This window comes from Pseudomonas sp. B7(2017) (genome assembly GCF_002112745.1).
Lineage (GTDB): Bacteria > Pseudomonadota > Gammaproteobacteria > Pseudomonadales > Pseudomonadaceae > Aquipseudomonas > Aquipseudomonas ekonensis.
Genome location: NZ_NEIP01000002.1, coordinates 113,342 through 228,335, shown reverse-complemented (window position 1 = coordinate 228,335; position 114,994 = coordinate 113,342). Strand labels below are relative to the sequence as shown.

The following is a 114,994-nucleotide window of genomic DNA, read 5'->3' as shown; positions in this document are numbered from 1 at the left end:
CTACCCCCTCTAAACCGGCCCTCCGCCCCTTGGCACACCTCCTGCTATAGCCCCCGCAGGCTGCGTTTCGACGCGCTCCACAAAAACAATTAACCGAAGGATCCTTCAATGGATAACTCCAACATCCTGCCGCTTGGGGCAGCTGCCGCGCCGGCCAAGGAAAGAACCACCGCCAGCCGGATCAAGTCGATCTTCAGCGGTTCCGTCGGCAACATGGTCGAGTGGTACGACTGGTACGTCTACGCCGCCTTCTCGCTGTACTTCGCCAAGACCTTCTTCCCCGCCGGCTCCACCACCGCGCAACTGATGAACACCGCCGCGATCTTCGCCGTGGGCTTCCTGATGCGCCCCATCGGTGGCTGGCTGATGGGCCTGTACGCCGACCGCAAGGGCCGCAAGGCCGCGCTGATGGCATCGGTGTACCTGATGTGCTTCGGCTCGCTGATCATCGCCCTGAGCCCGAACTACGAAACCATCGGCATCGGCGCGCCGATCCTGCTGGTGTTCGCCCGCCTGCTGCAGGGCCTGTCGGTCGGCGGCGAGTACGGCACCTCGGCCACCTACCTGTCGGAAATGGCCACCAAGGAGCGTCGCGGCTTCTTCTCCAGCTTCCAGTACGTGACTTTGATTTCCGGCCAGCTCATCGCGCTGGGCGTGCTGATCGTGCTGCAGCAGTTCCTCACCACCGAACAGCTGTACGCGTGGGGCTGGCGCATCCCGTTCGCCATCGGCGCCCTGTGCGCGATCGTCGCGCTGTACCTGCGCCGCGGCATGGAAGAGACCGAGTCGTTCGTGAAGAAGGAAAAGTCCAAGGAAAGCGCCATGCGCACCTTGCTCCGCCATCCGAAGGAACTGCTGACCGTGGTCGGCCTGACCATGGGCGGCACCCTGGCCTTCTACACCTACACCACCTACATGCAGAAGTACCTGGTGAACACCGTCGGCATGAGCATCTCCGACTCCACCACCATCTCGGCGGCGACGCTGTTCCTGTTCATGTGCCTGCAACCGGTCATCGGCGGCCTGTCGGACAAGATCGGCCGGCGTCCGATCCTGATCGCCTTCGGCGTGCTGGGCACGATCTTCACCGTGCCGATCCTGATGACCCTGCACACCATCCAGAGCTGGTGGGGCGCGTTCTTCCTGATCATGGCGGCGCTGATCATCGTCAGCGGCTACACCTCGATCAACGCGGTGGTGAAGGCCGAACTGTTCCCGACCGAAATCCGCGCCCTGGGCGTCGGCCTGCCGTACGCGCTGACCGTGTCGATCTTCGGCGGCACCGCCGAGTACATCGCGCTGTGGTTCAAGAGCATCGGCATGGAGACCGGCTACTACTGGTACGTCACCGCGTGCATCGCCGTGTCGCTGCTGGTGTACATCACCATGAAGGACACCCAGAAGCACTCGCGGATCGTGACTGACTGACAGCTGTCCGTGCAGTCACCGCAAGGGTGACTGCAATGGCCCCATTGCCAGCAGGGTGGCCCCCACAGGGGGTCGGCGGTGTCCACCAACCCCGTGTTCACCGCCAATCCTTGTGGGAGCCAGCCTGCTGGCGATGGGGATCACCCCGGCATCAAGCGGACTCGGCCACCTGCTGCCGGCTGCCGTACCGCTTCTGCGCAAACGCCGCCCCGGCGATCATCACCACCAGGATCCCCGCCAGCACCGCCGACGAGCCGACGGTGCCGAAGTCCAGGCCGCCCTTCTCATGGGATTTGGTCATCAGGTCACCCAGTGTCGCGCCGAACGGCCGGGTCAGCACGAACGCCACCCAGAACAGCGCCAGCGACGAGATCTTGGTGAAATACCTGAGCAGCACCACCAACGCGATCGCCGAGCCGATCAGCAGCGCGCCGCCGGCAAAGCCCAGGCCCGAGTCGTCGGCCAGGTAATCGCCCAGCGCGGTGCCCAGGGTGTTGGAGAACAGGATCGCCATCCAGTAGAACATCTCGCCGCGAAAGGTCTGCACCTTGTTGACGTTGAGCGAGTCGCCGCTCAGGCGCCAGGCCGCAAAGATCGCCAGCAGGATCGAGATCAGGATCATCGAGCCCGCGGCATAGCCCAGGCCCAGGGTGCGGTCCATGAAATCGGACAGGGTGGTGCCGGCGGTGCTGGTGGACAGGATCACGATCCAGTACAGCAGCGGCTTGTAGGTCTTGGCCTTCAGTTGCGTGACCAGCGTCAGGACGAACACGCTGATCAGGATCAGCGAGCTGATCGCGTAACCGACGTCGAGGGTCATCGACAGCAGATCCCCCGCCGTTTCCCCCAGGGTCGTCGCGCAGATTTTCATCACCCAGAACGCTAGGGTGATTTGAGGCAGTTTATTCATGAACGCAAGAGCTCCCGTGTGTGACGGCCGGTTGTTCGATTTCTGGCCGCCGGCAGACTGGCGTCCGAGGGGTGAAAAACCGGTCGGCGTTCCATGAAAAATCTGTCACACGGGCCAAAACAGCGATTAATCACCGGTTAATGCCGCTGCCCCATCCTGCACTCACCTGATCGATTGACTGCGCGACGTTCGCCCGAGGACGGAAGCGAATCCGATGCGTCGCCCTTAACATCTAGTTAATCGATTGTTATCAGCATTAATTTGCGCTTTTTAATCAATTTTATTGGCGTAGCATTCAACTCAAGCAAGACACAACGCCAACGAACACGGAGAAACGACCATGAACACCAAACTGATCCTCGCCCTGACCCTGTCCCTCCTGGCCGCCAACACTTTCGCCGCCGACGGTTCGGACAAGACCAAATCCGCCGACTTCATCTCCGGCGCCAGCGCCTCGGTCGAACACAGCACCTCCGGCGCCTACGCCGCTGACGGTTTCGACAAGACCGGCACCGCCAACGCCATCGCCGCCGACGGTTTCGACAAGACCGGCACCGCCAACGCCATCGCCGCCGACGGCTTCGACAAGACCGGCACCGCCAACGCCATCGCCGCCGACGGCTTCGACAAGACCGGCACCGCCGCTGCCATCAGCTGAACCGCGGATGCAAACACCAAAGCCCGGCCAATGCCGGGCTTGTTCATTTCTGCAGCGACACAGCTGCGAGGTCCCAAGCAAAACCCTGTGGGAGCCAGCCTGCTGGCGATGGCGCCAGCCCAGTCACCACGAGACAGAATCAAGACAGTTGCCCCACAGGCGCCTGCACCGGACTGGCAATCAGCGCCCCGCGCTTGCACTATGGCCCCCCTCAGAACACAGCCTTCCAGGAACACCCCCACCATGCCCGACGACATCCACTTCTACGAACCCGCCAACGGCCACGGCCTGCCCCACGATCCGTTCAACGCCATCGTCGGTCCGCGCCCCATCGGCTGGATCTCGTCGCAGGATGCCGAAGGCCGGCTGAACCTGGCGCCGTACAGCTTCTTCAACGCCTTCAACTACATCCCGCCAATCATCGGGTTCTCCAGCGTGGGCCGCAAAGACAGCCTGAACAACATCGAGCAGACCGGCGAATTCGCCTGGAACCTCGCCACCCGGCCGCTGGCCGAGCAGATGAACCAGAGCTGCGCGGCGGTTGGGCCTGAGGTCGACGAGTTCGAACTGGCGGGCTTGACCACCGTGGCGTCGAAAGTGATTGCGGTGCCGCGGGTGGCCGAAAGCCCGGTGTCCTTCGAATGCAAGGTCACTCAGATCATTCAGCTGCAACGGGCGAATGGCGAGACAGTGCCGAGCTGGCTGATCCTCGGCGAAGTGGTCGCCGTGCACATCGCCAAATGGCTGCTCAAGGACGGGATCTACGACACCGCCGCCGCAGAACCGATTCTGCGCGGCGGCGGGCCGGCGGACTATTTCCAGCTGGGGCCGCAAGCGTTGTTCAAGATGTGGCGACCGGGTGCGGTCAAGTGAGGCTCACCAGATGAGTTCGGCGTCGTCGCTGACGCCCTGAAGGCGTTTCAGCTCGCGGGTCGCGGCGTCGTCGGCCGCGATGGCGCCGGGGAACACCTGTTCATCCAGCAGTTTGTGGAAACGCGGGGCGCCGCCATCGACCAGGGCCTTGACCGCAATGGCGGCGTAATAGCCCTTGTTGCCGCCCAGCTCGACGGGGACCACAGCGGAAACCGCTTCGAAGTGTGCGAACTCTTTACGTGCCATGTCTCAGGTTCCGGCTCAGTCAAATAGGCCGGCCATTAAACCCTCAACCGGCGAGTTTGTGTACCGGTGCACCGCAGGCGCCGAGCGCCTGGGCGGCCGACACTTCCTTGAACGTGTGGAAATCCACTTGGTTGACCACCAGGTCCTGCACCAGCTCGCCGAACACCTCCATCGACGGACTGGCGAAATAGGCGGTCATCGCCTGCTGGCTGCTCCAGAAGCCGGACACCAGCCACAACTGCGGATCGCACTGCGAATGCTGCAAGGCGAAGTTCAGGCAACCGGGGGCGGCGCGGGACGGCTCGATCAGCGCGCTCAGGCGCACGCCCAACTCTTCCGAGCGCCCGGCGCGCGCCCGGATGAAGGCCATATGACTGACGGGAATTTGCTTGGACATGTTCAATCCCTCCCAGGGAGTCGCGTGGCAGCCGGGGACGGGCTGCGACAGGATCCAAGGTTACGGGCTGCCTGCCGGGCGCCGTTAGTCGATTCCTGCCGTTGCCTTGCACGATCCTGCGAAACTGCCTCAAGGCCCTGTAAAAAAGTGTGAAGGCCTGTCACGGTGCTGTCACACAGGTTTCGAGCAAGTTTGCCCGCCTGCGTCCTGTCATGTCTGGGGGCCGAGGCAACCCCGTGCAGGATCAGGCAAGCATTTGACAGGATGTGTCTACCGCTCACGCTTGCACAAACTTATGCTCTGCCCCACTTCACCGCCCTTGCCGAGGAGGTCGTGCATGACGTCACCCGAACATTTCCCAGCCCCGCTGGACGCCGACATGGAAAAGCAGCGCGCGGAACTGGCGACGCTCATCCGCCGCAACACCTCGGAAGACGGCAGCTACGCCACGGCCATCGGTTCGCTGTTCATGTCCCGCCACACCCAGTCCCATGACTTCGCCCCGGTGCTGGCGCAACCGGCGCTGTGCATCATGGCCCAGGGACGCAAGGAGGTGCGGCTGGCGGACGAGTACTTCAACTACGATCCTTTGAACTACCTGGTGGTGTCGGTCTCGATGCCGCTGAGCGGGCGGGTGGTGAACGTCTCGCCCGACGAGCCGATCCTGGCCGTGCGCCTGGACATCGACCCTGCGGAAATCACCGCGCTGATCGCCGACGCCGGCCCCATGGGCGTGCCGACCCGGCCGACCGGGCGCGGCCTGTACGTCGAACGGATCGACAGCGCCATGCTCGACGCGGTGCTGCGCCTGGCGCGCCTGCTCGACACGCCCAAAGACATCGCCATGCTCGCGCCGCTGATCCGCCGGGAGATCCTCTATCGCCTGCTGCGCAGCCCCCAGGGCCACCGGCTGTACGAGATCGCCATCGCCAACAGCCAGAGCCACCGCATCAGCCAGGCGATCAAATGGCTCAACGGCAACTTCGAGCAGCCGTTGCGCATCGATGACCTGGCCAAGGAAGTGAACCTGAGCGTCTCGACCCTGCATCACCGCTTCAAGGCGATGACAGCGATGAGCCCGCTGCAGTACCAGAAGCAACTGCGCCTGCAAGAGGCCCGGCGGCTGATGCTGACCGAGGGGCTGGAAGCCTCGGCGGCGGGGTATCGGGTGGGCTATGAAAGTCCGTCGCAGTTCAGCCGCGAGTACAGCCGGCTGTTCGGCGCGCCGCCGCTGCGGGATCTGGCGCGGTTGCGGCTCACGGTCTGATCCAATTTTTGCGGTGCTGCGCCCGGCCCTATCGCCAGCAGGCTGGCTCCCACAGGGGATGTGTGTTGATCACGGATTCCATGTGGGAGCCAGCCTGCTGGCGATGGGGCCTGCGCTGCCGGCATCACGGCCGGATCAAGCCCCCAGCACCCGGCACGCCTCGGACGGCAGCGTCACCGACACCGGATGCCCGATCCCCAGGCCGATGTCCTGGCACGGCGTGCTCAATGCGGTGAACGTCACCCCGGAACACTCCACCGTGGTCTCGATGGTCGCGCCGATGTCGCGCACGAACGTCACCGTGCCCAGCAGCCGGTTGCCCGCCGTCGCCTGGGGCGCCGACAGTTGCAGGTCTTCGGGGCGGATCAGCATCTTCACCTTCTGGCCCACCACGATGCTGCTGCAGATCGGCACTTGCAGCGCATCGCCGCCCGGCAGCACGACCTTGCCGTCGCCCAGCGCCGTGGCCGGGAAAATGTTGCCCGAGCCGATGAAGTCCGCGACGAATTCGTTGGCCGGGTGCCGGTAGATCTCGATGGGCGTGCCCACCTGCTGCACCCGGTGCTCGCCCAGCACCACCACGATGTCGGCCATGGTCATGGCCTCGCGCTGGTCATGGGTGACCATGATGGTGGTGATGTTCAGCCGCTGCTGCAGTTGGCGGATCTCCACCTGCATCGATTCGCGCAGCTTGGCGTCCAGCGCCGACAGCGGCTCGTCGAGCAGCAGGATCTTGGGGTGCGAGGCAATCGCCCGGGCGATCGCCACCCGTTGGCGCTGGCCGCCGGAGAGCTTGGCCACCGGACGGTCGATCATCGCCTGCAGCTGGATCATTTCCAGCAGCTCCACCACCCGCGCCCGCTGCTCGGCCTTGCCCACGCCGCGCAGCTTCAACGGATAGGCGATGTTCTCGCCCACGGTCATGTGCGGGAACAGCGCCAGCGACTGGAACACCATGCCGAAGTTGCGCAGGTGCGCCGGGGTGTGGCCGATGTCCTCGCCGTCCAGGCGGATCTCGCCGCCGGTGAGGGTCTCAAGCCCGGCGATCATGCGCAGCAAGGTGGTCTTGCCGCAGCCCGACGGCCCCAGGAAACACACCAGCTTGCCCTGGGGCAAATGCAGGTTGACGTCTTTCACCGCGCAGGCCGAGCCGTAATGCTTCTCGACGTTTTCCAGAATCAGTCCAGACATGTTGCACCTCAAATCAGAAGGAAACGCCGCCCTCGCCCACCAGCTTCTCCAGCGCCCAGATCAGGACGAAGTCGATCAGCACGATCAGCACGGCAAACGAGAACACGGTGGGGTCGAGCGAGGACACGGTGCGGCTGTACATCCAGATCGGCACGGTCATGACGTCGATGGTGTAGAGGAAATAGGTGACGGTGAATTCGTTGAACGAGACGATGAACGCCAGCAGCATGCCCGCCAGGATCCCCGACTTCATCAGCGGCACCACCACATCGACGATCGCCCGCAGCGGCGAGGCGCCGAGCATCTGCGCCGCCTCCTCGACCTCGCTGCCGATGGAGAGCATGGCCGCCGTGCAGTTCTTGACCACGAACGGCAGCGCCAGGATCACGTGGGCGATCACCAGCCGCGAGGTGGTCATGTGGAACGGCAGGCTGTCGAACACCAACAGCATCGCCAGGCCCAGCACCACCATCGGGAACACCAGCGGCAGCGACATCAGTTGCAGCGCCACGGCCTTGCCGCGGAACTCGCAGCGGGTCAGCGCGTAGGCCGCCGGCACTGCGATCAGGGTGGCGAAGACCATGGTCAGGCACGACACCAGCAGGCTGGTGGCCATGGCCTGACCGAGGCTCAGCACGTCGCTGGCGTCCGGCGAGACGAAGGTGTGCCACGCGGCCTTGTACCATTGCAGGCTGTAGCTGGCCGGCGGGAAGTCGAGGTTCGACGCGCCGCTGAACGACATCATGATCATGGTCAGGATCGGCAGCACCGCCAGCAGCAGGATCACACCGGACAGGATCCCGGCGAACTTGCCCGTGTCGCCGGGCAGCAGCGCGTGGCGCTTCTTGGTCAGGGCAGTCATTGCGAAGCCTCCAGCAACCGGCGACGGCGGCCGGTGACGTATTCGGACAGGGTCATGATCGCCAGGGTGGTGGCGATCAGCACCACGCCTGCGGCGGACGCGGCGGGCCAGTTCATCAGCGGGGCGATCTGGTCGTGCACCATCACCGCCAGCATCGGCACCCGCCGCCCGCCGAGCAGCAGCGGCACCACGAAGCTGCTGGCGTTGTAGGCGAACACCAGCGTCGCGCCGGTGATGATCCCCGGCAGGCTCATCGGCAGCACCACCTGGCGGAACACCTGCCAGCGGCTGGCGCCCAGGGTCGCGGCGGCCTCTTCGAAGCTGCGGGACACGCCGCGCATGGCGCTGGCGATCGGCAGCACGGCCAGCGGGAACGCGGTCTGCACCAGCCCCATCAGCACGCCGTTCTGGTTGTACAGCAGCATGATCGGCCGCTTGATCAGGCCCAGCCCCATCAGGGTCTGGTTGAGCATGCCGCCGGGGCCGAGGATCACCAGCCAGCCGTAGCTCTGCAGCAGCAGGTTGACCAACAGCGGCAGCAGCACCGCCGCCAGGAAGATCCGCCGCACGAACGGCGACGTCAGGCGCGACATGGTGTACGCCACCGGGATCGCCAGCAGCACGGCGATCACCGCGCTGATCAGCGCCAGGCGCAGGGTCAGCAGCAACGACTTGAGGTAGTACGGTTCGAGCAGTTGCGCGTAGCTGGCCAGGCTGAAGCCCGTCCACTCCGCGCCCTTGGTGCCGATGCTCATGCGCAGCACCAGCAGGCTCGCGGCGATCAGCACGCCGAGGAACAGCATCGACGGCGTGAGGAAAAACCACGCCCGGACGGTGGGCGAAACGCCGCGCGCCGGGCGCACGTCGGCCGCGCCGACCGGGTGGGTCAGGGATTGATGTTCCATGGCAATGATCTCGTCAATGGAAAAACAACTGACAAACACAGATTTCCAAACCCCCGCGAACCCTGTGGGAGCTGGCTTGCCAGCGATGACGGCCGACCTGTCGAAATGAACTCACTGACAGATTGCTATCGCTGGCAAGCCAGCTCCCACAGGGGGTTGCGGTGTTCTGAAGGTTGCGTTCGGCTCAGGAAGAAAAGATTTCCGTGTAGCGACGGATCCACTGGTCATGCACGGTGGCCAGGAAGGCGTTGTCGTGCATGATCGCCTTCTCGGCGATCTGCTCCGGCGTCAGGATGTACGGGCTCTTGCGCGCCTCGGCGGAGATGATCGCCTTGGCGTTGACCGGGCCGTTGAAGATGTCTTCGGCCATCTTGCCCTGCACCAGCGGGTCGAGGGAGTGATCGATGAAGGCGTAGGCCAGGTCGGTGTCGCCGGGACGGTTCTTGGGCATCACCGACAGCATCAGGTCGGTGTAGAACCCTTCCTTCATGCCGAACGTGGCGCCCAGGCCGTAGTTCGCGTCGCGGATCTGCTTGGGGAAGAACGCCGGGGCGTAGAGCCCGCCCATGTCCAGGGAGCCGGTGCGGAACAGTTCGGCGATCTGGTTGGGGTTCTCGCCCAGGGTCACCACGCGGTCCTTGAGCTCGGCCAGTTTCTTGAAGCCCGGCTCGATGTTGTGCTCGTCGCCGCCGGCCAGTTTGGCGGCGATGATGATCAGGTCCATCGCCTCGGTCCAGTTCGGCGGCGGCAGGAAGATGTTCGGCGCCAGGTCAGCGTCCCACAGTGCGGCGTAGCTGTCCGGCGCCGTGCTTTGGGTGCGGGTGCTGTAGACCAGGCTGTTGCACCACAGCAGGTAACCGATGCCGTGGCCGTTGGCGCCGGTGCGGTACTTTTCCGGCACGTCGATCAGGTTGGGGATGCGGTTCAGGTCGGGCTTTTCCAGCAGCCCGGCGGCGGCCAGGCCTTCGGCGCCGACGCCGGCCAGGGTGATGATGTCGTACTGCGGACGGTCGCCGCCGGCCTTGAGCTTGGCGACCATTTCCGAGGTGCTGCCGGTGCGGTCGGCGATCACCTTGGCGCCGGTCTTGGCCTCGAAGGTCGCGGCGATGTTGCGCAACGCGGCCAGGCCGGTGTCATCCGACCAGGTCAGCAGGCGCAGGGTCTTGCCGGCGAAACGGGTGTCGCTGGCGCTCGCCCGGATGAAGGGCATGCTCAACGCCGCCGCAGCCACCGAGGCCACGCCGACGGTCTTGATGAATTGACGCCTGTTCAGATCGTGCTCGCCCATGAAGGACTCCCTTTGTTCTTGTAAGTATGAGATTGACCGCAACCCTTGCGCTGACCGTCCGGAACCGCCAAAGCCCCGGTTTCAAAGGGCTTGGGCGAGGTCGGCGGATTCATCCTGAGGTCGGGCGCAAGCGCTGACCATCGATAAAAACTCATTGGAGCCATGACGCCGGCGCATGCCTCATTGCGAGGCATGCGTTCACTTTTTTCGGGCGTTCAGAGCGCCCGCACCACGTGCTTGATCTCCTGGAACGCGGCCAGTCCCCACGGCCCCAGCTCACGGCCCAGGCTGCTCTGCTTGTAGCCGCCCCACGCCGTCTGCGGGAAGATCACCTGCGGCGCGTTCAGCCACACCAGCCCCGCCTGCAGGGCGTCGGCGACCCGGTCCGCGGCTTCGGCGTCACGGGTGACCACACTGGCCACCAGGCCGAACCGGCTGTCGTTGGCCAGGGCGATCGCCTCGGCCTCGGTGGCGAAACTGCGCACGCACACCACCGGCCCGAAGATCTCCTCGCACCACAGCGCACTGTCCAGGGGCACTTCGGTGAACACCGTCGGCTGCAAGAAGTAGCCGCGGGCGAGGTCGGCGGGACGGTTGCCGCCGCAAACCAGCTTCGCCCCGGCGCTCAGGCCGCGGTCGATGTGGCCGAGCACCCGCTGGTACTGCGCCTGGTTGACCAGCGCGCCCATCTCCACGTCTGGGTCGAACGGGTCGGCCACGCGGATCCTCTCGGCGCGGGCCTTGAGCCGCGTGAGGAATTCGTCGGCCAGCTCATCGGCGACCAGCACCCGGCTGGTGGCCGAGCACATTTGCCCGGCGTTGAAGAAGGCACCGCCGCAGGCCAGTTCCACCGCCAGGTCGAGGTCGGCGTCGGCCAGCACCAGCAGCGAGGATTTGCCGCCCAGCTCCAGGCTCACGCCCTTCACGGTCTCGGCGGCGCGCTGCATCACCTGCACCCCCACTGCGTTGCTGCCGGTGAACGACACCTTGGCGATGCGCGGATCCGCCGCCAGCGGCGCCCCCACCGCCAGCCCAGTGCCGCAGACCAGGTTGAACACGCCGTCAGGCAGGCCGGACTCGGCGATGATCGCTGCCAGCTCCAGCTCCGCCAGCGGCGTGACCTCCGACGGCTTGAGCACCACGCAGCAGCCGGCGGCCAGGGCCGGGGCGAGCTTCCACGCGGTGGTGACCATCGGGAAGTTCCACGGCACGATCAGCCCGACCACACCGCAGGGCTCGCGGCGCACGCGGGCGCTGAAGTCGTCGCTGGGCAGCGGCACCTCCGCGTCGTTCTTGGCGTCCAGGCTGCCGGCCAGCCCGGCGTAGTACTCGAACGTCGCGATCACGTCATCGACGTCAATGACCGCCTCGAACAGCGGCTTGCCGTTGTTGCTCGACTGCAGCTTCATCAGGTGTTCGCGGCCGTTGCGCACGCCGTTGGCGATGTTGCGCAGGATCGCCGCACGCTCGGCGCCGGTGGTCTTCGACCAGGCCTTGAAGGCTTCGGCCGCTGCCGCCACCGCCCGGTCGACCGCGCGCTCGTCGCCGCCGTTGACCGTGGTCAGCAGCGCTTCGGTGGCCGGGTTGATCACCCGCAGGTGTTCGCCGCCGGACGACCATTGGCCATTGATGTAGAGACCGTCGAGGGTCGTCGGGAAATTCAGGGCCGAACTCATTGCGCCACCGCCTTCATCCATTGTGTCTGGTCGATTTCGATCAGGGTCGGGCCCTGACGGTCCGTGGCCGCCCGCAGCGCGCCGCGCAGTTGCTCGACGGAGCCGGCCGAGTGGGCCGCACAGCCCAGGGCCTGGGCCACGCCGATGAAGTCCGGGGTGTAGATGTCCACGCCCACCGGTTCGATGGCGCGGTTGACCATGTAGCGCTTGATCTCTTCGTAGCCCTGGTTGTTCCACAACAGGACGATCACCGGCACCCGCGCCTCCACGGCGCTGGCCAGTTCCGGCAGGGTGAACTGCAGGCCGCCGTCGCCGATCAGGCACACCACCGGCGGGCGCGCGCCTTGCTCCAGGCGGCCGCCCAGCCAGGCGCCGATGGCCGCCGGCAAGGCGTAGCCGAGGGTGCCGTAGCCGGTGGAGGCGTTGAACCAGCGGCGCGGATGGTCGGGGTTGAAGGTGAGGTTGCCGGTGTACACCGGTTGCGTGGAGTCACCGACGAACACCGCTTGCGGCAACTCGTGCAGAACGGTTTCCAGGAAGCGGGTCTGGGCCAGGGCCGGCGCGTCCCAGCCGGCGGCCAGTTCCTCGCGCAGGCGGGCGGCGCGCACCTGGCCCCAATCGTTGCGGCGCTCGGCCAGGGGGTGATGGGCCATCGCGCTGAGCAGCGCCTGGGCCGCGTTGCGTGAGTCGGCCACCAGCGCCACGTGCGGCGGGTAGTTGCGCACGGTCTGGTCCGGGTCGATGTCGACGCGCAGCAGTTGGCCGGGAATCTCGAAGCCGCCGGCGAAGGTGACGTCGTAGTCGGTTTCCGCCAGCTCGGTGCCGATGGCCAGCACCACATCGGCATCGGCCACCAGCGCACGGGTGGCGACCAGGCTCTGGGTCGAACCGATCAGCAGCGGATGGCCCGACGGCAACATGCCTTTGGCGTTGATGGTCAGCGCCACCGGCGCGTCCAGCCGTTCGGCCAGTTCGGTGAGTTCGGCGGCCGCGTCGATGGCGCCGCCGCCGGCGAGGATCAGCGGACGCTCTGCACCCGCCAACAGTTCGGCCATGCGGTTCACGGCAGACGGTGCGGCACCGGCGCGGTCGATGTGCACCGGCACGCTGGCGAGCAGGTCATCGGCGTCTTCCACCAGCACGTCCAGCGGGATCTCGATGTGCACCGGACGCGGACGCCCGGCCTGGAACAGCGCGAACGCCCGGGCCAGCACCGCCGGCAGTTCCGCGGCGGACATCAAGGTGTGGGAGAACGCCGCCACACCGCCGACCAGCGCGCTCTGGTTCGGCAGTTCGTGGAGCTTGCCGCGGCCGCCGCCCAATTGGCTGCGCGACTGCACGCTGGAGATCACCAGCATCGGGATCGAGTCGGCGTAGGCCTGGCCCATGGCGGTGGTGATGTTGGTCATGCCGGGACCGGTGATGATGAAGCACACGCCCGGCTTGCCGCTGGTGCGGGCATAGCCGTCGGCCATGAAGCCGGCGCCCTGCTCATGGCGCGGGGTGACGTGGTTGATGCTCGAACGGGCCAGCCCGCGATACAGCTCCACGGTGTGCACCCCCGGGATGCCGAACACCTGCTCGACTCCGTAATCCTCGAGTAACTTGACCAGTACTTCGCCGCATGTCGCCATGGTTATGCCCTTCTTGTTCGATTGAGACTCCGGCCTCCTTTTGCGGGAGTCCGGGAATGGCCTCATTGAAACGGGCGCCCCATAGCCGCAACAATCGATAAAAGCTCATACTAGCCATGTCCTCACGTCATACCTTGGATCCACATGAAACGACTGCCTCCCCTGCCCGCCCTGCACACGTTTCTGGTCACCGCGCAGTGCTGCAACTTCACCCGGGCCGCCGAGCAGTTGCACATCACCCAGGGCGCGGTGAGCCGACAGATCGCAGGGCTCGAGGATCATTTGGGCTATGAGCTGTTCATCCGCCTGGCCCGGGGGCTGGAACTGACCGCCGAAGGCCGCGAATGGCTGCCGAAGGTGCAGCAGGTGTTCGACCTGATCGGCGATTCGGTGGAGCAGATCGGCGCCAAGCGCGAGACCCTGCAACTCAAGGCACCGAGCTGCGTGATGCGCTGGCTGTTGCCGCGCCTGATGCAGTGGCAGCGCGAACGCCCGGACGCGCCGGTGAAGCTGACCGCCTCGCTCCAGCACGGGGTGGACTTCCAGCGTGAACAGTTCGACGCGGCGGTGATCTACGGCACCGCGCCCCACGATCTGCCGGCCGCGCTGCACATGTTCGACGAACAGCTGACGCCGGTCTGCTCGCCGGTGCTGCTCAAGGGCGCACCGGGCCTGAACTCTCCGGCCGATCTGCAACAACACTTGCTGCTGCACCCCACCCATGACGACCAGGACTGGACGCTCTGGCTGAAGGCCGCCGACCTGCGGCTGAACAACATCGGCAGCGGTCAGCACTTCGAGACGCTGGACCAGGCCATGTCGATGGCCTCCCACGGCACGGGTGTGGCGATCGGTGACTGGTCGTTGATCGGCGATGACCTGAACGCCGGACGGCTGGTGACGCCGTTCGATCTGAAGGTCAAGACAGGGCTTGGCTACTACGTGGTGGCGCCGGACAGGCCAGAGCCGTCGGCGAAGCTGCGGGAATTGATGGTGTGGCTGGTGGAGCAGGCGCATACCCGCTGAACCACTGGGTTTTGCGGCGTCTTCACTGACGTCATCGCCAGCAGGCTGGCTCCCACAAGGATCGGCGGCGCCGAGAAGCCTGTGGGAACCCGTTGCCGGCGATGGCGGAGGAACATGAGCATTCTGAACTGACACCTTCGCGAGCGGGCTCCCCGCCGGCCCCTGTGGGAGCCAGCCTGCTGGCGATGGCGAAAGTGAATGCACCGCAGAAGCGGGAGCCGGACAGTGGCTCCCACAACGCGGGGTGGATCAGTAGCCGACGGTGAAACGCTGGCGCGAATGCTTCGGTGTCTGCACCTCGTCGATCAGGGCGATGGCGTAGTCGGCGAAGGTGATCCAGCTGCGGCCTTCGGCGCTGACCAGCAGATCGTCCTTGCCCACCCGAAACGTGCCGCTGCGCTCGCCTTCGACGAACTCCGCGGACGGCGACAGGAACGTCCAGTCCAGTTCTTTCTCCTGACGCAACGCTTCGAGGAACGCGGCACCGGCGCTGGCCTCGGCCTTGTACTCGGCCGGGAAACCCGCGCTGTCGATCACCCGGGTGCCGTCCGGCAGCAGCAGCGAACCGGCGCCGCCCACCACCAGCAGACGCTTGACTCCGGCCCGCTTGACCGGACCGGTCACGGCAGCGGCCGGCACGGTGGCGAAATGCGCGGCGCTGATCACCGCGTCGTGGCCGGCCACCGCCGCTTGCAGCGCAGCGGCGTCCAGCACGTCGAGGGACTTGGCCGTCACGCCGGCACGGGCGCCGATCTTCGACGTGTCCCGGGCGATGGCGGTGACGCTGTGGCCGCGGCGCAGCGCCTCTTCCAGCAATTGGCTGCCGGCCCGGCCGGTGGCTCCGATGATTGCGATCTTGCTCATGACATTCTCCAGTTGGCTTGAGAGTGTTGCTAAGTTCAGGAACGGCTCACCACTTCATTTCGCCCTTGGCGACCTTGGCGCTCAGCTCCAGGGAGCTTTCCTCGCCCAGTTTCGGGTAGCGCTTCTTCATCGCGGCGATCAGGGCGGCGGAGTCCTTGGCCTTGGCGGTCTCTTCGTCGAAGGCCTTGATGTAGTCGGCGGTGAACCGCACCGAGGCCAGCGAGCGGCCGCTGTCGCCCAGGTAATGGCCCGGCACCACGGTCTTCGGCTTCAGGGTCTCGATCGAGTGCAGGGTCTCCAGCCAGTCGGCGTGGGATTGCGCGGTCTGGGTGTCGGCCATCCACACATGGATGTTCTCGGCCACCACCACGCCGCCGACCACGGCCTTGAGCGACGGGATCCACACGAAGCTGCGGTCCGGCTGCTTGCCTTCCAGGCCAACCACTTGCAGCTTCTGCCCTTCGAGGATCAGGCTGTCGCCTTCAAGCACACCCGGCACGATGGTCTTGGCCGGCACATCGTCGCCCATTTTCGGGCCCCAGAACGCGAGCTTGCCGTCCACGGTCTGCTTGATGTGATCGACGGTCGGCTGCGAGGCCAGCACCTTGGCGTCCGGGAAGGCCTTGGTCAGGGTGTCGAGGCCGAAGTAGTAGTCCGGGTCACCGTGGCTGATGTAGATGGCGGTCAGGTGCTTGCCGCTGGCGCGGATCTTTTCCACCACTTGCTCGGCCTGGGACTTGCCGAACTGGGCATCGACCAGGATCGCGTCCTTCTCGCCGCTGACCAGCACCGAGGTCACCGGGAAAATGGCGTGGGTGCCGGGGTTGTAGACGTCGAGGCTCAGGTTGGCTGCGGCGGCGTGCGCGGCGAAGCCGAGGGTGGCGGTGGCGAGTAGGACACGCTTGAGGGTGGTGAAGCCGATCATCGGTTGCTCCGCTGTTCAAATGCCAGGCTTGGCGATGGGAGAGAGCTTAGTTGCCAGAGTCGGTACAAAAAATGCGATGCTTGAACATAGTTTGTTTCTGAAAGCGGGCAAATCATGGATCGTCTCCAAGCAATGCGGGTGTTTGTCACGGTGGTGGATCTGGGCAGCCAGTCGGCGGCGGCCGATCACCTGGAGCTGTCGCGGCCGGTGGTGTCGCGGTATCTGGCGGAACTGGAGGACTGGGTCGGCGCACGCCTGATGCACCGCACCACACGCAAGTTGAGCCTGACCGCCGCCGGCAACGAAATCCTGCCGCGCTGCCGGCAGATGCTCGAACTGTCCAGCGACATGCAGGCCGCCGTCAGCGAGCCCGACGACGCCCCGCGCGGGCTGCTGCGCATCAGCGTCAGCACCTCGTTCGGCCAGGCGCAGCTGGCCGATGCCATGGCGGCGTTCGTCAAGCGCTATCCGGGCGTGAACATCGACCTGCAGATGCTCGACCGCACGGTGAACCTGGTGGACGAACGCATCGACCTGGCGATCCGCACCAGCAACGACCTCGATCCGAACCTGATCGCCCGGCGCCTGACCGTGTGCCGTTCGGTGGTCTGCGCCGCGCCGTCGTACCTGCACGACCGGCCGCGGCCGCAGCGGGTGGAAGAACTGAGTCGGCACAACTGCCTGACCCATTCCTACTTCGGCAAAAGCCTGTGGCATTTCGAGGAGGACGGCGAACCGGTGTCGGTGCCGGTGCAGGGCAACATCAGCGCCAACGAGGCCAGCACCCTGCTGCGGGCGACCCTGGCCGGCGCCGGGGTGGCGATGCTGCCGACCTATCAGGCCGGGGTGCACATCCACAGCGGCGAACTGGTGCGCCTGCTGCCCCACGCCGAACCGCGGCGGATGAACATTTACGCGGTCTACGCCTCGCGCAAGCACATGCCGGCGGCGCTGCGCTGCATGCTGGACTTCCTGGTGCAGCGCTTTCCCGAGAACCCCGCCTGGGACGAAGGCCTGTAACCCCCGCCCGTCCTTGCGGGAGCCAGCCTGCTGGCGATGGCGTCCGTCCAGGCGCCGCAGACAGCGGCGTTTCCAACGCAGTGGCAACTCACCACCGCTGACCTATGCTGAAAACAGTACCCCCCGGTATTCGTTCAGAGGTCACCGCCATGAACACCAGGACACGAAGATACCTCGCGATTTTCATCACCTGTGCGGCCACGCTGGCGCTGTACGGCACCGCGGCCTGGCGGGTGGAGCAGTTGCGGCAACTGCCCCGGGACTACGCCAGCTGCAACTTCGAGCGCTGCATTCCGCACAACGCCACCCTCAACGCGCTGCGCTGAGCCCGACTCCCTTTGTAGGAGCCAGCCTGCTAGCGATTGCTGACTGAGCCGCCGTCGATGTCGGCTGACAGGTCGCTATCGCCAGCAGGCTGGCTCCTGCACAGGTTTACGGTTCGGACTTCAGGCGGTCGCGGAAAGCCTTCGGCGAAATCCCCACCCGACGCCGGAACAGGCGCGTGAAGTTGGTCGGGTCGGAAAACCCCAACAAGTCGGACATCTCATAGATGGTCATGCTGGTGTAGGTCAGCAGGCGCTTGGCCTCCAGCAATTGCCGCTCGTGCATGATCTGCAGCGCCGGCTGCCCCGCCAGCTCGCGGCAGGTGCCGTTGAGGTGCGACACCGAAATGCCCAGGCGATGGGCCAGGTCTTCGACCTTGACGTGCTGGCGGTACGTCTCCTCCACCAACTGAATGAACCCGTTGAGGTATTCGCGCTGGCGTTGCGGACGTTGCGTGGCGGTGTGGCGCCGGATCGCCTGACGGCTGACCCAGACCATGATCACACTGGCGAGCGAATGCATGAGCATTTCCCGCGCCGGCTCATGGCCGTTGTATTCGGCCTGCAACGCGGCGAACAGGCTGTTGAGGTAGTCCGCGTCCTGCCCAGCCGGGTAGCTGTCGGCCTGGGCCAGGGCCTGCACCGAGTTGCCCAGTTGCGCCTGCAAATGGTTGATCAGCGGTTTGGCCAACGTGACGACGAACCCTTCGACGTCCTCGGAAAAGCGAAAGCCGTGCACCGACAGGGGCGGCAGGATCTGGATCGCGGCTTCGTTGAGTTGCGTGCGCTGACCTTCGATTTCAAGCTCTGCCTGACCTTTGAATACGAAGAGCAACTGGCACAGATCGGCGTGGCGGTGGGGTTTGATTTCCCATTGGTGTTCGCGGCTGCGTTTGGAAATGGTTTCGCAGTGCAGCAAGTCGGGGGTCGGCCAGTCCAGGCTTTCACCGTAGAGCTTGAACACCGGAATCGAAGGCAGGTCAGGCTTGTTCATCACTTCAATCCAGGCCTCGAAGGTTGCGGGCGATAATCGCACCGATTGGCAGAATGTACAGGCATCGGCTCAGTTTTCACCTTCAATTGACAGACCCGCAAGGGAAAAATGCAAGCGCCCGAACCATAAAAATCACTCACCGGCCCAGGCCGCGTGAAGCTTGCGAGCGACAAAAACAATGAAGACGCGCAAAACCCAGGTCGCCATCATCGGCGCCGGCCCCTCCGGTCTGCTGCTCGGCCAGTTGCTGCACAACGCCGGCATCGACACCCTGATCCTCGAACGCCAGACACCCGATTACGTGCTCGGCCGAATCCGCGCCGGCGTGCTTGAACAAGGCATGGCAGAGCTGTTGCGCCGGGCCGGGGTGGGCCAGCGGATGGACGCCGAAGGCCTGGTGCACGACGGCTTCGAACTGGCCCTGGACGGACGCCGCGTGCACATCGACCTGAAGGCCCTGACCGGCGGCAAGACCGTGACGGTCTACGGCCAGACCGAGGTCACCCGCGACCTCATGGCCGCTCGTCGGGAGACCGGCGGCCAGACGATCTACGGGGCCGCCCATGTCGCTCCCGGCGGCATGAAAAGCGACACGCCTTTCGTGACCTTCGAAAAGGACGGCGAAACCTGGCGCGTCGACTGCGATTACATCGCCGGTTGCGACGGCTACCATGGCGTAGCCCGGCAGTCGATTCCCGCCGAATGCCTGAAGGTCTTCGAGCGGGTCTACCCGTTCGGCTGGCTGGGGATCCTGGCCGACACCCCGCCAGTGCACGACGAACTGATCTACGCCCGCCACGAACGCGGCTTCGCCCTGTGCAGCATGCGCTCGGCCACCCGCACCCGCTATTACCTGCAGGTGCCGGCCGAAGAACGCGTCGAGGACTGGTCGGACCGACGCTTCTGGGAGGAACTGAAAACCCGGCTGCCCCAGGCGCTTGCGCAGAAGCTGGTGACCGGCCCGTCCCTGGAGAAAAGCATCGCGCCGCTGCGCAGCTTCGTGGTCGAACCGATGCAGTACGGCCGGATGTTCCTGGTCGGCGACGCCGCGCACATCGTGCCGCCGACCGGGGCCAAGGGCCTGAACCTGGCGGCCAGCGACGTCAGCACCCTGTTCGACATTTTGCTGAAGGTCTACCGCGAGCAGCGCACCGACCTGCTGGAGAAATACTCGGCCATCTGCCTGCGCCGGGTCTGGAAGGCTGAGCGTTTCTCTTGGTGGATGACCTCGATGCTGCACCGCTTCGACGAACACGATGCGTTCAGCCAGCGCATCAGCGCGTCGGAACTGGACTACTTCGTCAGCTCGGAAGCGGGCCGAAAAACCATTGCAGAAAATTACGTCGGACTTCCTTATGAGGCTATCGAATAGCTTCCTACCGACTTACACTGGCGAGCATCCCCGCTCGCTTCACGGCCTGCGGGATCCTCACTGCCCGCAGGTTTCGCCCGTGACCAACCTCAATCATCCCGAAACGCCTAAACCTGCCATCCGCAGCGTGCTGGTCGCGCTGATGATGGCGATCTTCCTCGGCGCGCTGGACCAGACCATCGTCGCCGTGTCGATGCCGGCCATCTCCGCGCAGTTCAAGGACGTGAGCCTGCTCGCCTGGGTGATCTCCGGCTACATGGTGGCGATGACCGTGGCCGTGCCGATCTACGGCAAGCTCGGCGACCTGTACGGGCGACGCAAACTGATGCTGTTCGGCATGGGCCTGTTCACCCTGGCCTCGCTGTTCTGCGCCATGGCCCAGAGCATGGAGCAACTGGTGCTGGCGCGGATCTTCCAAGGCATCGGCGCCGGCGGGATGATCTCGGTAAGCCAAGCGATCATCGGCGACATCGTGCCGCCCCGGGAGCGCGGGCGCTATCAGGGCTACTTCAGCAGCATGTACGCGGTGGCCAGCGTGGCCGGCCCCGTGCTCGGCGGCTACATGACCGAATACCTGTCATGGCGCTGGGTGTTCCTGATCAACCTGCCGCTGGGGCTCGGCGCCTGGTGGGTGGCCCGACGCAACCTGCGGGGGCTGCCGGTGCCGCAGCGCAAACCGGTCATCGATTACCTGGGCACGCTGCTGATGATCGTCGGCCTGACCGCCCTGCTGCTGGCCATCACCCAGGTCGGCCAGGGGCACCTGTGGCACAGCCGCGAAGTCCTCGGCCTGTTCGCCGGCGCCGTGGCGGTGCTGGCGGTGTTCGCTTGGCATGAGCGCCGCGCCCGTGAGCCCCTGCTGCCGATGCACCTGTTCGCCAACCGCAGCGCCCTGTTGTGCTGGTGCACGATCTTCTTCTGCAGCTTCCAGGCGATTTCCCTGATCGTGCTGATGCCGCTGCGCTTTCAGAGCGTCACCGGCGCCGGCGCCGACAGCGCGGCGCTGCACCTGCTGCCGCTGGCCATGGGGCTGCCCGTCGGTGCGTACTTCGCCGGCCGCCGCACCTCGGTGACCGGGCGCTACAAGCCGCAGATCCTGGCCGGCGCCCTGCTGATGCCGGTCTCCATCCTCGGCATGGCCTTCACCCCGCCGGCCGACGCCCTGCTGAGCGGCCTGTTCATGCTGCTCAGCGGCATCGCCGGCGGCATGCAGTTCCCGACCTCGCTGGTGGGCACGCAGAACTCGGTGGAGCAAAAGGACATCGGCGTCGCCACCAGCACCACCAACCTGTTCCGTTCCCTGGGCGGCGCGGTGGGGGTGGCGCTGATGTCGGCGTTGCTGCTGGCGCTGCTGCAGGACTCCAGCTTCGCTCACCTGGCCGGCGGTTCGCTGATCGGCGAAGGGCAGTCCGGCAATGCGCTGCTCGACGGCCTGAACGCAGCGCCGGGCGCCGCCCAGGATGCGCTGCGGGCCGAACTGCTGGTGACGTTCCGGCACTTGCTGACGGTCAGCGCCGGGGTTTCGCTGCTGGGGCTGGCGGCGGCGCTGGCCATGCCCAACCGGTTGCTGCGCGGGCGTGAGCATGGCGCCCGCTGAGATCCGCCTGACCTGCGGTGACTTGACTGACGTCATCGCCAGCAGGCTAGCTCCCACAGATTCCTCGGCGCCGCCGATCCCTGAGGGAGCCAGTCTGCTGGCGATAGCGTCAGTGGGGGCGCCGCGGCCACCCGCTCAAGGGCTGTAGTAACCCACCGCCACCAGATACGGCCCGACCTTCTTAAGGTAAGCGTGCTTGTCCTCGACCTTGCCGGTCACCGGGTTCTTCCAGCGGTATTCGTATTCGCCTTCGTCCTGCTTGCCGATCAGGGCCAGGATCGGTTCGCCCACCGGTTTGCCTTCCGGATCCTTGACCTTGGCGAAGTCGGTGTTGATCAACCGCAGGTTGGTGCCGTGGGCGACATAGCGTCGGTTGTCCAGGTTGACCACGAACACGTACAGGTCATCCTGCAGGTAGCCGCCCTTGAGCGAATTGATCGCCGTCAGCGTGCCTTTCTCGTTCTGCGCAAGGTCCGTGGCGGCCTTGTCGAGCAGGGCCTGGGCTTGCTGCGCCGAAGCCCTGGGCAGGTAATAGCCGACCGCCAGGATCCTTTGGCCGATGCGCTGATAGAACACATGCTTGCGCTCGACCTTGCCGTCGCTCCAGTTCTGCCAGCGGTACTCGGCCTGCTGGATGCCGTTGGCCTCCGGTACTTTCAAAGCGTCCTTGAAGGCCTTCTGCAGATCCGGGCCCAGCACTTCGGACACGTCCCGGCCGATCAGCGCCGACGACGGACCGCCGCTGGCGAGCATCACGCCCTGGGTGTCGACCACGAACACGTAACGGTCCTTGTCGACGAACTCGCCTTGACGGCTGAAGGCCGCAAACGCCTTGTCCCCGTGGTCGTGGTAATAGGCCAGGGCCTTTTCCAGCAAGGCCTTCGCAGCCTGGCCGTCATCCTTCGGCGCGGCGGCGCCGGCCTGACCGACGCCCAACAGCAGCACCGCGCCGAACCAGGCCAGCCTGTGCAGTATCCCCATGACGCGTCCCCCGTTCTTGTTGGTGTTTCAAGAGCGTAGACGGGTTGGGCCCATGCACGGACATTCACAATCGTTCTGGATGTTGCGGGACGCTTGTGGCGAGGGAACGACCTCCCTCGCCACAAAGAAGCGCCTGTCAGGGCCGGGCGTTGATCTGCTGCTGCAGGTTCTGGATCTGCGCCTGAAGGGTGTTGAGGTTGCGGGTCATCTGCCCGCGGAAGGCGTCGAACTCGGCGGTGTTGCCGCCACCCTGCCCGCCGGCCGGACGGTTGTCCTGCTGGCTCTTGAGCACGACGATATCCTGCTCCAGACGGTCGATGGCCGCGCTCGGGTTGCCCTGCTTCTTCAGGGCCGTGATGTCGGCGCCGAGGCTCTTGAACTGGGCGTCGAACCCCTTGATCTGGGCATCGAGGCCTTTTAGCTGGGCATCGACCCTGCCGGTGTCGGCCGGTGCGCTCTTGACTGCGGCCAACTCGCTGCCCAAGGCTTTGACCTGGGCCTGCAATTGGGCATTGGCGTTCTGCTGCTCGGTTGCCTGGGCGCTGATCTGCGCCAGGCGCTTGTCCAGGTCCGTGGCCTGGCCGGCCACGCCCTGCTGCTGACGGCCCTGATCCTGCAGCCGGTTTTCAAGTTGCTTGATCTGCAGCTTCAGGGCTTCGCTGTCGGTGGTGACGTTAGTCTGGCTGGCGACGACCTTGCCGGAAATGTCCTGCAGGCGTCCCGCCGCTTCCTCGCTGATGCGGGCGAAGCTTTCCTGGGTGGCCACCAGTTGCTGCTCCATCAGCGAAATCTGCTGGAAGCTCCACCAGGCCAGGCCGATGAAAGCGAAAAACAGCGCGCCGACCAGCGCCCACAGCGGGCCGGTGCTGGCGGCCTTGACCTTGACCGCCTGCGGCGAGCGCGAATGCACGGAGGTGCGGGCGGTGGCCGGAAAGTCGTCGTCATCGAGGGTGTCGGCGCGCAGGCTCGGCACATCGTCGAAATCGTCGTCGTGGACATCGTTACGCATGGACATTGAGGCAACCTTTGTGAAACGCGGTAATAGCAGATTGCTGCGCAGTATAACCCCCGCAGCCGCAGGGATTGACCCTCAACCCGCAGCGCGGTTCAGTGCCGCCCGTGACGTCAGCGGATGTCCTGGGCCTTCCACCAGGTGCAGAACTCATCGAGGGCGGTCCACAGGCTGACTTTCGGATCGTAGTCCAGATAATGCCGGGCGCGGCTGATGTCGAGGGTGAAATTTTTGTTCATCACCTGCATGCCCAGGCGCGACAGCGTGGGCTCCGGGCGCCCCGGCCACAGCTTGCAGACGCCCTCGTTGAGCGCCGCCACGCTGTAGGCCAGGCCGTAGGAACGGTACTTGGTGACCTGCGGGACTTCCATCTTGCGCATCACGTAATTGACCACGTCCCACAGCGGCACGGGCGTGCCGTTGCTGATGTTGTAGGCCTTGCCCAGCGCGGAGCCGGCGGCCAGCAGGCTGCTGAGCAGGGCTTCGTTGAGGTTCTGCACGCTGGTGAAGTCGACCTTGTTCAGGCCGTTGCCGATGATCGCCAGGCGGCCCTTGCGCTGCATGTTCAACAGACGTGGAAAGATGCTCATGTCGCCGGCGCCGGTCACGAAGCGCGGGCGCAGGGCGATGGTTTCGAGGCCGAATTCCTGGGCGCCGAACACTTTCTGCTCGGCCAGGAACTTGGTCGCGGCATAGGGGTGCCGCAAGCGCTTGGGCACTTGCTCTTCGGTCAGCCCGAGATGGTCGCGCCCGTCGAAATAGATCGAGGGCGAGGACAGGTGCACCAGGCGCCGCACCCGCTGCTTGAGACAGGCCTCGACCACGTTTTCGGTGACCTGCACGTTGCCCTGGTGGAAATCCTGGTAGCGCCCCCACAGTCCGACAGAGCCTGCGCAATGCACCACGGCTTCGACGTCGGCGCACAGTTCGCGCACCAGTTCAGGATCGTTCAGGTCGCCCTGGACGAATTCGGCGCCCCGGCGCACCAGATGCTCGACGCCTTCGGCCCGGCGGCCGTTGACCCGCACGTCCAGGCCCTGCTCCAGGGCGAACCGCGCAAAGCGCCCGCCGATGAAGCCGCTTGCGCCGGTGACCAGAATTTTCATGTAGAGCTCCGCTGTCTTTCGTTTTGCCTGATTCGTGTGTCTTGACGCTGCCCGTCAGCCCGACGGCACCAGCCATTTGGGCGACGAGCGCACCAGTTGATCGGTCAGAAGCCCGAGCAACTGCCCGCCGTTGCGCCAATGATGCCAGTACAACGGCACATCGATCGGTTTATCCGGCAACAGTTCGCGCAATGTGCCGCGCTCCAGTTGCTCGCGTACTTGCAGTTCCGGCACCAGCCCCCAGCCCAGGCCCGCCTCGGTCAGGCGGATGAAGCCTTCGGACGAGGGGCACAAATGATGCTCGAAACCGCCGTCCACGCCGAGGGACGCGAGGTAACGGTGCTGCAGGAAATCGTCCGGGCCGAACACCAGCGCCGGGGTGCGCGGCAATTGCTCGGCGCGCACGCCGTCCGGGAAGTGGCGCTCGATGAACGCCGGGCTGGCCAGCGCACGGTAGCGCATCGCACCGAGCAGCACACTGCGGGCGCCCGCCACGGGCCGTTCGCTGGCGCACACGCAGGCCGCCACTTCCCCGGCGCGCATGCGCTTGAGGCCGACGGTCTGGTCCTCCACCACCAGGTCCAGCAACAGATGCTGCTCGGCGCAGAAGTCGCCGACCGCCTCGGCCCACCAGGTGGCCAGGCTGTCGGCGTTCAGGGCGATGCGCAGGCGTTCCGGCAGGCCTTCTTCGTCCAGCGCCGGCACCAGGCTCTGCAGGTCGCGCTCCAGCAAACGTACCTGCTGCACATGGTTGAGCAGGCGCCGGCCGATCTCCGTCGGCGAGGGCGGCGTGCCGCGCACCAGCACCGGCTGCCCGACCCGGGCCTCCAGCAGTTTGATCCGTTGGGAAATCGCCGACTGGGACAGGCCCAGCACCTGGGCCGCCCGTTCGAATCCGGCCTGTTCCACCACCGCCGCCAACGCAGAAAGCAATTTGTAGTCGAACATCAGTTTTCCTAATGAGCGATCAGCACTATTGGTTTTTCTTATACAGCGTCAGCCGGGAGAATAGCCAGCACGCACTCTTTATCAAGGATCCTTTCCATGGCGGGCGAAACCTCGTTGACCACCCTGCTGCGCAGCATGAGCCCGCAGCTCAACCCCGGCGAATACGTGTTCTGCACCCTGCGCGACGGCCGCTTGCCCAGCGACCTGGAGATCGTCGGCAGTTTCCGCGAGCAGGAAGGCCTGACGGTGATCCTGGAACGTTCCCACGCGGTGCGGGCCGGTTTGAGCTTCGACTACGTCGCCGCGTGGATCACCCTCAACGTGCACTCGGCGCTCGAAGCCGTCGGCCTCACCGCTGCCTTCTCCACGGCGCTGGGCAAGGCCGGCATCAGCTGCAACGTGATCGCCGGCTATTACCACGACCATTTGTTCGTCGGCCAGGCCGACGCCGAGCGCGCCATGCAGACCCTGCGCGACCTCGCAGCCAACGCGGAGTGACCCGATATGTGGCAAAGCTATGTGAACGGCCTGCTGGTGGCCTTCGGCCTGATCATGGCGATCGGCACCCAGAACGCCTTCGTGCTCGCCCAGAGCCTGCGGCGTGAGCATCACCTGCCGGTGGCGGCGCTGTGCGTGGCCTGCGATGCCATCCTGGTGGCCGCCGGCGTGTTCGGCCTGGCCACGATCCTGGCGCAGAACCCGACGCTGCTCGCCGTCGCCCGCTGGGGCGGCGCAACCTTCCTGATCTGGTACGGCAGCCAGGCGCTGCGCCGGGCCTGTTCGAAACAGAGCCTGCAACAGGGCGAGAACCAGACCGTGCGTTCGCTGCGGGCGGTAATGCTCAGCGCGCTGGCGGTGACGCTGCTCAACCCCCACGTCTACTTGGACACGGTGCTGCTGATCGGCTCCCTCGGCGCCCAGCAATCGGTGCCGGGCGCTTACGTGGTCGGCGCCGCCAGCGCTTCGCTGCTGTGGTTCTTCGCCCTGGCGCTGGGCGCGGCATGGCTGGCGCCGTGGCTGGCGCGGCCCGGCACCTGGCGGATCCTCGACCTGACGGTGGCGGTCATGATGTTCGCGGTGGCGGGACAACTGATCCTGGCTTCGTGATTTATAGCGAAAGGCTCTGGAACCTCTATCCCACACAGTTGTTGCGTGGTTAAGCCGCACCCCCGGTGCTATGATCCGAACCCTGCGCCGCAAAGAGTAAAAACTCGCCGGTGCATTTCCGGCCGCCCGTGATCGGCCTTGCGCTCACCGCAACAGACCTGATTAGGAGAATCATCATGGCTTTCGAATTGCCGCCGCTGCCTTACGCCCACGATGCCCTGCAGCCGCACATTTCCAAGGAAACCCTGGAGTTCCACCACGACAAGCACCACAACACCTACGTCGTGAACCTGAACAACCTGGTGCCGGGCACCGAGTTCGAAGGCAAGACCCTGGAAGAGATCGTCAAGACTTCCTCGGGCGGCATCTTCAACAACGCAGCCCAGGTCTGGAACCACACCTTCTACTGGAACTGCCTGGCACCAAACGCCGGCGGTCAACCGACCGGCGCACTGGCCGAAGCGATCAACGCCGCTTTCGGTTCGTTCGACAAGTTCAAGGAAGAGTTCAGCAAGACCTCGATCGGCACCTTCGGCTCCGGCTGGGGCTGGCTGGTGAAGAAGGCTGACGGTTCCCTGGCCCTGGCCAGCACCATCGGCGCCGGCAACCCGCTGACCAACGGCGACACCCCGCTGCTGACCTGCGACGTCTGGGAACACGCCTACTACATCGACTACCGCAACCTGCGTCCCAAGTACGTCGAGGCGTTCTGGAACCTGGTCAACTGGAAGTTCGTGGCCGAGCAGTTCGAAGGCAAGACCTTCACCGCTTAAGCTGCACGCCAGACAGAAAGAACCCGGCCACGGCCGGGTTTTTTTATGCCTGCAACGGGCACTGCGTCACAGCCGGTGCCGTTTCCCGCCATGAAACCCGCCCCTGCCCCCTTGCCCCGAAGCCACGGAGGACTAACATCAGACAGAGGAAAATTTGTACCGCCGTTCCTCAAGTTGGAGGTCGTACCAACCGACACAGTGTCACTAGGGCAAAGACTCCAGACGGCAGCATTCCGGCCAAGCCCACGGACAAATGTCCCGCGGCCCGATTGTCCCTTTGACTGCCAACAACGGATTGCCAATACTCATGGCAACTTGACGCTACCCGCACGGAACAAGGAATAACCCTTTGAAGCTGGAACTCAAGAACAGCTTGTCGGTGAAGTTGCTCCGGGTCGTGCTTCTGTCGGCATTGATCGTCGGCGTGGTCTTGAGCTGCGCGCAGATCGTCTTCGATGCCTATAAGACACGCCAGGCCGTCGCCGGCGATGCCGAGCGCATCCTCGACATGTTCCGCGATCCTTCCACCCAGGCGGTCTACAGCCTGGACAAGGAGATGGGCATGCAGGTGATCGAAGGCCTGTTCCAGGACGATGCCGTGCGTCAGGCGTCCATCGGCCATCCCAACGAAGCCATGCTCGCGCAGAAGTCCCGGGAACTGCAGCAGTCCAACAGCCGCTGGCTGACCGACCTGATCCTCGGCCAGGAACGCACGTTCACCACCCAACTGGTGGGACGCGGGCCCTACAGCGAGTACTACGGCGACCTGAGCATCACCCTCGACACCGCCACCTACGGCCAGGGCTTCATCGTCAGTTCAGTGATCATCTTCATTTCCGGCGTGCTGCGCGCCCTCGCCATGGGCCTGGTGCTGTACCTGGTCTATCACTGGCTGCTGACCAAGCCGCTGTCGCGGATCATCGAGCACCTGACCGAAATCAACCCCGACCGCCCCAGCGAACACAAGATCCCGCAGCTCAAGGGCCACGAGAAGAACGAACTGGGCATCTGGATCAACACCGCCAACCAGTTGCTCGAATCCATCGAACGCAACACCCACCTGCGCCACGAAGCGGAAAACAGCCTGTTGCGCATGGCCCAGTACGACTTCCTCACCGGCCTGCCGAACCGCCAGCAACTGCAGCAGCAACTGGACAAGATCCTCGTCGACGCCGGCAAGCTGCAGCGCCGGGTCGCGGTGCTGTGCGTAGGCCTGGACGACTTCAAGGGCATCAACGAGCAGTTCAGCTACCAGACCGGCGACCAGTTGCTGCTGGCCCTGGCCGACCGCCTGCGCGGCCACAGCGGACGCCTCGGCGCCCTCGCCCGCCTGGGCGGCGACCAGTTCGCCCTGGTGCAGGCCGACATCGAGCAGCCCTACGAGGCGGCGGAGCTGGCGCAAAGCATCCTCGACGACCTCGAAGCGCCGTTCGCCCTCGACCATCAGGAAATCCGCCTGCGGGCGACCATCGGCATCACCCTGTTCCCCGAGGACGGCGACAGCACCGAGAAGCTGCTGCAGAAAGCCGAGCAGACCATGACCCTGGCCAAGACCCGCTCGCGCAACCGCTATCAGTTCTACATCGCCAGCGTCGACAGCGAAATGCGCCGGCGCCGCGAACTGGAAAAGGACCTGCGCGACGCCTTGCTGCGCGGCCAGTTCCACCTCGTCTACCAGCCGCAGATCAGCTACCGCGACCACCGGGTGGTCGGCGTCGAAGCGCTGATCCGCTGGCAGCACCCCGAACACGGGCTGGTGCCGCCGGACCTGTTCATTCCGCTGGCCGAGCAGAACGGCACCATCATCGCCATCGGCGAATGGGTGCTGGACCAGGCCTGCAAGCAGCTGCGCGAATGGCATGACCAGGGCTTCGCCGACCTGCGCATGGCGGTCAACCTGTCCACCGTGCAACTGCACCACGCCGAGCTGCCGCGGGTGGTCAACAACCTGCTGCAGATCTACCGCCTGCCGCCGCGCAGCCTGGAGCTGGAAGTCACCGAGACCGGCCTGATGGAAGACATCAGCACCGCCGCCCAGCACCTGCTGAGCCTGCGCCGCTCCGGGGCGCTGATCGCCATCGACGACTTCGGCACCGGCTACTCCTCGCTGAGCTATCTCAAGAGCCTGCCGCTGGACAAGATCAAGATCGACAAGAGCTTCGTGCAGGACCTGCTGGACGACGACGATGACGCGACCATCGTGCGCGCCATCATCCAGCTGGGCAAAAGCCTGGGCATGCAGGTGATCGCCGAGGGCGTGGAGACCGCCGAGCAGGAGACCTACATCATTTCCGAGGGCTGCCACGAAGGCCAGGGCTACCACTACAGCAAGCCGCTGCCGGCCCGGGAACTGGGCGTCTACCTCAAGCAAGCCCAGCGCAGCAACGCGGCCATCCTCTGAAACCCGGCGCCGAGGCGGCCGTGCCGCCCCCAGCGACAGATCCTGCGAAAACCCTGCGCAAACAAGAAATATTTCCAGTCACGGCCCTTTACACATAATGCGAAAGATTTGCATTATGTCGCAGTTTTGCGCGCGCTCCGCGCCAGTCCACTCAATCACCGAAGCAGGATGTTTGCCATGATTCGTATGCCTCTGGCTACCGCCAGTCTGCTGGCCATCGCTATTTCCCTCGCCGGTTGCGGCGAAGGCAAAGACAAAGAAAAGGCGGCCGCCCAGGCGCCGGTTCCGGCCGCCAGCACTGCCGCCGCTCCTGCTCCGGCCGTCACCGGCAAAGTCGACGAAGCCGCAGGCAAAGCGGTCGTCTCGCACTACGCCGACATCGTCTACGCCGTCTACAGCGATGCCGAATCCACCGCCAAGACCCTGCAGACCGCCATCGACGCCTTCCTGGCCAAGCCGAACGCCGACACCCTCAAAGCCGCCAAGGCCGCCTGGGTCGCCGCCCGCGTGCCTTACCTGCAGAGTGAAGTGTTCCGCTTCGGCAACACCATCATCGACGACTGGGAAGGCCAGGTGAACTCCTGGCCCCTGGACGAAGGCCTGATCGACTACGTCGACAAGTCCTACGAGCACGCTCTGGGCAACCCGGGCGCCACCGCCAACATCATCGCCAACACCGAGATCCAGATCGGCGAAGACAAGGTCGACGTCAAGGACATCACCCCGGAGAAGCTCGCCAGCCTGAACGAGCTGGGCGGCTCCGAAGCCAACGTCGCCACCGGCTACCACGCCATCGAATTCCTGCTGTGGGGCCAGGATCTGAACGGCACCGGCCCGGGCGCCGGCAACCGTCCGGCCTCGGACTACCTGGAAGGCGCCGGCGCCACCGGCGGCCACAATGACCGTCGCCGCGCCTACCTGAAGGCCGTGACCCAACTGCTGGTCAGCGACCTGGAAGAAATGGTCGGCAACTGGAAGCCGAACGTGGCCGACAACTACCGCGCCACCCTGGAAGCCGAACCGGCCGAAGCCGGCCTGCGCAAGATGCTGTTCGGCATGGGCAGCCTGTCCCTCGGCGAACTGGCGGGCGAGCGCATGAAGGTGTCCCTGGAGGCCAACTCTCCTGAAGACGAGCAGGACTGCTTCAGCGACAACACCCACAACTCGCACTTCTACGACGCCAAGGGCGTGCGCAACGTCTACCTGGGCGAGTACACCCGCGTCGACGGCACCAAGATGACCGGCCCGAGCCTGTCGTCCCTGGTGGCCAAGGCCGACCCGGCCGCCGACACCGCCCTGAAGAACGATCTGGCCGCCACCGAAGCCAAGATCCAGGTCATGGTCGATCACGCCAACAAGGGCGAGCACTACGACCAGTTGATCGCCGCCGGCAACACCGCCGGCAACCAGATCGTGCGTGACGCCATCGCATCCCTGGTCAAGCAGACCGGTTCGATCGAGGCCGCCGCCGGCAAACTGGGCATCAGCGACCTGAACCCGGACAACGCCGACCACGAGTTCTGATCCGCGTTGCACGAATGAAAGAGGCGACCTTCGGGTCGCCTTTTTTTGTTTGCCCCACATCAAGCAAACGATAATTCCTCTTATTCAATCCCCCTCGCCCTGTTAGACTTTGCGCCTTCAAAATTGCCGCTGCCGCAGGAAGTCTGATGCCCTCGCTGCCTCTTCGCTTGTCCGCACTGTGTCTGGCCCTGGGCCTGAGTGCCTGCGATGACGCCCCGCGCTTCACCAAGGCCGAACCGGGCGAAGCCCGCTCGGGCGGCAGCGCTACCGTGAACAAGAGCGACCGGAACGCGTTTTCCCTGCCGTCGGCCAACCTGCCGCCGTCGCGCCGGGTGGACTTCAGCGTCGGCAACAGCTTCTTCCGCAGCCCCTGGGTGATCGCGCCGTCGACCACCACCGCCCGCGACGGCCTCGGCCCGCTGTTCAACACCAATGCCTGCCAGGGTTGCCACATCAAGGACGGCCGCGGCCACCCGCCTGCGCCCGACGCGGTCAATGCGGTGTCGATGCTGGTGCGCCTGTCGATCCCCGATGCGCCGGAATTCGCCAAGGTCATCGAACAGACCGGCGTGGTGCCGGAGCCGGTCTACGGCGGCCAGTTCCAGGACATGGCCGTGCCCGGCGTCGCGCCGGAAGGCAAGGTGCGGGTCGAATACACCCCGGTGCCGGTGCGCTTTGCGGACGGCACCGAAGTCGAACTGCAGCAGCCCGTCCTGCAGCTCACCCAACTCGGCTACGGCCCGATGCACCCCGACACCCGCTTCTCGGCCCGGGTCGCCCCGCCGATGATCGGTCTCGGCCTGCTCGAAGCGATCCCCGAGGACGCGATCCTCGCCAACGCCGCCGCCCAGGCCAAAGAAGGCAACGGCATCAGCGGCCGGCCGAACCGGGTCTGGGACGACGCGCAGCAAAAGACCGTCCTGGGCCGCTTCGGCTGGAAAGCCGGGCAACCGAGCCTCAATCAACAAAACGTTCACGCGTTCTCGGGTGACATGGGCCTCACCACTAGCCTGAGACCCTTCGATGACTGCACCGACGCGCAAGCCGCCTGCAAACAGGCGCCGAACGGCAACGGCCCGGACGGCGAGCCGGAAGTCAGCGACAACATCCTGCGCCTGGTGCTGTTCTACAGCCGCAACCTGGCCGTCCCGGCGCGGCGCGGCGTCGACGACCCGCAAGTGCTGGCCGGCAAGAGCCTGTTCTTCCAGGCCGGCTGCCAGTCCTGCCACACGCCCAAGTACACCACCGCTGCCGATGCGGCGGAACCTGAGCTGGCCAATCAGGTGATCCGCCCCTACAGCGATCTGCTGCTGCATGACATGGGCGAAGGCCTGGCCGACCACCGTACCGAATTCCAAGCCAGCGGCCGCGAATGGCGCACCCCGCCGCTGTGGGGCATCGGCCTGACGCAGACGGTCAGCGGCCACACCCGGTTCCTGCACGACGGCCGCGCCCGCGACCTGCTCGAAGCCGTGCTCTGGCACGGCGGCGAAGCGCAGAAGGCGCAGCAACAGGTTTTGTCTTTCAACGCCGAGCAGCGCGCCGCGCTGCTGGCGTTTCTGAACTCACTTTAAACACTTAAAAGAATCGGGAGCCCGACATGTTCCGTCCCAAGCTGTTGTTCACCAGCCTTGCCGCCCTGGCCCTGGGCGCGTGCTCGCCGCAGGATCCGCAAGCGGTCACTTCGGCGGCCATCGCCAAATCGGTGATCCTGCCGACCTACACCCGCTGGGTCGAGGCCGACAAGCAACTCGCCATCAGCGCCCTCGCCTACTGCCAGGGCAAAGAGACCCTGGACACCGCCCGCGCCGACTTCCTCCACGCGCAGAAGGCCTGGGCCGAGCTGCAGCCGCTGCTGATCGGCCCGCTGGCCGAGGGCAACCGCGCATGGCAGGTGCAGTTCTGGCCGGACAAGAAGAACCTCGTCGGCCGCCAGGTCGAGCAGCTCGTCGCCGCCCAGCCGCAGATCGACGCCGCCGCCCTGGCCAAGTCCAGCGTCGTGGTGCAGGGCCTGTCGGCCTACGAGTACATCCTGTTCGACAGCAAGCCTGACGTGGCCGACGCCGCCCAGAAAGCCAAGTACTGCCCGCTGCTGGTGGCCATCGGCGAGCGCCAGAAGCAACTGGCCGAAGAGATCCTGCAGACCTGGAACAACACCGACGGCATGCTCGCGCAGATGAGCAAGTTCCCCAACCAGCGCTACGCCGACTCCCACGAAGCGATCGCCGATCTGCTGCGGGTGCAGGTCACCGCCCTCGACACCCTGAAGAAAAAGCTCGGCACGCCGATGGGCCGCCAGACCAAGGGTGTGCCGCAGCCGTTCCAGGCCGATGCGTGGCGCAGCCAGTCGTCGCTGACGGCGATGGAAGCCAGCCTCGCCGCCGCCAAGACCGTCTGGGAAGGCGTCGACAACAAAGGCCTGCGCGGCCTGTTGCCGGCCGAGCAGAAGCCGTTGGCGGACAAGATCGACGCCGCCTACGCCGCCTCGCTCAAGCTGTTCGGCAGCACCCAGCGCTCGCTGACCGAAATGCTCGGCGACGACGCCGGCCGCCAGCAGCTCAACGACATCTACGACAGCCTCAACGTCGTCCACCGCCTGCACGAAGGCGAGCTGGCCAAGGCGCTGGGCATCCAACTGGGCTTCAACGCCAACGACGGTGACTGATGAGGGCACGTGCCATGCTGCGACGCCAGGCTCTGACTTTAGGTAGTTTGCTGCTGGGAGCAGTGACGCTGGGCGGCTGGACGCTGTTCAAACGCAAGGAGCAAAGCCCGCTGCTGCTGTCGGCCCGGGACGACGCCGACGGCCGCCACTACGCCGTCGGCTACCGCCTGGACGGCACCCGGCTGTTCGCCACCGAAGTCGGCCAGCGCTGCCACGACATCATCAACCACCCGACGCTGCCGATCGCGCTGTTCGTCGCCCGCCGCCCGGGCACCGAGAGCTACCTGATCGACCTGCACGACGGTGCATTGCTGCAGACCGTGACCTCGCAGCCGAACCGGCATTTCTACGGCCACGCGGTGATCCACCACAGCGGCGACTACCTCTACGCCACCGAAAACGACACCACCGACCCGGGCCGCGGCCTGTTGGGGGTGTACCGGTTCGAGGGCGAACGGCTGGTGCACAGCGGCGAGATCTCCACCCATGGCCTGGGGCCGCATCAGGTGTCCTGGATGCCCGACGGCGAAACCCTGGTGGTGGCCAACGGCGGCATCCGCACCGAGGCCGAAAGCCGGGTGGACATGAACCTCGACGCCATGGAGCCGAGCCTGGTGCTGATGCGCCGCGACGGCACGCTGCTGAGCAAGGAAACCCTCGCCCAGCAAATGAACAGCGTGCGTCACCTGGGCATCGCCAGCGACGGCACCATCGTCGCCGGCCAGCAGTTCATGGGCCCCTCGCAGGAGCGCTCGGAACTGTTGGCGATCAAGCGTCCGGGCCAGCCGTTCGTGGCGTTCCCGGTGCCGGACCACCAGTTGCAGTCCATGGGACATTACACCGCCAGCGTCGCCGTGCACAGCGACTTGCGGCTGGTGGCGCTGACCGCCCCGCGCGGCAACCGCTTCTTCATCTGGGACCTGGACAGCGGCGAGGTGCGCCTCGACGCGCCGCTGCCGGACTGCGCCGGGGTCGGCGCGGTGAAGGACGGCTTCGTCGTGACCTCGGGTCAGGGACGCTGCCGCTACTACGATTGCCGCCAGGACGAACTCCTGGCCAAACCGCTGGATCTGCCCGCGGGGCTCTGGGACAACCATCTGCACCTGATGGCATGAAGCCTGCCGCCGCCGGCCCCGCCGGCGGCGCTTCCCCGTTGTCTCCTCTCCCCTCATACCCTGTAAAAACTGGCAGTTGGAATCCCTGCCGGACTCGGAGTAATGTGCCCGCCTGTCTCGCCTGATTTTCTCCAAGGAACTGGAATATGCTGCGTCGCCGCATGCTGAAGATGTTGGGTGTCGTACTGCTGATCGTCCTGGCGCTGGCCGGCTACAAGGCCTTCACCATCTACACGATGATCCAGGGTTTCGCCAAGCCGAAACCGCCGATCAGCGTCGCCGTCGCCACCGCCGCCGAGCGCCCGTGGCAGATGCGCCTGCCCACCGTCGGCACGCTCAAGGCGCTGCAGGGCGTCGAACTGAGGCTGGAGACCAACGGCACCGTCACCGAGCTCAAGTTCGAGTCCGGGCAGAAGGTCAAGGCCGGACAGCCGCTGCTGCAGCTCGACAGCGCGGTGGAGTCCGCCCTGCTCGAAACCGCCAAGGCCGATCTGGGCCTGGCGCAGCTGGACTTCGGCCGCGGCAGCCAGCTGGTCGGCAGCAGCGCCATCTCCAAGGGCGAATACGACCGGCTCTCGGCGCAACTGCAAAAGAACAAGGCCACGGTCAACCAGCTCAACGCGGCGCTGGCGAAGAAACGCATCGCCGCGCCGTTCAGCGGCACCATCGGCATCCGCCAGGTCGACGTCGGCGACTACCTCGCCAGCGGCACCAAGATCGCCACCCTGCAGGACCTGAGCAGCCTCTACGCCGACTTCTATGTCCCGGAGCAGTCGGCACCGAAGCTGGCCCTCGGCCAACCGGTGCAGATCGCGGTCGCGGCGTTTCCCGGCCAGACCTTCCCCGGCACCATCAGCGCGATCAATCCGATCGTGGAAAGCACCACCCGCAACATCCTCGTGCGCGCCACCCTGGCCAACCCCGACGGCAAGCTGCTGCCGGGCATGTTCACCAGCGTCGAGGTGCTGTTGCCGGATCCGCAGAAGCACGTGGTGGTGCCGGAGAGCGCGGTCACCTACACCCTCTACGGCAACTCGCTGTACGTGGTCGGGCAGAAGAAGGCCGAGGACGGCAGCGTCGAGAAGGACGACAAAGGCCAGCCCGTGCTGATCGCCGAACGGCGGTTCATCGAGACCGGCGAACGCCGTGACGGCCTGGTGATGATCAACAAGGGCGTGCAGAGCGGCGAACAGGTGGTGACGGCCGGCCAGATCAAACTGGACAACGGTTCCCACATCGCCATCAGCGACGACAAGACCCTCGGCGAGCAGAACAGTCCGCGCCGCGCCGACTGATCAAGGAAACCCCATGGCCTTTACCGACCCGTTCATCCGTCGCCCGGTGCTCGCCACCGTGGTGAGCCTGCTGATCGTGCTGCTGGGCTTCCAGGCCTGGAGCAAGCTGCCGCTGCGCCAGTACCCGCAGATGGAAAACGCCCTGATCACGGTGACCACCGCCTACCCCGGCGCCAACGCCGAAACCATCCAGGGCTACATCACCCAGCCGATGCAGCAGAGCCTGGCGAGCGCCGAGGGCATCGACTACATGACCTCGGTCAGCCGCCAGAACTTCTCGGTGATCTCGATCTACGCGCGCATCGGCTCCAACAGCGACCGCCTGTTCACCGAGCTGCTGGCCAAGGCCAACGAGGTGAAGAACAAGCTGCCGCAGGACGCCGAGGACCCGGTGCTGAGCAAGGAGTCCGCCGACGCCTCGGCGCTGATGTACATCAGCTTCTTCAGCAAGGACCTGAGCAATCCGCAGATCACCGACTACCTGTCGCGGGTGATCCAGCCGAAGCTGGCGACCCTGCCGGGCATGGCCGAGGCGGAGATCCTCGGCAACCAGGTGTTCGCCATGCGCCTGTGGCTCGACCCGGTGAAGCTCGCCGGCTTCGGCCTGAGCGCCAGCGACGTGACCAACGCCGTGCGCCAATACAACTTCCTGTCCGCCGCAGGCGAAGTGAAGGGCGAATATGTGGTCACCAGCATCAACGCCAACACCGAGCTGAAGTCCGCCGAGGCCTTCGCGGCGATCCCGCTCAAGGTCGACGGCGACAGCCGGGTGCTGCTGCGGGACGTGGCCCGGGTCGAGATGGGCGCCGAGAACTACAACTCCATCAGTTCCTTCGGCGGCACGCCGTCGGTGTACATCGGGATCAAGGCGACCCCGGCGGCCAACCCGCTGGACGTGATCAAGGAAGTGCGCAAGATCATGCCGCAGTTGGAGGCCCAGCTCCCGCCCAACCTCAAGAGCGAAATCGCCTACGACGCCACGCTGTTCATCCAGGCCTCCATCGACGAAGTGCTCAAGACCCTGTTCGAAGCGGTGCTGATCGTGATCGTGGTGGTGTTCCTGTTCCTCGGGGCGCTGCGTTCGGTGGTGATCCCGGTGGTGACCATCCCGCTGTCGATGATCGGCGTGATGTTCTTCATGCAGATGATGGGCTATTCGATCAACCTGCTGACCTTGCTGGCGATGGTGCTGGCCATCGGCCTGGTGGTGGACGACGCCATCGTCGTGGTGGAGAACATCCACCGCCACATCGAGGAAGGCAAGACGCCGTTCGAGGCGGCCCTGGAAGGCGCCCGGGAAATCGCCTTGCCGGTGGTGTCGATGACCATCACCCTGGCGGCGGTGTACGCGCCCATCGGCTTTCTCACCGGGCTGACCGGGGCGTTGTTCAAGGAATTCGCCCTGACCCTGGCCGGGGCGGTGGTGATCTCCGGGATCGTCGCCCTGACCCTGTCGCCGATGATGTGCGCCGTGCTGCTGCGCCACGACGAGAACGCCAGCGGCCTGGCCCATCGCCTCGACCTGATCTTCGAAGGCCTCAAGCGCCGCTACCAGAGCCTGCTGCACGGCACGCTGAACACCCGGCCGGTGGTGCTGGTGTTCGCGGTGATCGTGCTGTGCCTGATCCCGGTGCTGCTCAAGTTCACCAAGTCGGAGCTGGCGCCGGACGAGGATCAGGGCATCATCTTCATGATGGCCAACGCCCCGCAGCCGACCAACCTCGATTACCTGAACACCTACACCGACGAATTCATCAAGATCTTCAAGGAGTTCCCCGAGTACTACTCGTCCTTCCAGATCAACGGCTACAACGGCGTGCAGACCGGCATCGGCGGCTTCCTGCTCAAGCCCTGGAACGAGCGCCACCGCACGCAGATGCAGATCCTGCCCGAAGTGCAGGGCAAGCTGGAACGCATTCCCGGCCTGCAGATCTTCGGCTTCAACCTGCCCTCCCTGCCCGGCACCGGCGAAGGCCTGCCGTTCGAGTTCGTGATCAACACGGCCAACGACTACGAAGTGCTGCTGGAGGTGGCCGACCGGATCAAGAAGCGCGCGGCGGAGTCCGGCAAATTCGCCTTCGTCGACCTGGATCTGGCCTTCGACAAGCCGGAAGTGGTGGTCGACATCGACCGGGCCAAGGCCGCGCAGATGGGCGTGTCGATGCAGGACCTGGGCGGCACCCTCGCCACCCTCCTGGGCGAGGCCGAGATCAACCGTTTCACCATCGAGGGACGCAGCTACAAGGTCATCGCCCAGGTCGAACGCCCCTACCGCGAGAACCCGGACTGGCTGAACAACTACTACGTGAAGAACACCCGTGGCGAACTGCTGCCGCTGTCCACCCTGATCACGGTGACCGACCGCGCAAGGCCGCGGCAGCTCAACCAGTTCCAGCAACTCAACGCGGCGAAGCTGTCCGGGTTTCCGCTGGTGAGCATGGGCGAAGCCATCGACACCGTGCGCCAGATCGCCCGGGAAGAGGCCCCCGCCGGATTCGCCTTCGACTACGGCGGCTCCTCCCGGCAGTACGTGCAGGAAGGCAGCGCGCTGTGGGTGACCTTCGCCCTGGCGCTGGCGATCATCTTCCTGGTGCTGGCTGCGCAGTTCGAGAGCTTCCGCGACCCGCTGGTGATTCTGGTCACGGTTCCGCTGTCGATCTGCGGCGCGCTGATCCCGCTGTTCCTGGGCTGGTCGAGCATGAACATCTACACCCAGGTCGGGCTGGTGACGTTGATCGGCCTGATCAGCAAGCACGGCATCCTGATCGTCGAGTTCGCCAACCTGCTGCGCAAGGAGAAGGGCCTGAGCGCCCGGGAGGCCGTGGAGGAAGCGGCGGCCATCCGCCTGCGTCCGGTGCTGATGACCACGGCGGCGATGGTGTTCGGCATGGTGCCGTTGATCCTGGCGAGCGGCGCCGGCGCGGTCAGCCGTTTCGACATCGGCACGGTGATCGCGACGGGCATGTCCATCGGGACCTTGTTCACCCTGTTCGTCCTGCCGTGCGTCTACACCTTCCTGGCCAAGCCCGACAAGGCACAGTGACCGGGAGCTCGCTCCCTCACCACAGGAGCGACAAGGCACAAAAAAAGGCCTCGCGTCGGCGAGGCCTTTTCATAAGGCTGCGGGGGAATTCAGCTCTGGGGTCTCATCCGTTGCGAGAGACCGAACATGAACAGCAACAAATCATGATCCGGTTCAGACGACACGGCGGTCTTCACCACCCGAGGCACCGGGCGATGGACTTCGCCCGCCGATTTGCCGATCACCTGCATGCGTGGCTGTTCCCAGGCCGCCACCGCCAATGAAGCAACTGCCAAGGCTCCTACCAAAAACAAACCTCGCGCAATTTCTAGTTTCATCGCTATAAACCTTTGATAGCGCTGCCAAACGCCGTCTCATAAAAGTAGACGAGTTTTTTCCAGTCCGAATCCCTGAACGACGAATGGCGACGCAATTGCTTCATGTCATGGGCTGCCGCGCGACCGGCGGTCAGCCGACGGCGGCATTTCTCGAGATCGATCAGGGCCACTTCAACCTGGGCCCCGTCGCCTTCACCGGTGACGCGGACAAACACATGCTTGATGTAGATGCAGCTGTGCTGCCAACGGCCCCGGTGCAGACGCGCCAGGTTGTCGGCCAGGTCCTTGAGCACACGCTCGTACACCACCTCGCCATGGCGCTCGCGGCCGCCGGCGGCTTCCCATTGCTCCAGCTCCAGAAAGCCGTCCAGGGACTTGGTCACCAGCAGCGCACGCCATTTGTGCACAGGGTCAGACTGGGCGCCGCAGAACACGATCTGCGGTACGCGCACGCCGAGCGCGCTGGCGCCGTTCAGCGCATCGCGCTCGCGCAGCACCGTCGGGCGACCGAACGGATGCATCAAGCTGCGGTAGATGTGACCGGTCTGGCGTTTGGCATACAGCAGCTGGCCATCGCGGCCCATGACCCGTTGCACCCCACTCTCACCGCCGCGGCGCACGTTGGGCTCTTCCACCCACTCGCCCCGCTGGTTCCAGTAGTAGTCGAAGCGATCCTGGGGAGCGACTTCCGTTTCTGCTGCAATATGCACTGCCATCCCGTTACCTCTTGCGTAATACGTAAACCCGCCACATGGCATACAGCGGAATAAAATCCAGTTGTTCCTGGATGCGGAAACCCGCCTCTTCAAATTCTTTCTCGACCGTAGCGGCCGGTAACACAAAGCGGTTCTGGTAACCCTCTTGCCCACGCTTGCGCTCGGCGCGCTTGCGTTTCCAGGCCTTGAAATTGCCGTCCACCCACAACGAAACGACCACGCTGTCACGGGTGACGCGCTCGAACTCGCGCAAAATGGCCCGTCGATGCTCGGCTTCACCGATGTGATGGAGCAAACGCATGCAGAAAATGCTGTCGACGGCGTTGTCAGGCAAGGCAATGTCGAACGCAGATGTGTGCAAGGGTTGTACCCGTTTCACCACATCGGCCGGTTGGGCCTGCATGGCGGTCTTGATCATCGACTCGGAGTTGTCCGCGCCGATGATCACCCGGTTCGGCTTTTCCGCCAGCAGCGGCCAGAAACGTCCGGCCCCGCAAGGCAGGTCCAGCACCAGCCCCGGTTCGCCGACCAGGGTCAGCGCCTTGCGGGCCAGTTGCAGGTCACGCCAGTGCGACAACCGACGCCCGAGACCGTCCTGATGCTTGCGCAGATACTTTTGCGCATGGTTATCGTCGTACTTTTCGGAAAAATCGAGCTTGATCGGGCCGGCCATCACCAGGACTCCTGAATTACTGATGAGGCCACCTTATGCAGGGCCGTGTCAGCGTCAGGTCATCCATTTGTGAAAAAAACGTCATGTAAAACCCTAAAACATTTCAGGGTTTTACAACCATTCCGCAGTAGCTCAGGGCCATCACTGTAGCTCAGGTCCGTCCCAAGTCCACCTCGAATCGGCAACCATTGGGTTCCATCGTGCTCAGATTGACGCTCCAGCCCTGGTTTTCGCAGATCCGCTGCACCAGCGAGAGCCCAAGCCCCAAGCCTTCGCCGCGCTTTTCGGTGCCGCGCACGAACGGCTGGAACATGGCTTCGCGTTTCTCTTCGGGGATACCCACCCCCGAATCCTCGACCACGAAACCGTTGCCGCTGAGGGTCAAGCGAATGAACCCCTGTTCGGTGTAGTGCAGCGCATTGCGCAGCAGGTTGCCCATCACCGCGTTGAGCAGAGTCGCGTTGTAGAGGGTGTCCGGCGGGGTGCCCGGCTCGAAGATCAACGTGAGCCCCTTGCTCTCGATCGGCTCGCGCCACAGGCACAGCAGGCTGTCCGCCACCTGCGCCAGGCTCTGCCGGGGCGAGACGCCAGCGTCTTCGCGCTTGGCCCGGGCCAGCATCAGGAAGGTCTGCACCAGTTCGCGCATTTCTTCGCTGGCACGGGCAATCCGCTCGACCTGGGCCCGGCCGCGCTGATCGATGCCCGGGTTCTCCAGCAGCAGCTCGCAGGAGCTGGCCAGCACCATCAACGGCGTACGCAGTTCGTGGCTCACGTCACTGGTGAACAGGCGCTCACGGGTCAGCGCCTGGCGCAGCCGCCCGAGGGTGGCGTCGAACGCCACCGCCAGTTCGCCCACTTCGTCGGCCGCGTAGTCCGGCGCCAGCGGCGGCGCCAGGCCGAGCAACTGATCACGGTGACGCACCTGGCGCGCCAGCCGCACCACCGGCGCCATCACCTTGCGCGCCAGCACCCAGCCCAAGAACACCGCCAACGCCAGGCTGAGCACGAAGCCCACCAGCACCACGGCGAACAGCACGCGCTCGCGCTCTTCGAAATCGCTTTGGTCCTGCAGCAGCACGTAGCGCCGGCCGTCGACGATCTCGACCATGGCGTGATATGACAGCTGCTCGCGAAAGACTTCGTGAAAGCCCGAGTCCAGGTGGCGCAGGTCCTTGGGCAGCTCGAAGTCGCCCGGTCCGCCGCTGAAGTAGAACAGCTGGTCCGGCTCGGGCCGGTGGCTCCAGTCCGAGACGTTGTCCATCAGCAGCAAGCGCTGCAGGTCGCCGCCCAGCCCCGCCGAAATCAGTTTTTCCTCGACCAGGTGGACCGTCGCGACGATCCCCATGGCGAACGCCCCCGCCACCAGTGCGCTCATCAACGCAAAGGCGATGATGATCCGCTGGGCAAGGCTCTGCTTAAACTCCATCACGCCCCTCGGCCAGGCGGTATCCCACGCCGTGCACGGTGTGCAGCAACGGCTTGGCGAACGGCTTGTCGATCACCTGGCGCAGTTGGTGGACATGGCTGCGCAGGCTGTCGCTGTCCGGACAGTCGTCGCCCCACAGCGCCTCTTCGAGGATCTCCCGGCGCAGCACGTGAGGGCTTTTCTGCATCAGCACCGCGAGCAGCTTGAGGCCGACCGGGTTGAGCTTGAGCAGCTTGCCTTCGCGGGTGACCTCCAGTGTGTCGAGGTCGTAGTTCAGGTCGCCGACCTGCAAGGCACGGCGGCCGCCGCCCTGGGTGCGGCGCATCACCGCCTCGACCCGGGCCGCCAGCTCGGACAACGCGAACGGTTTGATCAGGTAATCGTCGGCGCCGGACTTGAAGCCTTGCAGGCGGTCGTCGAGCTGGTCGCGGGCGGTGAGCATGATCACCGGGGTGTCACGGCGCGCGTCTTCGCGCAGCCGTTTGCACAGGGTGTAACCGTCGATGCCCGGCAGCATGATGTCGAGCACGATCAGGTCGTAGTGTTCGGTGGCCGCCAGGTGCAGGCCCGACAGGCCGTCCTGGGCGCAATCGACGGTATAGCCCTTGAGCCCCAGGTAATCGGCCAGGTTGGCCAGGATATCGCGGTTGTCCTCAACCAAAAGAATTCGCATGGGCACCTCCTCCGTACACCGAAACGGCCGTCATGGCCCGCGCAGCTTACGGCCAAGCGCCGCTCAGGGCTAGGGCCGCACGCCGCCCGGGCAGAGCCTTGGCGGCAACTCGAGACTTTAACGAGATTTTCACTATCGGTTCACACGCCGACGACAGCGACAGCGCGAGACTCCCGCGTTTTATGTAGGGATGGTAGCCAATGGACTTTTTCAGGACAGCGCCCATGCGCTTTCTGCTGTTGATCACCGGCGCCTGGCTGGCGGTGTTCTTCCTGACCCGGACAGTGTTGCTGCTGACCCACCTGGACGAGGCCGGCGGCGTCGACTTTTCCCTCTTCGGCATCGGCCTGCTCTATGACCTGGGCTTTCTGGCCTATGCGGCGCTGCCGATGGGACTGTACCTGCTGCTGTGCCCGCCGGTCCTGTGGCGCCGCCGGGGCCATCGCTGGTTCCTGCAAGGGCTGTTGACAGTCAGCCTGTTCGCGATGCTGTTCACCGCCGTGGCCGAGTGGCTGTTCTGGGACGAGTTCGGCGTGCGCTTCAACTTCATCGCGGTCGACTATCTGGTGTACTCCGATGAAGTGCTGAACAACGTGCTGGAGTCCTACCCGATCGGCACCCTGCTCAGCGTGCTCGCGCTGCTGGCCGCTGGCCTGAGCCTGGCGCTGCGCAAGCCGTTGAACGCCGCGCTGGACGCGCCGTTGCCGCCGCTGCGCGCACGCCTGTTCAATGCGTTGGCCCTGCTGATCGTCGCCGGCCTGAGCCTGCAACTGCTCGGCCAAGGTTTCCCCCGCGCCCAGGGCGGCAACGCCTACCGGAACGAACTGGCGAGCAACGGCCCTTATCAGTTCTTCGCCGCGTTCCGCAACAATGAACTGGACTACGGCCAGTTCTACAGCAGCCTGGCCCCCGAGGCCGTCGGCCGGCAGATCCGCGCCGAACTGAACGAGCCCAATGCGCGCTTCATCGGCCAGGATCCCCAGGACATCCGCCGGATGATCGACAACCCCGGCACGCCGCGCAAAACGAACATCGTGCTGGTGACCATCGAAAGCCTGAGCGCCAAGTACCTGGGCAGCAACGGCGATGAGCGCAACCTGACGCCGAACCTGGATGCCTTGCGCAAACAGAGCCTGTACTTCAACAACTTCTACGCCACCGGCACCCGCACCGACCGCGGCCTGGAGGCCATCACCCTGGCCATCCCGCCGACGCCGGGCCGTTCCATCGTCAAGCGCATCGGCCGCGAGAGCGGCTTCGCCAGCCTCGGCCAGCAACTGAGCGCCGTCGGTTACGACAGCGTGTTCGTCTACGGCGGGCGCGGCTATTTCGACAACATGAACGCGTTCTTCAGCGGCAACGGCTACCGTGTCGTCGACCAGAGCAGCGTCGACGAGGCCGAGATCCACTTCAAGAACGCCTGGGGCATGGCCGACGAGGATCTGTACAAGCAGACGCTGAAACTGGCCGACGCCGACTTCGCCAAAGGCCAGCCGTTCCTGCTGCAGTTGATGACCACCTCCAACCACCGCCCGTACACGTATCCGGACAACCGGATCGACATCAAGTCCGGCAACGGCCGCGACGGTGCGGTGAAGTACACCGACTACGCCATCGGCCAGTTCCTGGAACAGGCGCGGCAGAAGCCCTGGTTCGACGACACGATCTTCATCTTCGTCGCCGACCACACCGCCGGCAGCGCGGGCAAGGAAGACTTGCCGATCAACAACTATCAGATCCCGCTGTTCATCTACGCGCCCAAGCTGATCCAAGCGCGCGAAGACGCTCAGCTGGCCAGCCAGATCGACCTGGCGCCGACGCTGCTGGGGCTGCTCAACCTGGATTACCAATCGACGTTCTTCGGCCGCAACCTGTTGCAGGACAACCCGTTGCCGCCGCGCGTCGTGGTGGGCAACTACCAGCACCTGGGGCTGTTCGACGGCAAGGATCTGGCGATCCTCAGCCCGCGCCAGGGCCTGCGCCGGCATGACGACGCCCTGAGCGAAAGCCGCGAGTCCCGCGCGGGCAGCGACGACCCGCTGATCGGCCGCGCCATCACCTATTACCAAACCGCCAGTCATGGCTTCACGCAACAGCTGCTTGGCTGGAAAGCGCCCAAGGAGGGTGCGCCGCAAGTCAGCGAACGTTAACCGAAGCGCCCCGGGGCCGATGCGCCGGGGCGTTTTCTTGTTTCAGGATCCATCATGCCATCAAGCGCTGTACGCCCCACCCCCCGTCCGCTCAACTTCTGGCTGTGCCTCGGCATTCCCGTCGCCGCCGCCGTCATTCTGGTGCTGCTGGAACTGACCGATCTGGATATGGATCTGGCGCAGCTGTTCTATGATCCGGCCGCCGGCGACTTCATCGGCCGCCACAGCTACTTCCTGGAAAACATCCTCCACGACCGCGCCAAGCAGGTGGTCATCGCCTTCTCGGTGTTTGCCGTCCTCGGTTTCGTCGGCGCGTTCTTCATGACGCGCCTCAAGCCGTTCAAGCGTGAGCTGGGTTGCCTGGTGCTGTCGCTGGGCCTGGCCACTTCGTTCGTGACCCCGATGAAGGCCGTCACCGCCGTGCAGTGCCCCTGGAGCCTGGAGCAGTTCGGTGGACACGAAACCTACAGCAAACTGCTCAGCCACCGTCCGGACACCGACAAGCCCGGCCGCTGCTGGCCGGGCGGACACGCCGCCACCGGGTTCACCCTGTTCGCGCTGTTTTTCGTACTGCGCGACCGGCGTCCGCGCCTGGCGCGCCAGGCGTTCATCTTCGCGTTTGCGTTGGGTTCGGTGTTTTCCGTCAGCCGGATGATGCAGGGCGCGCACTTCTTCTCGCACAACGTGTGGACGGCGATCTTCTGCTGGCTGATTTGCCTGGGGTCGTACTACTGGGTGCTGTACCGCCCGGCCGTCCGGGCCGAGGCCGCACCTGCGGCGCAACCGGCCAACGCCTGACAGGCAACGCCCGTCGACGCCATCGCCGGCAGGCGGGCTCCCACAGAGAACCGCATCGGCGGACACCGCCAGACACTGTGGGAGCCCGCCTGCTGGCGATTGGCGTCATGCCAGTTAGCGCTGCATTGACTGGCACGGCCCATTCGCGAGCAGGCTCGCTCCTACAACGGACACCGGTGAACCTGAAATCCGGGCAATAAAAAACCCCGCCTGCTCATCGCAGGCGGGGTTTTTCGTACAGGGGTGAGGCTGGCTTACATCATGCCGCCCATGCCGCCCATGCCGCCCATGTCTGGCATGCCGCCGCCAGCTGGAGCGTCTTTCTTCGGCGCGTCGGCCACTGCAGCTTCGGTGGTCAGGATCAGACCGCCGATGGACGATGCCGCTTGCAGTGCGGAACGGGTCACCTTGGTCGGATCCAGGATGCCCATTTCGATCATATCGCCGTACTCGCCGGTCGCGGCGTTGTAACCGAAGTTACCTTTGCCGTTCTTGACTTCGTTAACCACAACGCTTGGCTCGTCGCCGCTGTTGGCGGAGATCTGACGCAGCGGCGCTTCAACGGCGCGGCGCAGGACAGCGATGCCCACGTCCTGGTCGGCGTTGTCGCCTTTGAGGGTGCCGATGGCTTCCAGAGCGCGGATCAGCGCAACGCCGCCGCCAGGCACCACGCCTTCTTCGACGGCTGCGCGGGTGGCGTGCAGGGCGTCTTCAACGCGGGCTTTCTTCTCTTTCATTTCGACTTCGGAACCGGCGCCGACCTTGATCACCGCAACGCCGCCGGACAGCTTGGCCAGACGCTCTTGCAGTTTTTCACGGTCATAGTCCGAGGAAGTCTCGGCCACTTGGGCGCGGATCTGGGCGATGCGGGCTTCGATGTCGCCCTGAACGCCAGCACCGTCGACGATGATGGTGTTTTCCTTGGACAGGGTCACGCGCTTGGCGTTGCCCAGGTGCTCCAGGGTGGTGCTTTCCAGGCTCAGGCCGATCTCTTCGGAGATCACGGTGCCGCCGGTCAGGACGGCGATGTCCTGCAGCATGGCCTTGCGGCGGTCGCCGAAACCAGGCGCCTTGACGGCTGCGACCTTGACGATGCCGCGCATGTTGTTCACGACCAGGGTCGCCAGGGCTTCGCCCTCGACGTCTTCAGCCACGATCAGCAGCGGACGGCCGGCTTTGGCGACGGCTTCCAGCACTGGCAGCATTTCGCGGATGTTGGAGATCTTCTTGTCGACCAGCAGGATCAGCGGGCCGTCGAGCTCGGCTACCATGGTGTCCGGCTTGTTGACGAAGTACGGGGACAGGTAGCCGCGGTCGAACTGCATGCCTTCGACGACCGACAGTTCGTTTTCCAGGCCCGAGCCTTCCTCAACGGTGATCACGCCTTCTTTGCCGACCTTTTCCATGGCTTCGGCGATGATGTCGCCGATGGAGTTGTCGGAGTTGGCGGAGATGGTGCCCACCTGAGCGATGGCCTTGGTGTCGGCGCAAGGCTTGGACAGCTTCTTCAGCTCAGCGACGATGGCGATGGTCGCCTTGTCGATGCCGCGCTTGAGGTCCATCGGGTTCATGCCGGCAGCGACGGCCTTCAGGCCTTCGTTGACGATCGACTGAGCCAGGACGGTGGCGGTGGTGGTGCCGTCGCCGGCGTCGTCGTTGGCACGGGAGGCAACGTCTTTGACCAGCTGCGCGCCCATGTTCTCGAAGCGGTCTTCCAGCTCGATCTCTTTGGCGACGGAAACGCCGTCCTTGGTGATGGTCGGAGCGCCGAAGCTCTTCTCGAGAATCACGTTACGGCCTTTCGGGCCCAGGGTCGCTTTTACCGCGTCAGCCAGGACGTTGACGCCGACGAGCATTTTCTTGCGGGCGGAATCGCCGAATTTAACTTCTTTAGCAGCCATGATCGATATTCCTTGAATGCTTTAAGGTAGCGGGAAAATGAACGGGGTCTATCAGCCTTCGATGACGGCGAGGATTTCGTTCTCGCTCATCACCAGCAGGTCTTCGCCGTCGACTTTCACAGTGTTGCTGCCGGAGTAAGGACCGAACACGACCTTGTCGCCGACCTTCACGGACAGTGCACGCACTTCACCGCTTTCCAGAGCTTTGCCCGGGCCTACAGCGAGGACTTCACCGTGGTTGGCCTTCTCAGCAGCCGAACCTGGCAGGACGATACCGCCAGCGGTTTTCTTTTCTTCTTCGCTGCGACGGATAACGACGCGGTCATGCAGAGGACGAAGCTTCATTGTCGATCTCTCCTAATTGTGGTTTTCATCGGCCGGTGTAGTCCCGGCGGGTTTAACGAATCCGGCCTGCGCCGGTTGCGGCTCGACGTGCGAGACGCGGAAGTCTGTCCGGCGGATGCGCCGGAAACCTTGCGGTGACCGATACATAAGGGCGCATAAGCTTATTACAAGGGCGGGGCAGAAAAATTTTCTCAGGCAGGCCCCGGAAACGGACACGGCACCCGAAGGTGCCGTGCCGAGACAGGTGTCACTTGGTGTCGCGGTGCTCGAACTCGCCTTCGATCACCGTCGGTTCGCGGCCCAGGGGCTCGCGCGGCGCGGGGCCGCCACGGGGTTGCAGGTCGTCGGCGAAAGCGCGCTGGCGCATGGCCTGCTCTTCGGCGCGCTGGCGCATCTTGCCGGCGATCAGGCGACGGCTCAACGGCAGCAGCATCAGCAGGCCGACCACGTCGCTGATGAAGCCCGGCAGGATCAGCAGGCCGCCGGCCAGCGCCAACATCAGGCCTTCGAGCATGGTCTGCGCGGGCAGCTCGCCGCGGCTCAGGCTTTCACGGGCACGCAGCGCGGTGGCCAGCCCGGCGACGCGCAGCACGAACACGCCGAACATCGAGCCGAGGATGATCAGCAGCAGGGCCGGGAAAAAACCGATGGCTCCCGCCACCTTCACGAATACGAACAGCTCCAACACCGGGAAGAGCAGAAAGAGCAACAAATAAGGGCGCATCTAAGGGTTCCTCAACGCAAGAATGCCTTGCAAGTAAGCCTTAGATGACGTCGCCCTTTCGTGAATTCAAGCGCCGGCGGGCGCATTTTTCGGCCAATGTTCGGCGCGGGCCAGGAAAACCAAGGCTTCGCGGACTTGTGTCGGCGTGTTGCAAGGTGCTTGGAACGGCAGCCAGTACAACGCCTGGCCGATGCGCAGGTGCATGCCCTCGGTGTCGATCCCGGCCATCTGCGCCGGTGCGCCTTTGGGCAGGCCGGCGAGGTCGACGTAATGGGCGATGGCCTTGGCGTGGTCGCTGTTCATGTGCTCGACCATGCTGATTTCGGCCTGGCCGGCGAACGGGTTGGCCAGCGTCAGGTGCTCGACCCAGTGGATCGCGCCGAAGCCGCCGATGTAGCGGTGGCGCACCGGCTTGAGCACCCAGAAGTCGAAGTCGTGGGCCTTGTGGTAGTTCTGCGAGTCAGGGAAATAGCGGTAGTAGCGCTCGGCGGCGGCTTCGATGGCGGCTTCGTCCGCAAGCTTTTCCGCTTCCGCCAGGTAAGTCAGGCGACCGACGGCCTGCACGTCTTCGGCCTCGCGCTCGCCCACCAGCAGCGAGCACTTGGGATCCTTCAGCAGGTTGTGGGTGTGCTGGGCGATGCGGCTGATCAGGATCAGCGGCCGGCCCTGGTCGTCGAGGCAGTAGGGGACCACGGAGCCGAACGGGAAACCGGGCATCGACTTGGAGTGGGTCGAGAGCACTCCACGGTATTCCTTGAGAAGCAATTCTCGGGCATGCTTAGCCGCTTCAACGCTCAATTTATGACTCCTTTAATAATTTCCGTCATAAAAACGGACGGGCGCCCGGGTCAAGTCCCGGCCACGCCGACGGGCAATTCTGATGTGCAACCTCGCTGCGGCCGGTGCAGATCCAGAGGCCCCAAAAGGACACCACTTTGACCTGCCATCGGGGGCACGCGCATGCAACTCACTGACAAAGTAATCATTATCACCGGCGGTTGCCAGGGTCTGGGCCGTTCCATGGCCGAGTACTTCGCCGGCAAGGGCGCGAAGCTGGCGCTGGTGGACCTGAACCAGGAAAAGCTCGACGCCGCCGTCGCCGCCTGCAAGGCCAAGGGCGTCGAGGCGCGCAGCTACCTGTGCAACGTCGCGGACGAAGAGCAAGTGACGCACATGGTCGCCCAGGTCGCCGATGACTTCGGCGCGATCCACGGCCTGATCAACAACGCCGGGATCCTGCGCGACGGGCTGCTGCTCAAGGTCAAGGACGGCGAAATGACCAAGATGACCCTGGCCCAGTGGCAGGCGGTGATCGACGTCAACCTGACCGGCGTGTTCCTGTGCACCCGTGAAGTGGCGGCGAAGATGGTCGAGCTGAAGAACGGCGGCGCCATCATCAACATCTCGTCGATCTCCCGCGCCGGCAACGTCGGCCAGACCAACTATTCCGCCGCCAAGGCCGGTGTCGCCGCCGCCACCGTGACCTGGGCCAAGGAGCTGGCGCGCTACGGCATCCGCGTCGCCGGCATCGCGCCGGGCTTCATCGAGACCGAAATGACCCTGGGCATGAAACCCGAAGCGTTGGAGAAGATGACCTCGGGCATTCCGCTCAAGCGCATGGGCAAGCCGGAAGAGATCGCCCACTCGGCGGCCTACATCTTCGAGAACGACTACTACACCGGGCGGATCCTGGAGATGGATGGCGGGTTGCGGATCTGACGTCACCGCACTAGGCGGCCGGTCGGTGCATCTGGGTTGATGCCATCGCCAGCAGGCTGGCTCCCACAGGTTGCGCGGTGCACGCAGGTTTGCGAACGACCGCAATCAAGGTGGGAGCCAGCCCTGCTGGCGATGGCGTCAGCCCAAGCGCCGCAGGAAAGCCCTGCGGCGTGGCGGTTCGGTCAGTCGTCGCTGACGGTGATGTTCGGCATCGCCGGGGTCGCCGCTTCCTGCAGCACGATCCGCGCGCCGACATGGCGGGCCAGGTCCTGGTAGACCATGGCGATCTGGCTCTCCGGCTCGGCGATCACCGTCGGCTTGCCGCCGTCGGCCTGCTCGCGGATGACCATCGACAGCGGCAACGAGGCCAGCAGTTCGACGCCGTACTGGGTCGCAAGCTTCTCGCCGCCGCCTTCGCCGAACAGATGCTCGGCATGCCCGCAATTCGAGCAGATGTGCACGGCCATGTTCTCCACCACGCCCAGCACCGGGATGTTGACCTTGCGGAACATCTCCACGCCCTTGCGGGCATCCAGCAGCGCCAGGTCCTGGGGCGTGGTGACGATCACGGCGCCGGCCACCGGGACTTTCTGCGCCAGGGTCAGCTGGATGTCGCCGGTGCCCGGCGGCATGTCGATCACCAGGTAGTCCAGGTCGCCCCAGGCGGTCTGCGTGACCAGTTGCAGCAGCGCGCCGGACACCATCGGGCCGCGCCAGACCATCGGCGTGTTGTCGTCGGTCAGGAACGCCATCGACATGACTTCCACGCCATGGGCCTTGAGCGGCACGAACCACTTCTGGTCCTTGACCTCAGGGCGGGTGCGCTCGGGGATGCCGAACATGATGCCCTGGCTCGGGCCATAGATGTCGGCGTCGAGAATGCCCACCTTGGCGCCTTCGCGGGCCAGCGCCAGCGCCAGGTTGGCGGCCGTGGTGGATTTGCCCACGCCGCCCTTGCCGGACGCCACGGCGATCACGTTCTTGACGTTGGCCAGGCCCGGGATCTGCGCCTGGGCCTTGTGCGCGGCGATCACGCTGGCGATCTCGACACGGGCACCCGTCACGCCGTCCAGCCCTTCGATGGCCATCTGCAGCACCTGCGCCCAGCCGCTCTTGAACAGGCCGGCGGCGTAGCCCAGCTCCAGCCGGACGCTGACGCGGTCGCCCTGGATCTCGATGTCGCGCACGCAACCGGCGCTGACCGGATCCTGGTTCAGGTAAGGGTCGGTGTATTGGCGAAGGACGGCTTCCACCGCTTCGCGGGTGACGGCGCTCATGGGCAACTCCGGTAGCAAGACTGGGAAAAGATGGCGGCTATCCTACCCCTTCTGCCGTGCGGACGGCATGTCCGGCAAACATTTGCAGGGGTGAAATATCTTCGCCGGCGATTTATAGTGGCCGACCTCCGTTTCATCAAGTAGCGATGCCCCCATGTCCGAGCCACGCAAGATCCTCGTCACCAGCGCCCTGCCCTACGCCAACGGTTCGATCCACCTTGGCCACATGCTGGAATACATCCAGACCGACATGTGGGTGCGCTTCCAGAAGCAGCGCGGCAATCAGTGCATCTATGTCTGCGCCGACGACGCCCACGGTTCGGCGATCATGCTGCGCGCGGAAAAGGAAGGCATCACCCCGGAACAGCTGATCGCCAACGTCCAGGCCGAACACAGCGCCGACTTCGCCGACTTCCTGGTGGACTTCGACAATTTCCACTCCACCCACGCCGAAGAGAACCGCGAGCTGTCGGGCCAGATCTACCTGAAGCTGCGTGACGCCGGGCACATCGCCACGCGTTCGATCACCCAGTACTTCGACCCGGACAAGAAAATGTTCCTGGCCGACCGCTTCATCAAGGGCACCTGCCCCAAGTGCGGCACCGAAGACCAGTACGGCGACAACTGCGAAAAATGCGGCGCGACCTACGCCCCCACCGACCTGAAGGATCCGAAGTCGGCGATCTCCGGCGCCACCCCGGTGCTCAAGGACTCCCAGCACTTCTTCTTCAAGCTGCCTGACTTCCAGCAGATGCTGCAGGCCTGGACCCGCAGCGGCACCCTGCAGGACGCGGTGGCCAACAAGATCGCCGAATGGCTGGACGCCGGCCTGCAGCAGTGGGACATCTCCCGCGATGCGCCGTACTTCGGCTTCGAGATCCCGGACGAGCCGGGCAAGTATTTCTACGTGTGGCTGGATGCGCCGATCGGCTACATGGCCAGCTTCAAGAACCTGTGCGACCGCACGCCTGCGCTGGACTTCGACGCCTTCTGGGGCAAGGACTCCACCGCCGAGCTGTACCACTTCATCGGCAAGGACATCGTCAACTTCCACGCCCTGTTCTGGCCCGCCATGCTCGAAGGCGCCGGCTACCGCAAGCCGACCGGGATCAACGTGCACGGCTACCTGACCGTCAACGGCCAGAAGATGTCCAAGTCCCGCGGCACCTTCATCAAGGCGCGCACCTACCTGGATCACCTGTCGCCGGAATACCTGCGCTACTACTACGCCTCCAAGCTCGGCCGCGGCGTCGACGACCTGGACCTGAACCTCGAAGACTTCGTGCAGAAGGTCAACTCCGACCTGGTGGGCAAGGTGGTCAACATCGCCAGCCGCTGCGCAGGCTTCATCCATAAGGGCAACGCCGGGGTGATGGTCGGCGCCAACGCCGCGCCGGAGCTGACCGACGCGTTCCTGGCCGCCGCGCCGAGCATCGCCGACGCCTACGAGGCCCGCGATTTCGCCCGCGCCATGCGCGAGACCATGGCCCTGGCCGACCGCGCCAACGCCTGGATCGCCGACAAGGCGCCTTGGTCGCTGAACAAGCAGGAAGGCAAGCAGGACGAGGTCCAGGCGATCTGCGCCACCGGCATCAACCTGTTCCGCCAACTGGTGGTCTTCCTCAAGCCGGTGCTGCCGCTGCTGGCCGCCGACGCCGAGGCGTTCCTCAACGTCGCGCCGCTGACCTGGAACGACCACGCCACGCTGCTGGCCAACCACCAGCTCAATGAATTCAAACCGTTGATGACCCGCATCGACCCGGTAAAAGTGCAAGCCATGACCGACGCCTCCAAGGAAGACCTGACCGCCAGCCAGACCGACACCGGCGCCGCCGCACCTGCCGGCAACGGCGAACTGGCCAAGGATCCGCTGTCGCCGGAAATCGAGTTCGACGCCTTCGCCGCCGTCGACCTGCGCGTGGCCCTGATCGTCAAGGCCGAACACGTGGAGGGCGCCGACAAGCTGCTGCGCCTGACCCTGGACATCGGTGACGAGCAACGCAACGTGTTCTCCGGGATCAAGAGCGCCTACCCGGATCCGTCCAAGCTGGACGGCCGCCTGACCATGATGATCGCCAACCTCAAGCCGCGGAAAATGAAGTTCGGCATATCCGAAGGCATGGTGATGGCCGCCGGCCCCGGCGGCGAAGAGATCTACCTGCTGAGCCCGGACAGCGGCGCCAAGCCGGGCCAGCGCATCAAATAAGGTTGCGCACCGGCCGATCCCACAGGCGTGCCCCGTGCGCCTGTGGGATTTTTCATGTCTGGCCCGCCCTCCACCGGCGCCGGATAATGCCTAACCTTAAGGGACATCCGCCTGACCTGCCGGCAACGCCATGACCGACCTCGTGCTTGTGATTTTCAGTGCTGCGCTGCTCAACAACTTCGTGTTGAACTGGCCGCTGGGCGTCGATCCGGCGCTGGCGGGCGAGCGACGCCAGGTGCATGCGCTGGGCCTGGCGACGCTGGTGCTGATGCTGGTGGCCGGGACTGTCGCCCAGGCGCTCTGGCAATGGCTGCTGGTGCCGCTGCACCTGGAGGGCCTGCGTCTTTTCGCGTTTCTGCCCCTGTGCGTGCTGTCGATCGCTCCGTTGCTGAAGCTGCTGGCCCGCGGGTTGCCGACACTGCCTTTCGACGGCTTGTGGCCATTGATGCTGGGCAATGCCGGCGCGCTGGGCCTGACGCTGAGCAACGCCCAGGCGGACAAAGGCCTGTTTCATGCGATGGCGCTGAGCCTGGGCGCCGGCCTGGGCTTCTGGCTGGTGCTGAGCCTGTTCAGCGACCTGCGCGAACGAACCGCCGGCAATGATGTTCCCCTGCCCTTTCGCGGCCTGCCGATCCAGTTGATCGGCGCCGGACTGATGGCGGTGGCTTTTCTCGGATTCAGCGGACTGATCAAAACATGAGTCTGATTCAACGCATCGACGCCCTGCTGCCCCAGACCCAATGCGGCAAGTGCGGCCATCCCGGATGCAAGCCCTACGCCGAAGGCATCGCCGGCGGCGAGCCGATCAACCGCTGCCCGCCGGGCGGCGACGAAACCGTCGCGGCCCTGGCTGAACTCCTGAACATCCCGGTGCTGGAACTGGACGTCAGCCGCGGCACCGCGCCGCCGCAAGTGGCCTTCATCCGCGAGGCCGAATGCATCGGCTGCACCAAGTGCATCCAGGCCTGCCCGGTGGACGCCATCGTCGGCGCCGCGAAATTCATGCACACGGTGCTCGTCGACGAGTGCACCGGCTGCGACCTATGCGTGGCGCCCTGCCCGGTGGACTGCATCGACATGCATCCGCTGCCGGCGGGAACCCTGGCGGTGGTCGGCGGACTGGCCGCCAGCCCCGAAGAGCGCCAGGCGCGCACCGCCAAACGCGACCACGCCCGGCAACGCTACCAGCGCCGCAATGCCCGGCTGCTGCACGAAGAGCAACAACGCCAGGCCGAACGCGAAGCCCGGGCCCAGCGCGCGGCGCAAGCGCAGGCCGCCGCAGCGGATCCGGTGCAGACCGCGCTTGAGCGGGTGCGCGCCCAGAAGGCCGCCACTGCCGATGCGGCGCTGAAAAAGGCCAAGATCGACCTGGCCATGAGCCGCGCCCAACTGAACAAATCACTGAAAGCCTTCGGTCATCCGCCGACGTTCGAACAACAGTCGCAACTGATCGTGCTGCAACGGCAGTTCGAGGCGGCCGAGCAGGCGTTGGCGGCCCTGGAAACCAGCGACGCCGTCCCTGCGGCTCCTGCCCCGGCTCCGGCGAAAGACGCAGAGCTGAAACGGGCGAAAATTCAGTTGGCGATGCGCCGCGCCGAACTGAAGAAGGCCCAGGCGGCGGATGCGCCGCCGCAAGAGATCGCCGTCCTGGAACAGGCCCTGCGCGACGCCGAACAGGCCCTGCATGCGGCCGAGGACGCCAGCGGACAACCGCTGCCCGACCTCGTGCGCACCGAAAAACGGCCGATCGACAGCCAGCTCCGTCAATTGAAGACCGAACTGGCCTACGCCCGGGCCGACCTCAACAAACTGCAAAGACGCGCCGACACCGCCCCCGACCTCCTCGACAAGGCCCGCGCCCGCCTGGAGGAAGCCGAACGTCAGGTAAACGCCCATGCCGCGCCTTGAAACCCCGGACACTCGCCTGCAGGAGGCGATGAAGCTTGTGCTGCTGGCCACGTTGCCGGGGCTGCTGGCGCTGTTCTGGTTCTATGGCTGGGGGGTGGCGATCAACTTGCTCCTGTGCGTCGCCACTGCCTGGGCCGTCGAATCCGCGGTGCTGCGCCTGCGTCGGCAACCGGTGCTGCCGACGCTCGCCGACGGCAGCGCTGCGGTCAGCGCCACCCTGTTGACCGCCGCCCTGCCCCCGTACTGCCCGTGGTGGCTGACGGTCACGGCGATGGCCACCGGCCTGCTGTTCGGCAAGCACCTGTACGGCGGCGTCGGCCGCAACCCGTTCAACCCGGCCATGCTCGGTTTTGCGCTGGCCATGGTGATGTTTCCCCTGTCGATGACGCACTGGCCGGGCCACGGCATGGATCTGTCGAGCGCCCTGACCCCGGTGTTCAGCCCGGCAAGGGCGCCGGACGCCTGGGCCCAGGCCACCGTGCTGGACAGCCTGCGCATCAACAAGAGCCTGACCACGGACGAACTGTTCGCCGCCGATCCCGCTTTCGGCCGGTTCGGCGGACGCGCGGCCGAGTGGGTCAACCTGGCGTTCCTGGCCGGCGGGCTGTTCCTGCTGCAACGGCGGGTGATCGGCTGGCAGGCGCCGGTCGGCATGCTCGTCGCTCTGTTCACCGTCAGCCTGCTGTGGTGGAACGGCTCGGGATCCGACTCCCACGGCTCGCCGCTGTTTCACCTGCTCAGCGGCGCAACGATGCTGGGCGCGTTCTTCATCGTCACCGAACCGGTGTCCGGCGCACGGAGCGCGCTTGCCCGCCTGCTGTTCGGCCTCGGTGCTGGGCTGTTGACGTACCTGATCCGCACGTGGGGCGGCTACCCGGACGGCGTGGCCTTTGCCGTGCTGCTGATGAACCTGTGCGTGCCCGCGCTGGAACGCTTCGCCACCGCCCGCCAGCGGCAGGTGGCGCCATGAACCGCACGGGCAGCCTGATCGCCCTGGCGCTGCTGGCCTGCGCGGGCGCCGGCGTGAGCTGGCTGGTGCAGGATCTCAGCGCGCCGCGCATCGCCGCCGAACGGAAGCTGATCGAAAGCCGCACGCTGCTGGACGTGCTGGCCGCGGACAGCTACGACAATCGCCCCCTGGAGCAGGCGCTGCCCTTGGCTGACCCGGTGTTGAGCCACAGCACGCTGACCGGCGCCTACCGGGCGACCCGCGGCGAACAGACCGTCGCCGTCCTGCTGCGCAGCCAGGCCACGGGTTATGCCGGCCAGATCGAATGGCTGATCGCGATCGCCCCTTCGGGCAGGCTGATCGGCGTGAAAACCTTGAGGCAAACCGAAACGCCGGCGTTGGGCGGACTGATCGGCGACTGGCCGAACGCCTGGTTGCAGACCTTCACGGGCAAGTCCCTCGATGCACCGGACGACGCCGGCTGGGCGTTGAAAAAGGATCGGGGGCAATTCGATCAGATCGCCGGCGCCACCGTCACTTCGCGCGCAGCGGTGAACGCCGTCCATGATGCGTTGCGCTACTTCGACGGGCACCGGGCGGCTCTGCTGGGGAACGCTGAATGAACAGAACCGCGACACTCTCCAACTCATTGGCGCTGACGTTGCTGCTCGGCGCCACCGGATCGCTGCCCGGCGCGTTGGCGACGGTACTGATGTGCGTTGTCGTCGTCGGCCTCTATGGCTTGGCCATGCAAGCGTTGCGCCCGCGCCTGACCCAGGCGAGCGTCTTGCCGGCCGGCCTGCTGGTGGCCGCCACGTTGGCCGGTTGCGCCGATACCCTCGTGCAGTACGCGTCCGTGCAATGGCATCAGATGATCGGCCTCTACGCCGGCCTGATCGGCCTGCAGTGCATCGTGCTGGAACACCACGGATTCTTTCTGCGGCCCGCCGCCGCGCGCCTGAAACCGTTCGGCCTGTTCGCCGGCCTGATAGCCGTGATGGCCCTGTTGCGCGAACTGATCGGCCGGGGCAGCATCGGCGCCCGACTTTCGGAACACTGGCAAGGTCTGGTGCTGTTCGGCGAAGGCCTGCACCTGTTCACCCTGACGGCCGGCGCCTTCATCCTGCTGGGATTGCTGCTGGCCTTGGGTCAGACCCTGATTCGCCCCACCGCCCCCGCCGAGGAATCGCACCGTCCATGAATGCCGCAAAACGCCTGGAAATCTTTCGCCGACTGCACGAAGACAATCCCGAGCCGAAAACCGAACTGGCCTACAGCTCGCCGTTCGAACTGCTGATCGCCGTGATCCTTTCGGCGCAGTCCACCGACGTCGGGGTGAACAAGGCCACGGCGAAGCTGTACCCGGTGGCCAACACGCCGGCGGCCATTCATGCCCTGGGCGTCGAAGGCCTGTCCGAGTACATCAAGACCATCGGGCTCTACAACAGCAAAGCGAAAAACGTGATCGAGACCTGCCGCCTGCTGGTCGAACGCCACGGCGGCGAAGTCCCGCAGACCCGCGAAGAGCTGGAAGCCTTGCCGGGCGTCGGGCGCAAGACCGCCAACGTGGTGCTCAACACCGCGTTCCGCCAACTGGCCATGGCGGTGGACACCCACATTTTCCGGGTGAGCAACCGCACCGGGATCGCCCCCGGCAAGAACGTGGTCGAGGTGGAAAACAAACTGATGAAATTCGTGCCGAAAGAGTACCTGCTCGACTCGCACCATTGGCTGATCCTGCACGGGCGCTATGTGTGCCTGGCCCGCAAGCCGCGCTGCGGAAGCTGTCGGATCGAAGATTTGTGCGAGTACAAGCACAAGACATCCGACGATTGATCGGCTATTGGTTTTGTTGATATTTCGATTGAAAAAATCTTTTTTACCATCCGCCGGTTTATCGATATAAGGAGCGCCAAAGGCAGTCTTAGCCTGGAGTTGACCTTATGAGTACCGGCAAAGAACAACTGGATGTAGAAGACGACTTCATCGCCACCGAAGACGACGATGCGGAATCGAAGGTCGAAGTCGCCAAGACCAACCTGAGCAAGCGCCGCACCATCGACAATCTGCTTGAGGAACGCCGCCTGCAAAAGCAACTGGCCGAGTTCGATTACGACGTTGATGACTGATCCCTGAAAGCCTCCCGCAACGGAGGCTTTTTACTTTACGGCGCACGCTGAAACCGATCGGCCCATGCCCTGTCAGCCAGCGTGACGCTCACACGAGCCCGTTGCGCTGCGCCAGCTCGATCAGATCCACCAGCGAACGGGCATTGAGCTTCAGCAGCAGACGGGTCTTGTAGGTGCTCACCGTCTTGTTGCTGAGAAACATGCCGTCAGCGATTTCCTTGTTGGTCTTGCCGCGGGCCAACTGCTGCAGCACCATCATTTCCCGCCCCGAGAGACGATCCACCATATCCGCTTCGCTGGCGTTGCCCAGGCTCGTGCGCACCGTGTGCAAGGCCTGGTTCGGAAAGTAGCTGTAGCCCGACAGCACAGCCTTTATGGCGCTGAGCAGTTCGGTCAGGTCCTGCTGTTTGCAGACATAACCGGCGGCGCCGGACTGCATGCAGCGCATCGAGAAGTGACCCGGCGCCTGGGATGTCAGCACCAGCACTTTCAACGGCATGGCCGATGACGTCAGCCGGGCAATGACTTCAAGTCCGTCCAGTTTCGGAATGCCGATATCGAGAATGACGATATCGGGCATTTGTTCGCGGGCAAGTTGCAGTGCATCCACTCCATTGTCCGTTTCGGCAATGATCTCGTAGCCATGCCGCTCCATCAGCATTCGCACCGCAAGACGAATGACAGGATGATCATCCACGATCAGCACTTTATTCATGGGCAAGTCCAGTTCGCTGTTCGAATTTTTAGAGCCCGCACAATAGCGCAGTCAATTCACCCATGGCAGGCAAGAGTTCCTGCGCATCAGCAGCGAGAGACATCCCTTACGCCTAACAAAGACTTTTCCTACAAAAAGATGCACCTCAGGAAAAATCAACTTCTCCGGAGAAACCCTTATGCCGCCTCACTCGACCCACGCGCTCTTCCTGTCCTCCCGCCGCAACGTAAGAATCCTTAACCTTCGCTCGATCTTTTCCGAGTCCTGGCGATTGTCTCCGATAAAAAAGGAAACAAGCCGGTTATTTCCACACCCCTGAAATTAATATAAACGTCAAACACATCAACTTCTGACTCGAGGCAACTTAACCGCCCCGATCAAAACACTTCCATTGCCAAAAACCCTGAAGGACAAACATATGACCAAGTTTCGCAACAAAATCACCAATCCCATCAGCGTCATTGCCATCTTCGCTTTCATATCGGAAACTTCGGCTGCTGTTTCCCTGCCGTTTCTCGACAACGACGAACGCGAAGTCTATGTCTGGTTCCTCATCAGTTTTCCCTTTTACTTGCTGTTCCTGTTCTTCATCACGCTCAACTTCAACTACCGTTCCCTTTATGCGCCCTCGGACTTCGGCAACGACAAGAGTTTCCTGAAGGCCTTCGACCCGACGGAACCTGCGGCGGATGAAACGGACGGGACGTCGAAGGCACAGACCACGCACGATCCCCCGGGAACACGCTCGCCGCCTGATCCGACCTTACTGCCCTATGTGCAATTACCCAAACTGATGAAGACACTCCACATCGTCGATGCACGGGAACTGGACGCATCCGAACACATGGCGAAACTTCTGGAGAACATTCCGTATGCCGACAAAACATCGGGGCGCATCGTCCTGTTCCTGGTCAGCACCGACCCAATCGTTTCGCTGAGCAGCCCTGCGCCGAAGCCGTTGAAACAGACCAAGAAAATGTCAGACCGAACCGTCTGCATCGTCTACAACGTTTGCTCGCAAGAAATGGACATAGTCCGGCGGATGTGAAAACGAACGGGCGGCATCGCCATTGCAGCGATGGAATGAACAGCGGAGAAGGAGGCTGACCGGAACCGGTCAGCCGTGCAGTCGGCTTGCTGAGCGGTAGCCGTGCCCCAGAGGCACGGCTACCGCTTCATGCCGGCTCAGAACAGCTTGCGGCCCTTGTTGGCGGCAATGCGCATGCGCAGCGCGTTGAGCTTGATGAAGCCCGCCGCGTCGGCCTGGTTGTAGGCGCCGCCGTCTTCTTCGAAGGTCGCGATGTTGGCGTCGAACAGCGAGTCGTCGGACTTGCGGCCGGTGACGATCACGTTGCCCTTGTACAGTTTCAGGCGCACGACGCCGTTCACGTTGACCTGGGAAGCGTCGATCATCTGCTGCAGCATCAGACGCTCAGGGCTCCACCAGTAGCCGGTGTAGATCAGGCTGGCGTACTTGGCCATCAGTTCGTCTTTCAGGTGAGCCACTTCGCGGTCCAGGGTGATCGACTCGATGGCGCGGTGGGCGCGCAGCATGATGGTGCCGCCAGGGGTCTCGTAGCAGCCGCGGGACTTCATGCCCACGTACCGGTTCTCGACGATGTCCAGACGGCCGATGCCGTGCTGGCCGCCGATCTTGTTCAGGGTCGCCAGTACGGTGGCCGGGGTCATCTCGACGCCGTCCAGCGCGACGATGTCGCCGTTGCGGTAGGTCAGTTCCAGGTACTGCGGGGTGTCGGGAGCCTTCTCCGGGGAGACGGTCCAGCGCCACATGTCTTCTTCGTGCTCGGTCCAGGTGTCTTCCAGCACGCCGCCTTCATAGGAGATGTGCAGCAGGTTGGCGTCCATCGAGTACGGGGACTTCTTCTTGCCGTGACGCTCGATCGGGATGCCGTGCTTCTCGGCGTAGTCCATCAGCTTCTCGCGGGACAGCAGATCCCACTCGCGCCATGGAGCGATCACTTTCACGCCTGGCTTGAGCGCATAGGCGCCCAGTTCGAAACGCACCTGGTCGTTGCCCTTGCCGGTGGCGCCGTGGGAAATGGCGTCGGCGCCGGTTTCGTTGGCGATCTCGATCAGCCGCTTGGCGATCAGCGGACGGGCGATGGAGGTGCCCAGCAGGTACTCGCCTTCATAGACGGTGTTGGCGCGGAACATCGGGAACACGAAGTCGCGCACGAACTCTTCGCGCAGGTCGTCGATGTAGATCTCTTTGACGCCCATGGCCTGGGCCTTGGCGCGGGCCGGCTCGACCTCTTCGCCTTGACCGAGGTCGGCGGTGAAGGTCACCACTTCACAGTTATAAGTATCCTGCAGCCACTTGAGGATCACCGAAGTGTCCAGGCCGCCGGAATACGCCAGAACGACCTTGTTTACGTCCGCCATGCCATCACTCCACGGGGTTGTACGGAAAGCCGAGGAGTCTACCGCTCAAACGCGATAATTTACAGAGGCGCGACAGCTTAAGACGACAAAGCGACAGAATCTGTCGAGGGCGCGACGATGGGCCGCAGGTCAGGACGTCGCTGCGGCGTTGGCGGGTGCGCTGGCCTGAGGGGCCGGGGTCGTCGTCGGCGCGACCCGCGCCAGGTGCACGTTGACCCGGCGGTTCTTCGCCCGGTTGGCGGCGTTGGTGTTGGGCACCAGGGGGTAGCGTTCGCCGTGGAACCGCACGGTGATCTGCGATTCCTGGATGCCGTTGGCCTTGAAGAAATCCACCACCGCCAGCGCCCGCCGGCGCGACAGTTCACGGTTGGTCAGGCGGTTGCCGCTGTTGTCGGAATGGCCGTCGAGCTCGATGTGGTTGACCGTCGGATCGGCCTTCATGTACTCGAGCATCACTTGCAGCTTGGCCTTGGCGGCGGCGTCCAGCTCGGTGCCTTCGCCGGGGAAGCCGATCTGCGATTGCTTGACCTGATCGAAATTCTGCGGGAGCAGTTTGGCCACGCAGCTCTGGTAATCGTTGAACGCCTTGCTGAACTTCACCGGCAGCAAGCGCACTTCCGAGACCCGGCCATCGCCCGAGGCGTGCCGCACCACTGGGCTGCGGCCGTCCATCAAGCCGCTGATCAGGCGCCCGGCCTGGGCCTGGGAGCTGTTGAACAGCACGTTGCCGCTGCCCAGCCTGACGGTGCCCAGGTTGATGTCGTCGCGGCCCGGCTGCCACGGCGCGGCGGCCGCCAACAACGTCGCCGAACCGCCGCCGAGCATGGCGTTGTAGGCGTTGAGGCGGAACGTCGCCTGCTCGCCGGCCTTGCGCACGAACTGCCCCGAGCCGAAGTCGGTGACCGGCTGCGTCAGGCGGCATTCGAACTTGTCGCCTTCGACCGTCCACTCAATGTTCTCCAGACGGGTCTGGTACGTGAGCGCCATCGCCGGAAGGCTGGCGAACACACTGAGCAAGGCTAGATAACGCTGGCGCACGGGAGGCTCCATGGGTTCCTGTTACAAAAGGACTGACACACACATGTTTACGGCATACCTGATGTCTATCGGTCGCTTTTCGCAAAACTTGATAGCGAGTGCCTGCAAGTGTCTTTTCCGGTAGCATTCCCTACAGTTTGACCCGCCTGGAATCCCCTCATGTCCGACCGCCTGACCCTGCTGCGTCCCGACGACTGGCACATCCACCTTCGCGATGGTGCCGTGTTGACCAATACCGTTGCGGATGTCGCGCGCACCTTTGGCCGCGCCATCATCATGCCCAACCTGGTACCTCCGGTGCGCAACGCCGCCGAGGCCGACGGCTACCGTCAGCGGATCCTCGCTGCCCGCCCGGCCGGCAGCCGCTTCGAACCGTTGATGGTGCTGTACCTGACCGACCGCACCCAGCCTGAAGAGATCCGTCAGGCCAAGGCCACCGGCTTCGTGCACGCCGCCAAGCTGTACCCGGCCGGCGCCACCACCAACTCCGACTCCGGGGTCACCAGCATCGACAAGATCTTCCCGGCGCTGGAGGCCATGGCCGAAGTCGGCATGCCGCTGTTGATCCACGGTGAGGTCACCCGTGGCGACGTCGACGTGTTCGACCGCGAAAAGATCTTCATCGACGAGCACATGCGCCGCGTGGTCGAGCGTTTCCCTACCCTCAAGGTCGTGTTCGAGCACATCACCACCGGCGACGCCGTGCAGTTCGTCAACGAGGCCTCGGCCAACGTCGGCGCGACCATCACGGCCCATCACCTGCTCTACAACCGCAACCACATGCTGGTGGGCGGGATCCGGCCGCACTTCTATTGCCTGCCGATCCTCAAGCGCAACACGCACCAGGAAGCCCTGCTGGACGCCGCCACCGGCGGCAGCGCGAAGTTCTTCCTCGGCACCGATTCGGCACCGCACGCCCAGCACGCCAAGGAAGCCGCCTGCGGCTGCGCCGGCTGCTACACCGCCTACGCCGCCATCGAGCTGTATGCCGAAGCGTTCGAACAGCGCAACGCGCTGGACAAGCTCGAAGCGTTCGCCAGCCTCAACGGCCCGCGCTTCTACGGGCTGCCGGCCAACACCGACCGCATCACCCTGGTCCGCGAAGAATGGACCGCCCCTGCCAGCCTGCCGTTCGGCGAGCTGAACGTCATCCCGCTGCGCGCCGGTGAAAAACTGCGCTGGCGCCTGCTGGAGGAACACGCGTGAGTGAAGACCATTTCGACGATGAACTGGACGGTCAGGGCGGCGGCGCACGCCATCCGATGGCAGCGCGTTTCCGCGGCTACCTGCCGGTCGTCGTCGACGTAGAGACCGGCGGCTTCAACTCGGCCACCGATGCGTTGCTGGAGATCGCCGCGACTACCATCGCCATGGACGAAAAGGGTTTCGTGTACCCGGATCACACCTATTTCTTCCGGGTCGAGCCGTTCGAAGGCGCCAACGTCGAACCGGCCGCGCTGGAGTTCACCGGGATCAAGCTCGATCACCCGCTGCGCATGGCGGTCAGCGAAGAGACGGCGCTGACCGACATTTTCCGCGGCGTGCGCAAGTCGCTGAAGGCCAACGGCTGCAAGCGGGCGATCCTGGTGGGGCACAACAGCAGCTTCGACCTGGGCTTCCTCAACGCGGCGGTCGCGCGCCTGGACATGAAGCGCAATCCGTTCCACCCATTCTCCAGCTTCGACACCGCGACCCTCGCCGGCCTGGCCTACGGCCAGACCGTTCTGGCCAAGGCCTGTCAGGCAGCGGGCATCGACTTCGACGGCCGTGAAGCGCATTCGGCACGTTACGACACCGAGAAGACCGCCGAACTGTTCTGCGGCATCGTCAACCGCTGGAAGCAGATGGGCGGCTGGGAAGACTTCGACGACTGATCGGCGTCGGACAAATCCCGCACACAAAAAAACCGGCCACAAGGGCCGGTTTTTTTGTGCCTCGACGTTGCGCCTTACAGGGCGGCAGCGTTCTCGGTCAGGTAAGCGGCAACGCCTTCAGGCGAAGCGTTCATGCCTTTGTCGCCTTTCTTCCAGTTGGCCGGGCAGACTTCGCCATGCTCTTCGTGGAACTGCAGCGCGTCGACCAGACGGATCAGCTCTTCCATGTTGCGGCCCAGCGGCAGGTCGTTGACGATCTGCGAGCGGACGACGCCCTTGTCGTCGATCAGGAACGCGCCACGGAACGCCACGCCGCCTTCGGACTCAACGTCGTAGGCCTTGGCGATTTCGTGCTTCATGTCGGCAGCCATGGTGTATTTCACCTGGCCGATGCCGCCGTTGTTGACCGGGGTGTTGCGCCAGGCGTTGTGGGTGAAGTGCGAGTCGATCGACACGGCGACCACTTCCACGTTGCGCGCCTTGAAGTCGGCCATGCGGTTGTCCAGGGCGATCAGCTCGGACGGGCAGACGAAGGTGAAGTCCAGCGGGTAGAAGAACACCAGGCCGTATTTGCCTTTGATGGCCGAGGACAGGGTGAAGCTGTCGACGATCTCGCCATTGCCGAGTACGGCCGGAACGGTGAAGTCAGGGGCTTGTTTGCCTACGAGTACGCTCATGGATATCTCCTGGTGTATAGACTTGAAGTTCAGGGTCCGGGCCAGCCTGCCACCCTCAGGCGACAGCCCTGTGACACGGATCCTCTTCGCAAGGGCCGACCATCATACACTGCACGTTTGTCCTGTCCTCAAAGGTTTTTCGCGGACGGGCCCGGGCGCAGTGCAGGCAACGGGCCACACTTCGCCGTTCGTCAGCCATCCGTCGCCGTGTCAAAAACGCCCGGGAAAGCACTTTGACAATCATTCTCGTTAACATTAAGATCCATCGCAATCGAGTCACCACCAGCGACGGTTATCCCTTATGTATGTTTGCCTCTGCACTGGCGTCACCGACGGACAGATCCGCGAAGCGATCTATGAAGGTTGCTGCAGCTATAAGGAAGTCCGCCAGGCCACCGGCGTGGCCAGCCAATGCGGCAAATGCGCTTGCCTGGCGAAGGAAGTGGTTCGCGAAACCCTGACCAAGCTGCAGACCGCCCAGGCCGCGATCCCCTATCCGGTAGAATTTACCGCCGCATAAACGCCCCCCATTCGAAGAACCGGACATATGTCCGGTTTTTTTATGCCTGAAAATCAATTGCTTAGCGTGTAGACGCAGAACACAAACATTCTTATTCCGATTAAATTTCATATATTATTCAATAACTTAGGTTTGACACCCGTAGTTGTCGGGATCAAACTCTGCCGCATATACAGCTATTACAGGGCAGGACTCCCATCATGAAAGGCGACGTTACAGTCATCCAGCATCTCAACAAAATCCTTGGCAATGAACTGGTCGCGATCAATCAGTACTTCCTGCATGCACGCATGTATGAAGATTGGGGCCTGAACAAACTCGGCAAGCACGAGTACACAGAATCCATCGACGAGATGAAGCACGCGGACAAGCTGATCAAGCGCATCCTGTTCCTGGAAGGCATTCCGAACGTGCAGGATCTGGGCAAGCTGTTCATCGGCGAGAACACCCCGGAAATGCTGGAATGCGACCTGAAGATCGAGCGCACCGGCCACGCCGACCTGAAGGCGGCGATCGCCCACTGCGAATCCGTCGGCGACTTCGGCAGCCGCGAACTGCTGGAAGACATCCTTGAATCCGAGGAAGAGCACATCGACTGGCTGGAAACCCAACTGGGCCTGATCGACAAGATCGGCCTGGAGAACTACCTCCAGTCGCAGATGGGCGACGACGAGTAAATGAGCGCCTGCTGAACGCGAGCCAACAAAAAGCCCCGCCTCTCGAAAGAGGGCGGGGCTTTTTGTTGGCTCGCGGGATTCGGCGTTGGCCGAAACCCGCGGGCAAGGATCAAGCGTCGGTCTTGGCCGCAGCAGCCTTGGCGGACGCGTCCTTGATCAGGGTCTGCAACTCACCGTTGGCGAACATCTCAGCCATGATGTCGCTGCCGCCGACCAGCTCACCGGCGACCCACAGCTGCGGGAACGTCGGCCAGTTGGCGTACTTGGGCAGGTTGGCGCGGATTTCCGGGTTCTGCAGGATGTCGACGTAGGCGAACTTCTCGCCACAGCCCATCACGGCCTGCGCGGCTTTCGCGGAGAAGCCACACTGCGGGGCATTCGGCGAGCCTTTCATGTAAAGCAGAATGGTGTTGTTGGCAATCTGCTCTTTAATCGTTTCGATGATATCCATGGAGCACCTCGGCTGAACTTTCCGACTCATGGGTCGGCACGGTGGCGCATTGTAACGGAATCCCGAGCGCCCTGCTCGGTCTCCCCGCCGACTTGTTCATGCCGCCGCCACCGTCACCGGCACGCCGTTGAGCGCCGCATTGCCCGACAGCTCGTCGAGCTGGCACTCATCGGTCAGGTCGTTGGCGCTGGAGCCCGGCTGGCCGCTGGCGATGGCCATCTGCACGCCCGGGCGCGCATGCCCCCAGCCGTGCGGCAGGCTGACCACGCCTTTCATCATGTCCAGGCTGCCCAGCACCTCGACCTCGATCTGCCCGACCCGCGAACTCACCCGAACCCGTTGCCCGTCGCTCAAGCCACGCGCGGCGAGATCATCCGGGTGCATCAGCAACTGATGACGCGGCTTGCCCTTCACCAACCGATGGAAGTTGTGCATCCAGGAGTTGTTGCTGCGCACATGACGGCGCCCGATCATCAGCAACTCATCCGGGGCCGGAGCCCGCTGGGCGGCGAACCGGGCAAGGTCGGCGAGGATCGGCGCCGGTGCGGCCTGGATCGTACCGTCGGCGGTCTTCAGCCGCGCCGCCAGGTTAGGCTGCAACGGCCCCAGGTCGACGCCGTGGGGATGGTCGGCCAGCGTCGCCAGCGACAGCTTCTGCGCGGCCCCGTCGCCGTAGCGGCCCATGCGCAGGCCCATGTCGATCATCTGCGCCGGCGCCATGGTCGGCTTGAGTTCCTTGCCGGTTCGTTGCGCAAAGGCCTTGGCCAGGCCGACGAAGATCTCCCAGTCGTGCAGCGCGCCTGGCGGCTTGGGCAGGATCGCCCGGTTGAAGCGGGTGACGTTGCGCACCGCGAACAGGTTGAACGTGGTGTCGTAGTGATCATTCTCCAGCGCCGAGGTCGAAGGCAGGATCAGGTCGGCGTATCGCGTGGTCTCGTTGATGTACAGGTCGAGGCTGACCATGAACTCCAGCCCGTCCAGCGCCTGCTCCAGCTGACGGCCGTTCGGCGTGGACAGCACCGGGTTGCCGGCCACGGTGATCAGCGCGCGGATCTGGCCTTCGCCTTCGGTGAGCATTTCCTCGGCCAGCGCCGACACCGGCAGCTCGCCGCCGTACTCGGGGCGCCCCGACACGCGGCTTTGCCATTTGTTGAAGTGCCCGCCGGACGTGGACGCCACCAGATCCACCGCCGGTTCCGTGCACAGGGCGCCGCCGACGCGGTCGAGGTTGCCGGTCACCAGGTTGATCAATTGCACCAGCCAATGGCACACGGTGCCGAACGCCTGGGTCGAAACGCCCATGCGGCCGTAGCAGACGGCGCTGGGCGCAGCCGCGAAATCCCGGGCCAACCGGCGGATCTGCTGGGCCGGCACCGCGCACAGCGGGCTCATGGCTTCGGCGGTGAACGGCGCCACCGCCGCACGCACGTCATCCAGGCCGCTGACCGGCAGATGACTGTCGCGGGTCAGGCCTTCATCGAACAATGTGTTGAGCAGGCCGAACAGCAGCGCCGCGTCGCCGCCGGGCCGCACGAACAGGTGCTGGTCGGCCATGGCCGCCGTCTCGCTGCGCCGGGGATCGACCACCACCACTTTGCCGCCCCGGGCCTGGATCGCCTTCAGGCGCTTCTCCACGTCGGGCACGGTCATGATGCTGCCGTTGGACGCCAGCGGATTGCCGCCCAGGATCAGCATGAACGCAGTGTGGTCGATGTCCGGGATCGGCAGCAGCAGGCCGTGGCCGTACATCAGATGGCTGGACAGGTGATGGGGCAATTGATCGACCGACGTCGCGGAATAGCGGTTGCGGGTCTTCAGCAGGCCGAGGAAGTAGTTGCTGTGGGTCATCAGCCCGTAGTTGTGCACGCTGGGGTTGCCCTGGTACACGGCGACCGCGTTCTGGCCATGACGCTCCTGAATGGCCGCCAGCCGCTGCGCCACCAGCGCAAAGGCCTCATCCCACTCGATGGGCAACCATTCGTCGCCGACCCTGCGCATCGGTTGGCGCAGGCGGTCGGGATCGTTCTGGATGTCCTGCAGGGCCACAGCCTTGGGGCAGATATGGCCACGGCTGAAGCTGTCCTGGGCATCGCCCTTGATCGAGGTGATCGCGACGGTGCCGTCGGTTTCGGTGGTTTCGATGGTCAAGCCGCAGATGGCTTCGCACAGGTGGCAGGCACGGTGGTGGAGAGTCTTGGTCATGGCCAGTCTCTGTCTTGTTCTGGGCGGACGCTGTCGGCCGCGGGAACAAAACTATGGCGCGGGATCCGGGCCGCCGCCAGCGACGTTCGTCCTGTGAATCGACGCCCATCAGGCGGGCCGATGGCGACGCACGGTCAACTGGACGGCAACTGCGGCGGGGCCTGCAGCTGGATTTCCTGGATGGTTTCGATCTGCTCGTGGGCGACATGCACGCCGGTCAGTTCGCCGATCAGCCGCCAGTGCTCGTCGAGCCCGGTGCTGATGGTGGCCATGCGATCGATCATGTGGCGGCCGGCGGCCCTGATCACTTCGTCGTCGCTGCGCAGCAGTTCGAACGACATCGAGGTGACCGACGCCGTGAGATGGGTCAGCGAGCGTGCCGTGTGGCCCAGCAGTTCCATTAACAGTTGCTCTTTCGATTCCATGCGGAGGCTTCCTGCGTCGCTCGTGATTTATTTATAACCCAGCACTTTGCTTTAGCAAATGTTTCACCCCATCCATTCGACCAAACGGATCGGTGACGCACCGGCCGCAAACCGACCAGGGCCGTGCCATCCCCGCCACGCTTGATTGCCAAGGCCGTCGAAGCCAGTGTACAAAGGGGTCGCTGCCGACCGGAACCGGTTCAAGCGACGCACTCCAGACGGCCTTATCGCGCCGTCGAATTCCGCGAAAACCTTCGCCTATTGGAAAAACGCGACATTTAGTGTCAATATCGCGCCTTCCCCTATTTCGTCGCCCCCGTGCGGCTTACGCCGCAGGTCTCGCCCGTTGTTAAGAAAAACAAGGCTTTGAGCATCTGCGGTCCGTAGCAAAAAGGTAGTCAATGATGAGCGCAAGGCACTTTCTCTCCCTGATGGATTGCACGCCCGAAGAGCTGGTCAGCGTGATCCGTCGAGGCGTTGAGCTCAAGGACCTGCGTAACCGCGGCGTACTGTTCGAGCCCTTGAAAAACCGCGTCCTGGGGATGATCTTCGAGAAGTCCTCGACCCGCACCCGGATCTCCTTCGAGGCCGGCATGATCCAGCTCGGCGGCCAGGCGATCTTCCTGTCGCCGCGCGACACCCAACTGGGTCGCGGCGAGCCCATCAGCGACTGCGCCATCGTCATGTCGAGCATGCTCGATGCGGTGATGATCCGCACCTTTGCCCACAGCACCCTGACCGAATTCGCCGCCAACTCCCGGGTGCCGGTGATCAACGGCCTGTCGGACGACCTGCACCCGTGCCAGCTGCTGGCCGACATGCAGACGTTCCTCGAGCACCGCGGTTCGATCCAGGGCAAGACCGTGGCCTGGATCGGCGACGGCAACAACATGTGCAACAGCTATATAGAAGCGGCGATCCAGTTCGACTTCCAGTTGCGCGTGGCCTGCCCGGAAGGCTACGAACCCAACCCTGAATTCGTCGCCCGCGCCGGCGACCGCGTGACCATCGTCCGCGACCCGCAGGACGCCGTGCGCGGCGCGCACCTGGTGAGCACCGACGTCTGGACCTCCATGGGCCAGGAAGAGGAGACCGCCAAGCGCCTCAAGCTGTTCGCGCCGTTCCAGGTCACCCGGGCCCTGCTGGACCTGGCCGCCGAGGACGTGCTGTTCATGCACTGCCTGCCCGCACACCGCGGCGAAGAAATCAGCCTCGACCTGCTTGACGACCCGCGCTCCGTCGCGTGGGATCAGGCAGAAAACCGTCTCCACGCACAGAAGGCCCTGCTCGAGTTCCTCGTCGAACCGGCATATCACCACGCATGAGCCATGAATTACTGCTGAACCTGCGCAACCTCGCTTGCGGCTATCAAGACCAACGCGTGGTGCAGAACCTCAATCTGCACCTCAACGCCGGTGACATCGGCTGCCTGCTCGGCTCCTCCGGCTGCGGCAAGACCACCACCCTGCGCGCCATCGCCGGCTTCGAACCGGTGCACGAAGGGGAAATCCAGCTCGGCGGCGAAACCCTCTCCAGCGCAGGCTTCACCCTCGCGCCGGAGAAGCGCCGGATCGGCATGGTGTTCCAGGACTACGCGCTGTTCCCGCACCTGAGCGTGGCGGACAACATCGCCTTCGGCATCCGCAAGCATCCGCACAAGGAGCGCGTCACCGAAGAGCTGCTGGAACTGGTCAACCTGAAGAACCTGGGCAAGCGTTTTCCCCATGAGTTGTCCGGCGGCCAGCAACAACGTGTCGCCCTGGCCCGCGCTCTGGCGCCGGAGCCGCAGTTGCTGCTGCTCGACGAGCCGTTCTCCAACCTCGACGGCGAACTGCGGCGCAAGCTCAGCCGCGAAGTGCGGGACATCCTCAAGGCCCGAGGCACCAGTGCGATCCTGGTGACCCACGACCAGGAAGAGGCCTTCGCGGTCAGCGACCACGTCGGGGTGTTCAAGGAAGGCCGGCTGGAGCAGTGGGACACGCCCTACAACCTGTACCACGAACCGGCGACCCCGTTCGTCGCCAGCTTCATCGGCCAGGGCTACTTCATCCGCGGCCAGCTCAGCAGTCCGGAGTCGGTGCAGACGGAGCTGGGCGAACTGCGCGGCAACCGGGCCTACACCTGGCCGGTGGGCGGCGCGGTGGACGTGCTGCTGCGGCCGGACGACATCGTCCATGCCCCGGACAGCGCGCTCAAGGCGCGGATCGTCGGCAAGACGTTCCTCGGCGCTTCGACGCTGTACCGCCTGCAACTGCCGACCGGCGCGCAGCTGGAATCGATCTTCCCCAGCCACGAGGATCATCAGGTCGGCGCCGATGTGGGCATCCGCGTAGCCGCCGAACACCTGGTGCTGTTCCAGGCCTCGGGCAGCATGGCGGCGCAGATCCCGGCGTTGGAGAGCGGCGTGCGGCGGTACAGCACCGCCCACTGAATCAAGCCAATCCCTTTTCCGCAGTGCCGGCCCTATCGCTGGCAATTCGAGTCGTCGCACCGCAGCTCCCACAGGTTATTGTGGTGTACAGGGATTCTGCGAATACCGTGATCCCTGTGGGAGCCAGCCTGCTGGCGATGGCGGTGAGTCAGTCACCCAGATATCGGCAGTGCCGACGCCATCGCTTGCAGGCTACTTCAGCGTCAAAGTGCCGCTGGCCACCAGCGTCGCATGCCCGCCGATCTTCACCCGCTCGCCTTCCAGCCGGCAGAACAGTTCCCCGCCCCGCGCCGAACGCTGGCAGGCGGTGAGGCGGGTTTTGCCCAGCCGCTTGGACCAGTAGGGAATCAGGCTGCAATGGGTGGAACCGGTGACCGGGTCTTCGTTGATGCCGATGGCCGGGGCAAAGTAGCGCGAGACGAAGTCATGCTGGCTGCCCCGCGCGGTGACGATGGCGCCCAGCCACGGCAGTTTGGCCAGGGCGGCCATGTCCGGTTTGCAGTCGAGCACGGCCTGCTCCGACTCCAGCACCACCATCAACTCGTTGGAACTCAGGACATCCACCGCCTGAACGTTCAGCGCCCGCTCGATCTCCACGGTGACGCCCCGCTCCACTGCTTCGATGGCCGGGAAGTCCAGCCACAGCGTGTCGCCTTCGCGGCTCACGCTCAACGGCCCGGACTTGCAGGTGAAGTCCAGACGTTCGACGGTTTCCTTATAGATGTCGAACAGCACATGGGCGCTGGCCAGGGTCGCATGGCCGCACAGCGGAACCTCGGTGGTCGGCGTGAACCAACGGATGTGCCAGGCCTGCCCTTCGCGCACCAGAAACGCGGTTTCCGCCAGGTTGTGCTCGGCGGCGATCTTCTGCATCAGATCGTCCGCAAGCCAGGCATCGAGCCGGTAAACCATCGCCGGATTGCCGCTGAACGGCCGATCGCTGAACGCATCGACCTGATGAAACGCTAGCTGCATAACCTTCTCCCTTTGTCTGTCGGCCGAGCATGCCGTGGCGACCGGTTCCGCGCCAGAGACAGAGTCCGCCGATTTCCGTCATACAGAGTCGATGCGTCTTACGCGCGGCCGATGTCGGCGAACCGACCCTGGGTGTGTTCGGCCAGCACCGTCGGCGCCAGTTCGACCTCCAGCCCACGGCGGCCAGCGCTGACATAAATGGTCGCAAAAGGTTGGGCCGAGCTGTCGATGAACGTGCGCAGGCGCTTTTTCTGCCCCAGCGGGCTGATGCCGCCGAGCAAATATCCCGTGGAGCGTTGCGCCGCCGCAGGGTCGGCCATTTCGACTTTCTTCACCCCCGCCGCGTGGGCCAGCCCCTTGAGGTCGAGGCTGCCGACGACCGGCACCACCGCCACCAGCAGCTCACCCTTTTCGCTGGCCGCCAGCAGCGTCTTGAACACCTGAGCCGGATCCAGCCCCAGCTTTTCCGCGGCCTCCAGCCCGTAGGAGGCCGCCTTGGGATCATGTTCGTAACTGTGCACGCGATGTTCGGCACGAACTTTTTTCAACAAGTCCAACGCAGGGGTCATGGCAGCTCCAGGCTCGGCGGTCAGGAAAAAGCGATGCGCCGGATTCTAGGCCATCGAAGCGCAAAAGGCTCTACGACAAGCCACGATTCCTGTGGCCTGCAGACACGTTTCACGCGCAGGCGGAAAATCGCCCGCCCGATCATTCATGCGACTGATAGTTTATTTGTGACCGACGGTTCACTTTCGACCTTTGACAGCAGTGTTTCTTGTCTATATTTTTTCGAATCTGAATAATGCAGCAAATGTCTTCACCGCAGCACCCAGCAGCAGACCGGGAACAGGATGGGGATCCTGCCCCGGTGAAAATCGCGCCTTGCCCCGTCGGCAACCGCGCCAGACAACAAAAAGAACCGAGGTTTTCAATGACAACTGCGTTACGGCAACCATCACTCTCGGGCCAGTGCCTGGCCGAGTTTCTGGGTACTGCACTCCTGATCTTCTTCGGCACCGGCTGCGTCGCGGCGCTCAAGGTCGCGGGCGCCAGTTTCGGCCTGTGGGAAATCAGCATCATCTGGGGCGTCGGCGTGAGCATGGCGATCTACCTCACCGCCGGCGTGTCCGGCGCGCACCTGAACCCGGCCGTGAGCATCGCGCTGACCCTGTTCGCCGACTTCGACAAGCGCAAGCTGCCCTTCTACATCCTTGCCCAGGTCGCCGGCGCGTTCTGCGGCGCGCTGTTGGTGTACACGCTGTACAGCAACCTGTTCTTCGATTTCGAACAGACCCACCACATGGTGCGCGGCACCCCGGCCAGCCTGGAACTGGCGGGCGTGTTCTCGACCTTCCCGAACCCGGTGCTGTCGACCGCCCAGGCGTTCCTGGTCGAGGTGATCATCACCGCGATCCTGATGGGCGTGATCATGTCCCTGACCGACGACAACAACGGCCTGCCGAAAGGCCCTCTGGCGCCGCTGCTGATCGGCCTGCTGATCGCCGTGATCGGCAGCGCGATGGGCCCGCTGACCGGCTTCGCGATGAACCCGGCCCGTGACTTCGGCCCCAAGCTGATGACTTTCTTTGCCGGCTGGGGTGAAATTTCCTTCACCGGCGGACGCGACATTCCGTATTTCCTGATTCCTGTTTTCGCACCGATCGTCGGTGCCTGCCTCGGCGCCGCCGGGTACCGCGGGCTCATCGCCCGTCACCTGACCGGCGCCACACCTGCTACAAAGGATGCAGAACCGGCCATTGACGGCAAACCGAGAACCTCTTGATCCCGTCGGCGCAGGTTCCTGCCCCTTGCGAACCTGCGCCCCGGCCCACTCTCCCTTTTTATCGTCCAAGGCAATCGACATGACCGACACACAGAACAAGAACTACATCATTGCCCTCGATCAGGGTACGACCAGCTCCCGCGCGATCATCTTCGACCGCGACGCGAACGTGGTCTGCACCGCCCAGCGCGAATTCGCCCAGCATTACCCGCAAGCCGGCTGGGTCGAACACGACCCGATGGAGATCTTCGCCACCCAGAGCGCGGTGATGGTCGAAGCCCTGGCGCAGGCCGGCCTGCACCACGACCAGGTGGCCGCCATCGGCATCACCAACCAGCGCGAGACCACCGTGGTCTGGGACAAGAACACCGGCCGCCCGGTGTACAACGCCATCGTCTGGCAGTGCCGCCGCAGCACCGAGATCTGCCAGCAGCTCAAGCGCGACGGCCACGAGCAGTACATCCGCGACACCACGGGCCTGGTCACCGACCCGTACTTCTCCGGCACCAAGCTGAAGTGGATCCTGGACAATGTCGAAGGCAGCCGCGAACGCGCGCGCAACGGCGAGCTGCTGTTCGGCACCGTCGACAGCTGGCTGATCTGGAAATTCACCGGCGGCAAGGTCCACGTCACCGACTACACCAACGCCTCGCGCACCATGCTCTTCAACATCCACACCCTGGAGTGGGACTCCAAGATGCTGGAACTGCTGGACATCCCGCGCGAGATGCTGCCGCCGGTCAAGGCCTCGTCGGAAATCTACGGCCGCACCAAGAGCGGCATCGCCATCGGCGGCATCGCCGGCGACCAGCAAGCCGCCCTGTTCGGCCAGATGTGCGTGGAGCCAGGCCAAGCGAAGAACACCTACGGCACCGGCTGCTTCCTTTTGATGAACACCGGCGACAAAGCGGTGAAGTCGCAGCACGGCATGCTCACCACCATCGCCTGCGGCCCACGCGGCGAAGTGGCCTACGCCCTGGAAGGCGCGGTGTTCAACGGCGGCTCCACCGTGCAGTGGCTGCGCGATGAGCTGAAGATCATCAACGACGCCCACGACACCGAATACTTCGCCAACAAGGTCAAGGACAGCAACGGCGTGTACCTGGTGCCGGCCTTCACCGGCCTGGGCGCGCCGTACTGGGATCCGTATGCCCGCGGCGCCCTGTTCGGCCTGACCCGCGGCGTGCGCGTGGACCACATCATCCGCGCCGCGCTGGAGTCGATCGCCTACCAGACCCGCGACGTGCTCGACGCCATGCAGCAGGACTCCGGCGAACGCCTCAAGGCCCTGCGCGTGGACGGCGGCGCCGTGGCCAACAACTTCCTGATGCAATTCCAGGCCGACATCCTCGGCACCCAGGTGGAGCGCCCGAAAATGCGCGAGACCACCGCCCTCGGCGCCGCCTACCTGGCCGGCCTGGCGTGCGGTTTCTGGGGCAGCCTGGACGAGCTGCGCGACAAGGCGGTGATCGAACGCGAGTTCGCGCCGACCCTGGACGAAGCCGCCAAGGAAAAGCTCTACAAGGGCTGGAAAAAGGCCGTCAGCCGCACCCGCGACTGGGAGCGCGAAGACGCTGAATAAGCCAAGCTTGAGATCCCGATAGGGTCCGAACTTGGCCGGGAGGTGATTCCTGCGGCATCATGGGCAAATTTTGCACGGCAGCCCAAAGGAAGCCCCATGAATCTGCCTCCCCGTCAGCAGCAAATCCTCGAACTGGTCCGCGAACGCGGCTATGTCAGCATCGAGGAAATGGCCACGCTGTTCGTAGTCACCCCGCAGACCATCCGCCGCGACATCAACCAGCTCGCCGAAGCCAACCTGCTGCGCCGCTACCACGGCGGCGCCGCCTACGACTCCAGCGTCGAAAACACCGCCTATGCGATGCGCGCCGACCAGATGCGCGACGAAAAGCAACGCATCGGCGAAGCCATCGCCGCGCAGATCCCCGATCACGCCTCGCTGTTCATCAACATCGGCACCACCACCGAATCCATCGCCCGTGCCCTGCTCAACCACAGCCACCTGAAGATCATCACCAACAACCTGCACGTCGCCTCGATGCTCAGCGCCAAGGATGACTTCGACGTGCTGCTGACCGGCGGCAATGTGCGCCGCGACGGCGGCGTGGTCGGCCAGGCCAGCGTCGACTTCATCAACCAGTTCAAGGTGGACTTCGCCCTGGTCGGCATCAGCGGCATCGACGAGGACGGCAGCCTGCTCGACTTCGACTACCAGGAAGTGCGGGTGTCCCAGGCGATCATCGCCAATGCCCGGCAGGTGATCCTGGCGGCCGACTCCAGCAAGTTCGGGCGCAACGCCATGATCCGCCTCGGCCCGATCAGCCTGATCGATTGCCTGGTCACCGACCAGCAGCCGGTGCCGGCGCTGATGCAACTGCTGAACCAGCACAAGGTTCGCCTGGAAGTCGTCTGACCCCTTCGTTGCTCGGCGTCTTCACTGACGCCACGCGGGCAAGCCCGCTCCCGCAGCGTCTGCTGTGTTCGTCAGCTCTGTGAACGACGAAAGCCCTGTGGGAGCGGGCTTGCCCGCGATGGCGATCTCACAGGCGCCCCATCCGCGCTCTAACGCGCATTTCGTGTTCGAAAATTTTCCTTTAGCCTTCCTTCGATGAGTTTTTTCAATCGAAGGCGACTGGCTGCGCGCGTCTTTATGGGCTACCATTTTCGCAAATGAACATTTATGTTCGATTTCCAAACAGAAAACTAAAAGATCCCGAGGCCCGCCGATGCCCACTTCTACCTTGCCTACGCCCCCTCTTTCCGAGGTCTACGACATCGCCGTGATCGGCGGCGGGATCAATGGCGTGGGGATCGCAGCGGATGCCGCCGGTCGCGGCCTCTCGGTGTTCCTTTGCGAAAAGGACGACTTGGCCAGCCACACCTCTTCGGCCAGCAGCAAGCTGATCCACGGCGGCCTGCGCTACCTCGAACATTACGAATTCCGCCTGGTGCGCGAAGCCCTGGCCGAACGCGAAGTGCTGCTGGCCAAGGCGCCGCACATCGTCAAGCCGATGCGCTTCGTGCTGCCGCACCGCCCGCACCTGCGTCCGGCCTGGATGATCCGCGCCGGCCTGTTCCTGTACGACCACCTCGGCAAGCGGGAAAAGCTCGCCGGCTCCAAGAGCCTGAAGTTCGGCGCCGACAGCGCGCTGAAGAGCGAAATCAGCAAGGGTTTCGAATACTCCGACTGCTGGGTCGATGACGCCCGCCTCGTCGTGCTCAACGCCATGGCCGCCCGCGAGAAAGGCGCGCACATCCACACCCAGACCCGCTGCGTCAGCGCCCGCCGCACCAAGGGCCTGTGGCACCTGCACCTGGAACGCGCCGACGGCAGCCTGTTCTCGATCACCGCCAAGGCCCTGGTGAACGCCGCCGGCCCATGGGTCGCCAAGTTCATCCGCGACGACCTGAAGATGGAATCGCCTTACGGCATCCGTCTGATCCAGGGCAGCCACATCATCGTGCCGAAGCTGTACGAAGGCGATCACGCGCACATCCTGCAGAACGAGGACCAGCGCATCGTCTTCACCATTCCGTACCTCAACGGCCTGACCCTGATCGGCACCACCGACCGCGAATACACCGGCGACCCGGCGCAGGTGGCGATCACCGACGGCGAAACCGATTACCTGCTCAAAGTGGTCAACGCCCACTTCAAGAAGCAGATCGGCCGCGAAGACATCCTGCACACGTATTCGGGCGTACGTCCGCTGTGCAACGACGAGTCCGACAACCCGTCGGCCGTGACCCGCGACTACACCCTGGCGCTGTCCGGCGGCAGCGAAGAGGCGCCGCTGCTGTCGGTGTTCGGCGGCAAGCTGACCACCTACCGCAAGCTGGCCGAGTCGGCGATGGCGCAACTGATGCCGTACTTCACCCAGATGCGCCCGAGCTGGACCGCCGGCGCCACCCTGCCGGGCGGCGAAGACATGACCACCCCGCAGGCGCTGTGCGCGCTGATCCGCGACAAGTACGACTGGGTGCCGACCGAGATCGCCCGTCGCTGGGCCACCACCTACGGCAGCCGCACCTGGCGCATGCTCGAAGGCGTGGAGACCCTGACCGACATGGGCGAGCACCTGGGCGGCGGGCTCTACACCCGCGAAGTCGATTACCTGTGCAGCGAAGAGTGGGCCACCAGCGCACAGGACATCCTGTGGCGCCGCAGCAAGCTGGGCCTGTTCACCACTGCCGACGAGCAGCAGAAGCTGGCGGCCTACCTGAACAAGGTCGAGCAGAACCGCAGCAAGACCGAAGCGGCCTGATCCGGGCAGCGCTCAAACGAAAGCCCCTGAATCGCAGGATTCAGGGGCTTTTTTGTGCCTCGTCAGTCAGCCAGGTGCAGCAGCAGGAAATCGATGAACGCCCGGGACTTGTGCGGCAGGTGCGCGGTGTTGGGGAACACCACGTTGATCGACTGCGACGGCAGCGCATGATCCGGCAACAAACGGACCAGGCGACCGCTGGCGATGTCGTCCTCGACCACCCAGCCCGGCAGCACCGACACGCCGAGCGACGACAAGGTCATCGAGCGGATCGCCGTGGAGGAGTTGGATTCGAAATGGCTGGTGCCGTGAATCTCGCTGCCGATGCCTTGGGCATCGCGCAACAGCCATTGGGTCGGCGCCTGCAGATTGCTGTTTGCGATCCACGGCACGCCGTTCAGGTCCTGGGGCTGCGCCACAGGATGACGCTCCAGGAACGCGGGCGTGGCGACCAGCACGATGTCGTAGTCTGCCAGCTTGCGGCTCTTGAACGCCGAGTCGGCCAGGTTGCCGAGGCGTATCACCAGATCAAGTTTTTCGGCCACCAGATCATTCAACGAAGAGTTGAAGTTATAGCTCAGGCGCACTTCCGGATAACGTTCTATAAACAAGGGAATCAACGGCAATATATAGCGCTCGCCATATTCGCTGGTCGAACTGATTCGTAACTTTCCGGACACCCGGTTATTGCCCTTCAATACATTATCAAAGGCATTGTCGATATCCGCGACAATGCCTTTGAACTCTTCATAGAAGTCTTGGCCTATTTCAGTCAGCGATATGCTGCGGGTGTTGCGGATCAGCAGGGTCGCCGAAAGAACTTCCTCCAGCGCCTTGACATGCAGGCTGGCCATGGCTTTGCTGATACTCAGGTAATTCGCGGCCTTGGTGTAGGAGCCGAAATCGACCACCGCGAGAAATGTCTGAACCCGATTAAGATGAGAATGCATGGCGGTAGAGTTCACTGTTCAATCCTTTCAAACATTGTTTTAAGCATAGTCGTATCGACACCCCAAGTCCATCGCCCCTATGCTTGACGGGAAAGAGGAAACAACATGAACTATCGCTACAAAATCGCGCTGATCTTTCTGATCGGCTTTTTTATTGACTGCATAAACATATTCATGTCGGCCGTGGCCTTGCCGAGCATATCGGCAACTTTGCAGGTCAGCAGTTCTTCCGTGGCCTGGGTGGCGAACGCCTACATTCTGGGCCTGACCCTGATCATTCCCGTCAGCACCTGGCTGGCCGGCCGCTTCGGCAGCCGCGAGATCCTCACCCTCTCGATGCTGGTGTTCACCGGTTCCGTGTGGATGTGCGGCCTGGCCGACAGCTTCCATGAACTGGTGATCTGGCGCTTCGTCCAGGGCATCGGCGGCGGCCTGCTGATTCCGGTGGGCCAGGCGTTGACCTTCAACCTGTTCCAGGGCGAACAGCGGGCCAAGATCTCGACGATGGTGATGGCCGTGGCCCTGATCGCCCCGGCGATTTCGCCCACCGTCGGCGGCATCATCGTCGACACCAGTTCATGGCGCTGGGTGTTCTACAGCAACATCCCGTTCTCGCTGATCGCCGCCGGCCTGTCGTGGTTCTGGATCCGGGAGACCAAACCGACCAGCCTGGCCCGCCCCGACATCGTCGGCCTGCTGCTGGTCAGCGCCGCCCTCGGCAGCCTGCTGATGGGCATGTCGCTGTACGGCGGCGACTACCCGGCCGCCACCGCCCTCGCTTGCCTGGCGGCGGGCCTGATGTTCGTCGCGCTGTACCTGCTGCACTACCGCCGCACCCGCGACGCGATCATCGACCTGAGCCTGCTGCGCAGCAAAAAGCTCAGCACCTCGATCTTCATCTATTACGCGATTCCCGGCGTGTTCACCGGGGTCAACCTGATGAGCATCTTCTTCCTGCAGAACACCCTGCATTTCAGCGCCCGCCTGACCGGGATGTTCATGATCCTCTACGCCGCCGGCGCGTTCATCGCGATGACGGTCTGCGGCCGGGTCTACAACCGGGTCGGCGCCAAGCGCCTGTTCACCCTCGGCATGCTCCTGCACAGCGCCGGCATCGCCACCCTGATGCTGGTGGACGCACCGACGGACATCTGGGTGATCGTGATCGCCTACTGCCTGATGGGCACGGGCGGCGGCATCGGCGCCAACACCGCGCAGACCACGTCGCTGATGGACTTCCAGGGCGGCGACACCCACAAGGCCAGCGTGATCTGGAACATCAACCGGCAGATGTCCTTCAGCGTCGGCGCGGCCCTGTTCCTGATGATCTACAACCTGCTGCTCAAACAGCTCGACTCCACCCCGGCCTATCACGCGACCTTCGCGATCGCCGCGCTGGCCGGGCTGTTCCCACTGTTCCACATGAGCCAACTGAACCCTCCAAAGGAATGCCATGAACAACAACCCGGTTGAACAAGCGCGCCACAGCGTCCATCACGTGCATGAGCTGATCCACCGCGTCTTCACCGATGCCGACGGCACCGGCGAAGCCGCCATCGCCCCGCTGATGGATGTCTTCACCGAAGACTTCAGCATGGTCACCACCTCCGCCGCCGTGGTCGGCCGGGCCCAGGTCGAACAACTGTTCAAGGGCGCGGTCGGCGCCCGTCCGGGCCTGGAGATCGTCATCAGCGACCTGCACACCGTCTGGCGCGAAGGCGCGACCGTGGCCCTGCGCTACAAGGAAACGCATCACCAGAACCAGCGCGAGACCTCGCGCATTTCCGTGGCGATCCTGCGCGTGCACCACCACAGCACCCAATGGCTGTACCTGCACGAAACGCCTTTGCCCCAGGAAACCCCGGCATGAAGTTCACCGTCACCCACTGCCGGATGCTGTCGGCGTCCATCAAGGAAATCACCGTCAGCGGCCCGGCGGCCCCCGCCGCCTCGGCCCATGCCGGTGCCCATTTCAAATGGCGGATGCCTGAATCCGGCGACTGGCGCCATTACTCGACGGTGGAGCTGGACGAGGCCGCCGAAGGGCGTTTCACCTTTGCCGTCCGGCTCTCGGACGACTCGCCCAGCAGCCGCTACATCCGCTCGCTGAAGGTCGACGACACCGTCGAGCTCGACGGCCCGTTCAACACCTTCGACTACCCGCTCAGCGTCGAGGCCGGCCGGGACATCGCCATCGCCGGCGGCATCGGCATCACGCCGCTGACCGGCATCCTGCGCCACCTGACGGCGCTGGAGCGCACTGCGCACCTGCACTACTTCGCCCGCAGCGCCGAGGACGCGGCCTACGCCGACGACCTGCGCACGCTGCTGCAGGATCGGATGAACCTGCACCTGTCCGGCCAGCGTCCGGCGCTCGGCCAAGTGCTCGCCGACCTCACCCCCGAGGACCGCCTGTACGTCTGCGGCCCGGCCGCGATGCTCAGCGAAATCCTGAGCCACGCCCAAAGCGCCGGCCTGCCCCGCGAGCGCATCCACCTGGAAGTGTTCAACCTCGCCAAGGACGACGGTGCGCAAGGCTTCACGGTCGAGGCCGCCGAGTCCGGCGTGAGCCTTGAGGTCGGCCCCGGCCAGACCCTGCTCGAAGCCCTGGAGGCCGCCGGCCTCGATCCGATCTACGACTGCCGCCGGGGCGAGTGCGGCGTCTGCGCGCTGGACGTGCTCGAAGGCGACGTCGATCACCGCGATTTCATCATGAGCGAACAAGAAGCGGCCTGCAGCGCACGGATGTATCCCTGCGTCTCCCGGGCGAAGAGCTCCCGCCTGAAGCTGGCGATCTGAAGAGGACACCCCCGTTGGACAACTATTTCAATGGCAGAGAAGTGCACAAGTCTCTGTTCCTTGATCAGCGACTTTTCGAACAGGAACAGCAGCGGGTGTTTGCCGCCAGCTGGTGCTACCTGGGCCACGACAGCCTGATCCCCGAGGCCGGCGACTACTTCACCGCCACCCTCGCCGCCCAGCCGTTGGCCATGGTGCGCCAGAAGAACGGCGACATCGTGGTGCTGCACAACCGCTGCCCGCACAAGGGCGTGAAGGTGCTGGCCGAAGCCCGCGGCAACGTCGGCCGCTTCATGCGCTGCCCGTACCACGCCTGGACGTTCAAGACCGACGGCGAGCTGATGAGCATCCCGGTGAAGAAGGAATACGACGACTGCGACCTGAGCAGTTGTTCGGCCGGCAAAGGCATGCGCCAGGTGGCGGCGGTACGCAACTACCGTGGTTTCGTGTTTGTGCGCCTGAACGAGACCGGCATCGGCTTCGAGGAATTCTTCGGCGAGTCGCTGTCGACCCTAGACAACATGGTCATGCGCTCGCCCAAGGGCGAACTGCGCGTGGTCGGCCAGCCGCTGCTGCACCGCCACCGCTGCAACTGGAAGATGGTGGTCGACAACCAGACCGACACCTGCCACCCGATGATCGCCCACGAATCCTCGGCCGGCGAAGCCATCCGCCTGTGGAAGGAAACCGGCGACCAGAACCTTCCGGTGCCGATGGCGGTGGAACTGTTCTCGCCGTTCATGGGCTCCTATGAATTCTTCGCCGGCATGGGCATCCGCGTCTGGCCCAACGGCCACGGGCACACCGGGGTCAGCAACTCGATCCACAAAGCCTACACCAGCATTCCCGGCTACTGGGATCTGATGGTCGAGAGCTACGGCGAAGAACAGGCCCAGGCGATCCTCGACGACACCCGGCACAACACCGTCTATTTCCCCAACCTGATGGTCAAGGGCCCGATCCAGACCCTGCGGGTGATCCGCCCGGTCAGCGCGACGGAGACCATCGTCGAGTCGTGGATCTTCGAACTGCAAGGCGCCCCGGTGCAGTTGCTCGAACGGACCGTGCAGTACAACAACCTGATCAACTCACCGTGCTCGATGGTCGCCCACGACGACGTGGAGATGTACGAGCGCGCCACCGAGGGCCTGCGCAGCGACGCCAACGAATGGGTCAACGTCGCCCGCCTGTTCGCGCCGGGCGAGGCCCACGACGAGACCCGCGTGGTGTCCGGCACCAGCGAACGGGCGATGCGCAACTTCTACGACCACTGGCAAAACCTGATGCGGGACGACCATGCACGAACCCACTGAACGGGCCGTCGAGCGCTTGCTCGAGACCGAAATGCACCTGCTCGACCAACAGGACTTCGACGCCTGGCAAAAGCTGCTGAGCGACGACTACACCTACTGGATCCCCATGACCCGTGAGCAGCGGAGCCCGCTGCACGAGTCCTCGCTGGTGTACGAAGACCGCTTCCTGACCACCCTGCGCATCAACCGCCTGGCCAATGCCCGCAACTTTTCCCAGCAGCCGAAAAGCCGCTGCCTGCACATCGCCCAGCGGCCACGGATCACCGTCGAGGAGCCGTCCTACAGCGCGACCGCCAGCAGCAACCTGATGTACTGCGAGGCCCGCGGCGATCAGGAATGGCACTACCCCGTCACCGTCGAGCACCGGCTGATCCACCTCGACGGCCAGTGGAAGATCCAGGGCAAAAAGATCCTGCTGCTCAACCCCGCCCGCGCCCTCGAAAGCCTGCAACTCATCATCTGACCGACCGAGAATTCCCCCTGTGACTCCCATGAACAACGACTCCAGCCAGGGCGCCGCGTGCCTGACTTTCCCCTACGTCGACCTGCTGTACGACTACGGCCAGTTCCTGCGCAACGCCGACAAGGCCATCGGGCATCTGCCGCCTGAAAGCGCCGACAAGCACATCGGCATCATCGGCGCCGGCCTGACCGGGCTGGTGGCCGCCTATGAACTGCTGCGCGCCGGCGCCCGCCGCGTGACCCTGTTCGAAGCCGAACCGAGCCACATCGGCGGCCGCCTGCTGACCCAGTGCTTCGACGAAGAGCAACCGCAGTTCATCGCCGAGATGGGCGCTATGCGCTTCCCGCCGAGCGAGGTGGGGCTGTTCCATTACCTCAACCGCTTCGGCATCCACACCACCAACACCTTTCCCGACCCGGGCGTGGTCGACACCGAACTGCACTACCGCGGCGAAACCCACCACTGGCCGGCGATGCAGCCGCCGCCGGCGCTGTTCCGCACCGTGCACCAGGGCTGGAGCGCGTTCCTGAGCGAGGGCGCGACCCTGGACGACGGCACTCGCCTGGCCCCGCCCCTGCTGCTGACCGAACTGCTCAAGCAGCACAACTACTGCGAAGTGCAGCCGGAATGGCAACGCTACCTGGACTGCTTCGGCGACAGCTCGTTCTACTCGGCGATGGTGCGCATCTTCACCGGCAAGAACCCGCCGGGCGGCAAGGCCTGGCGCAAGCCGGAGGACTTCCACCTGTTCGGTTCCCTGGGGATCGGTTCCGGCGGCTTCCAGTCGGTGTACCGGGCGTCCTTCACCGAGATCCTGCGCCTGGTGGTCAACGGGCTGGAGGTCAACCAACGGCTGGTGCCCAACGGCATCTCGACGCTGGCGGAACTGATCGCCGACACCTCGTTCAACGGCATGCAGCTGCGCGACATGATCTGCCGCACCCGCATCGAATCGATCGACAAGGATGCGGACGGCCAGATCCTGCTGGCCGGCAGCAACGGCGAGACCTACGCCTGCGACCGAGTGATCACCACCGCCACGACCCGCGCCCTGCAGGTCAACCTCAAGCTCACCCAGGACCAGACGTTCGTGAACCGCGACGTGGCCCGGGCGATCAACGAAACCCACATGGTCGGCTCCTCGAAACTGTTCATCCTCACCAAGGACAAGTTCTGGCTCAAGCATGGCCTGGCGCACAACATCCAGACCGACACCCTGGTCAAGGGCGTGTACTGCCTGGACTACGCCCCGCAGGATCCGGATTCCTGGGGCGTGGTGCTGATCAGCTACACGTGGGAGGACGACTCGCACAAGATGGTCTCGATGACCGACAAGGTGCAGCGCTGCCTGCGCCTGGTGGACGAGCTGGCGATGAGCGCGCCGGAGTTCGCCCGCCACCTGGTGCCGCTCAACGGCGACTACGGGCGCTACGTGCTCGAATACGATTGGCTGACCGACAAGCACGCCCTGGGCGCGTTCAAGCTGAACTTCCCCGGCGACGACATCTATTCCGAGCGCCTGTTCTACCAGTTCCGCACCGCCCTCGACGCCAGCCAAGACACCGGCCTGTACCTGGCCGGCTGCGGCGCCTCGTTCACCGGCGGTTGGGCCGAAGGCTCGATCCAGACCGCCCTGAACACGGCCTGCGCGGTGATCAGCAGCCTGGGCGGCGACCTGATCGACGGCAATCCCCTGGACGGCCTGATGCCCCAGTACCGCTATTGCTGACCGGGCCCCTCTCCCTTTCGCCGAGACTTTCCATGAACAGTCGCTTATCCATTGAACACCTCGTCGCCGGTTTCCGCGCCGGCGACCTCTGCCCCGACGCCTGGCGGCAGGACCTGCGCGAACGGCACCAGGACGCGCAGCACCTGAACAGCTTCATCACCTTCGACCCGGCATCGCCTGCGGCGGACCGCAGCGCACCGCTCTACGGGCTGCCGGTGTCCTTCAAGGACAACATCAATGTCCGTGGCCTGCCGACCACCGCCGGCACGCCGGGCCTGAATGGTTACGTGCCGCAGGCGGACGCGGGCATCGTGGCGGATCTGCGCCGGTTGGGTGCGCAGGTCGTGGGCAAGAACAACATGCACGAACTGTCGTTCGGCGTGACCTCGGCCAACCACGCCCATGGCGCGGTGGCCAACCCGGCCGACGAGCGCCGCAGCGCCGGCGGCAGCAGCGGCGGTTGCGCCGCTGCCGTGGCCGCCGGGCTGGTGCCGTGCGCGGTGGGCACCGACACCGGCGGTTCGGTGCGCATCCCGGCGGCCTTCTGCGGGATCGTCGGCCTGCGGCCCACCACCGGCGCCTACCCGGTGGACGGCATCGTGCCGGTCTCCCAGACCAAGGACACCCCGGGCCTGCTGACCCGCACCGTGGAAGACTGCCAGTTCGTCCACCATCACCTGACCGGCCGCGGCCCTGCCCCACAGCCGGAAAACCGGCCGCTGCGCATCGGCATTCCGGAACGTTTCTTCTGGTCGGACCTGGATGACAACGTGCGCCGCGACTGCCGGCGCGCGATCGACGCGCTGGCCGACCGGGGCGCGGAGATCGTGCCGGTCAACGACGCGGCCCTCGGCGAGATCAACGAGTGCATCCAGTTTCCGTTGCCGATCTATGAGTTCTTCATCGACTTCCCGCGTTTCCTGATGAAGGAAGGGCGCGGCGGGGATTTCCTCGACATCCTTGCGCAGATCGCCGACCCGGCCATCCGCAGAACCCTTACCGCCCAGCTGGAAAGCCCGGCGATCTCCTACACCGACTACGTGCAGGCATTGATGGGCAAAGTGCGGCTGGAGCAGGAATACCGTGCGCTGTTCGCCGGGAATCGGCTGGATCTGATCGCCTACCCGACGGTGGCGTGCAGTGCGCCGCTGTTGGGCGATTGCGCGGACGAAAGCCATTTCGAGCGGTTCGTGCGCAACACCGACCCGGCCAGCAACCTGGCGGCGCCGAGCATCAGCGTGCCGGTGGCGGCCGAAGGGGCGCTGCCGGTGGGCCTGTCGTTCGATGCGTTGCCGGGGCAGGACGAGGTGCTGCTGGCGCACGTACGCCGGCTGTCGCCCTGGCTGGGCATCAGCTGAACCCAGCCCCTGTGGGAGCGGGCTTGCCCGCGAAAGCGGTGCATCGGCCATCAGGGATGTCACTGATGCACCGCACCCTCCATAACAATACCTATGCAGGCCCCGCCATGCGTGCCACATCACTTGCTTCATCCGCTTCACCCGCCGCACTCGAACGTTCGCCCTCGGTGCTCGGCGGCGCCATGATCATCGGCGGCACCATCGTCGGCGCCGGCATGTTCTCCTTGCCGGTGGTCATGTCCGGGCTGTGGTTCCACGGCTCGGTCGCGGTGCTGCTGTTCGCCTGGTTCTGCACCCTGCACTCGGGCCTGATGATCCTGGAGGCCAACCTCAACTACCACGAAGGCGCCAGCTTCTCGACCATCACCCGGGACCTGCTCGGCCGCACCTGGAACCGACTCAACGGCCTGAGCATCGTGTTCGTGCTCTACACCCTGACCTACGCCTACATTTCGGCCAGCGGTTCGGTGATCCACCACACCGCGCAATCGATGGGCGTCGAGCTGTCCGCACGGGTCGCCGGCCTGGGGTTCACCGTGCTGGTGGCCTTCACCGTCTGGCTCAGCACCTCGGCGGTGAGCCGCATGACCACCCTGGTGTTCGGCGCCAAGATCCTCGCGTTCTTCCTGACCTTCGGCGGCCTGCTCGGCCATGTGCAGCCCGTCACGCTGCTCGACTCGGACGCCGGCGACCACCGCTACTGGCCGTACCTCTTGGTGACGCTGCCCTTCTGCCTGACCTCGTTCGGCTTCCACGGCAACGTGCCCAGCCTGATGAAGCACTACGGCAAGGATCCGCGGCGCATCCGCGCCTGCCTGGTGGGCGGCACCCTGATCGCGCTGGGCCTGTACCTGGTGTGGATGCTGTGCAGCATGGGCAACATCCCCCGCGAAGCGTTCAAGGACATCGCCCGGCAAGGCGGCAACATCGACGTGCTGATCAGTGCGCTGGGCTCGCGGCTCGACAGCGCGAACGTCGACCTGCTGCTGACGTTCTTCTCCAACTTCGCCGTGGCCTGTTCGTTCCTCGGCGTGACCTTGGGCCTGTTCGACTACCTGGCCGACGTGCTGAAGTTCGACGACCGCCCCGCCGGCCGCCTGAAGACCGCCGCCGTCACCTTCCTGCCACCGATGCTGTGCGGGTTCCTGTGGCCGGAGGGCTTCCTCCACGCCATCGGTTTCGCCGGCCTCGCCGCCACCGTCTGGGCGGTCATCACCCCGGCGCTGCTGGCGCGCGCTTCGCGCATCCGCTTCCAAAGCCCGCGCTACCGGGTGTGGGGCGGCACGCCGATGATCGCGCTGGTGCTTTTGTTCGGGGTGGCCTGCGCGGTGTCGCACCTGCTGTACACCCTGGATCTGTTGCCGGTGTGGCGCTGATCCTTTGCCATTCGGTTTTCCGAACGCGACCCGACGGTCGGTTCGGTTAACCGGATCAGAAAGGCAAAAAAACGCCATCACAAAAAGTTAATCCCCAATCAAATCAATGAGTTGAACCAGCGCAACTGGTCTGGCACGACTCATGCTCTACACTCTTCCGACGAATGCCTGCCGTGCCGACACGACAGGAGCCGTCAGGCATTCGAAGCACAAAAGGGCCCGCTCAACCGGCTCCATAAAAAAAACAATGTCGAGGAAAATTTGATGCGCATCGTTCCCCATATCCTGGGCGCAGCCATTGCTGCCGCTCTGATCAGCACACCAGTTTTCGCCGCCGAGCTCACCGGCACCCTGAAGAAGATCAAAGAGTCGAACACCGTCACCCTGGGTCACCGCGACGCCTCCATTCCGTTTTCCTACATCGCCGACGCCTCCGGCAAACCGGTCGGCTACTCCCATGACATCCAACTGGCCATCGTCGAAGCCCTGAAGAAGGACCTGGACGCGCCGAACCTGCAGGTCAAGTACAACCTGGTGACCTCGCAGACCCGCATCCCGCTGGTGCAGAACGGCACCGTGGACGTCGAGTGCGGCTCCACCACCAACAACGTCGAGCGCCAGCAGCAGGTCGACTTCTCCGTCGGCATCTTCGAGATCGGCACCCGTCTGCTGTCCAAGGCCGGCTCCCAGTACAAGGACTTCCCGGACCTGGCCGGCAAGAACGTCGTGACCACCGCCGGCACCACCTCCGAGCGCATCCTCAAGGCGATGAACGCCGACAAGCAGATGAAGATGAACGTCATCTCGGCCAAGGACCATGGCGAATCCTTCCAGATGCTGGAGTCGGGCCGCGCCGTCGCGTTCATGATGGACGACGCCCTGCTGGCCGGCGAAGCCGCCAAGGCCAAGAAGGCTTCCGACTGGGCCGTGACCGGCACGCCGCAGTCCTACGAGATCTACGGCTGCATGGTCCGCAAGGACGACGCGCCGTTCAAGAAGGCCGTGGATGACGCCATCATCGCCCTGTACAAGTCCGGCGAGATCAACAAGATCTACGACAAATGGTTCCAGTCGCCGATCCCGCCAAAAGGCCTGAACCTGAACTTCCCGATGAGCGACGAACTCAAGGCCCTGATCGCCAACCCGACCGACAAAGCGGCTGACGACAAGAAGTCCTGATTTCTGACTAACCTTATCCCCTGAAAGGGCCACGGCCCTTTCAGGGGATGGTCACTCCCTGCTGGCACATTTTTGGAACACTCGAACCGGTGGCTGTCGAGCCGATCGTGTGTGCCCGACGTTCGGTCGGGGCGGGAACGGAGTTTCCCCAGGCGGGCACTTGTACATGATCGAATCCGAGGGGAGACCCTAATGAATTACAACTGGGACTGGGGCGTGTTCTTCAAGTCCACCGGCGTGGGCAGCGAGACTTATCTCGACTGGTTCATCTCCGGCCTGGGCTGGACCATCGCCATCGCCATCGTCGCGTGGATCATCGCCCTGCTGCTCGGCTCGCTGCTGGGCATCATGCGCACCGTGCCGAACCGCATCGTTTCGGGCATCGCCACCTGCTACGTCGAACTGTTCCGCAACGTGCCGCTGCTGGTTCAGCTGTTCATCTGGTACTTCCTGGTGCCCGACCTGCTGCCGCCGGACCTGCAGGAGTGGTACAAGCAGGACCTGAACCCGACCACCTCGGCCTACCTGAGCGTCGTCGTGTGCCTGGGCCTGTTCACCGCCGCCCGGGTGTGCGAGCAGGTACGCACCGGCATCCAGGCGCTGCCGCGCGGCCAGGAGTCCGCCGCCCGCGCCATGGGCTTCAAGCTGCCGCAGATCTACTGGAACGTGCTGCTGCCCCAGGCCTACCGGATCATCATTCCGCCGCTCACCTCGGAATTCCTGAACGTGTTCAAGAACTCCTCCGTGGCGTCCCTGATCGGCCTGATGGAGCTGCTGGCCCAGACCAAGCAGACCGCCGAGTTCTCGGCCAACCTGTTCGAGGCCTTCACCCTGGCCACCCTGATCTACTTCACCCTCAACATGAGCCTGATGCTGCTGATGCGACTGGTCGAGAAGAAAGTCGCCGTGCCGGGCCTGATCTCCGTAGGGGGTAAATGATGGAATTCGATTTCAGTGGCATCGTCCCGGCCATTCCCGGCCTGTGGAACGGCATGCTGATGACCCTCAAGCTGATGGCCCTGGGCGTCGTCGGCGGCATCGCGCTGGGCACCGTGCTGGCGTTGATGCGCCTGTCCCACAACAAGGTGCTGTCGAACGTCGCCGGCGCCTACGTCAACTACTTCCGCTCGATCCCGCTGCTGCTGGTGATCACCTGGTTCTACCTGGCGGTGCCGTTCGTGCTGCGCTGGATCACCGGCGAAGACACCCCGATCGGCGCGTTCACCTCCTGCATCGTGGCGTTCATGATGTTCGAGGCGGCGTACTTCTGCGAAATCGTGCGGGCCGGCGTGCAGTCGATCCCCAAGGGGCAGATGGGCGCCGCCCAGGCGCTGGGCATGACCTACGGCCAGATGATGCGCCTGATCATCCTGCCCCAGGCGTTCCGCAAGATGACCCCGCTGCTGCTGCAGCAGAGCATCATCCTGTTCCAGGACACCTCGCTGGTCTACACCGTGGGCCTGGTGGACTTCCTCAACGCCTCGCGCGCCGGCGGCGACATCATCGGCCGCTCCAATGAGTTCCTGATCTTCGCGGGTCTCGTCTACTTCATCATCAGCTTCGCCGCCTCGCGGTTGGTCAAGCGTCTGCAAAAAAGGTTCGCCGTATGATCTCTATCAAGAACGTCAACAAGTGGTATGGGGACTTCCAGGTGCTGACCGACTGCAGCACCGAGGTCAAGAAAGGTGAGGTGATCGTGGTCTGCGGCCCTTCGGGCTCGGGCAAGTCGACCCTGATCAAGTGCGTCAACGCGCTGGAGCCCTTCCAGAAGGGCGACATCGTGGTCGACGGCACCTCCATCGCCGACCCGAAGACCAATCTGCCGAAACTGCGTTCGCGCGTGGGCATGGTGTTCCAGCACTTCGAGCTGTTCCCGCACCTGACCATCACCGAGAACCTGACCATCGCGCAGATCAAGGTGCTGGGCCGCAGCAAGGAAGAAGCCACCAAGAAAGGCCTGGCGCTGCTCGATCGCGTCGGCCTCTCGGCCCACGCCCACAAGCATCCGGGCCAACTGTCCGGCGGCCAGCAGCAGCGCGTGGCGATCGCCCGTGCGCTGGCGATGGACCCGATCGTCATGCTGTTCGACGAACCGACCTCGGCCCTGGACCCTGAAATGGTCAACGAGGTGCTGGACGTGATGGTGCAGCTGGCCCAGGAAGGCATGACCATGATGTGCGTGACCCACGAAATGGGCTTCGCCCGCAAGGTGGCCGACCGCGTGATCTTCATGGACGCCGGCAAGATCATCGAAGACTGCCCGAAAGAGGAGTTCTTCGGCGACGTGAGCCAGCGCTCGGAGCGCGCGCAGCACTTCCTCGAGAAAATCCTGCAGCACTAAGGAGCACCGCTGACCCTGTGGGAGCGGGCTTGTCCGCGAAGAGGCCGGAACATTCAACCTCACCGTTGACCGATCCACCGCCTTCGCGGCAAGTCCGCTCTTCTAGGGGCTGATTTGTGTTGTGGTTGACCCAAGGCATCTGTGATGAAATGCGACCCCAATCTCTATCGCGCAGCGCCGCCGTCACTTGCCGTGAAACCCCGTCTGATCCGCCATCTGTTCCTGCCGCCGCTGGTCATCGCCCTGATGGTCGGCCTGGGCTGCCTGGGCTTTTGGACCAGCGAGCACTTCGGCATCCGCAGCCTCGGCGAGAACGGCCAGCGCCAGCTGGAACTGCACGCCCGGGCGGTCGAAAGCGAGATCAGCAAATACACCTACCTGCCGAGCCTGCTGGAGCTTGAGACCAGCGTCTCGCAGTTGCTCGACGACCCGACCCCGGAACACCGGCAGACGGTCAACGATTACCTTGAAGGCCTGAACCGGCGCAGCCGCAGCCGGGCCATCTACGTGATGGACACCACCGGCCGGGTCATGGCCACCAGCAACTGGCGCGACGTCGACAGTTACCTGGGCGAAGACCTGTCTTTCCGCGCCTACTTCCAGAACGCCGTGCGCGGCCAGCCCGGCCGTTTCTACGGCATCGGCAGCACCAACGGCGAACCCGGCTACTACCTGGCCCATGGCCTGGAGGAGCACGGCAAGATCATCGGCGTGGCCGTGGTCAAAGTGCGCCTGGAAGCCATGGAGGAACGCTGGCAACGGGCGCGGCTGGAGGCGTTCGTCAGCGACGAGAACGGCATCATCATTCTCTCCAGCGACCCGGCCCGGCGCCTCAAGTCCGTGGTGCCGCTGAGCGACGAGACCAAGGAAAAGCTCGCCCGCAGCCTGCAGTACTACTGGTTCCCGCTCAACGAACTGCAACCGCTGGCCCGCGAGACCCTGGCCGAAGGCGTGGAGAAGCTCACCTTCCCGGCCAACAGCGAACTGGGCAGCGACGAAGAGAGCATCAGCTACCTGGCGCAGACCCGGCCGCTGAGCGACACCCCGTGGAACTTCACCCTGCTCACGCCGTTGCAGGACCTGCGCCGCGAAGCCATCAACCAGGGCATCCTGGTGGCCGTCGCGTTTGCGCTGGTGGCGTTCCTGCTGATCGCCTGGAACGAACGGCGCAAGGTGATCGCCACCCGCCTCGCCGCCCGCGAAGCCTTGCAGGAAGCCAACAATCAGCTGGAGCGACGGATCGCCGAACGCACCGCCGACCTGCGCGCCAGCAACGACCGGCTCAAGGGCCAGATCCGCGAACGGCGCCAGGCCGAGGAAACCCTGCGCCGGGCCCAGGACGAACTGGTGCAGGCCGGCAAACTGGCGGCCATCGGTCAGATGTCCACCAGCATCGCCCACGAACTGAACCAGCCGCTGGCGGCGATGCGCACGCTGTCGGGCAACACCGTGCGTTTCCTTGAGCGCGGCCAGCTCGACGTGGCCAGCACCAACCTCAAGACCATCAACGACCTGATCGACCGCATGGGCCGGATCACCGCCAGCCTGCGCTCGTTCGCCCGCCGCGGCGACGACAAGGGCCGCGCCAGCCTGGGCAAGGCCGTGGACGCGGCGCTGCAGGTGCTCGGCGCCCGCCTGGAGAACACCGCCCTGCAACTGCACCGCCGGTTCGACGACGTGCAGGTGCAGATCGACCAGACCCGCCTGGAGCAGATCCTGGTCAACCTGATCGGCAACGCGCTGGACGCCATGCAGGCGCAGCCGCTGCCGGCGCTGTGGCTGGAAGGCGAAACGTTCGACGGCAAGTACCGCCTGCGGGTGCGCGACAACGGCCACGGCATCGACGCCGAGGCGCGCAAGCACCTGTTCGAGCCGTTCTTTACCACCAAACCCGGCGAACAGGGCCTGGGCCTGGGCCTGACCCTGTCCGCCAGCCTGGCCGCCGCCACCGGCGGGCACCTGGGCGTCGAACACCCGGCCGACGGCGGCACCGCCTTCGTCCTCAGCTTGCCGTTGGCAGGCACTCCACCTGACGAGCCGATATGAACAACGACCTTAGTGTGCTGATCGTCGAAGACGACCCCCATGTGCTGCTCGGCTGCCAGCAGGCCCTGGCCCTGGAGGACATTCCCTGCATCGGCGTGGGCAGCGCCGAAGAGGCGCTGGCGCAGGTCGGCGACGACTTCGCCGGGATCGTCATCAGCGACATCCGCCTGCCGGGCATCGACGGCCTGGAGCTGCTGACCCGGCTCAAGGCCCGCGACCGCAGCCTGCCGGTGGTGCTGATCACCGGCCACGGCGACATCTCCATGGCGGTGGGCGCGATGCAGAAGGGCGCCTACGACTTCATGGAGAAACCGTTCTCCCCGGAACGCCTGGTGGACGTCGCCCGCCGCGCCCTGGAGCAGCGCAGCCTGGCGCGGGAGGTCTCGTCGCTGCGCCGGCAACTGGCCGAGCGCGATTCCCTTGAGGGCCGGATCATCGGCCGCTCGCCGGCCATGCAGAACCTGCGCGAACTGATCGCCAACGTGGCCGACACCTCGGCCAACGTGCTGATCGAAGGCGAGACCGGCACCGGCAAGGAACTGGTCGCCCGCTGCCTGCACGACTTCAGCCGGCGCCACGGCAAGGCCTTCGTCGCCCTCAACTGCGGCGGCCTGCCGGAAAACCTGTTCGAAAGCGAAATCTTCGGCCACGAGGCCAACGCCTTCACCGGCGCCGGCAAGCGCCGCATCGGCAAGATCGAGCACGCCGACGGCGGCACGCTGTTCCTCGACGAAGTGGAGAGCATGCCGCTGCCGCTGCAGATCAAACTGCTGCGGGTGCTGCAGGAACGCACCCTGGAGCGGCTGGGCTCGAACCAGAGCGTGGCGGTGGATTGCCGGGTGATCGCCGCCACCAAATCGGACCTCGACGAATCGAGCAAGGCCGGGGAATTCCGCAGCGACCTGTACTACCGGCTCAACGTGGTGACCCTGGAACTGCCGCCTTTGCGCGAGCGCCGCGAAGACATCCTGCAGCTGTTCGAGCACTTCCTGCAGCAGTCGTCGCTGCGCTTCGACCGCACGGCGCCGGAGCTGGACAACCAGACGCTATCGAGCCTGATGAGCCACGACTGGCCGGGCAACGTGCGCGAACTGCGCAACGTCGCCGAACGCTTCGCCCTGGGCCTGCCGGCCTTCAAGAAGTCCGGCGCCGGCAGCGCCGGCCAGGGCCTGGCGTTCGCCGAAGCGGTGGAAGCCTTCGAGCGCAACCTGCTGGGCGATGCGCTGCAGCGCAGCGGCGGCAACCTGACCCAGGCAAGCCAGGAACTGGGCATGGCCAAGACCACGCTGTTCGACAAAGTGAAAAAGTACGGCCTGAGCCATTAAGCGAGATCACAGTGGACCTGATTCTGAAAGCGGCAATCGGCGCGGCGGTGGTGGTGATCCTCGCCGCGCTGTCCAAGACCAAGAACTATTACATCGCCGGGCTGGTGCCGCTGTTTCCCACCTTCGCCCTGATCGCCCACTACATCGTCGGCAAGGGCCGCTCGATCGACGACCTGAAGACCACCATCGTGTTCGGCATGTGGTCGATCATTCCGTACTTCGTCTACCTGGCGACGCTGTACGTGATGGTCGACCGGATGCGCCTGGAGGCCTCCCTGGCCGTGGCGGCGGTGGCGTGGCTGATGGCCGCGACAGTGCTGGTCAGCGTCTGGGTGCGCCTGCACAGCTGACCCCGGCCAAGAGCCGGCCGGCGCGTCTCAGCGGCCGTAGGCCTGATCGAGCTGCGCCGGCGTCAGCGCATCCTCGAACGGCATCGGCACCGACTTCACCGCACCGTAGAGGTTGCGGTAGCGCCAGTAGTCGCCGCTGCGCTGCAACTGGTAACCGCGCTCCACCACCCGCTGGCCGTCGAGCACGTAGCGCAGGGTTTCCTGGGCGGCGGCCGGCGCCGGCGGCAGCGCAAGGTCGGTGGCCAGCACGCGCATGGCCTCGTCGATGCACGCGTCGAGGGCGGCGGTGACCCTGGCCAGCTCAAGGCTGCCGTCGTCGATGCACTGCTGCCCGCAGCGGCGGAACGGCTGGCTGGCCACTTCGATGCTCATGCGGTACAGCGCCGAGCCGGCGATGTCCTGGATCTGCACCTGGTTGACCAACAGAAAGCTGCCGCGGTCGGCGGTCAGCATCAGCCGGGGTTCGATCAACAGGCGCGCCGTGACCTGGCCCTCGCCCTGCTTGAGCCCCGCCGCCTGCGAAGCCTGCGTGAAGCGGCGCTGCAGGCGCTCCTGCACCGGGATGCCGGCCAGCAGGTCGGCCATCGGCCGGGACTCGTTGAACGCCGCCTTCTGCGCATCGCGCTGCAAGGTGCCGCTGCCCATCTGGGTATTGATCAGGCTGGCGACCATGATGCCGGCCAACCCCGCGCTGTTGCCGGAGCTGGCGACCAGGTTGTGGCTGGAGGACTGGGCCTTCAACGCGGCCTTGGCATCGATCACCGTGCTGGCGCCGACGAACTCCGGCGGCACCTGCACCTCGACCTTCAGCCCGTGGGCCTGCACGTAGGGCAACGCGGTCGGGTCATTGAAGCCTGCCGGCGGCAGCGGCTTCTGCGCGCATCCGGCCAGCGTCAACAGGGCCAGCGCAAGGCCCGCCACCATGCGGTGCCTCATTGCGCGAACGGGCTGATCATTTGCTGACGGCTGTCGTCCATGGCCTGGTAGAAGGCGTTGGAGAGGTTGGCGTAGTTCGGCTCGTCCCACTCGCCCTGGGCGGCCTGGGTCACGGTGAACGGCTTGAACCACAGCAGCCGGTTGTCCGAAAGGTCCACCACCATGCCCTCCCCGCTCACATGGGCCATCGGCGCGCTGGTCGGCACGATGCTGTAGTAGCTGCGGACGGCGCCGGTGGCGTACACGTTCACCAGCACCAGACGGTCGACACCGTAGGCGGCCTTGAGCGACGTCAGGTCGCGGGTCATGTAGCCCTCGCGGAACGACATTTCCTTGTAGGACGCGATGTTCAGCGGCTCTTCGATGCGCTTGGCCTTGTAGCCCTTGGCCTGCAGCTTGGCGACGATCGCCTCCGGCAGGGTGTTGAAGTCGCGCACCTGCCAGGTCTCGACGTTGTCGCTGAGCTTGCTGTTGACGCCCTTGTTGATGGCCAGATCCAGCAGGCCCTGATTGCCGGTCAAGGCCAGCACCGGTACGGGCACGGCGTTGATCGCCACGCCGATGGTCGGTTCCTTGGCGTCCCAGAACTGGTTGTCCAGCGCCACGGGCGGTTGCACGTGGGCGCAGCCGGTGAGCGTCAGGCAGGCGAGCAGCGTCAACGCAGCCCAGGTGCGGAAAGTGCGGTACGTCATGAATCAAGTCCCTATGCGTGAAATCATCGCGGCCCTTGCGGCAGCGGACAGACGGCAATAGTGGCACATTGATATTTTTTTGACGACCGAAAATTGGCGCGCCCGCCCGATTCACGCCCTGCCGCCCGGTCAAAGCAGGTTGCTGCCCGCCGCCGGTTCGATCTGCGCCCAGTGCGAGGCGTCCTCGCGGTGCGCCTGCAGGTACGGCAGCACCGCCGCCAGCAACGGCGCCTTGAACGCCTCCTGGAAACGGTGGGCCAGGCCCGGAATCAGCCGCAATTGGCTGCCCTGGATATGCGCCGCCAGGTGCACGCCGTGCATCACCGGCAGCAGCGGGTCGGCGGTGCCGTGCACCACCAGGGTCGGCACGCGCAACCGGTTGAGCAGCGCCACCCGGCTCGGCTCCGCGAGGATCGCCATGATCTGGCGTTTGACGCCTTCGGGGTTGAACGCCCGGTCATAGGCCACCGCCGCCTGTTGCAGCAACGCCTGCCGGTCGTCTTTCACCGTCGGGCTGCCGAGGGCCGCCAGCAGGTCGGCCTGCTGCTCCAGCGCCACCTCGCGGCTCGGCGCCCCGCGCCGCGACAGCAACTGCACCAGCGCCGCGCTCGGCGCCGGCAAGCCTTCGGCGCCGGAGCTGGTCATGATCAGGGTCAGGCTCTCGACCCGCTGCGGCGCCATGTCCGCCAGGTGCTGGGCGATCATCCCGCCCATGCTCGCCCCCAGCACATGGAACCGCTCGACGTGCAGCGCATCCATCAGGCCCAGCGCGTCGTCGGCCATGTCGGTCAGGCTGTAGGGCGCCGACACCGGCAGACCGAGCTTGTAGCGCAGCACCTCGAACGTCAGGTTGGCCTCGGCCGGCGCCTGCCGCCAAGCGGACAGCCCCACGTCGCGGTTGTCGTAGCGGATCACCCGAAAGCCCTGCTGACACAGGGCGACCACCACCTCGTCGGGCCAATGGATCAACTGCCCGCCCAGGCCCATCACCAGCAGCAGCGCCGGATCCGACGCCCGGCCGATGCTCTGGTAGGCCAGGCTCACCTGCGCCAGGTCGACCCGCTCGGTCGCAACGTTCACATCGCAACGCGAGGCGGCCCATGAAGGCAGGCCGAACACCAGCGCGGCCAGCAATAAAAATACACGCATGAAAAACACCGAAACGCAGAACCCCAGTAGAGCGCGAGTCTGATGAAGTTTGTTCAAGCGCGCTGCCACAGTTGCGTGACAGTTTGATGAAGGGCGCCGAACGGTCTTCCGGGCGTTATCCAGACGAGCCCCTCCACAAAGCGCCCGCGATAACCCGATACCGCCAAGGCCTCGCCGCAGGGCTTTCTAATGACGTGAAGACGGCTTGCCTGCCGCCCACCCTTCACGGAGCCCCCTCATCATGCTCGACCTGCCCGTTCCCGACCTGACCGGTTTCGATCCGTTTCATCCGCTGCCGCCGAACACCGATCAGCGCCGTTGCCTCCAGGCCACGGCACGCTGCAACGATTGCCGCCGGCAGTGGCTCGCGCTGATGGCGCAGTGTCCTGCGGCTCCTGAACCCGGCTGGTGGACCGCCCGCGCCCTCGGTACGCCGCTGTCGCGCCGGGATCACGCCTTGAGCCTGTATCGCCAGCATTTCGAGGGCGCCTGCGACCTGGCCCGTGCCGAGGGACTGATCGACACCGCGCAATGGCAGCAACTGCTGAAACGGTCGGATCCGACGGCCACCGATGATCACGCGGCATCAATCACGCAACCGCTGCTCACCGTCCGAGAAGGCGAAAGCGGGCGCCTGTTCGGCGTGATGACGATTGCGCTCCAGGCGGCGGATGCGCCGGCGCTGCTGTACTCGCCCGCCCGCTCGCCGGCGCTGAGACGCTTCGCAAACGGGCAGGCGCTGGAGCGTTGGCTGGTCGGGCAACATCCGGTGCCTGCGCAAACCACCGGGGTCGAGCTCATCGGGCTCGGACACGATCCCCTGCGGCTCAGCCTCCTGCCGCTGCTGACCGGCGCATCGCCCGCTGCCGACCACCCGGATCGGGCCACGCTTGAGGCACTGTTCGCCGAAACGCCGGATCCGGTGGCGCAGGCGACCCCGGACGACACGCAAGCCTCCCCTTTCGGCCTGATGACGCCGGACATTCCCTGGGACATGTGTCGTCAGGCGCTGGCCCGGGAACAGGCCGCCCTCGATGCGCTGCTGGGCAGCGATCCGGAGGGCGCGCAGTACGGTGAACGCCTCACAGCACTCAAGCGCCTGTCCGATGCCCTGGCGAGCGCAGGGCAAGCCAGCCATCAGGCCGCTTCGGCGTTGCTCGGCGCACCGCAGCGACTGGACATTCCACAATGGAACCAACCCTCGAACACGCATTACCGGGCCCTGCACCTGGCCCGGCTCGAGGGGCTGCGGACAGAAGCGCAACTGCAACGGCTGCTCGGCCACCTCGATGACGACGATGTCCACCGCCTCTCGTCCGTGCTCGACACCGCTCCCGAGGACTGGCCTGCGCAGGTGACCGTCGCGCGCATCACCCTCGCCGCGCCGCAAGACGGCGTCCGACACGCGGCGGACCTTGAGGGCGTGCTGGTCATCGCGGCGCCCTCGGCCCTTGAGACCGGATCGCAAGAACCCCTGCTGCTTCACTGGCCCGGCCGCGACGGCGGCCTGCAGCGCTTCGGCTCGCGCCAGGCGATGGAGCGGAACCTGTTCAGGCAATCGGCCGACGATCCCGAGGCGACGCTGCACCTGACGCCGCTGAGCCGCGATCCGTTCACCTGGGCCTTGCAGGAGCAGCTCTATGCCTGCGAGCAGCAAGCCTTGAAGATCCTGCGCGACTGTCCACTGCCCGGCCGTGCCGCCGAACGGGCCCAGGCGTTGGCCAAGCTGCGCGAAGAGAGCCTGGCGAAACTGACGGTGGCGATGCCGGCCGCCCGCGAGCTGGCCCTCTCGCAGCGGCTGGAACAGGAGCGCAGCGCGGCGCTGGCCGAGAAGCTGCCGCCCTGGCTCGGTCACTTGACCCAGGCGCAACGCGTACGGTTCAGGGAACTGATCCACCAGTGGCTCGATGCCGCGCACCGTTGCCAGGCGCTTATCGACCGCGAACTGCCGCCCAGGGACGTGTTCTTCCAGACCCGGATCGACGCCCGCCTGCGCAAGGACTTTGCGCTCCGGCAGCGCTTTGCGGTCACGCTGGATCTGCCGGTCGCCACGGCCTACCAAAAAAGTACGATGGCGGCCCCCGGGCCCGGCACCCCGCATGAACTGGTCCTGGTGGCCGGCCGGGAGCGCACGCGCCTGACGCTCGTCGAACTCGCCCGCCTCAACATCGACCAGGCCATGCAGCAGCGGCTGGCGTTCCTGAACGTCATCATCGACGCCGATGACGACCAGGACCGCAGCACCCTGGAGCGCGGCATCACGTCTGCCTACCTGCGCACGCTGGTGCCGGATCTCGACCTGCCCGGACACTATGAACGCCAGTTGGTCGCCACCTTCCTCGGCCCCTCAGAAGAACCTGCGTTCAGCAGCGCCTGGCGCCGCGAATGCCTGGGCGAACCCTGGAGGCTGATGCTGCGCCTGCAAGGCGAACGTGCCCTGCTGCAAGGCCGGATCGACCACATCGGCCGAAAGGTGCTGGAGATCGCCACCGACGCGTCGGATCCTGCGGCCTACGCCGTAGACGGCAAGCGCATCGAACTGCTGCCGGCGCACTTGACCGTGGGCGGCAAGGATACGCCGGCCCAGGGGCCGAGCACGCTGACCGGCGTGACCTTTATCGTCGAGCGCGTCAGCGGGCTGACGCTGCAATACTTGCCTGACGCCCCTGACGGCGATTGCCTGCGCCAGTTCGGCTCGCTGGAGGATGCCCGCCTGGACCTGTTCAACCGCTGCGTGCCCGGCACGATGGTCGACTACCTGGCCGGGCGTGCCTTGGCGGGCGAGCCTGCACGCCATGCCGGCCGGATCAAAGAGGCGGTGCGGCGCAACTTCGACGGTCTGATCGGTGTCGGGCCGAAGTGGCCGGCCACCACCTCAATGGCCGGCCACCTGATCCACGTGCACATGGGCCGCCTGCTCGAAGCCCATCGCAGCAGCGCCCGCTCCAACGATGCCCTCGCCGCGGAGCGCCATGCGCTGGCCGACGGCTCCGTGTTCAATTACCTGAAGATGGCCCTCGGCGTGGTGCCGTTCGTGGGGACGGCCATTGCGCTTCACGAGGCGTGGGGCAACGCCAACCGGGCAACGGCGGCCTTTCTGCAAGGCAATGTCCCGGAGGGCCTTGATGGGGTCGAATCCGTGCTGCTGTCATTGATCGATGCGGCCATGGATATCCTGCCGGCCGCTGCGGCCGCCCCCTCCGCCGCCCGCTCGGCCACGCGCCTGCGTCATCAGGCCCGCGCACCGCGCACAGCCCACCGCGCCAGGGGCCGAGGCCTGCCTGACCCGTTCAAGGGCTATGAGTACGAACACGACATCTCCCTGGCAGGCCTGCAGCCGCTCAACCACGGCGTCTACCGGAACGTGTACCGGCACGCCGACGGGGACTTCATCCTCCGCGCAGGCCGCCCGTACCGCGTCTTTTTGAGCGATGACGCCCGCCACTGGCGACTGTCCGGCACCCAGGCGCGGAGCTACAGAATGCCCGTCGCGCTGAACGAAAACGGCCACTGGGACACCCACTACGCGGTCCACGGCACCCTGATGGACGGCGGCGGCCTGGGCGGCGGCGCGGTTCTCGGGCACCTGGCCGACGGCCTCGATCCGCTGTGGCCGCAAGCGATCCGGCAATGGCTGCCGCGCTGGTGGACCGACCGGCACCTGCGCCGCCAACTGACCCTGACCCACACCGCCGACGCGCTCACCCGGCAGCTCAACAGCCAGACCCGCAGCACCAACGTCCAGCTGCAGCGCTTCTATGACAGCACGCCCGAGCAGCGCAAGACCCTGCGGCCGGCGCTGGAGAACGCCTTCATCCGCGACATCGAAACCGCCCGCGACAGCCACCAGACCCTGACCGAACTGCACCCCCTGAGCCATGGGCGAAAACGCGCGCACATCGAGGACACCCGAAGCCGCAACGCCTGGGTGGTGGTCGAACGCACCGTGCACCGGATCCGGTTCGCCCAGGACAGGCTGGTGGAGCACCTGGACAGCATCGACACGTTGTTCAGGCAGTCCGAAACCACGCCCGCCTCCGACACTCCCCGGCACCTGGCGCTGATGGATCGGCGTAAGGCCGTGCGCATGGCCTTTCTCAAGGAGTACGAACAGGCCCATGCCCTCACGGAGGAGCTCAACCGCTGGCAGGCCCGCATCACCAGCCGCGAGCACCGGGCCAGGACGGCCGCCGACGTGGCCACCGTCAACAAGAAGTTCAGCCGGGCCAACCATGACTACCTCAAGACCGCCCACCTGCTGGAGCTGATCACCCGCGCCGATGCCGTCGACGACCCCGCCTGGATGTACTTTCACGTGCAGTTGAAGCGGGCCCGCACCGAAGTCGGCCGCACCCTGTACGTCCAGCACAACCTGCCGCAGGTGCAGGCCAGCCAGGCGCAGCGCCGGCAAATCCTTGAAGCGGCCCTGACGGCGTACACCGAGTTCCGCCGCCGCCTCAACGCCTGGCGCTTGGGCTACCCGCAGCACCTGGATCTGGAGCACCTCTCGGCGTTTCTCGAACAACTGACGCAGATCGAGCACAGCACCCGCAACGCGCTGCGCAACGTGACGCCCGTCGTGCCGGCGGAACGGGCGCCGGGCAAGAGACTGTTCAGGGCCGAGGACGACCGGCTGCTCATCGGCAGCGAACTGACGGATCCCGATACCCGCAGCACCCGCTTCACCATCGAAGGGATCAATGGGCACAACGAAACCTGGATCCCGCAGGCCAACGGCAAGTACCGGCTGCACGAAACGCTTGCCCCGACGCAGCCGGCGCACGAACCGCCGCTGCAACCGTTGCTGAACGAAGCCCGAAGGCGGCTCGATGCGTTGCCTGCCCATCAAGACAGGGTTCACGGCTACGCCCGCCAGGACATGCTGCCGGCGGATCTTGAGGACATGCTGCTGCGCGAGGCGCAGGAGCTGACGATCCGCGCGCAGATCATCGAGCGGCGCTCACCCCACGAGCCGATGGTCCGGCGCCTCACCGACCAGGCCCGGCAACTCACCCTGGACGCCCGCTCGCTGCGCATCCGGCAATCGATGGGCAGCAAGACCCCGACCGAGGGTTACCTGGATTACCTGCTGGAGCAAAACGTGGCGGACCTCGTCAAGGAAGGCAGTCTGCGCGACCTGGGGAAACGCCCGGGCGGCACCCGGGACTTCCTGCAGGAGTACGCCGTGCGCGACCTGATCCGCCAGCCAGCGCAGACCCTGTGGTATGTGCACATCCACTTTCCTTCGGCGAAAGCGCCGTTGACCGGTTTCAGCAAGGCCCACCTGAAACTGCCGGAGCAACGCAACCTGGGCCTGCAATGGCAGCAGGCCCAGGCCAAAGGCGGCGGCAAGGTCGAACCGATCTGGCGCGGCGATCTCAGTCGAGCGACGGTGCTCAAGCACTTTTCCGCGTTGTGACCGTCGCGCTGTGCAGTCCCGGCATCAGGCCAGTTGACGGCGCAACTGCCGCGCCGCCGCCACCATGTTGACCAGCGCCGCTTCCGTCTCCGGCCAGGCGCGGGTCTTGAGGCCGCAGTCGGGGTTGACCCACAGCCGTTCGGCCGGAATACGCTTCACCGCCTTGTGCATCAGCTTGACCATCTCGGCGGTTTCCGGCACCCGCGGCGAGTGGATGTCGTAGACGCCCGGGCCGATGTCGTTGGGGTAGTCGAACGCTTCGAAGGCCTCCAGCAGTTCCATGTCCGAGCGCGAGGTCTCGATGGTGATCACGTCGGCGTCCATGGCGGCGATCGCCTGGATCACGTCGTTGAACTCGCTGTAGCACATGTGGGTGTGGATCTGCGTCTCGTCGCGCACGCCGCCGGCGCACAGGCGGAACGCCTCCACCGCCCAGTCCAGGTAGTCCTGCCACTGGGCCCGGCGCAGCGGCAGGCCTTCACGGAATGCGGCCTCGTCGATCTGCACGATGCGGATGCCGGCCTTCTCCAGATCCGCCACTTCGTCACGCAGGGCCAGGGCCAATTGCTGCGCCTGCACCTTGCGCGGCACGTCTTCGCGGGGGAACGACCACATCAGCATGGTCACCGGACCGGTCAGCATGCCTTTCATGACCTTGTCGGTGAGGCTCTGGGCGTAGGTGATCCAGTCCACGGTCATGGCGTCGGGGCGGCTCAGGTCGCCGTAGATCACCGCCGGCTTCACGCAGCGCGAACCGTAGCTCTGCACCCAGCCGAAACGGGTGAACAGGTAGCCGTCCAGTTGCTCGGCGAAGTACTCGACCATGTCGTTGCGTTCGGCCTCGCCGTGCACCAGCACGTCCAGCCCCAGGCGCTCCTGGACCTGCACCGCGTGGCGGATTTCGCTGTGCATGGCATCGGTGTAGTCGTTGGCCGACAGCTTGCCTTGCCTGAAGGCCTGCCGGGCCAGGCGGATCGAACCGGTCTGCGGGAACGAGCCGATGGTGGTGGTGGGAAACGCCGGCAATTGCAGGTGCGCCTGTTGCGCAGCGATGCGTTGGGCAAACGGCGAACGGCGCTGGCTGTCCTTGGCGCCGATCGCCTTGATCCGGGCCTGCACCTGCGGCTTGTGGATGCGCGGCGACTGCGCACGGCTTTGCGCCACCGCGCGGCTGTCGGCCAGGGCGGCCTGCACGCCGGCCGTCTGCGGATCGTTCAGCGCATCGCGCAGCACGGCGATCTCGCTGCACTTCTGCACGGCGAACGCCAGCCAGCGCTTGAGCTCAGGGTCGAGTTCGTCTTCCCGTCCGACATCCACCGGGCTGTGCAACAACGAGCAGGAACTGCTGACCCACAAGTTGTCGCCGAAACGCTCCTGGGCCGTCTGCAACTGCGCCAGCGCCTGTTCCAGCTCGCAGCGCCACACGTTGCGGCCGTTGACCAGGCCCACGGACAGGATCTTGTAGGTGGGCAGACGGTCCAGCACCTGGCCCAACTGCTCCGGCGCCCGCACCGCATCGATGTGCAGCCCCTGCACCGGCAGGCTCACGGCCAGGCCGAGGTTGTCCTCAAGCCCGCTGAAGTAGGTGGCCAGCAGCTTTTTCAGCGGCGAGTACTGAAGAATGTTGTAGGCGCGTTCGAAGGCGTTCTTCCACGCTTGCGGCAGGTCGAGGGTCAGGATCGGCTCGTCGATCTGCACCCACTCCACGCCTTGGGCGGCGAGGCGGCCGAGGATCTCGCCGTACACCGGCAACAGGCGCTCCAGCAGGTCCAACTTGTCGAAGCCCTCGCCCTTGGCCTTGCCCAGCCACAGGTAGGTCAACGGGCCGATGATCACCGGCTTGACGTTGTGGCCCAGCGCCCGGGCCTCGTCGACTTCTTCGAACAGCTGTTCCCAGCTGAGCCTGAACGCCTGGTCAGCGGTGAATTCCGGGACGAGATAGTGGTAGTTGGTGTCGAACCACTTGGTCAGCTCCTGGGCATACTGCGTCTGGCCGTGCCCGCCGCCGCAGCAGCTGGCGGAAGCGCCGCGGGCCATGGCGAACAGGGTGTCGAGGGTCGGCAGGCCGCGGGCGTCCAGCGCACCGGCGAAACGCTCGGGGATCGCGCCGAAGGTCAGCGAGTGGGTCAGCACCTGGTCGTACCAGGCGAAGTCGCCCACCGGCAGCAGGTCGATGCCGGCGTCCTTCTGCAATTGCCAGTGGGCGGCGCGCAGGCTGCGCCCGACCCGTTCCAGGCTCGCCCGGTCGAGATCGCCTTTCCAGTAGGCCTCCAGGGCCTTTTTCAGTTCGCGGTCGGCGCCGATGCGCGGGAAACCAAGGATGTGGGCCACGGCCATGTCGAAGTTGCTCCATCGGTAAAAGATGGCGCCATTGTCGACAGCCCGGGCAACATGAGACAAACTCAACCTTTTCGTGTTGATTACAAATTTTACTCATGGAGCCTGCGGTGCTTGAGATCCGTCACCTGAAAACCCTGCACGCCCTGCGCGAAGCCGACAGCCTGGTCGATGCCGCCGACCGCCTGCACCTGACCCAATCGGCGCTGTCCCACCAGTTCAAGGAGCTGGAGGAACGCATGGGCATGCCGCTGTTCGTGCGCAAGACCAAACCGGTGCGCTTCACCAGCGCCGGCCTGCGCCTGCTGCAACTGGCCGACGCCACCCTGCCGCTGCTGCGCGCCGCCGAGCGCGACATCGGCCGCCTGGCCGGCGGCACCGCCGGGCGCCTGCACATGGCCATCGAATGCCACAGTTGCTTTCAATGGCTGATGCCGACCATCGACCAGTTCCGCGACGCCTGGCCGGAAGTGGAGCTCGACCTGGCCTCGGGGTTCTCCTTCGCGCCGCTGCCGGCCCTGGCCCGCGGCGACCTGGATCTGGTGGTCACCTCCGACCCGCTGGAAATCGCCGGGCTCACCTACGTGCCGCTGTTCACCTACGAAGCCATGCTCGCGGTGGCCAACCAGCATCCGCTGGCCGGCAAACCGTACATCGTCCCCGAAGACCTGCGCAGCGAAACCCTGATCACCTATCCGGTGGAGCGTGACCGGCTGGACATCTTCACCCGCTTCCTGGAACCGGCCGACATCGAGCCGGCGCAGGTGCGCACCTCTGAACTGACGGTGATGATGATGCAACTGGTGGCCAGCGGCCGGGGGGTGTGCGGCATGCCGCACTGGGCGCTGCACGAGTACAGCTCGCGGGGTTACGTGAAGGCCAAGCGGCTGGGGGAGAAAGGCCTGTTCGCCACCCTCTACGCGGCGATCCGCGCCGACATGCTGGATGCGCCGTACATGCGCGACTTCCTGCTGACGGCCAAGGACACCTCGTTCTCGACCCTGGACGGCGTCAGCGCCGTGCGCTGAAGGCGCTGCGGGCGGACTTGGCCCTGCCCTGCGGCGCCCTCACTGACGCCATCGCCAGCAGGCTGGCTCCCACAGGTTCCGGGTCGTTCGCAGAGGCTGGGTTGAGCCCAAGGGGCTTCAGAGTTCGCGCCACAGGTGGAGCTTGTCGAAGTAGTCCTCGCCCACCCGCACAGCCATGGGTTCCTGGCCGAACTGGATGAAGCCGCAGCGCCGGTAGAGGTTCAGCGCCGCGTCGTTGCCGGCGGTGACCGTCAGTTGGATGAGTTTCAGTTCCGGGCGGCTCTGCGCTTCGGCCAGGGCGGCCTGCAGCAACCCGTGGCCCGTGCCCCGGCGGCAATACGGCGCCGACACGTACAGGCCGAACAGCGTGACCTTGTGCCGGGCCTTTTCCCGGGACTCGAACGCCAGCCCGACGATGCCGGCCAGCCTGCCGGCCTCGAACGCGCCGAGCACCACATCGAACTTGCCGCTGAGCCGCGACTCCCACCAGCTCAGAGGCATCGCCGCCCGTTCGCGCACGCTGGAGGTGAAGGCCTGCGGGTGGCAGTCGTAGGCTTCAAGCATCAGTTCCCGGTAGGCCAGGGCGTGACTGGCATCGAGCCGCTCGATCCACATGCTCACGCCGTCCTGCGCTGCTCAAGCATCAGGCGCAGCGCCAGCCCGCCGAGCACGAACCCCATGAAGTAACGCTGGGCCGCCAGCCAGGTCGGGTTGTGGGCGAACCACGAGGCGATGCCCGCCGCCGACAGCGCGATCATCAGGTTGACGCTGAAACTGACGCTGATCTGGGTCAGGCCCAGCACGATGCTCTGGCTGAACACCGAGCCGTGCTCCGGGGTGATGAACTGCGGAAACACCGAGAGGTAGAACACCGCGATCTTCGGGTTCAGGGCGCTGGTGAGAAAACCCATCGTGATCAGCCTGCGCGGGGAGTCGGCCGGCAGCGCCTGCACTTCGAACGGCGAACGGGCGCCGGGCTTGACCGCCTGCCAGGCCAGCCACAGCAGGTACAGCGCACCGGCCCACTTCAGCGCCTCATAGGCCATCGGCACCGCGAGGAACACCGCCGTGAGGCCGGCCGCCGCCGCGAACAGGTGCACGAAGAACCCCGCCACCACGCCCAGCAACGACGTCACCCCGGCCCGGCGCCCCTGACAGATCGAACGGGAAATCAGGTAGATCATGTTCGGCCCCGGCGTCAGCACCATCAGCAGCGCGGCGGCGGCGAAAATCAGCAGATCGTGCAACGGGATCATGGCGGGCTCCTTGCGTGGGCGGTCAGACGGTCAGCGAGGCCCGATAGAACGGCAGGATCAGGTCCCGTGTCAATGGCGCCAGCGCCAGCCCGCCGTCAGTCTGCGGATCGATCCAGCTCACCTCTTCGATCTCCGCCGCCGGGGACACCTGGGCGGCGATGTCCAGCCGGAAGATGTCCGCCTGCACGGTGAACCCCGGCTCATTGGCGGCAGGGGCGTCGAACCGACCCAGAAAGCCGGCCTGCGCCGGATCGATGACCAGGCCCAGCTCTTCTTCCAGCTCGCGGGCCAGGGCCTGCACCGGCAACTCATGGGGCTCGATCTTGCCGCCGGGCTGCATGAACGCGATGGTGCCGCGCTTGCGCACCAGCAAGGTACGGCCGTCGGGGCCGATCAGCAGGGCGGCGGCGATGCGGATGATGCGGGACGGGACAGCAGAAGCAGAAGTCATGGGTCAGCCGGGGCCTTGGCGAAAACCGCAAGGATCCCATGCCGGCGGAACGCCGTCATCCACCCTGGGCCTCCAGCGCGGCCCCGGTTTCCTCCGGCACCTTGACGAACACCTTGTACTGCCCGCCCTCCATGGCCTCGAAAGCGATCAGCTTGTCCACCAGCGGCCCGCTCAGCACCTTGCCGGCGTTGAGCAGCAGCATGCCGTTGTCGGCATTGAGGTTGCGCGCCAGCACCATGCCCGCCGCCAGTTCGCGGGTGCTCAGCACCTTGACCGCCGGATCCGCCAGCACGACGTCGTTCATCACCTGCGCGCAGACCAGGATGAAGTCCTCGATCAGCCCCGGGTCGTACAGCCGCCCCGCGTACTGACGCAGGTACAGCAGCGCCTCGTCGCTGTTCATCTGCCGTTCGAGGATCAGGCCCCGTTGCAGCTCGACGAAGTCCACCGCCAGCTTCAGCAGGCGCGAGCCGAACGGGATCGCCTCGCCCCGGAGCCGGTCGGGAAAGCCGCCGCCGTCCCAGTGTTCCTGGTGATGCAGGATCAGGCGGGCGGCATCCTTCATCGGGTCGAGGGCCATCAGCACCGATTCGCTCTGCTTGGGGTAGGCCCGGTAACGTTCGCGCTCGACATGGTGCAGCAGGTCCGAGGGGGTCACCATCATGCTGTCCGTCCAGCTCAGCTTGCCGACGTTGTAGAGCGCCGCGGCCATGGTCAGGTCGCGGCTTGCGGCCTCGTCCAGGCCGAAGTGCCGGCAGCAGGCGCGCATCAGCTCGATGATCTGCCGGTTGGTCTGCTTGGCGGGCGGCAGGCGCAGGTTGGCCAGCAGCGAAAACACTTCCGTGCCGGTCACATAGCTGCGCTTGAGCTCCTCGTAGGCCAGGTCGAGCATGTCGGCGGTCTGCTGCAGTTCGGCGGTGCGGGCGGCGACACGCTTCTCAAGGTTGCCGTTGAGCGTCTTGAGCTTCTCGTTCTGCAGCCGGATCAACTGCTCCAGGCGCTGGCGCTCGCGCTCCAGGTGCTGATGCTCGAGGGCCTGGCGCAGGGTCAGGAGCATCTCTTCGTCGTTCCAGGGCTTGCTGATGTAGCGGTGGATCCGGCCTTCGTTGATGGCCTTGATGATCGCCGAAGGGTCGGCGTAGCCGGTCAGCATGATCCGCACCGTCGACGGATGGGCCTCGTGGATGCGGGCCAGCAGCGTGGCGCCGTCCATGTTGGGCATGCGCGCATCGCTCATCACCAGGTCCACCGGCTGCTGCGCCAGGATCTCCAGCGCCCGGGCGCCGCTGTCGGCCAGCAGCACATCGTAGGGCTGGCCGCGCAGCAGGCGGCGCAGGCTGTTGAGGATCGGTTCCTCGTCATCCACCAGCAGCACCTGGGGACGGTTCGCGGGCGTGGGGACGGTTTGCTCTTCCATGGCTGGGCCTCGAACGCAACGGCTGTCGTGGGGGGCATGCCCAGACCGCGTCGCTTGTCCATGCCTGCCCCAAAGGCTAGATGATTTTCTCCAAGGCGGCGCAAATGATCGCCCGACGGCGTCCGGGCGAATTCGCGCGGGGCAACTATGCTTGGTTCATTGATCCGCGACCGGCCCCTGCGCCGCTCTGAGACGAGGGAATAAGGATGATCCCGACAACGGCCGTGCATTCATCGGGCCTTGCGGCATGAACCGGCCGCCTGCGCAGGTCAACCGCCGCGTGCTCATCGTCGACGATACGCCGTCGATCCACGACGATTTCGCGAAAATCCTCGGCGTTCCCCCAGCCGATGACGAAGGTTTGGAGCAGGCCGAGAACCTGCTGTTCGGCACGCCTGCCCCCAGCTCTGCCCCCCGTTTCGAGCTGGATTTCGCCTTCCAGGGTCGCGAAGCCCTGGACAGGGTCGAGGCCGCGCAGGCCGGCGCCGTGCCTTATGCCGTGGCCTTCATCGACATGCGCATGCCGCCGGGCTGGGACGGCCTGGAAACCATCGAACGGCTCTGGCAGGCCGATCCCAGGCTGCAAGTGGCGCTGTGCACCGCCTACTCCGACTACTCCTGGGAAGACCTGGACCGGCGCCTGGATCTGGGCGACCGTCTGCTGATCCTGAAAAAACCCTTCGACGCGATCGAGATCCGCCAGATGGCCAGCGCCCTGACGGTCAAATGGCAAATGACCGAAGACGCCGCGCTGAAGCTCAACCAACTGGAGCAAGCGGTGCAGGCACGCACCCGGGAGCTGTCCGACGCCAACATCATCGTGCAGAACAGCCCGACCGTACTCTACCGGCTGCGCGGCGAGCCGTCGTTCCCGTTGATGTACATCTCCCACAACATCACCCGCTACGGCCACGCCGCGGCCGACCTGGTGGAGGGCGGCGAGTGGATCGAGAAACTGATCCACCCTGACGACCGGGCCAAGGTCGATGCCGCCATGGCGCGGGTGCTGGACCGGGACGCCTCGGGCGCGTCCATCGAGTTCCGCCTGCGCACCGGGCAAGGCGACTGGCGCTGGGTGGAAAACCGCTACATCCCGGTGCGCGACGCGGCCGGGCGCCTGCTGGAAGTCGAAGGGATCATCCTCGACATCACCGAACGCCGCCAGGCCGAGGAAAAGATGGCCCTGCTGGCCCGCACGGACGGGCTCACCGGCCTGGCCAACCGGGCCACGCTGATCGAGCGCCTGCACCAGGCCTTCGCCGCCGCCCGCCGCGGCGCGATGCCGTTCGCCGTGTTCTACCTGGACCTGGATCACTTCAAGCGGATCAATGACACCCTGGGCCATCCGGTCGGCGACCTGCTGCTGCAGGAAGTCGCGCAACGCATCAAGGCTTCGGTGCGGGAGAACGACGTCATCGCCCGCCTGGGCGGGGACGAATTCGCGATCCTGCAGCTGGAGGTCAGCGACCCCACCCAGGCCGCCGCCCTCGCCGCCAAGATCCGCGACGTCCTGCTGTTGCCCTATGACCTGGCCGGCAATGTCCTGCGCATTTCGGTCAGCATCGGCGTGTGCCTCTACAGCGCCGCCAGCACCCACGCCGACAACCTGCTGGGGCAGGCCGACATGGCGCTGTACCGCGCCAAGGAAACCGGCCGCAACCAGTTCCACTTCCATTCCGAGGAGATCAACCAGGAAGTGGCCGAGCGGCTGGCCATCGCCAACGAGCTGCAGACCGCCATCCACAAAGGCGAACTGGAGCTGCACTACACGCCGGAAACGGACCTTTCCACCGGCAAGGTGCTCGGCATGCAGGCCCAGGTCCGCTGGCACCATCCCCAGCGCGGCCTGCTGCCGGCGTCGGCCTTTCTGCCGGCGGCGGAAAAGACCGGCGCGATCATCGCCCTCGGGCGCTGGATGCTGGACCACGCCTGCTGGCAGATGCACCGCTGGCGCGACGAAGGCACCGCACCGCCGGTGATGGCGATCAAGCTGTCCCTGGCCCAGCTCAAGAGCGGCCCGGACCTGATCTACGAGGTGCTGCGCACCACCGCCCGCTGGGAGCTGTGCCCGTGGGATCTGCGCTTCGACGTGACCGAAGCGACGCTGGCCCAGACCAAATGGACCCACAACGACGTGCTGCCGCGCCTGCGGGAATTAGGGGTGCGGATCGCCATCGACGATTTCGGCACCGAATACTCGTCGTTCGAGTACCTCAAGACCTATCAGGTCAACCACCTCAAGCTCGCCCAGGCATTCATCGACAACGCCGCCCGGGATCCGGCCGGCGCCATGGCGTTGCGGGCGATCGTCAATTTCGCCCGCGACCTGGGCATCGGCATCATCGCCGAAGGCCTCGGCGAGCCCGGGCCGCAGCGGCTCGCCGCGCTGCCCGTGGAGGTCTCGTCCGGCGTGCCGGCGGTGCCGTCGAGCCTGGAACAGATCTCGCGCCTGCTCAGAGAGGCCGACCTGCTGCCGCCGGGGCCCGCCACGGAGGATGAGTGATGAAGACGCTTGTCGCCCAGACCAACCGGCGCATTCTCATCGTCGATGACACACCGGCCATCCATCAGGACTTTCGCAAGATCCTCGCCCCGGACGACACCTTCGAGCCCAGCCTGGACCAACTGGAGCACACGCTGTTCGGCACCCGGCAGCCCCCCCACGTCACCTTCGAGCTCGATTCCGCCTACCAGGGCCAGGAAGCGCTGAAACTGGTGCAGCAGGCGCTGGTCGACGGCCGCCCCTATGCGCTTGCCTTCACCGACATGCGCATGCCGCCGGGCTGGGACGGCCTGGAGACCGTCGAAAGGCTCTGGCAGGCCGACCCCAACCTGCAGATCGCCCTGTGCACCGCCTATTCGGACTACAGCTGGGAAGCCATGACCGAACGGCTGGAGTTCGGCGATCGCCTGCTGGTGCTGAAGAAGCCCTTCGACGCCCTGGAGATCCGCCAGATGGCCAACGCCCTGACCTGGAAATGGCAACTGGCCCAGGACGCGGCGATGAAGCTGCAGAGCCTGGAGAAGACCGTCGAGGCCCGGGTCCATGAACTGCTCAAGGTCTCGCACCTGCTGCAGTACGATGTGCTCACCCAGTTGCCCAACAGCACGCTGCTGGGGGATCGCCTGAGCCAGGCCCTGGCCCGCGCGCGCCGCCACGACCGACAACTGGCCGTGCTGTTCCTGGGGCTCGACCGGTTCAAGCGGATCAACAATGCCCTGGGCCATCCGGTCGGCGACGAAATGCTCAAGCGCACGGGCCGCCAACTGGTGGCCAGCGTGCGCG

The 114,994-nt window shown here is 65.0% G+C and carries 104 protein-coding genes (1 of these 104 only partly in view); 60 read left to right on the top strand and 44 right to left on the bottom strand.

Going from position 1 to position 114,994, the window contains the following annotated elements; all coding sequences use genetic code 11:
- Positions 1-108 precede the first annotated feature (108 nt).
- Complete coding sequence (locus CAG29_RS04545; RefSeq protein ID WP_085629501.1) at positions 109-1,428, top strand: MFS transporter; 1,320 nt, start codon at positions 109-111, stop codon at positions 1,426-1,428.
- A gap of 151 nt (positions 1,429-1,579) precedes the next feature.
- On the opposite strand, the gene CAG29_RS04540 is transcribed toward CAG29_RS04545, so the two are convergent.
- Positions 1,580-2,338, bottom strand: coding sequence for a hypothetical protein (locus CAG29_RS04540; RefSeq protein ID WP_085693905.1), 759 nt, complete (start codon positions 2,336-2,338; stop codon positions 1,580-1,582).
- 340 nt (positions 2,339-2,678) lie between these two features.
- Here CAG29_RS04540 and CAG29_RS04535 point away from each other — a divergent pair, with 340 nt between their 5' ends.
- Entirely contained in the window at positions 2,679-2,996 is a 318-nt protein-coding gene (locus CAG29_RS04535) for a hypothetical protein (RefSeq protein WP_085580355.1), read from the top strand.
- 243 nt (positions 2,997-3,239) lie between these two features.
- Entirely contained in the window at positions 3,240-3,869 is a 630-nt protein-coding gene (locus CAG29_RS04530; RefSeq protein WP_085580353.1) for a flavin reductase family protein, read from the top strand.
- Positions 3,870-3,872: 3 nt separating this feature from the next.
- Here CAG29_RS04530 and CAG29_RS04525 read toward each other — a convergent pair whose 3' ends face one another.
- Positions 3,873-4,115, bottom strand: coding sequence for a hypothetical protein (locus tag CAG29_RS04525; RefSeq protein WP_085580351.1), 243 nt, complete (start codon positions 4,113-4,115; stop codon positions 3,873-3,875).
- Positions 4,116-4,158: 43 nt separating this feature from the next.
- Positions 4,159-4,512 carry a putative quinol monooxygenase gene (locus CAG29_RS04520; RefSeq protein ID WP_085580349.1) on the bottom strand — a complete coding sequence of 118 codons (354 nt, stop codon included), beginning with the start codon at positions 4,510-4,512 and terminating at the stop codon, positions 4,159-4,161.
- A 337-nt stretch (positions 4,513-4,849) separates the two neighbouring features.
- Here CAG29_RS04520 and CAG29_RS04515 point away from each other — a divergent pair, with 337 nt between their 5' ends.
- On the top strand, positions 4,850-5,779 hold the full coding sequence (locus CAG29_RS04515) for an AraC family transcriptional regulator (protein WP_085580347.1): 930 nt from the start codon (positions 4,850-4,852) through the stop codon (positions 5,777-5,779).
- 135 nt (positions 5,780-5,914) lie between these two features.
- Here the strand turns inward: CAG29_RS04515 and CAG29_RS04510 are convergent, their stop codons facing one another.
- The 6 genes from CAG29_RS04510 to CAG29_RS04485 form a co-directional block, all read right to left on the bottom strand.
- Entirely contained in the window at positions 5,915-6,970 is a 1,056-nt protein-coding gene (locus CAG29_RS04510; RefSeq protein WP_085580345.1) for an ABC transporter ATP-binding protein, read from the bottom strand.
- Between the two features lie 13 nt (positions 6,971-6,983).
- Positions 6,984-7,832 carry an ABC transporter permease gene (locus CAG29_RS04505; protein ID WP_085693904.1) on the bottom strand — a complete coding sequence of 283 codons (849 nt, stop codon included), beginning with the start codon at positions 7,830-7,832 and terminating at the stop codon, positions 6,984-6,986.
- Positions 7,829-8,737 carry an ABC transporter permease gene (locus tag CAG29_RS04500; protein ID WP_085580340.1) on the bottom strand — a complete coding sequence of 303 codons (909 nt, stop codon included), beginning with the start codon at positions 8,735-8,737 and terminating at the stop codon, positions 7,829-7,831. Before CAG29_RS04500 ends, CAG29_RS04505 begins: the two co-directional genes overlap by 4 nt.
- Positions 8,738-8,921: 184 nt before the next feature.
- Positions 8,922-10,025, bottom strand: coding sequence for an ABC transporter substrate-binding protein (locus CAG29_RS04495; RefSeq protein WP_085580338.1), 1,104 nt, complete (start codon positions 10,023-10,025; stop codon positions 8,922-8,924).
- Positions 10,026-10,240: 215 nt separating this feature from the next.
- Positions 10,241-11,689, bottom strand: coding sequence for an aldehyde dehydrogenase family protein (locus CAG29_RS04490; RefSeq protein WP_170930367.1), 1,449 nt, complete (start codon positions 11,687-11,689; stop codon positions 10,241-10,243).
- An 8-nt stretch (positions 11,690-11,697) separates the two neighbouring features.
- Positions 11,698-13,335, bottom strand: a complete 1,638-nt coding sequence (locus CAG29_RS04485; RefSeq protein ID WP_085580333.1) for a 5-guanidino-2-oxopentanoate decarboxylase — start codon at positions 13,333-13,335, stop codon at positions 11,698-11,700.
- A gap of 144 nt (positions 13,336-13,479) precedes the next feature.
- Here CAG29_RS04485 and CAG29_RS04480 point away from each other — a divergent pair, with 144 nt between their 5' ends.
- On the top strand, positions 13,480-14,361 hold the full coding sequence (locus CAG29_RS04480) for a LysR substrate-binding domain-containing protein (RefSeq protein ID WP_085580330.1): 882 nt from the start codon (positions 13,480-13,482) through the stop codon (positions 14,359-14,361).
- 249 nt (positions 14,362-14,610) lie between these two features.
- Here the strand turns inward: CAG29_RS04480 and CAG29_RS04475 are convergent, their stop codons facing one another.
- Both CAG29_RS04475 and CAG29_RS04470 read right to left on the bottom strand, forming a co-directional pair.
- Complete coding sequence (locus CAG29_RS04475) at positions 14,611-15,225, bottom strand: NAD(P)-dependent oxidoreductase (RefSeq protein WP_085636566.1); 615 nt, start codon at positions 15,223-15,225, stop codon at positions 14,611-14,613.
- A 46-nt stretch (positions 15,226-15,271) separates the two neighbouring features.
- A complete protein-coding gene (locus CAG29_RS04470) occupies positions 15,272-16,150 on the bottom strand; it encodes an MBL fold metallo-hydrolase (protein ID WP_085693902.1) in 879 nt (292 codons plus the stop codon).
- Between the two features lie 114 nt (positions 16,151-16,264).
- Here CAG29_RS04470 and CAG29_RS04465 point away from each other — a divergent pair, with 114 nt between their 5' ends.
- Together CAG29_RS04465 and CAG29_RS28435 are read left to right on the top strand one after the other, a co-directional pair.
- Positions 16,265-17,170, top strand: coding sequence for a LysR family transcriptional regulator (locus tag CAG29_RS04465; RefSeq protein ID WP_085629491.1), 906 nt, complete (start codon positions 16,265-16,267; stop codon positions 17,168-17,170).
- 149 nt (positions 17,171-17,319) lie between these two features.
- Positions 17,320-17,496: a hypothetical protein gene (locus tag CAG29_RS28435; RefSeq protein WP_167360513.1), complete on the top strand. Its 177-nt coding sequence runs from the start codon at positions 17,320-17,322 to the stop codon at positions 17,494-17,496.
- A gap of 106 nt (positions 17,497-17,602) precedes the next feature.
- Here the strand turns inward: CAG29_RS28435 and CAG29_RS04460 are convergent, their stop codons facing one another.
- On the bottom strand, positions 17,603-18,487 hold the full coding sequence (locus tag CAG29_RS04460) for a helix-turn-helix domain-containing protein (protein WP_085580321.1): 885 nt from the start codon (positions 18,485-18,487) through the stop codon (positions 17,603-17,605).
- Positions 18,488-18,665: 178 nt separating this feature from the next.
- On the opposite strand from CAG29_RS04460, the gene pobA reads away from it, so the two are divergent.
- Together pobA and CAG29_RS04450 are read left to right on the top strand one after the other, a co-directional pair.
- Positions 18,666-19,859 (top strand): 4-hydroxybenzoate 3-monooxygenase, encoded by a 1,194-nt coding sequence (pobA, locus tag CAG29_RS04455; protein ID WP_085580319.1) that lies wholly within the window; start codon positions 18,666-18,668, stop codon positions 19,857-19,859.
- A gap of 79 nt (positions 19,860-19,938) precedes the next feature.
- Positions 19,939-21,456, top strand: coding sequence for an MDR family MFS transporter (locus tag CAG29_RS04450; protein ID WP_085580317.1), 1,518 nt, complete (start codon positions 19,939-19,941; stop codon positions 21,454-21,456).
- A 135-nt stretch (positions 21,457-21,591) separates the two neighbouring features.
- Here CAG29_RS04450 and CAG29_RS04445 read toward each other — a convergent pair whose 3' ends face one another.
- From CAG29_RS04445 to CAG29_RS04430, 4 genes are all read right to left on the bottom strand, one after another.
- Positions 21,592-22,437 carry a cache domain-containing protein gene (locus tag CAG29_RS04445; RefSeq protein ID WP_085580315.1) on the bottom strand — a complete coding sequence of 282 codons (846 nt, stop codon included), beginning with the start codon at positions 22,435-22,437 and terminating at the stop codon, positions 21,592-21,594.
- Between the two features lie 136 nt (positions 22,438-22,573).
- On the bottom strand, positions 22,574-23,452 hold the full coding sequence (locus tag CAG29_RS04440; protein WP_170930263.1) for an ATPase: 879 nt from the start codon (positions 23,450-23,452) through the stop codon (positions 22,574-22,576).
- 110 nt (positions 23,453-23,562) lie between these two features.
- Positions 23,563-24,555: an NAD(P)-dependent oxidoreductase gene (locus CAG29_RS04435; protein WP_085580313.1), complete on the bottom strand. Its 993-nt coding sequence runs from the start codon at positions 24,553-24,555 to the stop codon at positions 23,563-23,565.
- A 54-nt stretch (positions 24,556-24,609) separates the two neighbouring features.
- Entirely contained in the window at positions 24,610-25,503 is an 894-nt protein-coding gene (locus CAG29_RS04430; protein ID WP_085580311.1) for a LysR family transcriptional regulator ArgP, read from the bottom strand.
- Positions 25,504-25,599: 96 nt separating this feature from the next.
- Here CAG29_RS04430 and CAG29_RS04425 point away from each other — a divergent pair, with 96 nt between their 5' ends.
- The 10 genes from CAG29_RS04425 (at position 25,600) to CAG29_RS04380 (ending at position 39,426) form a co-directional block, all read left to right on the top strand.
- Positions 25,600-26,001, top strand: coding sequence for an ACT domain-containing protein (locus CAG29_RS04425; protein WP_085693901.1), 402 nt, complete (start codon positions 25,600-25,602; stop codon positions 25,999-26,001).
- A gap of 6 nt (positions 26,002-26,007) precedes the next feature.
- Entirely contained in the window at positions 26,008-26,610 is a 603-nt protein-coding gene (locus CAG29_RS04420; protein ID WP_085580307.1) for a LysE/ArgO family amino acid transporter, read from the top strand.
- A gap of 176 nt (positions 26,611-26,786) precedes the next feature.
- Positions 26,787-27,383, top strand: a complete 597-nt coding sequence (locus CAG29_RS04415; protein WP_008022038.1) for a superoxide dismutase — start codon at positions 26,787-26,789, stop codon at positions 27,381-27,383.
- Between the two features lie 349 nt (positions 27,384-27,732).
- Complete coding sequence (locus CAG29_RS04410) at positions 27,733-29,784, top strand: bifunctional diguanylate cyclase/phosphodiesterase (protein WP_085580305.1); 2,052 nt, start codon at positions 27,733-27,735, stop codon at positions 29,782-29,784.
- A gap of 177 nt (positions 29,785-29,961) precedes the next feature.
- Complete coding sequence (locus CAG29_RS04405; RefSeq protein WP_085580303.1) at positions 29,962-31,308, top strand: imelysin family protein; 1,347 nt, start codon at positions 29,962-29,964, stop codon at positions 31,306-31,308.
- A 146-nt stretch (positions 31,309-31,454) separates the two neighbouring features.
- Entirely contained in the window at positions 31,455-32,882 is a 1,428-nt protein-coding gene (locus CAG29_RS04400; RefSeq protein WP_085693900.1) for a di-heme oxidoredictase family protein, read from the top strand.
- Between the two features lie 26 nt (positions 32,883-32,908).
- Positions 32,909-33,973, top strand: a complete 1,065-nt coding sequence (locus CAG29_RS04395) for an imelysin family protein (protein WP_085580299.1) — start codon at positions 32,909-32,911, stop codon at positions 33,971-33,973.
- A gap of 14 nt (positions 33,974-33,987) precedes the next feature.
- Positions 33,988-35,088, top strand: coding sequence for a DUF1513 domain-containing protein (locus CAG29_RS04390; protein ID WP_085693899.1), 1,101 nt, complete (start codon positions 33,988-33,990; stop codon positions 35,086-35,088).
- A gap of 146 nt (positions 35,089-35,234) precedes the next feature.
- Entirely contained in the window at positions 35,235-36,383 is a 1,149-nt protein-coding gene (locus CAG29_RS04385) for an efflux RND transporter periplasmic adaptor subunit (RefSeq protein ID WP_085693898.1), read from the top strand.
- A 13-nt stretch (positions 36,384-36,396) separates the two neighbouring features.
- Complete coding sequence (locus tag CAG29_RS04380; protein WP_085580292.1) at positions 36,397-39,426, top strand: multidrug efflux RND transporter permease subunit; 3,030 nt, start codon at positions 36,397-36,399, stop codon at positions 39,424-39,426.
- 89 nt (positions 39,427-39,515) lie between these two features.
- Here CAG29_RS04380 and CAG29_RS04375 read toward each other — a convergent pair whose 3' ends face one another.
- From CAG29_RS04375 to colR, 5 genes are all read right to left on the bottom strand, one after another.
- Positions 39,516-39,743, bottom strand: coding sequence for a hypothetical protein (locus tag CAG29_RS04375; protein ID WP_085580290.1), 228 nt, complete (start codon positions 39,741-39,743; stop codon positions 39,516-39,518).
- Between the two features lie 2 nt (positions 39,744-39,745).
- On the bottom strand, positions 39,746-40,459 hold the full coding sequence (locus tag CAG29_RS04370) for a lipopolysaccharide kinase InaA family protein (protein WP_085693897.1): 714 nt from the start codon (positions 40,457-40,459) through the stop codon (positions 39,746-39,748).
- A 4-nt stretch (positions 40,460-40,463) separates the two neighbouring features.
- Positions 40,464-41,132, bottom strand: coding sequence for a class I SAM-dependent methyltransferase (locus CAG29_RS04365; RefSeq protein WP_085580286.1), 669 nt, complete (start codon positions 41,130-41,132; stop codon positions 40,464-40,466).
- Between the two features lie 151 nt (positions 41,133-41,283).
- Complete coding sequence (locus CAG29_RS04360) at positions 41,284-42,558, bottom strand: HAMP domain-containing sensor histidine kinase (RefSeq protein ID WP_085580284.1); 1,275 nt, start codon at positions 42,556-42,558, stop codon at positions 41,284-41,286.
- A complete protein-coding gene (gene colR, locus CAG29_RS04355) occupies positions 42,548-43,231 on the bottom strand; it encodes a two-component system response regulator ColR (RefSeq protein WP_085580282.1) in 684 nt (227 codons plus the stop codon). Before colR ends, CAG29_RS04360 begins: the two co-directional genes overlap by 11 nt.
- A 200-nt stretch (positions 43,232-43,431) precedes the next feature.
- Here colR and CAG29_RS04350 point away from each other — a divergent pair, with 200 nt between their 5' ends.
- Positions 43,432-45,381, top strand: coding sequence for an LTA synthase family protein (locus CAG29_RS04350; protein WP_085693896.1), 1,950 nt, complete (start codon positions 43,432-43,434; stop codon positions 45,379-45,381).
- 54 nt (positions 45,382-45,435) lie between these two features.
- Complete coding sequence (locus tag CAG29_RS04345) at positions 45,436-46,179, top strand: phosphatase PAP2 family protein (protein WP_085693895.1); 744 nt, start codon at positions 45,436-45,438, stop codon at positions 46,177-46,179.
- A gap of 254 nt (positions 46,180-46,433) precedes the next feature.
- Here the strand turns inward: CAG29_RS04345 and groL are convergent, their stop codons facing one another.
- The 4 genes from groL to CAG29_RS04325 form a co-directional block, all read right to left on the bottom strand.
- Positions 46,434-48,080, bottom strand: a complete 1,647-nt coding sequence (gene groL / locus CAG29_RS04340) for a chaperonin GroEL (protein WP_085580275.1) — start codon at positions 48,078-48,080, stop codon at positions 46,434-46,436.
- Between the two features lie 51 nt (positions 48,081-48,131).
- Entirely contained in the window at positions 48,132-48,425 is a 294-nt protein-coding gene (locus tag CAG29_RS04335; protein WP_085580273.1) for a co-chaperone GroES, read from the bottom strand.
- A 247-nt stretch (positions 48,426-48,672) separates the two neighbouring features.
- Positions 48,673-49,149, bottom strand: coding sequence for an FxsA family protein (locus CAG29_RS04330; RefSeq protein ID WP_085580272.1), 477 nt, complete (start codon positions 49,147-49,149; stop codon positions 48,673-48,675).
- A 66-nt stretch (positions 49,150-49,215) separates the two neighbouring features.
- A complete protein-coding gene (locus CAG29_RS04325) occupies positions 49,216-49,947 on the bottom strand; it encodes a HugZ family protein (RefSeq protein WP_085629474.1) in 732 nt (243 codons plus the stop codon).
- A 162-nt stretch (positions 49,948-50,109) separates the two neighbouring features.
- On the opposite strand from CAG29_RS04325, the gene CAG29_RS04320 reads away from it, so the two are divergent.
- Entirely contained in the window at positions 50,110-50,868 is a 759-nt protein-coding gene (locus CAG29_RS04320) for an SDR family oxidoreductase (protein ID WP_085580267.1), read from the top strand.
- 182 nt (positions 50,869-51,050) lie between these two features.
- On the opposite strand, the gene apbC is transcribed toward CAG29_RS04320, so the two are convergent.
- Complete coding sequence (gene apbC, locus CAG29_RS04315) at positions 51,051-52,145, bottom strand: iron-sulfur cluster carrier protein ApbC (RefSeq protein ID WP_085693894.1); 1,095 nt, start codon at positions 52,143-52,145, stop codon at positions 51,051-51,053.
- A gap of 154 nt (positions 52,146-52,299) precedes the next feature.
- Here apbC and metG point away from each other — a divergent pair, with 154 nt between their 5' ends.
- The 8 genes from metG to CAG29_RS04275 all read left to right on the top strand — a co-directional run bounded on the left by metG (position 52,300) and on the right by CAG29_RS04275 (position 59,337).
- A complete protein-coding gene (gene metG, locus CAG29_RS04310; RefSeq protein WP_085580263.1) occupies positions 52,300-54,351 on the top strand; it encodes a methionine--tRNA ligase in 2,052 nt (683 codons plus the stop codon).
- Between the two features lie 130 nt (positions 54,352-54,481).
- Positions 54,482-55,051, top strand: coding sequence for an electron transport complex protein RnfA (locus CAG29_RS04305; protein ID WP_085580261.1), 570 nt, complete (start codon positions 54,482-54,484; stop codon positions 55,049-55,051).
- Positions 55,048-56,259 (top strand): electron transport complex subunit RsxB, encoded by a 1,212-nt coding sequence (rsxB, locus tag CAG29_RS04300; RefSeq protein WP_085693893.1) that lies wholly within the window; start codon positions 55,048-55,050, stop codon positions 56,257-56,259. The genes CAG29_RS04305 and rsxB overlap by 4 nt, the downstream gene beginning before the upstream one ends.
- On the top strand, positions 56,246-57,229 hold the full coding sequence (locus CAG29_RS04295) for an RnfABCDGE type electron transport complex subunit D (protein ID WP_085693892.1): 984 nt from the start codon (positions 56,246-56,248) through the stop codon (positions 57,227-57,229). The genes rsxB and CAG29_RS04295 overlap by 14 nt, the downstream gene beginning before the upstream one ends.
- Positions 57,226-57,831, top strand: coding sequence for an RnfABCDGE type electron transport complex subunit G (locus tag CAG29_RS04290; RefSeq protein ID WP_085693891.1), 606 nt, complete (start codon positions 57,226-57,228; stop codon positions 57,829-57,831). Before CAG29_RS04295 ends, CAG29_RS04290 begins: the two co-directional genes overlap by 4 nt.
- Positions 57,828-58,409: an Rnf-Nqr domain containing protein gene (locus CAG29_RS04285; protein WP_085693890.1), complete on the top strand. Its 582-nt coding sequence runs from the start codon at positions 57,828-57,830 to the stop codon at positions 58,407-58,409. The genes CAG29_RS04290 and CAG29_RS04285 overlap by 4 nt, the downstream gene beginning before the upstream one ends.
- The gene (gene nth, locus CAG29_RS04280; RefSeq protein WP_085580251.1) at positions 58,406-59,044 is read left to right on the top strand and encodes an endonuclease III; all 639 of its coding nucleotides are present in this window, start codon (positions 58,406-58,408) and stop codon (positions 59,042-59,044) included. The genes CAG29_RS04285 and nth overlap by 4 nt, the downstream gene beginning before the upstream one ends.
- 107 nt (positions 59,045-59,151) lie before the next feature.
- Positions 59,152-59,337 (top strand): PA3496 family putative envelope integrity protein, encoded by a 186-nt coding sequence (locus CAG29_RS04275; RefSeq protein ID WP_085580249.1) that lies wholly within the window; start codon positions 59,152-59,154, stop codon positions 59,335-59,337.
- An 88-nt stretch (positions 59,338-59,425) separates the two neighbouring features.
- On the opposite strand, the gene CAG29_RS04270 is transcribed toward CAG29_RS04275, so the two are convergent.
- Positions 59,426-60,052 carry a response regulator transcription factor gene (locus CAG29_RS04270; protein WP_085580246.1) on the bottom strand — a complete coding sequence of 209 codons (627 nt, stop codon included), beginning with the start codon at positions 60,050-60,052 and terminating at the stop codon, positions 59,426-59,428.
- A 418-nt stretch (positions 60,053-60,470) separates the two neighbouring features.
- Between CAG29_RS04270 and CAG29_RS04265 the strand changes: the two genes are divergently transcribed.
- On the top strand, positions 60,471-61,100 hold the full coding sequence (locus tag CAG29_RS04265) for a hypothetical protein (RefSeq protein WP_085629463.1): 630 nt from the start codon (positions 60,471-60,473) through the stop codon (positions 61,098-61,100).
- 137 nt (positions 61,101-61,237) lie between these two features.
- On the opposite strand, the gene CAG29_RS04260 is transcribed toward CAG29_RS04265, so the two are convergent.
- On the bottom strand, positions 61,238-62,455 hold the full coding sequence (locus CAG29_RS04260; protein WP_085580242.1) for an argininosuccinate synthase: 1,218 nt from the start codon (positions 62,453-62,455) through the stop codon (positions 61,238-61,240).
- Between the two features lie 129 nt (positions 62,456-62,584).
- Positions 62,585-63,493 carry an OmpA family protein gene (locus CAG29_RS04255; protein ID WP_085580240.1) on the bottom strand — a complete coding sequence of 303 codons (909 nt, stop codon included), beginning with the start codon at positions 63,491-63,493 and terminating at the stop codon, positions 62,585-62,587.
- 159 nt (positions 63,494-63,652) lie between these two features.
- Here CAG29_RS04255 and pyrC point away from each other — a divergent pair, with 159 nt between their 5' ends.
- Both pyrC and rnt read left to right on the top strand, forming a co-directional pair.
- Positions 63,653-64,699: a dihydroorotase gene (gene pyrC / locus CAG29_RS04250; RefSeq protein WP_085580238.1), complete on the top strand. Its 1,047-nt coding sequence runs from the start codon at positions 63,653-63,655 to the stop codon at positions 64,697-64,699.
- A complete protein-coding gene (rnt, locus tag CAG29_RS04245; protein WP_085580236.1) occupies positions 64,696-65,367 on the top strand; it encodes a ribonuclease T in 672 nt (223 codons plus the stop codon). Before pyrC ends, rnt begins: the two co-directional genes overlap by 4 nt.
- A 74-nt stretch (positions 65,368-65,441) precedes the next feature.
- On the opposite strand, the gene CAG29_RS04240 is transcribed toward rnt, so the two are convergent.
- Positions 65,442-66,044 (bottom strand): peroxiredoxin, encoded by a 603-nt coding sequence (locus tag CAG29_RS04240; protein WP_085580234.1) that lies wholly within the window; start codon positions 66,042-66,044, stop codon positions 65,442-65,444.
- A gap of 301 nt (positions 66,045-66,345) precedes the next feature.
- On the opposite strand from CAG29_RS04240, the gene CAG29_RS04235 reads away from it, so the two are divergent.
- Both CAG29_RS04235 and bfr read left to right on the top strand, forming a co-directional pair.
- Positions 66,346-66,564 (top strand): bacterioferritin-associated ferredoxin, encoded by a 219-nt coding sequence (locus tag CAG29_RS04235; RefSeq protein WP_003227725.1) that lies wholly within the window; start codon positions 66,346-66,348, stop codon positions 66,562-66,564.
- A gap of 200 nt (positions 66,565-66,764) precedes the next feature.
- Complete coding sequence (gene bfr, locus CAG29_RS04230) at positions 66,765-67,241, top strand: bacterioferritin (protein WP_085693889.1); 477 nt, start codon at positions 66,765-66,767, stop codon at positions 67,239-67,241.
- Positions 67,242-67,350: 109 nt separating this feature from the next.
- Here bfr and grxD read toward each other — a convergent pair whose 3' ends face one another.
- From grxD to CAG29_RS04215, 3 genes are all read right to left on the bottom strand, one after another.
- The gene (gene grxD / locus CAG29_RS04225; protein ID WP_085580230.1) at positions 67,351-67,692 is read right to left on the bottom strand and encodes a Grx4 family monothiol glutaredoxin; all 342 of its coding nucleotides are present in this window, start codon (positions 67,690-67,692) and stop codon (positions 67,351-67,353) included.
- A gap of 96 nt (positions 67,693-67,788) precedes the next feature.
- Entirely contained in the window at positions 67,789-69,894 is a 2,106-nt protein-coding gene (locus CAG29_RS04220; RefSeq protein WP_085580228.1) for a molybdopterin oxidoreductase family protein, read from the bottom strand.
- A gap of 134 nt (positions 69,895-70,028) precedes the next feature.
- The gene (locus CAG29_RS04215) at positions 70,029-70,319 is read right to left on the bottom strand and encodes a hypothetical protein (RefSeq protein WP_085580226.1); all 291 of its coding nucleotides are present in this window, start codon (positions 70,317-70,319) and stop codon (positions 70,029-70,031) included.
- 404 nt (positions 70,320-70,723) lie between these two features.
- Here CAG29_RS04215 and argF point away from each other — a divergent pair, with 404 nt between their 5' ends.
- Together argF and CAG29_RS04205 are read left to right on the top strand one after the other, a co-directional pair.
- The gene (gene argF, locus CAG29_RS04210) at positions 70,724-71,644 is read left to right on the top strand and encodes an ornithine carbamoyltransferase (RefSeq protein ID WP_085580224.1); all 921 of its coding nucleotides are present in this window, start codon (positions 70,724-70,726) and stop codon (positions 71,642-71,644) included.
- Positions 71,641-72,750: an ABC transporter ATP-binding protein gene (locus tag CAG29_RS04205; protein WP_085629460.1), complete on the top strand. Its 1,110-nt coding sequence runs from the start codon at positions 71,641-71,643 to the stop codon at positions 72,748-72,750. The genes argF and CAG29_RS04205 overlap by 4 nt, the downstream gene beginning before the upstream one ends.
- A 192-nt stretch (positions 72,751-72,942) precedes the next feature.
- Here the strand turns inward: CAG29_RS04205 and CAG29_RS04200 are convergent, their stop codons facing one another.
- Positions 72,943-73,725 (bottom strand): PhzF family phenazine biosynthesis protein, encoded by a 783-nt coding sequence (locus tag CAG29_RS04200; protein WP_085580220.1) that lies wholly within the window; start codon positions 73,723-73,725, stop codon positions 72,943-72,945.
- 98 nt (positions 73,726-73,823) lie between these two features.
- The gene (gene ybaK / locus CAG29_RS04195; protein WP_085636540.1) at positions 73,824-74,294 is read right to left on the bottom strand and encodes a Cys-tRNA(Pro) deacylase; all 471 of its coding nucleotides are present in this window, start codon (positions 74,292-74,294) and stop codon (positions 73,824-73,826) included.
- A gap of 362 nt (positions 74,295-74,656) precedes the next feature.
- On the opposite strand from ybaK, the gene CAG29_RS04190 reads away from it, so the two are divergent.
- The 4 genes from CAG29_RS04190 (at position 74,657) to glpD (ending at position 79,794) form a co-directional block, all read left to right on the top strand.
- A complete protein-coding gene (locus CAG29_RS04190) occupies positions 74,657-75,508 on the top strand; it encodes an MIP/aquaporin family protein (RefSeq protein WP_085580216.1) in 852 nt (283 codons plus the stop codon).
- Between the two features lie 79 nt (positions 75,509-75,587).
- Positions 75,588-77,090, top strand: coding sequence for a glycerol kinase GlpK (glpK, locus tag CAG29_RS04185; RefSeq protein ID WP_085693888.1), 1,503 nt, complete (start codon positions 75,588-75,590; stop codon positions 77,088-77,090).
- Between the two features lie 96 nt (positions 77,091-77,186).
- A complete protein-coding gene (locus CAG29_RS04180; RefSeq protein WP_085580212.1) occupies positions 77,187-77,942 on the top strand; it encodes a DeoR/GlpR family transcriptional regulator in 756 nt (251 codons plus the stop codon).
- Between the two features lie 313 nt (positions 77,943-78,255).
- Positions 78,256-79,794: a glycerol-3-phosphate dehydrogenase gene (glpD, locus tag CAG29_RS04175; protein ID WP_085580210.1), complete on the top strand. Its 1,539-nt coding sequence runs from the start codon at positions 78,256-78,258 to the stop codon at positions 79,792-79,794.
- Positions 79,795-79,856: 62 nt separating this feature from the next.
- Here glpD and CAG29_RS04170 read toward each other — a convergent pair whose 3' ends face one another.
- Positions 79,857-80,744: a LysR family transcriptional regulator gene (locus CAG29_RS04170; protein ID WP_085580208.1), complete on the bottom strand. Its 888-nt coding sequence runs from the start codon at positions 80,742-80,744 to the stop codon at positions 79,857-79,859.
- Positions 80,745-80,849: 105 nt separating this feature from the next.
- Here CAG29_RS04170 and CAG29_RS04165 point away from each other — a divergent pair, with 105 nt between their 5' ends.
- The 15 genes from CAG29_RS04165 (at position 80,850) to CAG29_RS04095 (ending at position 97,023) form a co-directional block, all read left to right on the top strand.
- Positions 80,850-82,217, top strand: a complete 1,368-nt coding sequence (locus CAG29_RS04165; RefSeq protein WP_085693887.1) for an MFS transporter — start codon at positions 80,850-80,852, stop codon at positions 82,215-82,217.
- On the top strand, positions 82,198-82,614 hold the full coding sequence (locus CAG29_RS04160) for a DUF4440 domain-containing protein (RefSeq protein ID WP_085580204.1): 417 nt from the start codon (positions 82,198-82,200) through the stop codon (positions 82,612-82,614). The genes CAG29_RS04165 and CAG29_RS04160 overlap by 20 nt, the downstream gene beginning before the upstream one ends.
- Positions 82,611-83,543 carry a PDR/VanB family oxidoreductase gene (locus CAG29_RS04155; RefSeq protein WP_085580202.1) on the top strand — a complete coding sequence of 311 codons (933 nt, stop codon included), beginning with the start codon at positions 82,611-82,613 and terminating at the stop codon, positions 83,541-83,543. Before CAG29_RS04160 ends, CAG29_RS04155 begins: the two co-directional genes overlap by 4 nt.
- A gap of 41 nt (positions 83,544-83,584) precedes the next feature.
- A complete protein-coding gene (locus CAG29_RS04150) occupies positions 83,585-84,856 on the top strand; it encodes an aromatic ring-hydroxylating dioxygenase subunit alpha (RefSeq protein ID WP_256575519.1) in 1,272 nt (423 codons plus the stop codon).
- Entirely contained in the window at positions 84,840-85,319 is a 480-nt protein-coding gene (locus tag CAG29_RS04145; RefSeq protein WP_085636534.1) for an aromatic-ring-hydroxylating dioxygenase subunit beta, read from the top strand. Before CAG29_RS04150 ends, CAG29_RS04145 begins: the two co-directional genes overlap by 17 nt.
- A gap of 28 nt (positions 85,320-85,347) precedes the next feature.
- Positions 85,348-87,048 carry an NAD(P)/FAD-dependent oxidoreductase gene (locus tag CAG29_RS04140; RefSeq protein ID WP_085693886.1) on the top strand — a complete coding sequence of 567 codons (1,701 nt, stop codon included), beginning with the start codon at positions 85,348-85,350 and terminating at the stop codon, positions 87,046-87,048.
- Between the two features lie 32 nt (positions 87,049-87,080).
- Positions 87,081-88,406 (top strand): amidase family protein, encoded by a 1,326-nt coding sequence (locus CAG29_RS04135; protein ID WP_085693885.1) that lies wholly within the window; start codon positions 87,081-87,083, stop codon positions 88,404-88,406.
- Between the two features lie 107 nt (positions 88,407-88,513).
- Positions 88,514-89,782: a tryptophan permease gene (gene mtr, locus CAG29_RS04130; protein WP_085580640.1), complete on the top strand. Its 1,269-nt coding sequence runs from the start codon at positions 88,514-88,516 to the stop codon at positions 89,780-89,782.
- A gap of 264 nt (positions 89,783-90,046) precedes the next feature.
- The gene (locus tag CAG29_RS04125) at positions 90,047-90,961 is read left to right on the top strand and encodes a glutamate/aspartate ABC transporter substrate-binding protein (protein ID WP_085693884.1); all 915 of its coding nucleotides are present in this window, start codon (positions 90,047-90,049) and stop codon (positions 90,959-90,961) included.
- A gap of 192 nt (positions 90,962-91,153) precedes the next feature.
- Positions 91,154-91,900 carry an amino acid ABC transporter permease gene (locus CAG29_RS04120; RefSeq protein ID WP_016773392.1) on the top strand — a complete coding sequence of 249 codons (747 nt, stop codon included), beginning with the start codon at positions 91,154-91,156 and terminating at the stop codon, positions 91,898-91,900.
- Entirely contained in the window at positions 91,900-92,571 is a 672-nt protein-coding gene (locus tag CAG29_RS04115) for an amino acid ABC transporter permease (RefSeq protein WP_085580191.1), read from the top strand. The genes CAG29_RS04120 and CAG29_RS04115 overlap by 1 nt, the downstream gene beginning before the upstream one ends.
- A complete protein-coding gene (locus CAG29_RS04110; protein WP_085580189.1) occupies positions 92,568-93,302 on the top strand; it encodes an amino acid ABC transporter ATP-binding protein in 735 nt (244 codons plus the stop codon). Before CAG29_RS04115 ends, CAG29_RS04110 begins: the two co-directional genes overlap by 4 nt.
- A 144-nt stretch (positions 93,303-93,446) precedes the next feature.
- Positions 93,447-95,348 (top strand): sensor histidine kinase, encoded by a 1,902-nt coding sequence (locus CAG29_RS04105; RefSeq protein ID WP_085580187.1) that lies wholly within the window; start codon positions 93,447-93,449, stop codon positions 95,346-95,348.
- Complete coding sequence (locus CAG29_RS04100) at positions 95,345-96,673, top strand: sigma-54 dependent transcriptional regulator (protein ID WP_085693883.1); 1,329 nt, start codon at positions 95,345-95,347, stop codon at positions 96,671-96,673. The genes CAG29_RS04105 and CAG29_RS04100 overlap by 4 nt, the downstream gene beginning before the upstream one ends.
- 20 nt (positions 96,674-96,693) lie before the next feature.
- A complete protein-coding gene (locus tag CAG29_RS04095; protein ID WP_170929942.1) occupies positions 96,694-97,023 on the top strand; it encodes a GlpM family protein in 330 nt (109 codons plus the stop codon).
- A gap of 27 nt (positions 97,024-97,050) precedes the next feature.
- Here CAG29_RS04095 and CAG29_RS04090 read toward each other — a convergent pair whose 3' ends face one another.
- From CAG29_RS04090 to CAG29_RS04080, 3 genes are all read right to left on the bottom strand, one after another.
- Entirely contained in the window at positions 97,051-97,947 is an 897-nt protein-coding gene (locus CAG29_RS04090; protein ID WP_371916611.1) for a hypothetical protein, read from the bottom strand.
- Positions 97,948-97,955: 8 nt separating this feature from the next.
- Positions 97,956-98,651 carry a hypothetical protein gene (locus CAG29_RS04085; RefSeq protein ID WP_085580179.1) on the bottom strand — a complete coding sequence of 232 codons (696 nt, stop codon included), beginning with the start codon at positions 98,649-98,651 and terminating at the stop codon, positions 97,956-97,958.
- 129 nt (positions 98,652-98,780) lie between these two features.
- Complete coding sequence (locus CAG29_RS04080) at positions 98,781-99,800, bottom strand: alpha/beta fold hydrolase (RefSeq protein ID WP_085656067.1); 1,020 nt, start codon at positions 99,798-99,800, stop codon at positions 98,781-98,783.
- 241 nt (positions 99,801-100,041) lie between these two features.
- Here CAG29_RS04080 and CAG29_RS04075 point away from each other — a divergent pair, with 241 nt between their 5' ends.
- Positions 100,042-105,219, top strand: coding sequence for a dermonecrotic toxin domain-containing protein (locus CAG29_RS04075; RefSeq protein ID WP_085693881.1), 5,178 nt, complete (start codon positions 100,042-100,044; stop codon positions 105,217-105,219).
- Positions 105,220-105,243: 24 nt separating this feature from the next.
- Here the strand turns inward: CAG29_RS04075 and metE are convergent, their stop codons facing one another.
- The gene (gene metE, locus CAG29_RS04070) at positions 105,244-107,556 is read right to left on the bottom strand and encodes a 5-methyltetrahydropteroyltriglutamate--homocysteine S-methyltransferase (RefSeq protein ID WP_085693880.1); all 2,313 of its coding nucleotides are present in this window, start codon (positions 107,554-107,556) and stop codon (positions 105,244-105,246) included.
- 110 nt (positions 107,557-107,666) lie between these two features.
- On the opposite strand from metE, the gene metR reads away from it, so the two are divergent.
- Positions 107,667-108,584 carry a transcriptional regulator MetR gene (gene metR, locus CAG29_RS04065; RefSeq protein WP_085580171.1) on the top strand — a complete coding sequence of 306 codons (918 nt, stop codon included), beginning with the start codon at positions 107,667-107,669 and terminating at the stop codon, positions 108,582-108,584.
- A 117-nt stretch (positions 108,585-108,701) separates the two neighbouring features.
- Here metR and CAG29_RS04060 read toward each other — a convergent pair whose 3' ends face one another.
- From CAG29_RS04060 to CAG29_RS04045, 4 genes are read right to left on the bottom strand one after another with little or no spacing between them, the layout of a single operon-like run.
- Positions 108,702-109,199, bottom strand: coding sequence for a GNAT family N-acetyltransferase (locus tag CAG29_RS04060; protein ID WP_085580169.1), 498 nt, complete (start codon positions 109,197-109,199; stop codon positions 108,702-108,704).
- A gap of 2 nt (positions 109,200-109,201) precedes the next feature.
- Entirely contained in the window at positions 109,202-109,840 is a 639-nt protein-coding gene (locus tag CAG29_RS04055) for a LysE family translocator (protein ID WP_085580167.1), read from the bottom strand.
- 22 nt (positions 109,841-109,862) lie between these two features.
- Positions 109,863-110,291: an NUDIX domain-containing protein gene (locus tag CAG29_RS04050; protein WP_085580165.1), complete on the bottom strand. Its 429-nt coding sequence runs from the start codon at positions 110,289-110,291 to the stop codon at positions 109,863-109,865.
- A 55-nt stretch (positions 110,292-110,346) separates the two neighbouring features.
- A complete protein-coding gene (locus CAG29_RS04045) occupies positions 110,347-111,708 on the bottom strand; it encodes an HD domain-containing phosphohydrolase (RefSeq protein ID WP_085580163.1) in 1,362 nt (453 codons plus the stop codon).
- Between the two features lie 247 nt (positions 111,709-111,955).
- Here CAG29_RS04045 and CAG29_RS04040 point away from each other — a divergent pair, with 247 nt between their 5' ends.
- Together CAG29_RS04040 and CAG29_RS04035 are read left to right on the top strand one after the other, a co-directional pair.
- Entirely contained in the window at positions 111,956-114,211 is a 2,256-nt protein-coding gene (locus CAG29_RS04040) for an EAL domain-containing protein (protein ID WP_085580161.1), read from the top strand.
- On the top strand, positions 114,211-114,994 hold the 5' end (the start) of the coding sequence (locus CAG29_RS04035) for a bifunctional diguanylate cyclase/phosphodiesterase (RefSeq protein WP_085636524.1). 1,091 nt of this gene lie beyond the right edge of the window; 784 of the gene's 1,875 nt are visible here — the first part of the coding sequence; its start codon is at positions 114,211-114,213; its stop codon lies beyond the right edge, outside the window. The genes CAG29_RS04040 and CAG29_RS04035 overlap by 1 nt, the downstream gene beginning before the upstream one ends.

Coding starts and splice junctions, on each gene's coding strand:
- CAG29_RS28435 (WP_167360513.1), top strand. CDS start 17,320: ATGAACACCAGGACACGAAGATACCTCGCGATTTTCATCACCTGTGCG.
- CAG29_RS04330 (WP_085580272.1), bottom strand. CDS start 49,149: ATGCGCCCTTATTTGTTGCTCTTTCTGCTCTTCCCGGTGTTGGAGCTG.
- CAG29_RS04080 (WP_085656067.1), bottom strand. CDS start 99,800: ATGCGTGTATTTTTATTGCTGGCCGCGCTGGTGTTCGGCCTGCCTTCA.
- apbC (WP_085693894.1), bottom strand. CDS start 52,145: ATGAGCGCCGTCACCCGCGAAGCGGTGGAAGCCGTCCTTCGCCAATAC.
- CAG29_RS04430 (WP_085580311.1), bottom strand. CDS start 25,503: ATGTTCGACTACAAATTGCTTTCTGCGTTGGCGGCGGTGGTGGAACAG.
- pyrC (WP_085580238.1), top strand. CDS start 63,653: ATGTCCGACCGCCTGACCCTGCTGCGTCCCGACGACTGGCACATCCAC.
- CAG29_RS04145 (WP_085636534.1), top strand. CDS start 84,840: ATGCACGAACCCACTGAACGGGCCGTCGAGCGCTTGCTCGAGACCGAA.
- nth (WP_085580251.1), top strand. CDS start 58,406: ATGAATGCCGCAAAACGCCTGGAAATCTTTCGCCGACTGCACGAAGAC.
- CAG29_RS04290 (WP_085693891.1), top strand. CDS start 57,226: ATGAACCGCACGGGCAGCCTGATCGCCCTGGCGCTGCTGGCCTGCGCG.
- CAG29_RS04375 (WP_085580290.1), bottom strand. CDS start 39,743: ATGAAACTAGAAATTGCGCGAGGTTTGTTTTTGGTAGGAGCCTTGGCA.
- CAG29_RS04205 (WP_085629460.1), top strand. CDS start 71,641: ATGAGCCATGAATTACTGCTGAACCTGCGCAACCTCGCTTGCGGCTAT.
- CAG29_RS04270 (WP_085580246.1), bottom strand. CDS start 60,052: ATGAATAAAGTGCTGATCGTGGATGATCATCCTGTCATTCGTCTTGCG.
- CAG29_RS04240 (WP_085580234.1), bottom strand. CDS start 66,044: ATGAGCGTACTCGTAGGCAAACAAGCCCCTGACTTCACCGTTCCGGCC.
- CAG29_RS04170 (WP_085580208.1), bottom strand. CDS start 80,744: ATGCATTCTCATCTTAATCGGGTTCAGACATTTCTCGCGGTGGTCGAT.
- CAG29_RS04545 (WP_085629501.1), top strand. CDS start 109: ATGGATAACTCCAACATCCTGCCGCTTGGGGCAGCTGCCGCGCCGGCC.
- CAG29_RS04085 (WP_085580179.1), bottom strand. CDS start 98,651: ATGACGTACCGCACTTTCCGCACCTGGGCTGCGTTGACGCTGCTCGCC.
- metE (WP_085693880.1), bottom strand. CDS start 107,556: ATGGCCGTGGCCCACATCCTTGGTTTCCCGCGCATCGGCGCCGACCGC.
- rsxB (WP_085693893.1), top strand. CDS start 55,048: ATGAGTCTGATTCAACGCATCGACGCCCTGCTGCCCCAGACCCAATGC.
- CAG29_RS04405 (WP_085580303.1), top strand. CDS start 29,962: ATGATTCGTATGCCTCTGGCTACCGCCAGTCTGCTGGCCATCGCTATT.
- CAG29_RS04505 (WP_085693904.1), bottom strand. CDS start 7,832: ATGACTGCCCTGACCAAGAAGCGCCACGCGCTGCTGCCCGGCGACACG.
- CAG29_RS04305 (WP_085580261.1), top strand. CDS start 54,482: ATGACCGACCTCGTGCTTGTGATTTTCAGTGCTGCGCTGCTCAACAAC.
- CAG29_RS04075 (WP_085693881.1), top strand. CDS start 100,042: ATGCTCGACCTGCCCGTTCCCGACCTGACCGGTTTCGATCCGTTTCAT.
- CAG29_RS04540 (WP_085693905.1), bottom strand. CDS start 2,338: ATGAATAAACTGCCTCAAATCACCCTAGCGTTCTGGGTGATGAAAATC.
- glpK (WP_085693888.1), top strand. CDS start 75,588: ATGACCGACACACAGAACAAGAACTACATCATTGCCCTCGATCAGGGT.
- CAG29_RS04465 (WP_085629491.1), top strand. CDS start 16,265: ATGGATCGTCTCCAAGCAATGCGGGTGTTTGTCACGGTGGTGGATCTG.
- metG (WP_085580263.1), top strand. CDS start 52,300: ATGTCCGAGCCACGCAAGATCCTCGTCACCAGCGCCCTGCCCTACGCC.
- CAG29_RS04045 (WP_085580163.1), bottom strand. CDS start 111,708: ATGGAAGAGCAAACCGTCCCCACGCCCGCGAACCGTCCCCAGGTGCTG.
- argF (WP_085580224.1), top strand. CDS start 70,724: ATGAGCGCAAGGCACTTTCTCTCCCTGATGGATTGCACGCCCGAAGAG.
- CAG29_RS04275 (WP_085580249.1), top strand. CDS start 59,152: ATGAGTACCGGCAAAGAACAACTGGATGTAGAAGACGACTTCATCGCC.
- CAG29_RS04480 (WP_085580330.1), top strand. CDS start 13,480: ATGAAACGACTGCCTCCCCTGCCCGCCCTGCACACGTTTCTGGTCACC.
- CAG29_RS04110 (WP_085580189.1), top strand. CDS start 92,568: ATGATCTCTATCAAGAACGTCAACAAGTGGTATGGGGACTTCCAGGTG.
- CAG29_RS04360 (WP_085580284.1), bottom strand. CDS start 42,558: ATGGAGTTTAAGCAGAGCCTTGCCCAGCGGATCATCATCGCCTTTGCG.
- CAG29_RS04295 (WP_085693892.1), top strand. CDS start 56,246: ATGCCGCGCCTTGAAACCCCGGACACTCGCCTGCAGGAGGCGATGAAG.
- CAG29_RS04265 (WP_085629463.1), top strand. CDS start 60,471: ATGACCAAGTTTCGCAACAAAATCACCAATCCCATCAGCGTCATTGCC.
- CAG29_RS04115 (WP_085580191.1), top strand. CDS start 91,900: ATGGAATTCGATTTCAGTGGCATCGTCCCGGCCATTCCCGGCCTGTGG.
- CAG29_RS04435 (WP_085580313.1), bottom strand. CDS start 24,555: ATGAAAATTCTGGTCACCGGCGCAAGCGGCTTCATCGGCGGGCGCTTT.
- CAG29_RS04260 (WP_085580242.1), bottom strand. CDS start 62,455: ATGGCGGACGTAAACAAGGTCGTTCTGGCGTATTCCGGCGGCCTGGAC.
- CAG29_RS04320 (WP_085580267.1), top strand. CDS start 50,110: ATGCAACTCACTGACAAAGTAATCATTATCACCGGCGGTTGCCAGGGT.
- CAG29_RS04440 (WP_170930263.1), bottom strand. CDS start 23,452: ATGTCCATGCGTAACGATGTCCACGACGACGATTTCGACGATGTGCCG.
- CAG29_RS04165 (WP_085693887.1), top strand. CDS start 80,850: ATGAACTATCGCTACAAAATCGCGCTGATCTTTCTGATCGGCTTTTTT.
- CAG29_RS04380 (WP_085580292.1), top strand. CDS start 36,397: ATGGCCTTTACCGACCCGTTCATCCGTCGCCCGGTGCTCGCCACCGTG.
- ybaK (WP_085636540.1), bottom strand. CDS start 74,294: ATGACCCCTGCGTTGGACTTGTTGAAAAAAGTTCGTGCCGAACATCGC.
- CAG29_RS04525 (WP_085580351.1), bottom strand. CDS start 4,115: ATGGCACGTAAAGAGTTCGCACACTTCGAAGCGGTTTCCGCTGTGGTC.
- CAG29_RS04420 (WP_085580307.1), top strand. CDS start 26,008: ATGTGGCAAAGCTATGTGAACGGCCTGCTGGTGGCCTTCGGCCTGATC.
- CAG29_RS04485 (WP_085580333.1), bottom strand. CDS start 13,335: ATGGCGACATGCGGCGAAGTACTGGTCAAGTTACTCGAGGATTACGGA.
- CAG29_RS04370 (WP_085693897.1), bottom strand. CDS start 40,459: ATGGCAGTGCATATTGCAGCAGAAACGGAAGTCGCTCCCCAGGATCGC.
- CAG29_RS04135 (WP_085693885.1), top strand. CDS start 87,081: ATGAACAGTCGCTTATCCATTGAACACCTCGTCGCCGGTTTCCGCGCC.
- bfr (WP_085693889.1), top strand. CDS start 66,765: ATGAAAGGCGACGTTACAGTCATCCAGCATCTCAACAAAATCCTTGGC.
- grxD (WP_085580230.1), bottom strand. CDS start 67,692: ATGGATATCATCGAAACGATTAAAGAGCAGATTGCCAACAACACCATT.
- CAG29_RS04400 (WP_085693900.1), top strand. CDS start 31,455: ATGCCCTCGCTGCCTCTTCGCTTGTCCGCACTGTGTCTGGCCCTGGGC.
- CAG29_RS04090 (WP_371916611.1), bottom strand. CDS start 97,947: ATGGTGGCGGGCCTTGCGCTGGCCCTGTTGACGCTGGCCGGATGCGCG.
- CAG29_RS04350 (WP_085693896.1), top strand. CDS start 43,432: ATGGACTTTTTCAGGACAGCGCCCATGCGCTTTCTGCTGTTGATCACC.
- CAG29_RS04040 (WP_085580161.1), top strand. CDS start 111,956: ATGAACCGGCCGCCTGCGCAGGTCAACCGCCGCGTGCTCATCGTCGAC.
- CAG29_RS04475 (WP_085636566.1), bottom strand. CDS start 15,225: ATGAGCAAGATCGCAATCATCGGAGCCACCGGCCGGGCCGGCAGCCAA.
- CAG29_RS04470 (WP_085693902.1), bottom strand. CDS start 16,150: ATGATCGGCTTCACCACCCTCAAGCGTGTCCTACTCGCCACCGCCACC.
- CAG29_RS04520 (WP_085580349.1), bottom strand. CDS start 4,512: ATGTCCAAGCAAATTCCCGTCAGTCATATGGCCTTCATCCGGGCGCGC.
- CAG29_RS04530 (WP_085580353.1), top strand. CDS start 3,240: ATGCCCGACGACATCCACTTCTACGAACCCGCCAACGGCCACGGCCTG.
- mtr (WP_085580640.1), top strand. CDS start 88,514: ATGCGTGCCACATCACTTGCTTCATCCGCTTCACCCGCCGCACTCGAA.
- CAG29_RS04235 (WP_003227725.1), top strand. CDS start 66,346: ATGTATGTTTGCCTCTGCACTGGCGTCACCGACGGACAGATCCGCGAA.
- CAG29_RS04100 (WP_085693883.1), top strand. CDS start 95,345: ATGAACAACGACCTTAGTGTGCTGATCGTCGAAGACGACCCCCATGTG.
- CAG29_RS04140 (WP_085693886.1), top strand. CDS start 85,348: ATGAACAACGACTCCAGCCAGGGCGCCGCGTGCCTGACTTTCCCCTAC.
- CAG29_RS04160 (WP_085580204.1), top strand. CDS start 82,198: ATGAACAACAACCCGGTTGAACAAGCGCGCCACAGCGTCCATCACGTG.
- CAG29_RS04510 (WP_085580345.1), bottom strand. CDS start 6,970: ATGTCTGGACTGATTCTGGAAAACGTCGAGAAGCATTACGGCTCGGCC.
- CAG29_RS04125 (WP_085693884.1), top strand. CDS start 90,047: ATGCGCATCGTTCCCCATATCCTGGGCGCAGCCATTGCTGCCGCTCTG.
- CAG29_RS04390 (WP_085693899.1), top strand. CDS start 33,988: ATGCTGCGACGCCAGGCTCTGACTTTAGGTAGTTTGCTGCTGGGAGCA.
- CAG29_RS04180 (WP_085580212.1), top strand. CDS start 77,187: ATGAATCTGCCTCCCCGTCAGCAGCAAATCCTCGAACTGGTCCGCGAA.
- CAG29_RS04460 (WP_085580321.1), bottom strand. CDS start 18,487: ATGAACAAGCCTGACCTGCCTTCGATTCCGGTGTTCAAGCTCTACGGT.
- CAG29_RS04500 (WP_085580340.1), bottom strand. CDS start 8,737: ATGGAACATCAATCCCTGACCCACCCGGTCGGCGCGGCCGACGTGCGC.
- CAG29_RS04190 (WP_085580216.1), top strand. CDS start 74,657: ATGACAACTGCGTTACGGCAACCATCACTCTCGGGCCAGTGCCTGGCC.
- CAG29_RS04535 (WP_085580355.1), top strand. CDS start 2,679: ATGAACACCAAACTGATCCTCGCCCTGACCCTGTCCCTCCTGGCCGCC.
- CAG29_RS04060 (WP_085580169.1), bottom strand. CDS start 109,199: ATGTGGATCGAGCGGCTCGATGCCAGTCACGCCCTGGCCTACCGGGAA.
- CAG29_RS04415 (WP_008022038.1), top strand. CDS start 26,787: ATGGCTTTCGAATTGCCGCCGCTGCCTTACGCCCACGATGCCCTGCAG.
- CAG29_RS04050 (WP_085580165.1), bottom strand. CDS start 110,291: ATGACTTCTGCTTCTGCTGTCCCGTCCCGCATCATCCGCATCGCCGCC.
- CAG29_RS04395 (WP_085580299.1), top strand. CDS start 32,909: ATGTTCCGTCCCAAGCTGTTGTTCACCAGCCTTGCCGCCCTGGCCCTG.
- CAG29_RS04215 (WP_085580226.1), bottom strand. CDS start 70,319: ATGGAATCGAAAGAGCAACTGTTAATGGAACTGCTGGGCCACACGGCA.
- CAG29_RS04200 (WP_085580220.1), bottom strand. CDS start 73,725: ATGCAGCTAGCGTTTCATCAGGTCGATGCGTTCAGCGATCGGCCGTTC.
- colR (WP_085580282.1), bottom strand. CDS start 43,231: ATGCGAATTCTTTTGGTTGAGGACAACCGCGATATCCTGGCCAACCTG.
- CAG29_RS04055 (WP_085580167.1), bottom strand. CDS start 109,840: ATGATCCCGTTGCACGATCTGCTGATTTTCGCCGCCGCCGCGCTGCTG.
- CAG29_RS04515 (WP_085580347.1), top strand. CDS start 4,850: ATGACGTCACCCGAACATTTCCCAGCCCCGCTGGACGCCGACATGGAA.
- CAG29_RS04285 (WP_085693890.1), top strand. CDS start 57,828: ATGAACAGAACCGCGACACTCTCCAACTCATTGGCGCTGACGTTGCTG.
- CAG29_RS04425 (WP_085693901.1), top strand. CDS start 25,600: ATGGCGGGCGAAACCTCGTTGACCACCCTGCTGCGCAGCATGAGCCCG.
- pobA (WP_085580319.1), top strand. CDS start 18,666: ATGAAGACGCGCAAAACCCAGGTCGCCATCATCGGCGCCGGCCCCTCC.
- CAG29_RS04345 (WP_085693895.1), top strand. CDS start 45,436: ATGCCATCAAGCGCTGTACGCCCCACCCCCCGTCCGCTCAACTTCTGG.
- CAG29_RS04365 (WP_085580286.1), bottom strand. CDS start 41,132: ATGGCCGGCCCGATCAAGCTCGATTTTTCCGAAAAGTACGACGATAAC.
- CAG29_RS04155 (WP_085580202.1), top strand. CDS start 82,611: ATGAAGTTCACCGTCACCCACTGCCGGATGCTGTCGGCGTCCATCAAG.
- CAG29_RS04120 (WP_016773392.1), top strand. CDS start 91,154: ATGAATTACAACTGGGACTGGGGCGTGTTCTTCAAGTCCACCGGCGTG.
- CAG29_RS04220 (WP_085580228.1), bottom strand. CDS start 69,894: ATGACCAAGACTCTCCACCACCGTGCCTGCCACCTGTGCGAAGCCATC.
- CAG29_RS04445 (WP_085580315.1), bottom strand. CDS start 22,437: ATGGGGATACTGCACAGGCTGGCCTGGTTCGGCGCGGTGCTGCTGTTG.
- glpD (WP_085580210.1), top strand. CDS start 78,256: ATGCCCACTTCTACCTTGCCTACGCCCCCTCTTTCCGAGGTCTACGAC.
- CAG29_RS04495 (WP_085580338.1), bottom strand. CDS start 10,025: ATGGGCGAGCACGATCTGAACAGGCGTCAATTCATCAAGACCGTCGGC.
- groL (WP_085580275.1), bottom strand. CDS start 48,080: ATGGCTGCTAAAGAAGTTAAATTCGGCGATTCCGCCCGCAAGAAAATG.
- CAG29_RS04105 (WP_085580187.1), top strand. CDS start 93,447: ATGAAATGCGACCCCAATCTCTATCGCGCAGCGCCGCCGTCACTTGCC.
- CAG29_RS04385 (WP_085693898.1), top strand. CDS start 35,235: ATGCTGCGTCGCCGCATGCTGAAGATGTTGGGTGTCGTACTGCTGATC.
- CAG29_RS04335 (WP_085580273.1), bottom strand. CDS start 48,425: ATGAAGCTTCGTCCTCTGCATGACCGCGTCGTTATCCGTCGCAGCGAA.